The organism is Mesorhizobium sp. M0189 (assembly GCF_040322135.1).
Classification (GTDB): domain Bacteria; phylum Pseudomonadota; class Alphaproteobacteria; order Rhizobiales; family Rhizobiaceae; genus Mesorhizobium.
Map to the genome: position 1 here is coordinate 1 of NZ_JAMYSW010000020.1, position 83048 is coordinate 83048.

Here is an 83048-nt window from a genome sequence, read left to right on the forward strand (position 1 = left end):
ACGCGATCCGCGAATTGATGGCGGCGGTCGATGCCTACATCCCGACGCCGGTTCGTCCGCTCGACAAGCCGTTCCTGATGCCGATCGAGGACGTGTTCTCGATTTCGGGCCGCGGCACGGTGGTGACCGGCCGCGTCGAGCGCGGCGTCGTCAAGGTCGGCGAGGAGCTGGAGATCATCGGCATCCGTCCGACCACCAAGACGACCTGCACGGGCGTCGAGATGTTCCGCAAGCTGCTCGACCAGGGCCAGGCCGGCGACAACATCGGCGCGCTGTTGCGCGGTGTCGACCGTGAAGGCGTCGAGCGCGGCCAGGTTCTGGCCAAGCCCGGCACCGTCAAGCCGCACAAGAAGTTCGTCGCCGAAGCCTACATCCTGACCAAGGACGAGGGCGGCCGTCACACGCCGTTCTTCACCAACTACCGTCCGCAGTTCTATTTCCGCACGACGGACGTAACCGGCATCGTGTCGCTGCCGGAAGGCACCGAGATGGTGATGCCGGGCGACAACATCACCGTCGATGTCGAGCTGATCGTGCCGATCGCCATGGAAGAGAAGCTGCGCTTCGCCATCCGTGAAGGCGGCCGCACCGTCGGTGCCGGCATCGTCGTCACCATCAAAGAGTAATTTGGACTTAAACCGATCTGTCGCGGGCGCTGCCCGCGCCGCGCCAGAACAAGGAAGTGACGCATGAACGGACAGAATATCCGCATCCGCCTGAAGGCGTTTGATCACCGGGTGCTCGACGCCTCGACACGGGAAATCGTGTCGACCGCCAAGCGCACCGGCGCCAACGTCCGCGGCCCCATTCCGCTGCCGACGCGGATCGAAAAGTTCACGGTCAACCGGTCGCCTCACGTCGACAAGAAGAGCCGCGAGCAGTTCGAGATGCGCACGCACAAGCGTCTGCTCGACATCGTCGACCCGACCCCGCAGACGGTCGATGCTTTGATGAAGCTCGACCTGGCCGCCGGTGTCGACGTCGAGATCAAGCTCTAAGGAACCAGAGGTCAGCGGGGCGACCCGGAACTCTGAAGGAACAAGAGGCGTGGAGGGGCGACAGCCCCGACAGGGAACTCTAAAGGAATTGAACCGATGCGTTCAGGTGTGATTGCAAAGAAGGTGGGAATGACCCGCATCTACAACGATGCCGGGGAACATGTTCCCGTCACTGTTCTCCAGATGGAGAACTGCCAGGTCGTGGCGCAGCGCACGCAGGAGAAGAACGGCTATACCGCCGTCCAGCTCGGCGTTGGCCTTGCCAAGGTGAAGAACACGTCGAAGGCGATGCGCGGCCATTTCGCGACTGCTTCCGTCGAGCCCAAGGCCAAGGTTGCCGAGTTCCGCGTCTCCGCCGACAACATGATCGATGTCGGCGCCGAGATCACCGTCGAGCATTTCGTCGTCGGCCAGAAGGTCGATGTGACGGGAACCACGATCGGCAAGGGTTTCCAGGGCGTCATCAAGCGGCACCACATGGGTGGCGGCCGCGCGACGCACGGCAACTCGGTGTCGCACCGTACACACGGCTCGACCGGCCAGCGCCAGGATCCGGGCAAGGTGTTCAAGGGCAAGCATATGGCCGGCCACATGGGCGACACACGCGTCACCACGCAGAATGTCGAGGTCGTCTCGACCGACGCCGATCGCGGCCTGATCCTGATCCGCGGTGCGGTCCCGGGTTCGAAGGGTGCATGGATCCTGGTCCGCGACGCGGCCAAGGTGGCGCTTCCGGCCAACGCGCCGAAGCCCGCCGCGATCCGCGCCGTTGCAACCGATGGTGCCGCCAAGAACGAGGCCCCGGCCACAGAGGGAGCGGAATAATGGACCTCAAGATTACAACGCTTGGCGGCAAGGACGCCGGCAAGCTGAAGCTCTCCGAAGAGATTTTTGGCCTTGACCCGCGCGAGGACATCCTGCAGCGCGTCGTGCGCTGGCAGCTTGCCAAGAAGCAGCAGGGCACGCACAAGGCCAAGGGTCGCGCGGAAATCGCCCGCACCGGCGCCAAGATGTACAAGCAGAAGGGTACGGGCCGCGCCCGTCACCATTCGGCTCGCGCTCCGCAGTTCCGCGGCGGTGGCAAGGCCCACGGCCCGGTCGTGCGCAGCCACGAGCACGATCTGCCGAAGAAGGTGCGCGCGCTCGGCCTCAAGCATGCGCTTTCGGCCAAGGCCAAGAGCGCGTCGATCATCATCATCGACGAGCTGAAGCTGACCGAGGCCAAGACCAAGGCGCTGATCGCGAATTTCGCGACGCTGGGCCTGAGCAACGCCCTGGTGATCGGCGGCGCCGAGCTTGACAAGAACTTCAAGCTGGCGGCGACCAACATCCCGAACATCGACGTGCTGCCCATCCAGGGCATCAACGTCTACGACATTCTGCGCCGCGGCACGCTGGTCCTTTCCAAGGCCGCCGTCGAGGCTCTCGAGGAGCGCTTCAAATGACCGACCTTCGTCATTACGATGTGATCGTCTCGCCGGCGATCACCGAAAAGTCGACCATGGCTTCCGAGCAGAACCAGGTCGTCTTCAACGTCGCCAAGAAGGCGTCGAAGCCGGAAATCAAGGCCGCCGTCGAAGCGCTGTTCGGCGTCAAGGTGATGGCCGTGAACACGCTTGTCCGCAAGGGCAAGATCAAGCGCTTCCGCGGCACGATCGGCCGCCAGAGCGACGTCAAGAAGGCGGTTGTGACGCTGGCCGACGGCCAGTCGATCGACGTCGCGACGGGTCTCTGAGCAAGGTCGCGAGGACAGAACAATGGCACTTAAAAAATTCAACCCGGTAACGCCGAGCACCCGTCAGCTGGTCATCGTCGACCGCTCGGGCCTCTACAAGGGCAAGCCCGTCAAGGGTCTCACCGAAGGCCTGACCAAGTCGGGCGGCCGCAACAATTACGGCCGCATCACGGCCCGCTTCATCGGCGGCGGTCACAAGCGTACCTATCGCATCATCGACTTCAAGCGCCGCAAGTTCGACGTCGTCGGCACGGTCGAGCGTATCGAATACGATCCGAACCGCACCGCCTTCATCGCGCTGATCAAGTATGACGATGGCGAGCTGTCCTACATCATCGCCCCGCAGCGTCTGGCTCCCGGCGACAAGATCGTGGCCGGTGAATCGGTCGACGTGAAGCCGGGCAACGCGATGCCGCTGGCCTCGATGCCGGTCGGCACGATCGTCCACAATATCGAGCTGAAGCCCGGCAAGGGCGCTCAGGTCGCCCGTTCGGCCGGCGGTTATGGCCAGCTCGTCGGCCGCGACCAGGGCATGGCGATCCTGCGCCTCAACTCGGGCGAGCAGCGTGTCGTCCACGGCTCCTGCATGGCCACTGTCGGTGCCGTGTCCAACCCGGACCATGGCAACATCAATGACGGCAAGGCAGGCCGCACCGTGTGGCGCGGCAAGCGTCCGCACAATCGCGGCGTGACCATGAACCCGGTCGACCATCCACATGGCGGCGGCGAAGGCCGCACCTCGGGTGGCCGCCATCCGGTTTCGCCCTGGGGCAAGCCGACCAAGGGCAAGAAGACGCGGTCCAACAAGGCGACCGACAAGTTCATCCTGCGCTCGCGCCATCAGCGCAAGAGCTAAGAAGAGGTAACGCCAAGTGACTCGTTCGATTTGGAAAGGCCCCTTCATCGACGGCTACCTTCTGAAGAAGGTGGACAAGGTTCGTGAAGGTGGTCGCAATGAGGTGATCAAGATGTGGAGCCGCCGCTCCACCATCCTGCCGCAGTTCGTCGGCTTCACCTTCGGTGTCTACAACGGCCAAAAGCACGTTCCCGTCTCAGTGAACGAGGATATGGTCGGTCACAAGTTCGGTGAATTCGCTCCGACCCGGACCTATTACGGTCACGGCGCGGATAAGAAGGCGAAGAGGAAATAATCATGGGCAAGGCCAAAGCTCCGCGCAGGCTTGCTGACAACGAAGCGCGCGCCGTGTTGCGCACGATCCGTATCAGCCCGCAGAAGCTGAACCTGGTTGCCGCGCTGATCCGCGGCAAGAAGGTCGCGACAGCGCTTTCCGACCTCGAATTCTCGGCCAAGCGGATTTCCGGCACGGTCAAGAAGACGCTGGAATCGGCGATCGCCAACGCGGAAAACAACCACGACCTCGACGTCGATGCGCTGATCGTGGCGGAAGCCTATGTCGGCAAGTCGATCGTCATGAAGCGGTTCCATGCCCGTGGCCGTGGTCGCGCCAGCCGTATCGAGAAGCCGTTCTCGCACCTCACGATCGTCGTTCGTGAAGTCGAAGAAAAAGGGGAGGCCGCATAATGGGCCAGAAAGTCAATCCGATCGGTCTGCGTCTCGGCATCAACCGCACCTGGGATTCGCGCTGGTTCGCGAATACAGGCGAGTACGGTAAGCTGCTGCACGAGGACATCAAGATCCGCAAATATCTTGAGAAGGAACTCAAGCAGGCTGCGATCTCGAAGGTCGTGATCGAGCGTCCGCACAAGAAGTGCCGCGTCACCATCCATGCGGCGCGTCCGGGCCTGATCATCGGCAAGAAGGGCGCCGACATCGAGAAGCTTCGCAAGAAGCTGATGGAGATGACCAAGTCCGAGACGCATCTGAACATCGTCGAAGTGCGCAAGCCGGAGATCGACGCGACCCTGGTCGCCCAGTCGATCGCCCAGCAGCTCGAGCGCCGCATCGCGTTCCGCCGCGCCATGAAGCGCGCCGTGCAGTCGGCGATGCGCCTCGGTGCCGAAGGCATCCGCATCAACTGCGCCGGCCGTCTCGGCGGCGCCGAGATCGCGCGCATGGAATGGTATCGTGAAGGCCGCGTGCCACTGCATACGCTGCGTGCCGACGTCGACTACGGCACGGCCGAAGCGAATACGGCCTACGGCATTTGCGGCGTCAAGGTCTGGGTGTTCAAGGGCGAGATCCTCGAGCACGACCCGATGGCTTCGGAGCGCCGCGCCACCGAGGGCGATCATGCGCATGGCGGTGGTGGTGAGCGCGAACGCGGTCGCCGTCGCGAAAACGCGTAAGACAGTTAGGAATTTGGAGTTAGAACGATGCTGCAGCCAAAGCGCACAAAGTTCCGTAAGCAGTTCAAGGGCCGCATCCACGGTACCGCCAAGGGCGGCACCAACCTGGATTTCGGTGGTTTCGGGCTGAAGGCGCTTGAGCCGAACCGCGTCACCGCGCGTGAGATCGAGGCGGCCCGCCGCGCGATCACCCGCGAGATGAAGCGTGCCGGCCGCGTGTGGATCCGTATCTTCCCGGACGTGCCGGTGACGTCGAAGCCGACCGAAGTCCGCATGGGCAAGGGCAAGGGCGCGGTCGACTACTGGGCGGCACGCGTCAAGCCAGGCCGCATCATGTTCGAGATCGACGGCGTCAACGAGGAAACCGCCCGTGAGGCGCTGCGTCTCGGCGCGGCCAAGCTCTCGGTCAGGACGCGCTTCGTACAGCGCATCGCAGAATAAGGACGGGCTGATCATGAAAGCCGAAGACATCCGGACCAAGACCCAGGACCAGCTGACCGACGACCTGGCCAGCCTGAAGAAGGAGCAGTTCAACCTGCGCTTCCAGAAGGCCACCGGCCAGCTTGAGAAGACCGCGCGCGTGAGGCAGGTCCGCAAGGACATTGCGCGTATCAAGACCATCGCTGCGGAAAAGTCCGCGGCCAAGAAGGCTTAAGGACGAAAACCATGCCAAAGCGCATTCTGCAGGGCACCGTCGTCAGCGACAAGAACGAGAAGACGGTTGTCGTCAAGGTCGAACGGCGCTTCACGCATCCCGTGATGAAGAAGACCGTGCGCATGACCAAGAAGTACAAGGCGCACGACGAGAACAACGCCCACAAGGTCGGCGATCAGGTGTTCATCCAGGAATCGAAGCCGATTTCCAAGGACAAGCGCTGGGTCGTGGTGTCTTCGGACCAGGCCTGATCAGGGCTAACGAAACGAATTTTGGACAGACCGGGGAGGGGTGAGAAACCCGTCCCGTTAGAAAAGAAGAAGGCGGCCAGTCATGATTCAGATGCAAACAAACCTCGACGTCGCGGATAATTCCGGCGCCCGTCGTGTCATGTGCATCAAGGTGCTGGGCGGCTCGAAGCGGAAATATGCTTCCGTGGGCGACATCATCGTGGTGTCGATCAAGGAAGCCATCCCGCGCGGCCGCGTCAAGAAGGGCGATGTGATGAAGGCGGTCGTGGTTCGCACGGCTAAGGACATCCGCCGCCCGGATGGCAGCGTGATCCGTTTCGACAAGAACGCAGCCGTTCTCGTCGACAACAAGAAAGAGCCGATCGGCACGCGTATCTTCGGACCGGTTCCGCGCGAACTCCGCGCCAAGAACCACATGAAGATCATCTCGCTCGCGCCTGAAGTGCTGTAAGGAGCCGGACCAATGCAAAAGATTAGAAAAGGCGACAAGGTCGTCGTGCTGGCCGGCAAGGACAAGGGCCGTTCGGGCGAAGTCCTCTCGGTGCAGCCGAAGGACGACACCGCGCTGGTGCGCGGCGTCAACCTGATCCGTCGTCACCAGAAGCAGTCCCAGTCCCAGGAGGGCGGGATCATCACCAAGGAAGCGCCGATCCAGCTGTCGAACATCGCGCTGGCCGACCCCAAGGATGGCAAGCCGACCCGCGTCGGCTTCACCTTCCAGAAGGACGGCAAGAAGGTGCGCGTCGCCAAGCGCTCGGGAGAAGTCATCAATGGCTAAGGCTCAAACCAAGCAGGCAACTGCCCAGAACACGCCCCGCCTCAAGCAGGTCTATAACGAGACCATCCGCAAGGCGCTGCAGGAGCAGTTCGGCTACGACAACGAGATGCAGGTTCCGCGCATCGACAAGATCGTGCTGAACATGGGCGTCGGCGAGGCGACCGGCGATTCGAAGAAGCCTTCGATCGCGGCGGAAGACCTTGCGATGATCGCCGGCCAGAAGGCCGTCGTCACCCGCGCCCGCAACTCGATCGCCGGCTTCAAGGTTCGCGAGAAGATGCCGATCGGCGCCAAGGTCACGCTGCGCAAGGAACGCATGTACGAGTTCCTCGACCGTCTCGTGAACATCGCGCTGCCGCGCGTCCGCGACTTCCGCGGACTCAACCCGAAGAGCTTCGATGGCCGTGGCAACTATGCCATGGGCATCAAGGAACACATCGTGTTTCCGGAGATCAACTACGACAAGGTTGATCAGATCTGGGGCATGGACGTCATCGTTTGTACGACTGCGAAGACGGACGACGAAGCCAGGGCATTGCTCAAGGCCTTCAACTTCCCCTTCCGCCAGTAACGGCAGCGAGAAAAGGAAAAATCTGAAATGGCAAAGACCAGCTCAGTCGAGAAGAACAACAGGCGCCGCAAGCTTGCGGACCAGTTCGCTGCCAAGCGCAAGGTGCTCAAGGCGATCATCATGGATCAGTCCAAGCCGATGGAAGAGCGCTTCCGCGCTCAGCTGAAGCTTTCGGCGCTGCCACGCAACTCGGCCAAGACCCGCATCCGCAACCGCTGCGAAGTCACCGGACGCCCGCGTGCCTATTATCGCAAGCTCAAAGTATCGCGTATCGCGCTTCGTGATCTCGGCAATAACGGCCAGATCCCGGGCCTGGTCAAGTCGAGCTGGTAAGGAGGACATAACATGTCATTGAGCGATCCTCTCGGCGATATGCTGACCCGCATCCGCAACGCGTATGGCCGTAAGAAGTCGAGCGTTTCGACGCCGGCCTCGCGCCTGCGTACCCGCGTCCTCGACGTGCTGAAGGCCGAAGGCTATATCCGCGACTACAGCCAGACCGACTTCGACAACGGCAAGTCCGAAATCGAGATCGAGCTGAAGTATTTCGACGGTGCGCCGGTGGTGCGCGAAATCGCCCGGGTCTCGAAGCCCGGCCGCCGCGTCTACGTTTCGGCCAAGTCGATACCGCACGTCGCCAACGGCCTCGGCATCGCCATCCTTTCGACGCCGAAGGGCGTGATGGCCGACCACGAAGCGCGCGAACAGAATGTCGGCGGGGAAATCCTCTGCCAGATCTTCTGATCTGGTATGTCACCCCAATTGGAAACCGGTTTTCGGGATCAAGTCCCGAAGGCCGAGACCTGAAACAAGAGAAGTGACGAGGACAACAAAATGTCTCGTATTGGAAAGAAACCCGTTTCGCTGCCGCAGGGCGTGACCGCGACCGTCAACGGCCAGACCGTGACGGCGAAGGGTCCGAAGGGCGAGCTGAAGTTCGTGGTGAACGACGAAGTGCTGGTCAAGATGGAAGGCAGCGAGATCGCTGTCCAGCCGCGCGACCAGACCAAGACCGCCCGCTCCAAATGGGGCATGTCGCGCACGCAGATCGTCAATATCCTGCAGGGCGTCAAGGACGGCTTCGAAAAGAAGCTCGAGATCACAGGCGTCGGCTATCGTGCCGCCATGCAGGGCAAGAACCTGCAGCTGGCGCTCGGCTTCAGCCACGACGTTGTCTACGAGACGCCGCAGGGCGTGACGATTTCGGTGCCGAAGCCGACGGAAATCACCGTGACCGGAATCGACAAGCAGCAGGTCGGCCAGGTTGCCGCCGAGATCCGCGAGTACCGCAGCCCCGAGCCCTACAAGGGCAAGGGCGTTCGCTATGCTGGCGAGAAGATCGTCCGCAAGGAAGGCAAGAAGAAGTAATTTTAACGCCGCGGGGAGCGGTCGCGGGAGGCTTGTCCTACCGCATATGGTTGCCCCCGTCTTTTGAAGGCAAGGAACTGATATCATGGGCTCGAAAGAATCCACCCAGCGCCGCGCTCAGCGCGTCCGCCGCCAGATCAAGAAGGTCGCTGGCGATCGTCCGCGCCTGTCGGTCCATCGCACGTCGAAGAACATCTACGTCCAGGTCATCGACGACGCCAAGGGCCACACCATCGCCGCTGCTTCGACGCTCGAGAAGGAGCTCAAGGGTTCGCTCAAGACCGGCGCCGACACCGCGGCCGCAGCTGCCATCGGCAAGCTGATCGCCGAGCGTGCCTCGAAGGCCGGCGTCAAGGAAGTCGTCTTCGACCGCGGCGCCTACATCTACCACGGCCGTGTCAAGGCGCTTGCCGAGGCTGCCCGTGAAGGTGGTCTGAGCTTCTAAAGCGTGATCCCGAACCGGAGGTCAGCGCAGCAAAAAGTTGCAGACTTTTCGGATAGGATCATGCGAAGGAAAAAAGAGTTTTCGCCCCCGGCGACCCACAGAGGCCCCGGATATCATCATCAACCGTGCTTCCGGAAAAAAACAAGGAACAGGATATGGCACAGGAACGTAGGGATGGCGGCCGCGGCCGTGATCGCGAAGAGCGCGACGACGGCATGGTCGACAAGCTCGTCCACATCAATCGGGTCGCCAAGGTCGTCAAGGGCGGCCGGCGCTTCGGCTTTGCAGCGCTCGTCGTCGTCGGCGACCAGAAGGGCCGCGTCGGCTTCGGCCACGGCAAGGCGCGCGAAGTGCCGGAGGCGATCCGCAAGGCGACCGAATCGGCCAAGCGCGACATGATCTTCGTGCCGCTGCGCTCGGGCCGCACGCTGCACCATGACGTCGAGGGACGCTGGGGCGCGGGACGTGTTCTGCTGCGCGCTGCCAAGCAAGGTACCGGCATCATCGCCGGCGGCCCGATGCGCGCCGTCTTCGAGACGCTCGGCATGCATGACGTGGTCGCCAAGTCGATGGGTTCTTCGAACCCCTACAACATGGTTCGCGCCACATTCGACGCGTTGAAGAGCCAGATGCATCCGAAGGATGTGGCTGCTGCGCGCGGCATCAAGTATTCGACCCTTCAGGCCCGCCGCGGCACCGCCGTTGCGGCTGAAGAATAGTCGAAGCTGACCAGGGATCTGACCATGGCCAAGAAAGCAACCAAGACCATCACCGTCGAGCAGATCGGCTCGCCGATCCGCCGGCCGAAGGAGCAGCGCGCAACGCTGGTCGGCCTCGGCCTCAACAAGATGCACAAGCAGCGCACGCTGGAGGATACGCCCTCGGTGCGCGGCATGATCGCTGCCGTCCAGCATCTCGTCCGCGTCGTGGACGAGGGCTGAGCCAGAGCGCAGGAGAACCCAGATGAAACTCAACGATCTGCGTGACAAGGACGGCGCGACGCATTCCAAGAAGCGTCTTGGCCGTGGCATCGGCTCCGGTTCGGGCAAGACCGCCGGTCGCGGCGTCAAGGGCCAGAAGGCGCGCTCCGGCGTCGCCGTCAACGGCTTCGAGGGTGGCCAGATGCCGCTCTACCGTCGTCTGCCGAAGCGCGGCTTCAACAATATCTTCGCCAAGAGCTTCACCGTTGTGTCGCTGGCCCGCATCCAGGCTGCGCTCGATGCCAAGAAGCTCGATGCTAAGACAGTTGTGACGGCCGAGGCGCTGGTTGCGGCCGGCGTCATCCGTCGCGTCAAGGACGGCGTGCGCATCCTTTCGGACGGCGACATCAAGGCCAAGCTTGCCTTCGACGTGGCCGGAGCCTCCAAGGCCGCGGTCGAGAAGATCGAAAAGGCCGGCGGTTCGGTGAAGTTGCCTGAGAAAGCAGCCGCCGAGTAACGGCAATTTGAAGCACGGTCGGCAAAGGTGGAATTCGGTTTTGCCTTCGGTCGTGCTTTGATCCGACAGATGTGGCGGCCGCATCAACGCGGCCGCTTGCATGTTTGCAGTCCGGAGCTTATCTCGTGAGCTTCGGTGACACGCGCCGCCTGAGCTGCGGGCATCGAGCGTGACCAAGCGGAGAATCAGGCATGGCTTCGGCTGCTGAACAACTAGCCTCGAATCTGAATTTTTCGGCCTTCGCCAAAGCCGAGGATCTGAAGAAGCGCATCTGGTTCACCATCGGCGCGCTGCTCGTTTACCGCCTTGGCACCTATATCCCGCTGCCCGGCATCAATCCCGACGCTTTCGCCCAGGCCTTCTCGTCGCAGAGCAAGGGCGTACTCGGCATGTTCAACATGTTCGCCGGTGGCGCCGTGCAGCGCATGGCGATCTTTGCCCTCGGCATCATGCCCTATATCTCCGCCTCCATCATCATGCAGCTGATGACCTCGGTCATTCCTTCGCTGGAAGCGCTGAAGAAGGAGGGCGAGCAGGGTCGCAAGATCATCAACCAGTACACGCGCTACGGCACCGTGCTTCTGGCGCTGGTCCAGGCCTATGGCATTTCGGTCGGGCTTGAGGGCGGCAATGGCATCGTCAACGATCCCGGCATGTTCTTCCGCATCTCCACCGTCGTCACGCTGGTCGGCGGTACCATGTTCCTGATGTGGCTTGGCGAGCAGATCACCGCCCGCGGCATCGGCAACGGCATTTCGCTGATCATCTTCTCCGGCATCGTCGCCGGCCTGCCGCGCGCCATCTCCGGCACGCTGGAGCTTGGCCGCACCGGCGCACTGTCGACCGGCCTGATCCTGGCGATCATCGTGCTCGCCATCGTCGTCATCGCGCTGATCGTCTTCTTCGAGCGCGCCCAGCGCCGCCTGCTGATCCAGTATCCCAAGCGCCAGGTCGGCAATCGCATGTTCCAGGGCGATACCTCGCATCTGCCGCTGAAGCTCAACACGTCCGGCGTCATTCCGCCGATCTTCGCCTCGTCGCTGCTGCTGCTTCCGGCAACGGTTGCCGGCTTCTCGCAGACGACCAACATGCCTGCCTGGGCGAGCACCATCCTGGCGGCGCTCGGCCACGGCCAGCCGCTCTATATGGCCTTCTACGCTGCCATGATCGTGTTCTTCGCCTTCTTCTATACGGCGATCGTCTTCAATCCGAAGGACACCGCCGACCAGCTCAAGAAGCATTCGGGCTTCATCCCGGGCTATCGTCCGGGCGAGCGCACTGCGGACTATATCGACTATGTGCTCACCCGCATCACCGTCGTCGGCGCCATCTATCTGGTGCTGGTGTGTCTGCTGCCCGAGTTCCTGATTTCAGCGACTGGCGTACCGTTCTACCTTGGTGGCACTTCGCTCCTGATCGTGGTCAGTGTAACGCTCGATACGGTGGCGCAGATTCAGGGTCACCTGATCGCGCACCAGTATGAGGGCCTGATCAAGAAGTCGAAGCTGCGCGGGGGGAAGAAGGCCAGATGAGGTTGATATTGCTTGGACCGCCGGGGGCGGGCAAGGGGACACAAGCACTGAGACTGGTAGAAAGACACGGCATCCCACAGCTTTCCACGGGGGACATGCTGCGTGCTGCTGTTCAGGCCGGCACCGAAGTCGGCAGGCGAGCCAAGGCGGTGATGGATGCTGGTGAACTGGTGTCCGACGCTATCGTCAACGCCATCGTGGCCGAGCGCATCGATCAAGCCGATTGCGCAAACGGCTTCATCCTTGACGGATACCCGCGAACCCTGGTGCAAGCGGACGCCGTTGAGGAAATGCTTTCGGATCGCGGGCTGGAGCTAGACGCGGTCATCGAATTTGTCGTCGACGACAAGGCGCTGGTTGGCCGAATCGTCAAACGCGCCGAGGACGCCAAGGCCGCAGGCCTGCCGGTGCGCAAGGACGACAGCCCAGCGGTGTTCGAAGAACGCTTGAGGGAATATTACAAGAAAACCTCGCCGCTGATCGGCTACTACTACGCCAAGGGCAAGCTCAGGGGCGTCGATGGCATGGCCGACATCGATGCGGTGACGCAGCAGATCGAGGCGGTGCTCAGGGCGACGACCCGGCAGGTTGGCCAGGCGGCCGGCTAGAGAAACGAACGATTGCGCTTGACTGGAGCGGTCCGCTGGGGTATGGCGGCCCGTCTTCCTATCAGGCATGAGGCTTGCTTGTCCGCAAGGGCAAGGCAGGCCGCTTTGAACTGGAAACTCCCGCAAGGGCCGGCCTCCACCGGACGCGGGGCAACTTGAAGCGCCGGCTCGTCCGGCCTATATGGAGAAGAGAAGAACATGGCTCGTATAGCCGGCGTCAACATTCCTACCAACAAGCGCGTCGTCATTGCGCTTCAATACATTCACGGCATTGGCAAGAAGTTCGCCCAGGAGATCGTCGACAAGGTCGGCATCCCGGCCGAGCGCCGCGTCAACCAGCTGACCGACGCGGAAGTGCTGCAGATCCGGGAGACCATCGACCGCGACTACCAGGTCGAGGGCGACCTGCGCCGCGAAGTGTCGATGAACATCAAGCGGCTCATGGACCTCGGCTGCTACCGCGGCCTGCGTCACCGCCGCTCGCTGCCGGTTCGTGGCCAGCGCACGCACACCAATGCGCGCACCCGCAAAGGCCCAGCCAAGTCGATTGCCGGAAAGAAGAAGTAATTTAGGGCAGTAAGAGAGTAGGGCAGTAAGGCAATAGGAACGGCAGACATACTGCCCTACTGCCATATTCCCCTACTGCCTTCTCCCTGGTGGAGCCGCTGGCATTACGGCGGTGTAGAGATCAACTGAAAGGACTATCATGGCCAAGGAAGCCGCTCGTGTTCGCCGTCGCGAACGCAAGAACATCTCGTCGGGCGTTGCCCACGTCAATTCGACCTTCAACAACACGATGATCACCATCACCGACGCGCAGGGCAATTCCATTGCCTGGTCGTCGGCCGGAGCCCAGGGCTTCAAGGGATCGCGCAAGTCGACCCCTTTCGCTGCCCAGATGGCCGCCGAAGATGTTGCCAAGAAGGCTCAGGAACACGGCATGCGCATGCTCGAGGTCGAGGTCTGTGGACCCGGCTCCGGTCGTGAATCGGCGCTGCGGGCGCTGCAGGCAGCAGGCTTCACCATCACCTCGATCCGTGATGTGACGCCGATCCCGCACAATGGCTGCCGCCCGCGCAAGAAGCGCCGCGTCTAAAGAGAATTTACCGAACGCCGCGCGAGCGCCTCAAGGGCGCTCCTCCACGGCATTCCAGGTCGCCCGCCACGATTGGATGGTGGCGGGACAACGGAAGGAAAGCACTATGATCCAGAAAAATTGGCAGGAACTGATCAAGCCGAACAAGATCGAGTTCTCGTCGAAGAAGAAGACGCTGACCACGCTGGTCGCCGAGCCGCTCGAGCGCGGCTTCGGCCTCACCCTCGGCAACGCGCTGCGCCGCGTGCTTCTGTCTTCGCTGCGTGGCGCGGCTGTGACCGCCGTGCAGATCGACGGCGTTCTGCATGAATTCTCGTCCATCGCCGGCGTGCGCGAGGACGTGACCGACATCGTGTTGAACATCAAGGAAATCGCCATCCGCATGGAAGGCGATGGCCCCAAGCGCATGGTCGTGCGCAAGCAGGGACCGGGCGCGGTTCTCGCCGGCGACATCCAGACGGTCGGCGACGTCGAGATCCTCAATCCCGACCACGTCATCTGCACGCTGGACGAAGGCGCTGAGATCCGCATGGAATTCACCGTCGACACCGGCAAGGGCTATGTGCCGGCCGACCGCAACCGCGCCGAAGACGCGCCGATAGGGCTGATCCCGGTCGACAGCCTGTATTCGCCGGTCAAGAAGGTCTCCTACAAGGTCGAGAACACCCGTGAGGGGCAGGTTCTCGATTATGACAAGCTGACCATGACCATCGAGACCGATGGTTCGATCTCGGGCGAGGACGCGGTGGCCTTCGCCGCTCGCATCCTGCAGGACCAGCTCGGCCTGTTCGTCAATTTCGACGAGCCGCAGAAGGAAGTCGCTGCCGAACAGGTTACCGAGCTTGCCTTCAACCCGGCGCTGCTCAAGAAGGTTGACGAACTCGAGCTTTCGGTGCGTTCGGCCAACTGCCTGAAGAACGACAACATCGTCTATATCGGCGATCTGATCCAGAAGACCGAAGCCGAGATGCTGCGCACCCCGAACTTCGGCCGCAAGTCGCTGAACGAGATCAAGGAAGTCCTGGCGGCGATGGGCCTGCATCTCGGCATGGAAGTGCCGGACTGGCCGCCGGAAAACATCGAAGACCTCGCCAAGCGTTACGAAGATCAATACTGAGGCTCAGGCCTCTTGAACCCGCAATGAAGGAGAAGAGCCATGCGCCACGGATTTAAAGGCCGCCGGTTCGCCCGCAGCATAAGCCATCGCAAGTCGATGTTTGCCAACCTTGCCGTGTCGCTTATCGAGCACGAGCAGATCCTCACCACGCTGCCGAAGGCGAAGGATCTGCGTCCGATCGTCGAGAAGCTGGTGACGCTCGGCAAGCGCGGCGACCTGCACGCCCGCCGCCAAGTGATTGCCCAGATCGGCAATGAGGGCGTCGTCAAGCGTCTGTTCGACACAATCGCGCCACGTTACGCCACTCGCAATGGCGGCTATCTGCGCATCATGAAGGCCGGCTTCCGTCACGGTGACAATGCCGCAATGGCCGTCATCGAATTCGTCGACCGCGACACCTCGGCCAAAGGCGCCGGCGACCGCGCCCGCATCGAGGCCGAAGGCACCGAAGAGGAAGCCGCAGCCGCATAAGCTTCGGTTTTTCTGAGAAGTTCAAAGGGGCCTGCGGGCCCCTTTTTCTGTTTCCGAAGCTGCCGGGCAGGGCTTGCAGGGGTTTTGTCACCGGTTTTTGCGGCGACTATCCAAAATAATCGGATTTCAGCGGCTTAGCCTTTCATTTTGCACAATCGTCAGGACAATGGCGCCCGACTTGGAGGATTCGGAATGCGCGTTAAACGGCTGTCCCTTGTTCTGATCTGCGCCTTGATGGCGCTGGCCGTCGTGCCGGCGGCCAGGCACGCGCTGGCGGAGGAGACCAAGCCAGATCCCGGTCTGTCCGACGTGCTGACCGATCTGCTGCATGGCGTCGAAGGCGAAAACGCCACCTCCGGCCCCGACAAGCGCGTGCCGTTCGGCCGCGAGGAGGTGCAGCTGTCCTTCGCGCCGCTGGTCAAGCAGACGGCCCCGGCCGTGGTCAATGTCTACGCCTCGCAAACCGCCAAGGTGACGTCGCCCTTTGATGGCGATCCGTTCTTCGAGGAGTTCTTCGGCCGCTCGCAGCCGCGCGCGCAGTCTTCGCTCGGTTCGGGGGTGCTGGTCGATCCGACCGGCGTCGTGGTCACCAATTTCCACGTCGTCAAGGACGCCGACCAGGTCAAGGTCGCGACCGCCGACGGGCGCGAATTCGACAGCAAGGTGCTGCTCAAGGATGAGACGCTCGACCTCGCCGTGCTCAAGATTTCTTCCGACAAGCCGTTCCCGGTGATCGCCATTGGCGATTCCGACGCGCTCGAGGTCGGCGACCTGGTGCTGGCGATCGGCAATCCGTTCGGTGTCGGCCAGACCACCACCAGCGGCATCATTTCGGCTGTGGCGCGCAGCCATATCGGCGTCTCCGATTCCAGCTTCTTCATCCAGACCGACGCCGCCATCAACCCGGGCAATTCCGGTGGCGCGCTGGTCAACATGGGTGGTCAACTGATCGGCATCAACACTGCGATCTATAGCCGTAGCGGCGGCTCGATCGGTATCGGCTTTGCCATCCCTTCGAACATGGTTCGCGCCTTCGCCGATGCGGCCAAGGCCGGGCTCGACTTCTTCGAGCGGCCGTATGTCGGTGCCGAGTTCGAGGCGGTGACGCCGCAGATTGCCGAATCGCTCGGCATGGACAAACCGGCCGGCTCGCTGGTTTCTTCGGTCGAAGAGGCAGGACCCGCTGCCAAGGCAGGGCTCAAGCCTGGTGACGTGGTGCTGTCGCTCAACGGCAAGCCGGTCGAGAGCGTCGGGGCGCTGGACTACCGGATGGCGACGCTGTCGATCGGTACGAATGCCAGCTTCGGCGTTCTAAGCAAGGGTCAGCAGGCGACGATGGACATCGCGCTGGAACGGCCGCCTGAGGGCGCCAAAGCTGCGGAGCTCACATTGCGCGGCCGTAGCCCGTTTTCCGGTGCCAGGGTTGCCGAACTATCGCCACGGCTTGCCCAGCGGCTTGGTCTGCGCACCGATGTCAAAGGCGTCACCGTCGTCGATATCAACCGCGATTCGCCCGCTGCCGATTTTGGTTTCCAGCCGGGCGACATCGTGCGTGAGGTCAATGGCCTGACGATCGACAAGGCGGCGACCCTGGAACAGATAGCCCAGCAGGATACACGCTGGTGGCGCTTTACCGTCGAGCGCGGCGGGCAGATACTGCGCCAGGTGTTGCGTTACTAAGCCCGACGTCAGCATGGTCGGGCTCCAGGCAGAAGAAGTTGCATGGCCGATCTGTTCAGTGTCGATGAACCGGAAAAGACGCCGCCCGGCAGGCCGCTGGCCGACCGTCTGCGCCCGAAGAACCTCGGCGAGGTCGTCGGCCAGGAGCATCTGACCGGTCCCGACGGCGCGCTGACGCGGCTGATCGGCTCCGGCTCGCTCGGCTCGATGATCTTCTGGGGCCCGCCCGGCACCGGCAAGACCACGGTCGCACGGCTGCTTGCCGGCGAGACAAGCCTCGCTTTCGAACAGATCTCGGCCGTGTTTTCCGGCGTTGCCGACCTGAAGAAAGTGTTCGAGGCAGCGAAGCTGCGCCGCTCCAACGGCCGCCAGACACTGCTGTTCGTCGACGAGATCCATCGCTTCAACCGCGCCCAGCAGGACAGTTTTCTGCCCGTGATGGAAGACGGCACCGTCGTGCTGGTCGGCGCCACCACGGAGAACCCGTCCTTCGAGCTTAACGCCGCGCTGTTGTCGCGCGCACGCGTCCTGGTCTTTCACTCGCTCGGCGAGGACAGCATCGCCAAGCTCCTGGCGCGGGCCGAGGAGGCAGAGGGCAGGGCGCTGCCGCTCGATGACGAGGCGCGGGCGATGCTCATCCGCATGAGCGACGGCGACGGCCGCGCGGCGCTGACACTGGCCGAAGAGGTCTGGCGTGCCGCCAAATCAGGTGAAGTGTTTGGCGCCGAGGCCTTACAGCGCATCGTCCAGCGCCGCGCGCCGATCTACGACAAGGGCCAGGACGGCCATTACAATTTGATCTCCGCCTTGCACAAATCGGTGCGCGGCTCCGACCCCGACGCGGCACTCTACTATCTGGCCCGCATGTTCGACGCCGGCGAGGATCCGCTCTATCTCGGGCGCCGGTTGGTGCGCATGGCGATGGAGGATATCGGGCTGGCCGACCCGCAGGCACTCGTCGTCGCCAACGCCGCCAAGGACGCCTACGACTATCTGGGCTCGCCCGAGGGCGAACTGGCCTTCGCCGAGGCTACCGTCTATCTCGCTACCGCGCCGAAATCCAATGCAGTCTATACCGCATTCAAGGCCGCCACACAGGCGGCCAAGGAATTCGGTTCGCTGCTGCCGCCCAAGCACATTCTCAATGCGCCGACCAAGCTGATGAAACAGGAAGATTACGGCGCCGGCTATCGCTACGACCATGACGAGCCCGACGCTTTTTCCGGCCAGGACTATTTTCCTGAGAAGATGGGAAGGCAGACATTCTACGATCCGCCCGAGCGCGGCTTCGAGCGCGATATCAGGAAGCGGCTGGACTATTGGGCGAAGCTGCGCAGCGAGCGGGAAAAGTAGCTGCCAGTCGCACACTGGTGTGATCGGCGTTGTCTGGTGGGATAAAAAACCCTATCAAGATGCGCCTTCGGCCGGCGGCAGGCCAGAAACGTACCGACGATATTCAGAACGGAATCGCGCCTGGCGCGTGGAAAAATGACAAAAAAATCCCGCAAAACCCTTCGGAAGTTCGCCATAGCCATTCCGCTGCTGGCGCTCGGCTTCTATGTCATTCCCATTCTGACGACGATTTTCATCGTCCTCGGCCTGATCGACGTGTTGCGCAACGACAACAAGAATTGGGCGCTGTTCAGTGGTTATTTCCTGGGCAACGGCATCTTCACCTGGCTGCTTTCGCCCTTCAATCTGCTGGTGGATCTGCTGTGCTATAGAAACCGCGGTGTCTGGAAATTGGACCAGTTTCCTCCGGACTACCAGCGCGAGGTCAACGAGGTCCTGGATGTCTTCAAGGCACGCAAGGACGAGATCATCGCCGACATCGACGCCAATTTCGGCAGCGGCCGGCGCGGCATGTATGTCTATCAGTGGTATGGCAAGCACAAAATAGACAACGTCGCCGAATTCAACAAGGATTTCAAATACATCAAGACGATTGCCGTCTCTGTGTTCAGCGGCAGGGAATCGACTTCCTGGCACTTTGGCCCGCTCCGGCTCAGCCTGCGCATTCTCTACAACCTCATCCCGGTGAAATCGGAAGTGTTCGTCCAGTGTGGCAACGCCAAGAATTACTGGCACGAGAACCCGCTGTTCATCTTCGACGACACGCTGCTTCATCGCTCGGTCAACGAGTATGACGGGCGCCGCTACTGCGTGTTCATGGACATCATTCGCCCATCGCCGTTTCCCGGTCTGATCTCGACGCTCCTCGCCATTGTTTCGGTCAGCGTCGAGCGCATCAATGCCATGTTCTACAAGAACTGGAAGATGATCGCCTCCAGCAAGCCGAAGAAGGTCGGAGCTGCCTGACACCGTAGCGTAACTGGCGCGAGGGAGCACGATGTATCATCTGTTGCTTGTCTGTCTTGGTGGCGCGATCGGTGCAATGGCCCGCTTCTTCCTGTCCGGCTTCGTCGCCCGCCGGGTCGGCGAGACCTTTCCTTGGGGCACGATGGTCGTCAATGTGTCGGGGGCGTTTGCAATCGGCGTCGTTGCGCATGCCGTGGCGCGCGACGGCATGCCTGCCCTTTGGGCCTTTGTCGTCACCGGCGGCCTCGGCTGCTACACCACGGTCTCTTCATTCAGCCTGCAGACGCTGGCGCTGGCGCGTGAGGGCGAATGGCTGCGCGCCGGCGGAAATGTGCTGCTTTCGGTTTTCCTGAGCCTCGGCGGCGTGACGCTGGGCTTTGCCGCGGGAAGTCTTCTGATTGGCAGCGGGGCGCCATGAGCGGCCCGCAGAAGCTCCGCTCCGACGGGATGGCGGGGCGTGCGGCGCGCCTCATTGGCTCGCGCCGAACGAGCCAAACGGTTCGTATCTATGCGACCGTGACCGCTGGCAGCATGATCGGCGGCGTGCTGCGGGCGCTCGCCTCATTGGCGAGCACCGCCTGGTGGGGCACTGGATTTCCCTTCGGCACGCTCCTCGTCAACATCGTCGGCTCATTCCTCATCGGCTTCTATGCGACATTGACGGGACCGGATGGTCGCGTCTTCGCCAGTCCGCTGCAGCGCCAGTTCTTCATGGCCGGCTTCTGCGGTGGCCTGACGACCTTCTCCGCTTTCAGCCTTGAAACACTCACCCTCGCGCAAAGCGGGAAGCTTGTGGCGGCGGCACTCAATATCGCGATCTCCGTGGTGGCCTGGCTTGCCGCCGTCTGGCTTGGCCACATCTTTGCAGTGCGCCTCAACCAGCTGAGAGGATCCAGGCAATGAAGATACCACCACAGGCACAATTGCTGCGCATATTTATCGGCGAAAACGACAGGGCAGATGGCCGTCCGCTGTATGAGGTCATCGTGCTGAAGGCCCGCGAAATGCAGATTGCCGGCGCGACCGTCCTGCGCGGGGCGATGGGATTTGGCCATTCCAGCCGACTTCACACCACGAAGATCCTCCGTCTCTCGGAGGACCTTCCCCTTGTCATCGAGATCGTCGACGACGAGGAAAAATTGGCCGCTTTTCTGCCCGTGCTTGAAACAATCATGACAAGTGGCTTGATCACGCTGGAGAAAGTTCAGGTTCTGCAATATGGAACCGACAACGAATAACCGAGTGAGATTGCGGGTGCCGGCGAATGCCGTTGCATGTTCGCAAAACGGCGATTGGAATCATGGCAGGCGTTGAACAGATCACAGTGGATACCGGTGAGGCGGGCATGCGGCTCGACCGCTGGTTCAAGACCCATTTCCCCGGTCTCGGTTTCGGTCATCTGCAGAAGCTGCTGCGTTCCGGCCAGATCCGCGTCGACGGCGGCAGGGTGAAGGCCGATACACGCGTCGAAGCCGGCCAGACGGTGCGTGTGCCGCCGCTCGAAGTGGACAAGAAAGGCGAAAGCCCGCTCACCGGCCATTCGATACGCAACCAGGGCGATGCCGATGTCTTGGCCAAGATGCTGATCCATGAGGACCCGAAGGTCTTCGTCTTCAACAAGCCGGCCGGCCTGGCGGTGCAAGGCGGCTCCGGGGTCACCCGCAATGTCGACGACATGCTGGAAGCCTGGCGCAACCAGAAGGGCGAGAAGCCGCGTCTGGTGCACCGGCTCGACCGCGACACGTCGGGTGTTCTGGTTGTCGCCCGTACAAGGCTCGCCGCCATGAAGCTCGCCGAAGCGTTCCGGGCGCGTGAGACGAAGAAAACCTACTGGGCGCTGGTCAAGGGTGTGCCGCCGAAGCGCGAGGACAAGATCTCGACCTGGTTGATCAAAAAACCGACGCCCGACGGCGATCGCGTGCGCATCGCCAAGCATGGCGAAAAGGGTGCCGACCACGCCGTGTCCTACTACCGTGTCATCGAGCAGGCTGCACAGACGATGACCTGGCTGGAGATGGAGCCGTATACCGGCCGCACCCACCAGCTTCGTGTCCATGCCGCGCATATCGGCTGCCCGATCATCGGCGACCCCAAATATTTCGAGGCCGACACCAATTGGGATTTTCCCGGCGGCATGCAGAACCGCCTGCATCTGCACGCCCGCCGCATCGTCATCCCGCATCCCGATAAGGGGTTTGTCGACGTCACCGCGCCGATGCCGCCGCACATGCGCCAGAGCTGGAACCTGATCGGCTTCGACGACGCAAGCGCGGAGGACTAGGGCCGGTGGGCGTCGCCACAGATACGCTCGACCGCCGTGACGCGGTCGATCTGGCGGCCGCCGCCATCATGGTCGGGCTGACCTTTTCCTGGGGCCTGAACTACGTCGCCGCCAAGATCTCCTATGCCGGCTACGATCCCGTTTTCCTATCGATCGCCCGCTCGGTGATCGGCGGCCTGTGGTGTTTTCGGCTGGTGCCGCTGGCGCGGCATCGCGCTGTTCACGCCCGACAAGACTCTCGTCGCCGGCATTCTGGCAGGCGCGCTTTTCGGTCTCGAGTTCCTGTTTCTGTATGTCGGGCTCGAGCACACCACCGTCGTGCGCAACACCTTGCTGGTCAACACCATGCCGTTCTGGATGCTGGTCGGCGGCCATTTCCTGCTGGACGAAAGCATCACGGCACGCAAGCTCGTTGGGCTTCTGCTCGCTTTCGCCGGGCTGGTCGCGGTGTTTTCCGACAAACTGAGCGCTAATGGTGGCGAGACGTTGAGCGGCGACCTGCTCAGTCTCGGCGCCGGCATTCTGTGGGCCGTGACCAACATTGTCATCAAGCGGTCGAAACTGGTGGAGGCCAGCGCCGAAAAGCTGCTGCTCTATCAGCTGGCCGGTGCCGCCGCCGTCGGCATTTTGGTGATGCCCTTTGCCGGGCCGCCCGTCCGCAGCTTTACCCTTCTGCCGACCTTGGCGCTGTTGTTCCAGGCCGTCTACGTTGTCGCCTTCACCTATGTGCTGTGGTTCTGGCTGCTGCGGCGCTACCCTGCATCTGGCCTGTCGAGCTTCACCTTCCTGTCGCCGGTCTTCGGCGTGCTTTGCGGCGCCGTGTTCTTGAACGAGCCGTTGACCGTTCGTATCTTTCTGGCACTCGGCCTGATCGCCGCCGGTCTTATCATCGTCAACCGGCCGGCCCGAAAACAAAGCCCCGGATGAGCATGCGCGATATTTTGAACGACCTCGAAGCTGGAAAGCAGCTCTCCGATCCGGATCCGGTGCGTCGCGCCCAGATCCAGATGAAGACGCCGCTGCCAAAACGCTTCTACAAGACCGTCGCGGTGGCACCGGTCGAGGATGGTTTTGCCGTCCATCTCGATGGCAAGCCCGTCCGCACGCCCGCCAAGGCGCTGCTGGCGCTGCCGACCGAAAAGGCGGCTGCTCTTATTGCGGACGAATTCGCCGCACAGGAGGAGACCATCGACCCGGTAACGATGCCGTTGATGCGTCTGGTCAATACGGCAATCGATGGGGTCGCCAGTGATCCCCAGGCGGTGCTGGAGGACATCCTGCGTTTCGCCTCATCAGATATGCTCTGCTACCGCGCCGATGCACCACAGGGGTTGGTCGACCGGCAGAACGAGCATTGGGATCCGGTCATCGACTGGGCGCGCAGCGCGCTCGGCGCCCGGTTCCAGCTCGCCGAAGGCGTGATCCACGTCGAGCAGCCGCGCGAGAGTATCGCGCTGCTTGGCCAGCATCTAGCCCAACGTGCCGATCCGCTGCGCCTTGCTGCCATCCACGTCATAACCTCGCTGACCGGATCGGCGCTGCTGGCGCTGGCCGTCGATTTCGGCGAGCTCGACGGCGAGGTGGCCTGGGCTGCCGGCCATGTCGACGAGGACTGGCAGGCCGAGCAATGGGGCCATGATGCCGAGGCCGTCGCCCGCCGCGCCGCCCGCAAGCGCGACATGATGGCGGCAGTCAGCCTGCTCGAAGCGCTCAAAGGCTGACGGCACCGCCCGCTATTTCGCACTGCACATTAGACCAAAGTCATAATCCCAAAGGCGGTCTGCCTCTGGGCACTGCTTTCTGTCATTTTTTGCACCGGTGGCTGCACTGAGTCTGCGTTCCGAGGAAACGCGGACGATGACGCGCAGCATCGAGGACCGACGGAATCACACGGGAGGATACACTCATGGCAATGGCATCGACCGCCGGCAAAACAAGCCGCGGCATGACGCGCGAGGAGAAGAAGGTCATCTTCGCCTCCTCGCTCGGCACCGTTTTCGAATGGTATGATTTTTATCTCTACGGCTCGTTGGCAGTGTTCATTGGTTCGACTTTTTTCAGCCCAACCATCCCGGAAGCTACGCGCAATATCTTCGCGCTGCTGGCTTTCGCCGCTGGCTTCCTCGTGCGTCCGTTCGGCGCATTGCTGTTCGGCCGCATCGGCGATCTTGTCGGCCGTAAATACACTTTCCTTGTCACGATGACGATCATGGGCCTGTCGACCTTCCTGGTCGGCTTGCTGCCTGGCTATGCGACTTTGGGCATTGCCGCTCCCGTGATCCTGATCATCTTGCGCATGTTGCAAGGCCTGGCGCTCGGTGGCGAGTATGGCGGTGCCGCGACCTATGTCGCCGAGCACGCACCCGACGATCGCCGCGGCTACTACACGTCGTGGATACAGACGACGGCAACGCTCGGCCTGTTCCTGTCGCTGGTCGTCATCCTGATCGTCCAGGGGTCGATGGCCAAGGAAACCTACGCCGCGTGGGGTTGGCGCATTCCTTTCATCGTTTCCTTTCTGCTCCTCGGGATTTCGATATGGATCCGGCTGTCGCTTTCTGAATCGCCGACCTTCCAGCGCATGAAGGACGAAGGCAAAGGCTCCAAGGCGCCATTGACGGAAGCCTTCGGCCAATGGAAGAACGCAAAGATTGCGCTGCTGGCACTGCTCGGCCTCACAGCCGGCCAGGCCGTGGTCTGGTACAATGGCCAGTTCTACGCGCTGTTCTTCCTAACCAACGTGCTCAAGGTCGACGCGCAGTCGGTCAACATCATGATCGCAATCGCGCTGGCGGTCGGCTCCATCTTTTTCGTCGTGTTCGGCTGGCTCTCCGACAAGATCGGTCGCAAGCCGATCATCATGGCCGGCCTTGCACTGGCGATCGTCTGCACTTTCCCGTTGTTCAAGGCGCTGACCTGGGCAGCCAACCCGGCGCTCGCCACCGCGCAGCAAAACACGCGCGCGACGGTCACCGCGGCACCGGGCGACTGCAAGTTCCAGTTCAATCCGGTGGGCACGGCGAAGTTCACGACGTCCTGCGATATCGCCACCTCGTTCTTGACCAAGAACTCAGTGCCTTATGACGTGGTAACGACGGCAGCCCCCGGCACTGCAGCGTCGGTCAAAATCGGCAACGAGACAGTTGAGTCGTACGACGCGACTGCGGCCGGCGATCAAGCCAAGGCTAAGGACGCCGTTTTCGCCAAAGCGGTAAACACAGCGCTTCGGGACGGCGGCTATCCGCTGAAGCGGGCAGCGGCCAAGGTGCCGGACCAGAAGCTTGAGGCCTTCATTGCGGCCAATCCCGAGCTGAAGCTCGATACGGCCGCGATCCGCTCCGGCGACAAGGCGACGGTCCCGACCGACCAGGCGATCAAGGACAAGCTGCTGACTGCCGATGAGGCTGCGGGAGCCCCCGAGGTCACTGTCTACACCATACCGGGCGGCGGTCCCTTTGCCATGTTTGCCGACCCGGCCGCGGTCAACTGGCCGATGACGATCGCCATCCTGTTCGTCCTCGTGATCTTCGTCACGATGGTGTACGGGCCGATCGCCGCGATCCTGGTCGAGATGTTTCCGACCCGCATCCGCTACACCGGAATGTCGCTGCCCTACCATATCGGCAATGGCTGGTTCGGCGGGCTGCTGCCGGCGACGGTGTTCGCGCTCAGCGCCTACAAGGGCGACATCTACTACGGTCTCTGGTACCCGGTGGTGATCGCGGCGATGTCGCTGGTCATCGGCATGATCTTCATCAGGGATACCCTCGGAACAGACCTGCATACCAAGCAATAGCCGACCTGTCCCGATTCAAAGCAAAGCCCGGCGCGAGCGATCGCGCCGGGCTTTGCGATTCATCGGAGGGAGACGAGAGATGGGGAGGCTCAGCTCTTCCGATCCTGTTTCGCTTCCTCGATCGCTGCCTCATGATACCAGGCACTTCCGAAATCCGTGCGGTTGCGCAAAGAAGCAAGTTCTGCCGCGAACTTAGCCTTTCCGCTTAAATTTGAGGCAGGCACGCGCGCTGCCACCGGGAACATCAGGATTTTGGCCGACTGACGAGTGGAAGTGATTTCCATTGTCGGTTTCCTTTCTTCGACAGAACCTAGCCGATTCAACCTTTCCCCAAGATAGGTTCAGCAATCGAATTAGGCAATATGATTATAAAAAGATCAGTAGCTGCACATTATTTATGCAAACTATGCTTGTGAGTGATCCCAGCGCACCATTGCAGCGGCCCGGCAATTTTGCGCCGATGCGACCTCACTTTTGCCGCATCCGTCGCCGGCGAGAATGGCACACGAATTGCATTTTAGTAATCCGGCAGGTCGGCTGCTGGATAGGCCGGCTCGCCCCGGCGCCATCCAGGGTTCGGTGATCAAGCAACGAGAGGCTAGAATGACGAAATACAAGCTCGAGTACATTTGGCTCGATGGATACACCCCGGTTCCCAATCTCCGCGGAAAGACGCAGGTCAAGGACTATGCCGAGTTTCCGACGCTCGACCAGCTTCCGCTGTGGGGCTTCGACGGTTCTTCGACCATGCAGGCCGAGGGCCACAGCTCCGACTGCGTTTTGAAGCCGGTTGCCGTTTATCCGGATCCCGCCCGCACCAATGGCGCGCTCGTCATGTGCGAGGTCATGATGCCGGACGGCGTGACGCCGCATACGTCCAACAAGCGCGCCACCATTCTCGACGACGAGGGCGCCTGGTTCGGCTTCGAGCAGGAATATTTCTTCTACAAGGACGGCCGCCCGCTCGGCTTCCCCGAGAGTGGCTATCCGGCGCCGCAAGGCCCGTACTACACCGGCGTCGGCTACAGCAATGTCGGCTCCGTCGCCAGGCAGATCGTCGAGGAGCATCTCGACCTTTGCCTCGCCGCCGGCATCAACCATGAAGGCATCAACGCCGAAGTGGCCAAAGGCCAGTGGGAATTCCAGATTTTCGGCAAGGGCTCCAAGAAGGCCGCCGACCAGATGTGGATGGCACGCTATCTGATGCAGCGCCTGACCGAGAAATACGGCATCGACATCGAATATCACTGCAAGCCGCTCGGCGATACCGACTGGAACGGCTCCGGCATGCATGCCAACTTCTCGACCGCCTATATGCGAGAAGTCGGCGGCAAGGGTTATTTCGAGGCGCTGATGGCGGCCTTCGACAAAAACCTGATGGATCACATCGCCGTCTACGGTCCGGACAACGACAAGCGTTTGACCGGCAAGCACGAGACCGCGCCGTGGAACAGGTTCAGCTATGGCATCGCCGACCGCGGCGCCTCGATCCGCGTGCCGCACTCCTTCATCAACAACGGCTACAAGGGCTATCTCGAGGATCGCCGTCCGAACTCGCAGGGCGACCCCTACCAGATCGCCTCGCAGATATTGAAGACGATCGCCTCCGTCCCGACCAGCGCCGAGGTTTCGGCCGCGGCTTGAGCATTCGTCCCGGCGTAGACCTCAGGCCTGCGCCGAGACTTTCTCTCCGATCGCATCGCAATAAAAAAACCCCGGCGTCTCCGCCGGGGTTTTTTGTTGGCTGCAACGATCCGGATCAGACCGAATAGTACATATCGTATTCGACCGGATGCGGGGTCATTTCGAAGCGCATCACCTCGGCCATCTTGAGCTCGATATAGCTGTCGATCTGGTCGTCGTCGAAGACGCCGCCAGCCTTCAGGAAGCCGCGGTCCTTGTCGAGGCTCTGCAGGGCTTCGCGCAGCGAGCCGCAGACGGTCGGGATCTTCTTCAATTCCTTCGGCGGAAGGTCGTAGAGATCCTTGTCCATCGGCTGTCCCGGATGGATCTTGTTCTTGATGCCGTCGAGGCCGGCCATCAGCATGGCGGCAAAGGCAAGATAGGGGTTCGCGCCCGGATCGGGGAAGCGGACCTCGACGCGCTTGGCCTTCGGCGACGAGCCGAACGGAATGCGGCACGAGGCCGAGCGGTTGCGAGCCGAATAGGCGAGCAGCACCGGCGCTTCATAGCCGGGCACCAGGCGCTTGTAGGAGTTGGTCAGCGGGTTGGTGAAGGCGTTGATCGCCTTGGCATGCTTGATGATACCACCGATGTAGAACAGGCAGCTCTCGGACAGGCCGGCATATTCGTTGCCGGCGAAGGTCGGCTTGCCTTCCTTCCAGATCGACTGGTGGACGTGCATGCCAGAGCCATTGTCGCCGAATACCGGCTTCGGCATGAAAGTGGCCGTCTTGCCGTACGCATTGGCGACCTGGTGCACGACATATTTGTAGATCAGCATCTTGTCGGCGTTGCGGACCAGCGTGTCGAACTTGATGCCGAGCTCGTGCTGGGCGGCGGCCACTTCATGGTGGTGCTTTTCGACGCGCACGCCCATCTCGGCGAGCACGGTGAGCATTTCCGAGCGCATGTCCTGTGCCGAATCGATCGGCGGCACCGGGAAATAGCCGCCCTTGATGCGCGGCCGGTGGCCGAGGTTACCGGTCTCGTAATCGGTGTCGTCATTGGACGGCAATTCGGTCGAATCCAGCCGGAAGCCGGTATTGTAGGGGTCGGCCTTGTACTTGACGTCGTCGAACACGAAGAACTCGGCTTCAGGACCGACGAAGATCTGGTCGCCGATGCCTTCCGCCTTCATGTAGGCCTCGGCCTTCTTGGCGGTGCCGCGCGGGTCGCGGTTGTAGGATTCTCCCGAGATCGGATCGAGGATGTCGCACAGGATGACCATGGTCGACTGGGCGAAGAACGGGTCCATATGCACCGTATCGGGATCGGGCATCAGCACCATGTCGGACTCGTTGATCGCTTTCCAGCCGGCGATCGAGGAACCGTCGAACATGACACCATCGGCAAACATGTCTTCCTCGACCTCGACGACATCCATAGTAACGTGCTGCAGTTTGCCCTTCGGATCGGTGAAGCGCAGATCGACGAACTTCACGTCGTTGTCCTTGATCTGCTTCATGATGTCTTTGGCTGTCGTCATGTCCCTGCTTCCCTATGTGATGACGTTTTGAACATGGCCTTTTAACGGGAAAATTCAGACCGCGTCCATGCCGGTTTCGCCGGTGCGGATGCGCACGACTTCCTCGATGTTGGAGACGAAGATCTTGCCGTCGCCGATGCGGCCGGTCTGGGCCGCCTTGCGGATGGCTTCGATCGCGGCTTCGACGGCATCGTCGCCGAGCACGACCTCGATTTTCACCTTCGGCAGGAAGTCGACGACATATTCGGCACCGCGATAAAGCTCGGTATGGCCCTTCTGGCGGCCAAACCCTTTGGCCTCGGTAACGGTGATACCTTGCAGCCCGGCCTCCTGAAGCGCTTCTTTCACTTCGTCTAGCTTGAACGGCTTGATGATCGCTTCGATCTTTTTCATGTAAAAAGTGGCCTCCACTGCCAAAAAAGACGGGTTGTGAGCCCCGCTTGCGCCTCAATCAAGCACGAACTGTGCCAATTGATGGGGCGCCGAGCAGCCTCACATGATTTGGATACCATGCCGCGCAGGAATGTACATTCGCATCATTCGCTACGTCGGATGCGCCATGAACACCGCGAGCCTACACACCGCCGGTCCTACCGTCCGCACAAAAATTGGGCAGATCGGATATTTCATGAGCAGCTGCGCGCCGTCGTCCCGAACGAGGTACGCCGCCAACTTTGCTTAGGGACCTTCGTTGTTTGCGTCGGATCAAAAACTGGACAATGCTTGGGGAAATGATGTGCATGTCGCCTGATATTCCATGAGCAACGAACTTTTGTCTCCGTCTGAAATGGCCGAGGCCGATCGGCTGGCGATTGCGGCCGGGCCACTCGATGGCTTCGGCCTCATGCGGCGCGCCGGCGAAGCGGTCGCTGCCGTCGTCCTGGCGCGCTATCCCCAGGCGAGACGCGTCCATGTCCTGTGCGGCCCCGGCAACAATGGCGGCGACGGCTATGTCGTGGCGCGGTTGTTGGCAGAGGCCGGCATGAACGTTGCCGTCTGGGCCGAAGGCAAGCAGAAACCCGGAAGCGATGCCGCGTTGGCCTCTGATGCCTGCAACTTGCCCGTGGAACACATTGGCCATTGCTACCCGGAAGCGGGTGAAGTGGTCGTGGACGCACTCTACGGCGCGGGACTGTCCAAGGACATTTCGATGCATGCGTTGGCCGTCTCAGGCTTGAGCAGCGCTGAGCGCGTCCCGGTGGTCTCGATCGATTTGCCTTCGGGTGTGTCAGGCGAGACCGGCTTGACTAACGCTCACTTCCAGGCCGAGGTCACGGTGACTTTCGTGCGGAAAAAGCCAGGCCATCTGCTGATGCCGGGGCGCGAGCTGTGCGGCGAGATCATCGTCGCCGATATCGGCATTCCGGATGGGATCATCGATCAGCTCAAGGTCACGGCGTTCGAGAACACACCGGAACTTTGGCTGCGATGGTACTTCCCGAGAACGGCTGTCGATTCGCATAAATACAAGCGTGGCCATGTTGCTGTCTTTTCCGGCGGACCGAGTGCGACGGGCGCAGCGAGGTTGTCGGCCATGGCCGCGGCTCGCAGTGGGGCAGGGGCAGTAACTGTGCTTTCACCTGGAAACGCCATGCAGGTGAACGCCGCGCATCTGACCTCGATCATGCTGCGCGAGGCCGGCTCGCTCGAAGAGGTGCAGGAATTCCTCGTGGCGCGGCATCCCGAGGCGCTGGTGTTCGGACCGGGGCTCGGGCCGAAACCCAAGGTCGGCGATTTCGCATTGCAGTTGATTGCGGCGATCGCGGATCTGACCCGCGCATCAGCGGCTACGCCTGAAATTCACGCCAGTGCCATCGTTCTGGATGCCGACGCCATCACCTCGTTGGCGCTTCAGCCTCAGGCACTGTTCGACGCAGCGCGTCAGACATGGTCACCGGCACTGGTGCTGACGCCACATGAGGGTGAATTCGCCAGGCTTTTTCCAGATATCGCTGGGAACAAAAAACAGTCCAAAGTGACCAAGGCGCGCGAAGCAGCAAAGCGCGCCAATGCCATTGTCGTCTACAAGGGTGCCGACACGGTGATCGCGGCGCCCGACGGCAGGGCCGCGATCAATGCCAACGGTGCGCCGTGGCTGGCCACGGCTGGCTCTGGTGACGTTCTGTCGGGGATCGCGGCCGGATTGCTGGCGCAAGGCATGGCGGCCTTCCAGGCTGCCTGCGCGGCGGTCTGGATCCACGCCGAGGCCGGCCGTCGTTTCGGGCCCGGCTTGATCGCCGAGGATCTACCGTCGGCTCTGGTGCCAGTGCTGCGGGAATTGATCGAAAGCCAGCCGGACCTTCGATGAGACGCATTGCACTCCTTTTCACCACGCTCGTCATGGCCGCTTTGGCGACACTGTCGGCGAATGCCGCTGAGCAGCCGGTGACCATCGTCGATGATCCAGCGGTACTTGCTGCTCTCGATGCCAAGGGCTTTGGCTTCGCCGGCATTTTCGGCGTCGACGGCAAGGGCGATTTGAAGACGCTTTATGACAAGGCGCCGGCTTACCACGCGATCGTCGAAACGATTGCAAGCGACGTCGCAGCATTGCGGACCGAGATGAAGGCCGGCGGCCGGCCGCTGTACGAGGTGACCGACGGCAATGTTGGCCGTGTCATGGACATGCGCTGGCTAAGGACCGACGCAGCGCGCTTCCGTCTCGTCGGCGTGGTCAACCGGCTCGACCGGCGCGACTTCGCCGCGCTGAAAGGCGACGGGAGTTGCGGCGAAGTGCGCTTCATCTATCGCCTCGCCTACAGCTTCAAGAAGAACGGCAAGGTTTTGGCCTCGCGCCTGCCGTTCAATTTCAGTGCCGTCTACAATGCCACGCCGGATGTCGATGGCGGCTGTGTCGGCGTCGCCGGACGCTGGGCACCACAGCTCGACGAGAGCGTCGATGCCGGCTGGCTGATCGGTGGGCCGCTGGAAAGAGCGGCGCTCACCTTCAAGCAGCTCGAGCTCAATGCGCAAGTGGTCCGCTTCCCCTCCGGCCAGGAGACCGAATTCGGCGGGCAGGCTGCCTATCTCATGCGAATTTTCGGCATCGACGGAACGGCTGTCAGCGAAAAGCCGCTGGAAAACACGCCCGACATGGCACGTCTTGCCGAAGACGCCGCGCTGAAAGCAAGACTTGCCGACTATGTCCGCACCAATGTTGCGGCGGTCGATCTCGGCGTCTACCAAATCCCCGATGAGTTTTTGGCAAGGAAGGTCATTTCGTGGTCGACCTTCGGCAGCGCAAGGCAGGCCAACCACCCGTTCACGCCGCTGTTCCAGCCCGCGGATTTCGAAGGGCTCGATTTCTCTGCGCTGAAGCTGGTGCGCACGCCAGAGGCATTGGTCGAGCGGCTGGACAACGGCGCCTGCCAAGGCTGCCATCAGGCGGGCTCGACCGCCGGTTTCCATTTCATCGGCCTCGATGACAAGACGACCTCGCCGCTCAACCGCATCGAGGTCGGCATCTCGCCGCATCTCCACGCCGACATCCCGCGTCGCGTCGCCTGGCTGCACGCGACTGCCGACGGCAAGGAACCGAACCGCTTCCGCCCGCTGTCCTTCGCGCCGCCGGCGACATGGAGCGATGCTGGACAGATCGCCTATTCGCCGGCCGAGATGGCGATGCCGTGCCTGATGCCGGCGGATGCGGCCCGCTTTGGCGCGACTCGGCAATGCGGCGGCGGCACCGTCTGCACGCCGCTGGCGACCGTGTCCGGCGTGCGCACCAAGCTGGCGCAATGCCTGCTGCCCAAGGACAGCGAAAACATGTTTTCCGGCCATCCATGCCTGACCGGCTCGATCGCCAGCAACCCGGCACAGCCTTTCAATGACCGCTATACCATCACCGGCCAGTTCGCGGCGTTCGCGCCAAGCATTTCGCGTGCCGGCTACACCTGCCGACCGCCAAAGATCGGCGTGCCGGCGGGTATCGCCTATCGCGGCTGCGACGACCGGGATCGCAGCTTTGCCGCCTTCAAACCGGGCAAGCCGATGCCGAACGAGATTTGCGGGCTGGTCGGCGGCAAAAAATTCGACACCTGCGTGGCGACCAATAATTTCGACCAGTGCCTGGGCGGTGCCGTCAATCGCGGCAATCGTCCTGCCTGCTCGGCCGACCATTTCTGCCGCGAGGATTACATGTGCCAGTCGCTGCCACCCGATACGCCCGGTATCGGCAAGGTGAAAGGCATCGGCTTCTGCTCGCCGACCTATTTTATCTTCCAGATGCGCATCGACAATCACGCCACGCCGTGGTCGGGCGCTGCCCGCGCGACGATGGGGGCCGGGTTCGGTGCTGCGGAAGAGGAATAGGCCACCGACTGAGGCATTCGCCGCAGTGGTTCCAGGTGGATAGCTATCGATCGAGGTCGTCGGCGATGTTCGATGTCCATTCGCCGTCGAAATGGCGGACGCGTTCGGCGACGAACGCATCGCTCAGCAGGCTCGACAAGGCAGAAACCAGAATTGGTTCTATCTCTGGAGCCGAGCTAAATCCAAGAGCAATCAGACGTTCGGACCAGGGCGGATGGTCCGCACTTTCGTTATCTCGCGCGTCCCACGCTTTTTGAGCATACTCCTGCAGAATGGGAAGTCTCGACAAGTGAGCGGCGGCCGCCAGGACCCTTTCGAGTGGTGGACGGGGCGGAGCCATGGCGCCAAGCAGTTCACGCTGGAGCGGGCTATAGACTTGATCATCGAAGAACGCACTGGCGGCACCGATCAGAAGCAGGGCGCGGGCCGCATCATGTGCGTCGCCGGACGTCGCTGCATGGCGATCTGCGTCAATTTCCGCTCGTCGCGACAACCGTATTTCTTCGCGCTCCAGAGTGCGCGACAGCGGACCAAGCATCCAGTAGAACAGGCTGCCTGAAACGGTTTTCCCCGGAGGAGCGAAGTCGAAGATTAGATCGAAGCTTTTCTCGAGTTCGGCCAGGTTGAGTCCGCCATTTGTATCTTTGTTTTTCAGATGGGCGTCCTCATGAGCCAAGATCGCCGCAAATGCCTTTTGGTCGGTCGCTGCGAGCAATGGCAGGCCGATGGTGAGAATCGCCCTGCGACCAAGCAAGCCTAGAAACGGCCGCTCTTCACCGACGCTGGCGTTGAGATCGTCGCTCAGGATGATCCTCGTTCGGCTGGCGCGGTGTTTGCCGGCAATACTCTCCCAGACAGCCCACAGCTTCGGGGCTGATTCCCGAGTAATCCCCTTGACCTTGCTGGGTCGAAAACCGGCGAACAATGTTCCGATCAACAGAACGATGGCCAGCATCGCGGCCGGGATTGCAACAGCACCAGTCGCGATGACGGCGAGCGGATGCCAATCGAGGAGCCAGAACCACAGGACTATTGGGCAGAACAGCGGGAGAGCGAAGAGCAGGATGGCAAATCTGCCGAAACGCGCTCCCATGTAGAGGACCAGGCGCGACATCAGCCCCTCACAGCGGGATGTTGTCGTGTTTCTTCCAAGGGTTTTGCATATCCTTGTTGCGCAGCATCCTGAGCGCGCGGGCGATGCGGCGGCGGGTCGAATGCGGCATGATCACCTCGTCGACATAGCCGCGCTCGGCGGCAACGAAGGGCGATAGAAAGCGATCCTCGTAAGCCTTTGTGTGTGCTGCAATTTTCTCCGCGTCGCCGATGTCCTTGCGATAGATGATCTCGACCGCGCCCCTGGCGCCCATCACCGCAATCTGCGCCGTTGGCCAGGCATAGTTCATATCGCCGCGCAGATGTTTTGACGCCATGACATCATAGGCGCCGCCATAGGCCTTTCTGGTGATGACGGTGATCTTTGGCACGGTCGCTTCGGCATAGGCGAACAGAAGCTTGGCGCCGTGCTTGATCAACCCGCCATATTCCTGCGCGGTGCCGGGCAGGAAGCCCGGCACGTCGACGAAGGTGACGATCGGGATCGAGAAGCAGTCGCAGAAGCGCACGAAACGCGCGGCCTTGCGGCTGGCATCCGAATCGAGCACGCCGGCCAGCACCATCGGCTGGTTGGCCACGAAGCCGACTGTGCGGCCTTCGACACGGCCGAAGCCGGTGACGATGTTTTTCGCAAAATTCTGCTGGATCTCGAAGAAGTCACCCTCGTCGGCAATTTTAAGGATCAACTCCTTGATGTCGTAAGGTTTGTTGGCATTGTCGGGAATCAGCCGGTCGAGCGACAGATCGTGATCGGTGACCGATTGGTAGCATTCGATCTCGGGAATTTCCGCCGTGTTGGAGGCGGGCAGCAGATCGACCAGCCGGCGCATCTGCAGCAGCGCCTCGACGTCATTGTCGTAGGCTCCGTCGGCGATCGAGGACTTCGTTGTGTGGACGGAAGCGCCGCCGAGGCTTTCGGCGGTGACCGTCTCGTTGGTGACGGTTTTCACCACATCCGGCCCGGTGACGAACATGTAGGAGGTGTCGCGGACCATGAAGATGAAGTCGGTCATGGCCGGCGAATAGACGTCGCCGCCGGCGCAAGGGCCCATGATCAGTGAAATCTGCGGGATGACGCCGGAGGCCAGAACATTGCGCTGGAAGATCTCGGCATAGCCGCCGAGGGCCGCCACGCCTTCCTGGATGCGGGCGCCGCCGGCGTCGTAGAGGCCGATGATCGGCGCGCGGTTGCGCAGTGCCATCTCCTGCACCTTGACCACCTTTTCGGCATGCGCCTCGGACAGCGAGCCGCCGAACACGGTGAAATCCTTGGCGAAAAGATAGACCGGGCGACCGTTGACGGTGCCCCAGCCGGTGACGACGCCATCTCCGGCGATCTTGGTTTTCTCCATGCCGAAATCGGTCGAGCGGTGCTCGACATACATGTCGAACTCCTCGAACGAACCCTCGTCGAGAAAGACGTCTATGCGTTCGCGGGCAGTCAGCTTGCCCTTCTTGTGCTGGGCGTCGATGCGGGCCTGGCCGCCGCCCATGCGGGCGATCTCGCGGCGGCGCTCGAGTTCCTTCAGCACGTCCTTCATGACCGGTCCCCGAAACGGAAAGCTGGATTGTGGTAATCATGCCCGGGGGAGAGCGCAAGCGCCGCTTCCTAATGGCTTTTGCTGCGCTGCAGCATCAGGCCCCTTGCATTTCGATGCGAACTGGGCCATATGCGGCGGCATAGGCGCTTGGGCCGGGATAATCCGGCCTTCTCGATGAATGAGACTGGTTGCGTCTGTTTTCCCTCTTCCCGACATATCGGCAAGGTGGCGAAAAAGCCCCGTGGCATGATGCCTGCGGGCACGACAGCGCTGCCGTGCGGACGATAACGTCCGCCCGCCTTGTCGTTTCATGACAATTTTCGACGGCAGGTTGCGCCCTGCCGCCATTGATGTTTGCGGCCAGGAGCCGCATGAAAGAAGAATATTTTGACCAATGAAAACACTTTGACCGGTAAGGACGCTGGGGAACTGAACGGTTTCGCCGCACTTGGAATTACCGGCGCACTGCTCAAGGCCACGAATGCCGCCGGCTTTACCGATCCGAAGCCGATCCAGGCCCAGGCGATCCCGCCGCAGCTCGAAGGCCGCGACATTTTCGGCATCGCCCAGACCGGCTCGGGCAAGACCGCGGCGTTCGCGCTGCCGATCCTGTCGAAGATCATCGCACTTGGCACCAAGCGCCGGCCGAAGACAGCCCGCGCACTGATCCTGGCGCCGACGCGCGAACTCGCCGTGCAGATCGAGGAGATGATCAAGCTGCTTGCCAAGGGCGCGCATGTCTCGACAGCGCTGGTGCTTGGCGGCGTCTCGCGCTTCAGCCAGGTGAAGAAGGTTGCGCCCGGCGTCGACATCCTGATCGCAACGCCAGGTCGGCTGACCGACCTGGTGCGTGAAGGCGACCTCGTGCTTGCCGACACCAAATGGCTGGTGCTCGATGAAGGCGACCGCATGCTCGACATGGGCTTCATCAACGACGTCAAGCGCATCGCTAGGGCGACGGCGCCGGACCGTCAGACGGTGCTGTTCTCGGCAACCATGCCGGCCGAAATCGCCGAACTGGCGAAAGGCCTGCTGAAGAACCCGATTCGCGTCGAAGTCGCTCCTCACAGCACCGCGGCCGCCGAGATCGTGCAGGGCGTCGTCTTTGCCCGCACCAAGCAGAAGCGTCAGGTGCTGGCCAACATGCTTGCCGACGAGGCGATGAAGTCCGTCATCATCTTTTCGCGCACCAAGCATGGCGCCGACAGGGTGACAAAGGATCTCGAGCGTGACGGCTTCAAGGCCGCCGTCATCCACGGCAACAAGTCGCAGAACGCTCGCCAGAAGGCACTCAACGATTTCCGCGAGGGTTCGGTGCGCATTCTCGTGGCGACCGACATTGCGGCGCGCGGCATCGACGTGCCGGGCATAAGCCATGTGGTGAATTTCGACCTGCCGGACGAGGCGGAGAGCTATGTCCACCGCATCGGCCGCACCGGCCGTAACGGCATGGACGGCATCGCCATCACGCTCTGCGACCCGTCCGAAAACAGCAAGCTGCGCCAGGTCGAGCGCATCATCCGCACCAAGCTGCCGATCGTTGCCGACCATCTCGGCAGCCCCGATCCACAGCGCAATCCCGCCGAGAAGAACGAGCGTAGTTTCGAACCGGCCAATGATCGCAACGACCACAATGGCCGTCGCGACGGCAGGCGGCCCGGCGGCGCAAACAACGGCTTCGGCAAGAAGCGGTTAGGCGACAAGCCAGCCTTTGCGGGCGAGCGCAAGCCGGAAGGCGCCAAGCCCTTCAAGGGCAACAACAAGCGCCGCTTCGGCGGTAAGCGGCCGGCAGCGCGGGCCGCATAGCCTGACCGTGTTGCGGTCGGCCAAGCTTGGCTTGGTCACTCACGATTGAAAAGGGCCCCCGGAGTGATGCTCCGGGCGCCCTTTTGCTTTGAGGCCTTTGGTTACTTCACCACCGCCTCGACCCACACGACAATCCGCTGCGCCAGGAAAGCCGTGGTCGATGGCGACAGCCGCGTCACCCGCAATGACGTGGTTGTCGGGGTCGCCGGTATCGTCGACCGGCACCAATTCATGTGCGGCGCCCCAGCGAGCCGCGATTTCGCGGGTGCGATCTGGTCGTACCACCTTGTCCGAATCCGAAAAGATGAACAGGGCAGGGATGGACGTCTTCTCCACCGGCGCGCCGTAGGCAAGCTCTGTCAGCGCCGCCATCGGCAATGTCGCGGCGATCGGGTAGCGTTAGGTCCAGAACCTTTCATGCAGCGCGTTGCGTGGCACGAAGCTACGCTCCTTGCCGGCGACGAGCTCGACGATCTGTCTGCCCCACGGTAGGGTCAGCAATTCGGCGCCGGAAGCCTTGACGCCGAAATTCGGCGAGATGAATGCGATCGCCGCGACGCTGTTCGATGCGCTTGGCTGCGTCGCGGCCCACGCCGCCAGCGAGCCGCCGGTCGAGGTGGCTATGACGATCACCTTGTCGCCGATCGCTCGGCCGATAGCGAGCGCTTCCTCGTAGTCGTTGATCCAGGCACCGACGCTGCCTTGCGTCATCGCGGCGCCATCCTGTCCATGTCCCCTCAGGCGCGTGTAGAAAAGATTGGCGTCAAGCTGGTCGGCCACCTCGTCGGGCAATGGACGAATCTCGCCCTTCGACGCAGAAAAACCGTGGATGTAAACGATCGCGAATGGCGTCTTGGCATGGACCATCGGGTCGGCCCAGATGATTTCCTTGTCCAGCCCGTCGCGGATGCCGGGCACGGCCGCCTCCTGGCGCGCCAGATAGGCCTGCGGATCGTCGCCGATCACTGAGGGATCGAAACGGATTGTGGTTTCGACGAGGACGCGCGGACCAAGCGCCAAGGCCAGGACAAGGATGAGGACAAGCCCCAGCACCGCAAACATGATCCGTCGGCCCATCACGGATCCTATTCGACCGGTGGCTTGCGGTCGAAATTCAGCGGCCGCGCATTCCAGCGGGTGACCGTGCTGATCACCCATCGGCAGAACGGCCTCGGCAGTATCCTGAGCAGCTTCAGTGTCCAGCTCAGGCGGCGTGGGAAAGTGACTTCGAAGCCACCGCATTCGATGCCTCGCGCGATGCGGCGCGAGGCCAGATTGACCGGCATCAAGCCCGGCATCGGCAGGAAGTTCTTCTCGGTCAGCCGCGTGTCGACAAAGCCTGGATTCATCACCTGGATGCGGACGTTCATCTTGTCGAAATCATATTTCAGCGACTCGGCCAAGATATTGACTGCCGCCTTGGTGCCGCCATAGGCGGCGGTGGTGGGCCAGCCGAAATAGGCGGTGACCGAACCGATCAGCACGACATGGCCGCGCGAGCGCACGCGCATGCGTTCGATGACCGGCAGCAGGCCATTGATGATGCCGAAATAATTCACTTCGAAAGACCGACGGAAATTGCGCGCGACAAGATCCTCGCCCGGCGTTGCGATATAGCTTCCCGCGTTGAACACTGCCAACACGATCGGACCGAGATCTTTCTCGATCGCTGCAACCGTCTTTGCCATGCGTTTTTCGTCGGTCACGTCGCAGGGAAAGGCTACGACACGGCCCGCCATCTGCGCCGTTTCGACGATGAGCGTATCGATCGGATGGTCATCGGGCGCAGTCACTGCGACGACATAGCCCTGAGCGGCAAGATCCTTGGCCAGCGAACGGCCGATACCGCTGCTGCCGCCCGTAATCCAGGCGACGCCATGCTTCGGATTGGCCCGATAGAGTGTCATGCTGCGCCCCGCCGGCTCTTCTTAGCCTGTGCTCTAGCGGTGAAGAAATCGAATGAAAAGAGTGCTTTTCGGTACATGGTTGAAATGAATGCCGGCCGGGCGCTCCTGGCTGCAGCAATTGCAGTGTGCGAAATGCGACTGGACCAGGCAAATTCTTGCCTTGAAACCGAAGCGTCGGGTTTCTAGGGTTTCGCCGCACCCACAAAGGAATCTCCATGCCCCGTTCTGTGATCGACGTGATCGGCAACACGCCCCTGATCCGCCTCAACAAGGCCTCGGAAGCAACCGGCTGCGAGATTCTGGGCAAGGCCGAATTCATGAATCCCGGGCAGTCGGTCAAGGACCGCGCCGGCCTGTTCATAATCCGCGATGCGGAACAGCGCGGGCTGCTGCGGCCCGGCGGCGTCATCGTCGAAGGGACGGCCGGAAATACCGGCATCGGATTGACACTGGTTGCCAAGGCGCTCGGCTACCGCACGGTGATCGTCATTCCCGATACCCAGAGCCAGGAGAAGAAGGATACGATCAAACTGCTCGGCGCCGAGCTGATCGAAGTGCCAGCCGTGCCCTACAAGAACCCGAACAACTACGTGAAGCTGTCGGGCCGGCTGGCCGAGCAAATGGCGAAGACCGAGCCGAACGGCGCGATCTGGGCCAACCAGTTCGACAATGTCGCCAACCGCGACGGCCATATCCGCACCACAGCCGAAGAAATCTGGAACCAGACCGGCGGCAAGGTGGATGGTTTCGTGTCGGCGGTCGGTTCCGGCGGCACGCTGGCAGGCGTTGGCTTCGGGCTGAAGGCCAAGAACAGCCAGGTCAAGATCGCACTGGCCGATCCGCTGGGGGCTGCGCTCTATTCCTTCTACACCAGCGGCGAGTTGAAATCCGAGGGCAGTTCGATCACCGAAGGCATCGGGCAGGGGCGGATCACCGCCAACCTCCAAGGCTTTACACCCGATTTTGCCTTCCAGATCCCCGACGAGGACGCACTGCCGATCGTATTCGACCTGATCCAGGAGGAGGGACTTTGCGTTGGCGGTTCGACCGGTATCAACATTGCCGGCGCCATTCGCCTGGCGCGCGAGCTAGGCCCCGGCCAAACCATCGTGACCATGCTTTGCGACTACGGCACGCGCTATCAGTCGAAGCTGTTCAATCCTGAATTCCTGCGCGAAAAGAAGCTGCCGGTGCCGGGCTGGATGGAGCAACGGAGCACGATTTCGGTGCCGTTCGAAAGGGTCGCGTGATGGCGCACAAGACCGAAGCGCTGTTTCGTGACGACGCCTATCTGGGGACGGCCGACGCCACCGTCGTCGCAGTCAACGATCGCGGCGGCATCATTCTGGACCGGACCGTGTTTTACGCCACATCGGGCGGGCAGCCGGGCGACACTGGCAGCCTCGAACGCACCGACGGCACCGGCATTGCGATTGCCGCTACGATCACCGGCGAAACCAAGGACGAGATCATCCATGTGCCGGCGCCGGAGCAGGCGGTTCCACGGTTGGGCGAGCGGATGAGGCTCGCCATCGACTGGCCGCGGCGGCAGCTGCTGATGCGGATGCACTCGGCCTGCCATCTGCTTACCGTCGTCTGTCCGTTCCCGATCACCGGTGCCGCGGTTTCCGAGGACGACAGCCGTATCGATTTCGACATCCCGGATGCCGGCTTCACCAAGGAAGACGTGACGGCCAGGCTGATGGAACTGGTGCGGGCCGACCACCCGATCTTCACCCGGCTGATCTCCGACGAGGAGCTGGCATCCAATCCAAGCCTGGTGAAATCCAAGAATGTGCGGCCGCCGGCCGGCACGGGAAAGATCAGGCTGGTCTGCATCGGCGAGAATGCTTCGGTCGACAGCCAGCCTTGCGGCGGTACCCATGTGAGGAGCACCGGCGAAATCGGCGAGATCCATATCGGCAAGATCGAGAAGAAGGGCCGCGAGAACCGGCGCTTCCGCATTCGCTTTGGCCCGATGCCGCCAGCCTGATATAGGACTGGGACAGGCGGGACAGGAGAGAAAAGATGGCCGACGACAGTCCTTTCACCATCGATGCCGATTGGTTGCAGAAGCGGCTCGGCGAGCCTGGGCTGACGATCGTCGACGCGTCCTGGTATCTGCCGGCGCAAAAGCGCGACGCGCGCGCCGAGTATGACGCAGCGCATATTCCAGGCGCCCGCTTCCTAGACCAGGATGCGGTTTCGGACCCCGACGCGGCTCTGCCTCACACGCTGCCGTCGCCGCAGCATTTTGCCCAATATGTCGGCGCGACGGGCATTTCGGCCGACGACACGATTGTTGTCTATGACGGGCCAGGGTTCTTTTCTGCACCGCGCGCCTGGTGGTTGTTTCGCGTTATGGGCGTGTTCCAGGTCTATATACTCGACGGCGGTTTCGATCGTTGGAAAGCCGCCGGACGGCCGGTGACGGCGGAGCCGACGAAGATCGCGCCTTGCGTGTTTTATGCCAACTTCGATGCCGCCCGCGTCGCCAGCCTTGCCGACATGCGCCGGATCGTCGAGACGGGGGAGAGCCAGATCGCCGACGCACGCTCGCCTGGCCGTTTTGCCGGCACCGAGCCGGAGCCGCGCCCCGGCATCCGCTCCGGCCACATGCCGGGCGCGCACAACGTGCCGTTTTCGGCGCTTTCGGAAAACGGCGAATTGCTGCCCAAGGACAGGCTGCGCAAAGTGATCGAGGAGGCCGGCATCGATCTGTCGAAGCCGGTCGTCACCTCCTGCGGTTCGGGGGTCACCGCGGCAGCCATCACGCTGGCCCTGGAGACGCTTGGCCATGCCGAAAACAGGCTTTACGACGGGTCATGGACGGAATGGGGTGGGCTTTCCGCCACGCCCGTCGTGACGGGCAAGGACCGACGGTGATGAAAAACGGAGCGCTGGAAGACATCGACGTCACCGTGACATTTCTCGAAATGCATGTGCCGCCTGCCTATTCGCCGCCGCTGCCGTACAACCGCCAGATCGCGCTGCTCAAGACCAAAGACATTCCGCTGCATTTCTACCGCTATTTGATGGATCGGGTCGGCCGCAAATGGCACTGGGTCAACGTGCTGAGACTGAATGACGAGGAGCTTGCGGCGGGCATCCATCGCGAGGACCGCGACATCAGGGTGCTTTATCTCGACGGCGCGCCGGCCGGCTTCTTCGACCTCAAGCCGCATCTGCCGGAGGAAGTGGAACTCGCTTATTTCGGCATGATGGAGCACGCGACCGGGCAAGGCATTGGCCGCTGGTTCCTCGGTGCGGCAATCGCCGCAGCCTGGGCGCACGGACCCAAGCGGGTGACGGTGCAGACCTGCACCCTTGATCACCCAGCAGCCTTGCCGCTTTATCAAAAACTCGGCTTCACGCCGGTGGCGCAAAAAAAGGAGGTCGTACATCCGATGCCTTTTGCCGAGCGCGCGGCCAGCGTCATGCGGCCCTGATTTTCAGGCTCGTTCATCCAAGCTTCAGCTAGTCTTTGCCATCTTGTCGGCATCACAATGCGGCCGAGGGCCGAAGGAGAAAAGACATGCTGACCCGACGCACATTTGCCGCCGTGCTGGTTGCGGCACTCGCCATGCCGACCCTTGCCGTTGCCCAGGCGACCACGCCTTCGGCCGCCACGATCGAGCGCCAGCTTGAAGCCGCGCCCCGGGTGAAGCTGCGCCCGAATCAGCGCGTCACCATCCGCGAATTCAAGAAGCGGCCGGACTTGCGGCGCATGGTCCGCTCTATCGATATCCAGTCGATCAATTTCGCCTTCGGCTCGGCTGCCATTTCCGAATCGCAATACGCCAAGATCGAAAACATCGCCGATGCACTTCAGCGCGTTCTGCGGCGCGATCCGGGTGCCCGCGTGCTGATCGAAGGCCCTACCGATGCTGTGGGCTCCTTCCAGTCGAATCAGATTTTGTCCGAACAACGTGCCGCCTCGCTGAAGCGCACCTTGCTGCGTGAATTCGGTGTGCCCGGCTATGCGCTCGAAACCGTCGGCTACGGCGAGGAGTTCCTGCTCGTGCAGACGCAGAATGAGAACTGGCGAAATCGCCGGGTGACGCTGCGCCGCTTCGACGACTTCATCCGTTAAAATGATCTAGCCGTTCAGGGTCTGGATCAATATTCAAAGGCGAGCCCGACTTGAATGAGCCGGGCTCTTTCCATATCGCTGTCGTCTAAAAACCGATGGTGATGGAGGATCGCACGATGGCAATTCGCGTGGTAATGGCCGGCGCGACCGGTTGGGTCGGCAAGGCGCTGGTTCCGGCGATCGGGGCGCAAGGTGACATGGCGCTGGCCGGGGCTGTGTCACGTAGCGGCGCGGGGCAGGATTCCGGCCTGCTGGTTGGCATGCCGGCTAATGGTATCTCCGTTTCGGCCTCGCTGGCCGAGGCGCTGGAGGCGCCGTCGGACGTACTGGTCGACTTCACCAAGCCACATGTCGTGAAAGACCATGTGCTGCTCGCCATCGACAAGGGACGGCACGCTGTGATCGGCACATCGGGACTGGGTGCTGCCGACTATGCCGACATCGACGCCGCGGCGCGCGCCCACGGCGTCGGCGTCGTTGCCGCCGGCAACTTTTCCATCACCGCTACGCTGATGAAGCGGTTTGCACTTATGGCGGCAAAATACGTGCCGGATGTCGAGGTCATCGATTATGCCAGTGCAAAGAAGCCCGACGCGCCCTCCGGTACCGCGCGGGAACTTGCTGAAGCGCTGGCCGACATCCGCAAGGCTTCGACGGCAAAGCCGGTCTCCGAGGTCTCCGGCGTGCCGGCTACACGCGGTGCTGCGGTCGGCACGGGCGAGGGTGTGCAAGTGCACGCCCTTCGCCTGCCGTCCTACATCCTGTCCTGCGAGGCGTTGTTCGGCCTGCCAGACGAGCGGCTGACTATCCGCCACGACGCCGGCTCGTCCGCGGCGCCTTACGTGGCGGGCACGCTGCTCGCCATCAGACGGGTACAGCAGATCAAGGGTCTGGTTCGCGGTCTCGACGCGCTGATGGACTGATCCATTTCGGCAGGAATCGGGTGGGAAGCTCTGTCTTGCGAGCATAATTTCCGGTCAACGACACCGGAGATTTAGCCATGACGCTGAAATTCAAAGCCTTGCCAACCGATGCGGTCCGCGCACTTCAGCGCGGCGGGCCTGATGCTTATGGCTTGAAGCCAGAGCGGAAGATTTCGGATGGCGACGGCGTGCCCTGCCGTCATTGCCTGAAGAATGTTGCTGCGGGAGAAGCCTATCTTGTTCTGGCCTATCGGCCTTTTCCGGAACTGCAGCCTTATGCCGAAACCGGGCCGATCTTTCTGCATGCGGAGGAATGCGAACGCGCCGCCGAGGGGAAAACGCCTCCCGATATGCTCGAAAGCGGCGAATACATCGTGCGCGGCTACGGCAAGGACGACCGCATCGTCTATGGCAGCGGCGGCGTCATTCCGACCGATGCCATCGCGGCACGGGCGGAGACGTTGTTCGAAAGCGACGACATTGCTTACGTCCACATCCGCTCGGCGCGCAACAATTGCTATCAGTGTCGGATAGACCGGGTGTAACCGGATAGGCTGCACCGGCTTGGGCTGTCGTACTCCCGTCGTATTCTTGCGATAGAGAGGGATGGTCGATCGATTTGCCGACCGCGGATGAACCGGCGGAAATCTCGACAACCGAGGAAGCGGGGCTTTGGCTCCGCTTTTTTGTTGTCGGGTTATTCCGCGCGCCCGACACTTTTCAGTTTTTCGACATAAGAAAAACCCGTCGGACGAAACCGACGGGCACTGGAGAGGCAGATTCGGACAGCTCAGGCCGCGAGAACGGCCTTCGGCTCGACCAGCTCATAGCCGAGTGCTTCGGCCACTGCGCGATTCGTGATCTTGCCCTTGTGGACGTTCAGCCCGTTGCGCAGATGGTGGTCGTCTACCAGCGCCTTGAGGCCCTTGTCGGCGAGCTGCAGGCCATAGTGCAGCGTCGCATTGTTGAGCGCGTGGGCCGATGTGACCGGCACCGCACCCGGCATGTTGGCGACGCAATAGTGGATGACGCCGTCGACCGCATAGGTCGGCTCGGCATGGGTGGTGGCGTGCGAGGTCTCGAAGCAGCCGCCCTGGTCGATGGCGACGTCGACCAGCACGGCGCCTTTCCTCATGCCCGAGAGCATTTCGCGCGTCACCAGCTTGGGCGCGGCTGCCCCCGGGATCAGCACGGCGCCGACGACGATGTCAGCCGAAAAACATTCTTCCTCCAGCGCCTCGACGGTCGAGTAGCGGGTGTGGACGCGGCCTCCAAAGATATCGTCGAGCTGACGCAGGCGCGGGATCGAGCGGTCGATGATGGTGACGTCGGCGCCAAGCCCGGCAGCCATCCGTGCAGCATGCAGGCCGACGACGCCGCCACCGAGCACAGTGACCTTGCCGGGCAGCACGCCGGGCACGCCGCCAAGCAGCACACCGCGGCCGCCATTGGCCTTTTGCAGCGCCGTGGCCCCCGCCTGGATCGACAGGCGGCCGGCAACTTCCGACATCGGTGCCAAGAGCGGCAGGCCGCCGCGCTCGTCGGTGACGGTCTCGTAAGCTATTGCGGTGACGCCGGAGGCCAGCAGGCCCTTGGTCTGCTCCGGATCCGGGGCGAGATGCAGATAGGTGTAGAGGATCTGGCCGTCGCGGAGCTGAACCCATTCGTTGGGCTGCGGCTCCTTGACCTTCACGATCATGTCCGACTTGGCAAACACGTCGGCGGCCGTCTTGGCGATCGTGGCGCCGGCGGCGCGGTACGCGTTGTCGTCGGCTCCGATGCCGGCGCCGGCGCCGGTCTCGATCAGCACTTCATGGCCATGCGCGACATATTCGCGGACCGAGCCCGGTGTCAGGCCGACGCGGTATTCATGGTTCTTGATTTCCCGGGGGCAACCGACGCGCATCTTTTTTCTCCTGATCCGGCCCTTTTAGGGCCTGTTCCCTGTCTAGAGATAGTGAACCACGAATCGTTCGGTAAGTGTTTGCGAATGCGCTTGCCTAAGAGACTACTGTTCGATAATCGTTGCGCGAAACAGTAGAATTATCGCAGGAACCCGCAAAAATGCCGCTCGACAGGATTGATATCGCCATTCTCGAGACATTGCAGAAGGATGGGCGGATACCCAATGCAGCGCTCGCCGAAAAGGTCGGCCTGTCGCAGTCGGCCTGTTCGCGGCGGCTGGACAATCTGGAGAAATCCGGAACCATCCGCGGCTATCACGCCCGGCTGTCCAACGCTGCACTTGGGCACCAGATGACGGCGATCGTGCATATATCGCTGTCCGGGCAATTCGAGAAGACGTTGTCGGATTTCGAAGCAGCGATAAAGCGCTGCCCGAACGTCCTGTCCTGCCATCTAATGTCGGGCGAGTATGATTACATCCTGCGCATCGCGGCGAAGGATCTCGTCGACTACGAACGCATCCACAAGGAGTGGCTTTCGGCAATGCCGCATGTGACGAAGATCAATTCGTCCTTTGCCTTGCGCGAAATCGTCGATCGCACGGCCGTTGGAATGAAGCCTGAGCTAGCCTAGGCCCCGAACTCGCCTAAGCCCCGAACTCGCCTAGGCCCCAAACTCGCCTAAACGTTGAATGACTCGGTCACCACACGGTCCATCGGAATATCGTGCGGCTGCGGGTAGATGGTCACGATGCGCTGCAACTCGTAGCCGACGCCGATGACCAGCGGCTTGAACGGCATCGCGGCAAGCGTGCGATCGAAGAAGCCGCCGCCATAGCCCAAGCGAAAATGTCCGGGATCGATGCCGACGATCGGCGAAATGACGATGTCGGGCAGTACCGGATCGCCCTCGGCCGGTATCGGGATATTCCAGACGCCCTTCTCCAGCCGGTCTCCGTGGGTATAGGCGCGAAAGACAAGCGGCCGGTCTTTCTCCACAACGACGGGCAACGCCGTTCGGCCACCCCGCGTGTTAACGGTTTCCATCCACGGGCGCAGGTCCGGCTCGCCGCGAAACGGCCAGTAGAGGCTGACCATGCTTCCGGCGATGTCGCCGATCACCGCGTCGAGACCCTCGGCAATGCGCTGCGACATGGCTGTGCGCATGTCGGCGGAAACGGCAAGGCGGGATGCGATCAACCGCTCGCGCTCGGCCTTGCGCCAGCGCCTGACATCGGTCCATTCGGATAGCGGCGCTTGGAACTCCGGATCGAGCTCGTGCATAAAACAAGGCGGCGAGGCGTACTGCCCTGAGCCTTCATCTTCATCCTTAGCCATGATTCACCTGCAATATACTGTTCCGACCAAGCCCTATCCGGGACGTAGGCTATATCCGGGAATGAGTCTGCAGCATGCGTATTCACGACATCAGGCGACGAGTCCCAGGCAGGTGCAGCGCAGGCATTGCTGCACTGCACAAGGATACTTACATCAGCCTTGGCGAGAGGGATGAGTGAGATGAACACAGCCAACCATCACGTCGTCGTCGTAGGCGCCGGATTCGGCGGCCTCGAATTCACCCGCGCACTTACTGGCGCGCCGGTGCGCATCACCATGATCGATAGGCGCAATCATCACCTCTTTCAGCCGCTACTCTACCAGGTGGCGACGACGGCGCTGGCAACCTCCGAAGTCGCCTGGCCGATCCGCCATCTCCTGCGCAAACGCAAGGACGTGACGACGCTGCTTGCGACCGTGACTGGCATCGACCGCACCGGCAAGCGCGTGCTGCTGCAGGATGGCGGAGCGGTCGCCTACGACACGCTGCTGCTGGCCACCGGTGCGCGGCACGCCTATTTCGGCCATGACGAATGGGAGCCGTTCGCGCCGGGCCTGAAGACGCTGGAGGACGCCACCACCATCCGACGGCGTATTCTTTTGGCTTTCGAGCAGGCCGAGCGGGAAACCGATCCCGCCAAGCGCCAGGCACTGCTGACGCTGGCGATCGTCGGCGGCGGGCCGACCGGCGTGGAATTGGCCGGCACGATTGCCGAACTGGCGCATGACACGCTGCGCGGCGAGTTCCGCAACATCGACACGCGCGAGACGCGTGTGGTGCTGATTGAGGCCGGCGACCGCGTTCTTGCCAATTTCGCGCCGGAGCTCTCCGTTTATGCAATGAAGGCGCTCGAACGACTCGGCGTGACCGTCGAACTCGGCCGGGCGGTTACACGCTGCGATGCTGAGGGTGTCGTCTTCGGCGACAGGCATTTGCCGGCCAGGACAATTCTTTGGGCGGCGGGCGTCGCCGCTTCGCCGGCCGCCGAATGGCTCGGCACGGCAGCGGACCGCGCGGGCAGGGTGCTTGTCGAGCCCGACCTCACTGTGCCGGGAAACCCGGAGATTTTCGTCATCGGTGACGCAGCACACGTCCTGCGGCCGGATGGCCGGCTGGTGCCGGGCGTCGCGCCCGCCGCCAAGCAGCAGGGACGGCACGTCGCCGCGACGATCAAGGCCAGGCTCGCCGGCGAAACAACGGTACGTCCGTTCCGCTACAGGCATGACGGCGATTTGGCGACGATCGGCAAGCGCGCCGCGGCCATCGATTTCGGCTGGATCAAGCTCACCGGCCGGCTTGCCTGGTGGCTATGGGGCTTGGCGCATATCTACTTCCTGATCGGCTTCCGTAACCGGCTTGCGGTTTCCCTGAGCTGGCTATGGATCTACTTCACCGGTCAGCGCAGCGCTCGGCTGATCACCCAGGGCGACGACGACAAGGGCTGATTGTTCGCTGCCGGACGTTCATCGGCGCGTCACCTCCTCTTGATGGAATCGACTTCTGGACTCGGCTGGATTTCGGCGCGAAGCTTTGCTTCGGGCAGGACTTGTCACGTCGTGGAAGAAAGAGAAACGAATGTCCCAATTGCGCCACCTCGTCTCACGCCGCGATTTCCTCGCCGGCGTCGCCACCGGCGGAGCGCTGATCATGCTGCACCCGTTCTCCGCCCGGGCTCAAGCCAATCAGGCGCATCTGAGGATTATGGAGACGACCGACATCCACGTGAACGTGCTTCCTTACGATTACTACGCCGACAAACCTAACGACACGATGGGGCTGTCGCGAACGGCATCATTGATTGAAGCCGTGCGCAAGGAAGCAACCAACGCGATGCTGATCGATAATGGCGACATTCTGCAAGGCAACCCGATGGGCGACTACTTCGCCTACGAGAGGGGCATGAAGGACGGCGATCTGCATCCGGTCATGAAGGGCATGAACCTGCTCGGCTACGAATGCTCGACGCTCGGCAATCACGAATTCAACTACGGCCTGTCGTTCATGGACAAGGTGCTGGCCGGAGCCAATTTCCCGTTCGTCTGCGCGAATTTGATCCGCGGCACGGAGCTTGCCGCGAACCCGCGCGAAGACAAGCTTTATCTCAAACCTTACGTCATCCTCGACAGGAAGATCAAAGACGGGTCGGGCGCCGAGCAGCCGATCAGGATCGGCATCATCGGCTTCGTGCCGCCGCAGATCATGGTCTGGGACCTGAAAAATCTCGAGGGCAGCGTCAAGACGCGCGACATCGTCGAGGCGGCCAAGGCGTGGGTGCCGCAGATGAAGGAAGAAGGCGCCGACATCATCATTGCGCTCTCCCATTCCGGCATCGACGCGAAGCAAGGCGACATGATGGAGAATGCCTCCTTCTTCGTTGCCGGTGTCGAAGGTATCGATGCGGTGTTCACGGGCCACCAGCATCTGGTCTTCCCTGGTAAGAAGGACTTTCAGTCGCTGGAGGCCGTCGATACGGCGAAAGGCACGTTGCAAGGCAAGCCCGCCGTCATGGCCGGCTTCTGGGGCTCGCATATGGGGCTGATCGATCTGTTGCTGGAGCGCGACGGATCGACATGGAAAATCGTCTCGGCGACCTCTGAGGCCAGGCCTATCTTTGAGCGGGCCGACAAGACGAACAAGCCGACCGTCGCTGACGACCAGCGCATCGTCGACGCGCTCAAACAGGACCACGAGGCGACGCTTGCCTATGTGCGTCGGCCGGTCGGCAAAACCTCGGCGCCGCTTTATTCCTATTTTGCGCTGGTCGCCGACGATCCATCGGTGCAGATCGTGAGCCAGGCGCAGACCTGGTACTTGAAGGACATCCTGAAGAACACCGAGTGGAAGGATATGCCGCTGCTGTCGGCGGCGGCACCGTTCAAGGCGGGCGGGCGCAACGGCGCCGACTATTACACCGACGTGCCGGTAGGCGATATCGCCATAAAGAACGTCGCCGACCTCTATCTCTATCCAAACATGGTGCGCGCCGTCGAAATCACGGGGGCAGAGGTGAAGGAATGGCTGGAAATGTCGGCCGGCATCTTCAACCGGATCGAGCCGGGCAAAGCTGACCAGGCGCTCATCAACACCGACTTCCCGTCTTATAATTTCGACGTGATCGACGGCGTCACCTACCGGATCGACCTGTCGCAGCCACCGAAATATGATTCGAAGGGCGGGCTGGTGAACGCCGGCTCGAACCGCATCATTGACTTGATGTTCGACGGCAAACCAATTGATCCCATGCGGAAATTCGTCGTCGCAACCAACAACTACCGGGCCGGCGGCGGCGGCAATTTCCCGGAGATCAATGCCTCGAAGATCATCTACGAAGCGCCCGACACCAACCGCGACGTGATCGTGCGCTATATCGTCAGCAAAGGCACCATCAACCCGTCGGCGGATGCCAACTGGTCGTTTGTGCCGCTGCCGGAAACCAGCGTCGTGTTCCAGACCGGCGCCAAGGCGAGAGAGTTTATTGCGCAAGTGAAGTCGCTGAAGATCGAGCCGGCGGGCGAGGGCGAAGCGGGGTTTTCCAAGTACCGCATCACTCTTTGAGGCGAGGATTTGAGCGTCGGCTCGAAACTGTCTCAGCGTTAAGATACTGTCCCGATACGGCCGATCCGTTTGAGGGCAGGCAGCCTCTTCAGGCAGGTGGTGCGAAACGCCGCTTGACGGCAGGCATGACCAGATCCAGCGCATCCGTCGAAATCCCACCGGAATAATCGTCCGGCAGTTGGTCGATTGAGGCGGGGTCGTCGAGGCCTTGTGAAAAGCCGCCGCCGGAATAGGGACCGAGCAGGTAGACGCGGCTGCCGACGCTGTCCATACGGTCGAGAAAACGGCCGGGCCAGCCCCACATCCACTTTGCGACATTGACGGGGATGAGCAAGGTGCCCTGGCGGCAGGCATCCGGAACGTAGCCACTCCAGCCGAGCGCAGCATAGCGAAGAATGCAGCGCGTCAGGGACGCGCGGCTCTGTGTGTGCATGTCCGGCAACGCTGCCTTCACTGCTTCTATAGGCCTGTCGCCGCCATAGACCGTCAGATTGGCGCGCTCGGCCGGCGTCAATGTGGCGAGCCAGGCGGCCAGCATCTCGCCTTCCTTGGGATCGTTGCTTTTGATGTTGATATTGAAACGCCGGTTCGGGAAGCGCTGCAAGACTTCATCCAGCGACGGCATGATGCCGACACCCTTGCCGCGAAACGGAAAGGTCTTGCCGCCATCGGCAGTGTAGCCATAACCGATATCGAGCGTCTTCAATTCGGACATCGCATGGCGGCGCGTTTCTCCCTTGCCGTTGGTACGACAATCCAGCGTCCAGTCGTGGAAGACGGCGAACGTGCCGTCCGTAGTGGGATGGACATCGAGTTCGAGCGCGTCCGCACCGAGCGCGAAGGCGGCTTCCATCGAGGGAATCGTGTTTTCGAGGAAGGAATGGCGCGGCGTCAGCATGCGATCGGCCGTGCATGTTTCCGATCCGAGGTTCGTACGGTCGAAATCCTGAGCCAGGCCGCGATGGGCAAGCACCGAAGGGGTGCCGGCCGGCCGGCTCGACAGCAGCGAGGTGTTGTTGAGCCAGATGCCGCCTGCAGCGACAAGAATTGCAATGAGGGAGATCGTCCGTTTGCGCATGGTATGATTCCTGAAGCGGTCGTCGAAGCCGAGCGGGGTTATCTTTCCAAGCCGCCGGCAGCGGTATCGCCAGTTTGGCCAGCAAGCATTGCGGCAGACAGACCAAAGGCCGTTAAAATTCGGGAAGGGTCCCAGCAGGGCCGGAATCACTATGGTTGCAACCACCCATATGCGCTAGTTTTAGCCATGCGTTATGTCATCGTCATCACGGCCGTCACCTTTTTCCTGATCTGGGACGGCATTTACAACCAAGGCCGCTACCTCGACAGGACCATCAGGGAGGTGACGCGCGTCGTGCACTATGTAACCAGTATGGTGTAGTTTCTCTTCTTCGCCACGGTTCGCCGACGCGACATCCTGCCGATTGACGGCACGCTCCCGCTGACACAAAAGAACGCCGGTCCAACGGTCGAGGAGGCTGGGTTGATCCGGCATATCGTTTTCTTCAGCGCGCGGCGTAAAGTGGACGTCGAGGCAGTGCGTACGGGTCTGCTGGCGCTTGGCAAGATACCTCACTCGCGCCGTTTCGAGGTGACGCTCAACACCAAGGTCGATCCGCTCTCGGACGAAATCGATGTGGTCGTCTACGCCGAGTTCGAAGACGAGGCAGCGCTCGCCGCCTACAAGGCGCATCCGCTCTATGCAGAGACCACCAGCCGGGTAAAACCGCTGCGCGAATTGCGTTATTCGGCCGATATCGTCGCAAGTTGACCGCCCCCAAGGCAGATTTCACGTCGCGGAGCGGGGCCGCGCCGCAGCCCGATTCATTCCGTCTGAGCCGCGGAGGTCTCGGTCGGATCGACGCCCGGCCGCTTTGGCGCGTTCCAGATCAGCACGGCGATAACTGCTATCGCAATAACGGCCAGGGCAATGAAAAGGTCTCTTCCCCTGGCAATGAGCTAGGATGATTTTTGACGGCGGCAAGTCGGCTCCTCGCGGCCGGGCACTGCGATCGCCGCCGAGGTGCCGGCTAAGCCCTTGAACCATTTTCAGGAATGAGGCACACCGCGCGGGACATGACCGAGAACACCCCCGCAAGCCCTCATCCGCTCGATCACCTGGTGTTGCCGACCGCGAGCCTCGATGTTGCGCGGGCGCGCTTGACCTTGCTCGGCTTTACCGTTGCGCCGACGGGTATCCATCCCTTCGGAACGGAAAACTGTTGTGTCTTCCTCACCGACGGTACCTATCTCGAGCCGCTCGCGGTCGCCGACCGACAGGCCGTGGCAACGGCGATCGCGAACCGCAATGTCTTTGTCGCGCGGGATCACACCTATCGCGAAAGAAACGGTGATGAAGGATTTTCTGCCGTGGTGCTGGGCACCGAAAGCGCCGTCGCGGACCACGCGCGCTTCATCGAAGCCGGACTGTCGGCGGGAGACATGCTCAGCTTTTCGCGCGCCTTCGCTGATGCGACAGGAAAGAGCGACACCGCATCATTCAAGCTTGCCTTCGCGGCTCTAGGCAAGGCAACGGACGCTTTTCTCTTCGCCTGCGAACGGATCAATGCGCCGAAGGTCGACCGCACCGCTTTGCAGGCCCACGCTAATGGCGCAACCGGCATTGTCGAAGTCGTGGCAGTCAGCCGCGAACCTTCCGAACAAGGCCATGTGATTTCGATCGCAGCCGGGATGGAGGCGCAGAGCGGCACTGTCTATAAGCGGCCGAATGCCGCTGTGACCGTTCTGGATCCTGCAGCCTTTGCGGCACGCTTCGGCATTCCCGCCGGCGCGCCGTCTGAACTCCGCTTTGCTGGGATCGTCTTTTCGATTAGGCACTGCGACACCGTCGCAAAGCTGCTTGCAGCCAATTCCGTCAAACACGACATACGCGGCGGTGATATCATCGTGCCGCCGGCGCCAGGGCAGGGCGCGGCCTTCATTTTCCGGGAGATCGCATGAACAAGCTCAATCCTCTGATGCCAAATTCTCCCGTTGCGATCGGAAAGGTCATTTTCGGCAACAGCGCGCCCCTATCGCTGATCGCCGGTCCATGCCAGCTGGAATCGCGGCAGCACGCTTTCGACATGGCCGGTGCGCTGAAGGAATTGACCGAACGGCTCGGCATCGGGCTCGTCTACAAGACCAGCTACGACAAGGCCAATCGCACCTCGCTTGGCGGCACGCGCGGTGCGGGACTTGAAGCGGCAATGCCGATCTTCGACGATTTGCGCAAGAATTTTTCGCTGCCGATCCTGACCGACGTCCACACTGAGGAACAATGCGCGATCGTCGCGCCGCATGTCGACATTCTGCAGATTCCTGCCTTCCTCAGCCGGCAGACCGATTTGCTGATTGCTGCGGCAAGAACCGGCAAGGTGGTCAATGTAAAGAAGGGCCAATTCCTCGCGCCATGGGACATGAAGAACGTCGTCGCCAAGATCACCGGCTCCGGCAACGCCAATGTCTTGGTGACCGAGCGCGGCGCATCCTTTGGTTACAACACCTTGGTGTCCGACATGAGGGCGCTGCCGATCATGGCCGAGATCGGCGCGCCGGTCATTTTCGATGCCACTCATTCGGTGCAGCAGCCGGGCGGGCAGGGCGGTTCGTCTGGGGGCGACCGGCGCTTTGTCGAGACGCTGGCGCGCGCGGCTGTCGCGGTTGGCGTCGCCGGCGTCTTCATCGAGACGCACCAGGACCCCGACAACGCGCCTTCCGACGGCCCCAACATGGTGCCGCTAAAGGATCTTCCCGCATTGCTTGAACGGCTGATGGCGTTCGATCGCATCGCCAAGAGCGTGGGTTGAACCAGCAGTTGCGCCACAGCAGCGTCGCCAAGAAAACTTTGAAGAATTTCGAACCTGTCTGGAACCTTAGCCCGCGGCCCTCATTGTCAAAATCTAATGTCAACGACGACGAGGAGCACACCATGACGACCCAGACGGGACACACCGAAGCCATTGCCGCTTCGCGGGTTATCGGCACATCGGTCTACAACACGGAAGGCACTCATATCGGCGACATTGAGGACGTCATGCTCGACAAATTGTCGAACGGAATCATGTTCGCCGTGATCGGTTTTGGCGGATTTCTCGGCATTGGCGAGAAATACCACGCCATTCCGTGGGCGAGCCTTGATTATGATGAGAACAGGGGTGGCTATGTCGTGCCGTTCACCAAAGACCAGCTGATGGCCGCTCCTTCCTACTCGATCAACGAGCTGACCGGCGCCGACGGCGAGGCTGCACGTGACGCCTCATACAACTACTACAAGGTCGAGCCTTACTGGCACTGACTAAGTCTCCTGGAATCAAAAAGGCCCCCGGGAAATCGGGGGCCTTTCGATGTGGCGGGATGCTACTGCGCAATTTGCAGGGCCGGCAAAGGCGACGATCCCTGCGGGGGTTGCTGATTGTCGCACGACGTCAGGAACGCAGCCGCAATCAGGAACAAACTCACAATACCGCTCAACTGGGACATGGCGAAACTCCTCCTGTTTCGCCCCGCGCGACAACAGCCATAAACCAGAAACCGGCATGCCGCGCATGACAAATGATGACAGCGCTTTGTGCTTCGTGAATCCCAAGAGCGGCAATGGGCGCACGGGCAATATTTGCAAGTGCCCCGATTGCGTTTTGCAGCGCTTTGGCTAAGAGGTGCGCGACGCTTCAATCGATCAATCGGGGACATCGCAATGACGGCCATCATCGACATTGTCGGGCGTGAAATCCTGGACAGCCGCGGAAATCCGACCGTCGAGGTCGACGTCGTGCTCGAAGACGGCTCAATGGGCCGCGCCGCGGTGCCGTCCGGCGCATCGACCGGCGCGCATGAGGCGGTCGAACTGCGCGACGGCGGCCCCCGCTATCTCGGCAAGGGCGTGCTCAGGGCGGTTGAGGCAGTGAACGGCGAGCTGTTCGAGGCGATCGGCGGCATGGAGGCCGAGAATCAGATCCACATCGACCAAACCATGATCGAGCTCGATGGTACGCCCAACAAGAGCCGGCTCGGCGCCAATGCCATTCTCGGTGTGTCGCTGGCCGTGGCCAAGGCCGCGGCCGAAGCGGCCGGCCTGCCGCTCTACCGTTATGTCGGCGGCACCAAGGCGCATGTGCTGCCGGTGCCGATGATGAACATCATCAACGGCGGTGCGCATGCCGACAACCCGATCGATTTCCAGGAATTCATGATTCTGCCGATCGGCGCGCCGACGCTGCGCGATGGCGTGCGCTGGGGCTCGGAGATATTCCACACGCTGCGGAAGAGGCTGAAGGATGCCGGCCATAACACCAATGTCGGCGACGAGGGCGGCTTTGCCCCCAACCTGAAAAGCGCGCCGGCCGCGCTCGACTTCATCATGGAATCGATCGAGAAGGCCGGCTTCAGGCCAGGCGAGGAGGTCGCACTCGGACTCGACTGCGCGGCGACCGAGTTCTTCAAGGACGGCAACTACGTCTATGAAGGCGAGAAGAAGACCCGCGACCCGAAGGCGCAAGCCAAATATCTGGCCAAGCTCGCTGCCGACTACCCGATCATCACCATCGAGGACGGCCTGGCCGAGGACGACTGGGACGGCTGGAAAATGCTGACCGACCTCATCGGCAAGCAAACGCAGCTGGTTGGCGACGATCTGTTCGTCACCAACACGGCGCGGTTGCGCGACGGCATCCGCATGGGTGTCGCCAATTCGATCCTGGTCAAGGTCAACCAGATCGGCTCGCTTACCGAAACGCTCGACGCCGTCGAGACCGCGCACAAGGCCGGCTATACCGCGGTGATGTCGCACCGCTCGGGCGAGACCGAGGATTCGACCATCGCCGACCTCGCCGTTGCCACCAATTGCGGGCAGATCAAGACTGGCTCGCTGTCACGCTCGGACCGCATGGCCAAGTACAACCAGCTCATCCGCATCGAAGAGGAGCTCGGCAAGCAGGCGCGGTATGCCGGCAAGTCGATCGTTAAAAGCTGATTTTCGACAGAAAATCCGAGCGAGCGAGGGCGGGGACATTCCCGCCCTTTTGCTTTCAGGGCTCCGAATCCAGCAATCCGTAACCGTCCATTAAGCACAATCGGGCGACAAAGGCGGCGCAGAGGATTCGGACCATGTGGACACGCCAGCACAAGCAAAGAAACACCGGCCGGCTGATCATCCCCTCGCTCTGCGTGGTGTTCCTGACCTATTTCGGCTTCCATGCCTATCATGGCGAGTTCGGCATCTATTCCAAGTATCGGCTCGAAGCCGAGACTGTCGCATTGCAGGGCAGGCTTGATGCCGTCAAGGCACGCCGGATCGACCTGGAGCGCCGCGTCCAGCTGATGCATGAGGGCACGCTCGAGAAGGACATGCTGGACGAGCAGGCGCGCAAGGCGCTCAATCTGTCCCATGCCGACGAGATCACCATCATGCTGCCGGTCGCAAGATAACGCAATTTCAGTTAATCGGCGATATTTGCAATGATTTTAGGCGCTTAGATGCATGACAGCCATGCGTTTTCGGCATGGCGAAAGCCTTCCCTGCATGTTAGCCTGCCTCAAATCGGTGGGAGAACTGATCTCCCTCGCTGTCCGCCAAGAGACGCCAACAGGGAGTGATGCATGGCCACCGCCGCCAGAAAAGCGCCTGCCAAATCCAAATCCGACGGCAAAACGATGGGCCTTTCCACCCCAAAGCCTGTTGAATTCACCAAAGACCAGGAGCTTGCCGCCTACCGGCACATGCTGCTCATCCGCCGCTTCGAGGAAAAGGCCGGCCAGCTTTACGGCATGGGCTTCATCGGCGGTTTCTGCCATCTCTACATCGGCCAGGAGGCGGTCGTTACCGGCATGAAGATGGCGCTGATCGATGGCGACCAGATGATCACCGCCTATCGCGACCATGGCCATATGCTGGCCATGGAGTTGTCGCCGCGCGGCGTCATGGCCGAACTGACCGGGCGCCGTAGCGGCCTGTCGAGAGGCAAGGGCGGCTCCATGCACATGTTCTCCAAGGAGAAGCATTTTTACGGCGGCCACGGCATCGTCGGCGCGCAAGTGTCGCTCGGCACCGGCATTGCCTTCGCCAACCGCTATCGCGGCAACAACAATATGACGCTGACCTATTTCGGCGATGGCGCCGCGAATCAGGGCCAGGTCTACGAAAGCTTCAATATGGCCTCGCTATGGAAGCTTCCGGTGGTCTACATCATCGAGAACAACCGCTACGCCATGGGCACCTCGGTCTCGCGCTCGTCGGCCGAGACGGATTTTTCGCATCGCGGCGCCTCCTTCAAGATTCCAGGCATCCAGGTCGACGGCATGGATGTGCGCGCCGTCAAGGCCGCCGGCGACCTCGCCGCCGAATGGTGCCGCGCCGGCAACGGGCCGCTCATTCTCGAAATGCAGACCTACCGCTACCGCGGCCATTCGATGTCGGATCCAGCAAAATACCGCTCCAAGGAAGAAGTGCAGAAAATGCGCTCCGAACGTGACCCGATCGAACAGGTCAAGGCACGGTTGCTCGACAAGAAATGGGCAAGCGAGGACGAGCTCAAGGCCATCGACAAGGAAGTCCGCGACGTTGTCGCCGACGCTGCAGAATTTGCCCAGAACGACGCGGAGCCGGATCCGTCCGAGCTCTGGACCGATATCGTACTTTAACGAGAGGGCAAGGACATGCCGATCGAAATTCTCATGCCCGCCCTCTCGCCGACCATGGAAGAGGGTAATGTTTCCAAGTGGTTGAAGAAAGAAGGCGACAAAGTCGCAGCCGGTGACGCCATTGCCGAGATCGAAACCGACAAGGCAACGATGGAAGTCGAAGCCGTCGATGAAGGCACACTTGCCAAGATCGTGGTTCCTGCCGGCACCGAAGGCGTCAAGGTCAACACGCTGATCGCTGTGCTGGCCCTCGATGGCGAAGACATCGACGAGGCGGGCGAAGGCATTGGCGAGGAGGCTGTCGAGTCGCAAGCGGCAGCGCCCGCGGCTGCTCCGGCCCCCGCGGCTGCTCCGGCCAAGAGCGAAGCGGCAACACCTGTTGCCGCCGCGCCCAAGCTGGAAATTGCCGCCGATCCGGACATCCCGGCCGGCACCGAAATGGTCTCGACCACGGTGCGTGAAGCGTTGCGCGACGCAATGGCGGAGGAAATGCGCCGCGACGGCGACGTCTTCGTCATGGGCGAGGAAGTCGCCGAGTACCAGGGCGCCTACAAGATCACACAAGGCCTGTTGCAGGAATTCGGTCCGAGACGCGTGGTCGACACGCCGATCACCGAGCACGGCTTTGCCGGCGTTGGTGTTGGCGCGGCGATGGCCGGCCTGAAGCCGATCGTCGAATTCATGACCTTCAACTTCGCCATGCAGGCGATCGACCAGATCGTCAATTCAGCCGCCAAGACGCTCTACATGTCCGGCGGCCAGATGGGCGCCCCGATCGTCTTTCGCGGCCCGAACGGCGCTGCTGCCCGCGTCGCCGCGCAGCATTCGCAGTGCTATGCCGCCTGGTACAGCCATATTCCTGGATTGAAGGTGGTGATGCCTTATACCGCCGCCGACGCCAAGGGTCTGCTCAAGGCGGCGATCCGCGATCCGAACCCGGTCATCTTCCTCGAAAACGAAATCCTTTACGGCCACTCCTTCGACGTGCCGAAGATGGACGATTTCGTGTTGCCGATCGGCAAGGCGCGCATTCACAAATCCGGCAAGGACGTGACCATCGTCTCGTTCGGCATCGGCATGACCTACGCGATCAAGGCGGAGGCGGAGTTGCGCGGCATGGGCATCGATGCCGAGATCATCGACTTGCGCACTATCCGCCCGCTCGACTTCGACACGATCATCGCCTCGGTCAAAAAGACCAATCGCCTGGTGGTGGTCGAGGAAGGCTTTCCGCAGAACTCGGTCGGCGACCATATCGCCAATCAGGTCTCACAGCGCGCCTTCGATTTCCTCGACGCACCGGTCATTACCATTGCCGGCAAGGACGTGCCGATGCCCTATGCGGCGAACCTCGAAAAGCTGGCGCTGCCCAATGTCGGCGAGGTCGTCGAGGCGGTCAAAGCCGTCACGTATCGCTGAGCAGGGCGGGAGGACAAAATGCCGATCAACATCACCATGCCGGCGCTGTCGCCCACGATGGAAGAGGGCAATCTTTCCAAGTGGTTGGTCAAGGAAGGCGACAAGGTTTCGCCGGGCGACGTGATTGCCGAAATCGAGACCGACAAGGCAACGATGGAAGTCGAAGCCGTCGACGAAGGCACGGTTGCCAAGCTGGTGGTTCCGGCCGGCACTGAAGGCGTCAAGGTCAATGCGCTGATCGCGGTGCTGGCGGCGGAGGGCGAGGATGCTGCTTCTGCCGCCAAAAGCGGTGATGGCGCTGCGCCGGCAAAGGCTGAGGCGACGCAGGAAAAAGCGCCAATCTCCCCACCCGTGGGGGAGATGTCGACGAAGTCGACAGAGGGGGGCGCTGTCCCTCCTGCCGCAGGGAGCGAGGCGCCCCCCTCTGGCCTGCCGGCCATCTCCCCCACACGGGGGGAGATCAGCCAATCCGCGAACGGCCGCATCTTCGCCTCGCCGCTGGCCCGCCGCATCGCCAAGGAAGCCGGTGTCGATGTGTCGGCGGTGACGGGCTCCGGCCCGCATGGTCGCGTGGTCAGGGCCGATGTCGAGGCCGCAATTTCCAGTGGCGGCGCCAAGGCGGCACCAGCAGCAAAAGCAGCGGCCGCCGGTGCTCCGGCACCTGCGGCAGCAGCACCCAAGCCAATGTCCGACGAGCAGGTGCTCAAACTGTTTGCCGAAGGCTCCTACGAGCTGGTCCCCCACGACAATATGCGCAAGACAATTGCGCGGCGGCTGGTCGAGGCCAAGACCACCATCCCGCATTTCTATCTGACGCTCGACTGCGAGCTCGACGCACTTCTGGCCCTGCGCACGCAGATCAATGCGGCCGCCCCGGTGAAGAAGACCGAGAAGGGGGAAACGCCGGCCTATAAGCTTTCCGTCAATGACATGGTCATCAAGGCTCTGGCCATGGCGCTGATGGCGGTGCCGGATGCCAATGCGTCGTGGACAGAAAACGCCATGGTCAAGCACAAGCATGCCGATGTCGGTGTTGCAGTGTCGATCCCCGGCGGCTTGATCACGCCAATCATCCGGCGTGCCGACGAAAAGACGCTGTCCGTTATCTCCAACGAGATGAAGGATCTTGCCGGCCGCGCCCGCAGCCGCAAGCTGAAGCCGGAAGAATATCAGGGCGGCACCACGGCAGTGTCCAATCTCGGCATGTTCGGCATCAAGGATTTTTCTGCCGTCATCAACCCACCGCATGCGACGATCCTGGCGGTCGGCGCCGGAGAGCAACGCGCGGTGGTCAAGAACGGCGAGATCAAGATCGCCACGATCATGTCGGTGACGTTGTCGACCGATCACCGCGCCGTCGACGGTGCGCTCGGCGCCGAGCTGCTCGTCGCCTTCAAACGCATGGTCGAAAACCCGATGGGCATGCTGGTCTAAGAGAAGGGAACAGGGCGGTGCGGAAATTCTTCACCAGCCTTTTTGCCTTCTTTCTTTCCGGTTTGGCCGGCGGATTGGTGGCGCAGTGGCTCGCCGTCGCAACCAATGCCGACGTAGAGTACATCCTTGTGTTTATGATCTCGGCTCTCGTCGCCGTCCTCGTGACGGTCGCGTTCTTCATCGCACAATTCATGTCGGACCCACGACGGGCAACAAAGCTGACGGCGACCATAGGGGTAGCGTTTTTTGTGCTCGTTGGAGTTTCCCTGATCGGCTGGACTTTCTCCCAGCCCCCAGGCAAGAGCCAATGGTCGGGCGATCTTCCCATAGTCGCGGGTCTCGTCCTGCCGGGCATCGCTACGGTGCTGGTCCAGTGGCTTTTCGTGCGCTGGCGATTGGCGCGCTCGCAACCAGGTTTCGGCGGGGCAGGCACATGAAGACGGTCCTCTGCTACGGCGATTCGCTTACTTGGGGCTATGACGCGGCAAACCTCGGCCGACATCCGCTGGAAGATCGCTGGCCGAGCGTGCTGCAGGCGGCATTGGGCAGCGGCGTCGAGGTCATCGCCGAAGGCCTGAATGGCCGAACCACCGCCTTCGACGATCACTTGGCCGGAGCGGACCGCAATGGCGCAAGGCTGTTGCCAACGATCCTGACGACTCATGCGCCGATCGATTTGATCGTCATCATGCTCGGCGCCAACGATATGAAGCCGTGGATTCACGGCAATCCGGTCGCGGCCAAACAAGGCGTGCAACGCCTGATCGATATTGTGCGCGGTCATGATTACCCGTTCGATTGGCCGGCGCCGCAGATCCTGATCGTCGCGCCGCCCGTAGTCAGCCGCACGGAAAACGCCGAGTTCAAAGAAATGTTCGCCGGCGGAGATGACGCGTCAAAGCGGCTGGCGCCGCAATATTCCGCCCTTGCCGACGAGGCCGGCTGCGGCTTCTTCAATGCGGGCACGGTGGCCGAAACGACGCCGCTGGACGGCGTCCACCTTGACGCGGAAAACACGCGGAGCATCGGGCAAGCGCTGACGCCGCTCGTGCGCGTCATGCTGGAATTGTGAAGGAGAAAAGCCGTGGCTGAGAACTACGACGTTATCATCATCGGCTCCGGCCCCGGCGGCTATGTCACTGCAGTGCGTTCGGCGCAGCTTGGCTTCAAGACGGCGATTGTCGAGCGCGAGCACTTGGGCGGCATCTGCCTCAACTGGGGCTGCATTCCGACCAAAGCGCTGCTGCGCTCGGCCGAGATCATGCACTATTCGGATCATCTGAAGGATTACGGCCTGAAGATCGACGGTAAGGTCAGCGTCGACACCGCCGCCGTCGTCGATCGCTCGCGAAAGGTCTCGCTGCGGCTCAACGGCGGCGTCGGCTTCCTGATGAAGAAGAACAAGGTCGACGTCATCTGGGGCGAAGCCAAACTGACGAAACCCGGCGAGATCGTCGTGTCGAAATCGTCGAAGAAGCCGATGGAGCCGCAGCCGCCGGCGCCCAAGGGCGTCAAAGGCGAGGGCACCTACACCGCCAAGCACATCATCCTGGCGACCGGAGCCAGGCCGCGCGCATTGCCCGGCATCGAGCCGGACGGCAAGTTGATCTGGACCTATTTCGAGGCGATGGTGCCGAAAGAGATGCCGAAGTCGCTGCTGGTGATGGGCTCGGGCGCCATCGGCATCGAGTTCGCCTCGTTTTACCGCACTATGGGCGCAGAGGTGACGGTGGTTGAACTGCTGCCGGCTGTGATGCCGGTCGAGGACGCCGAAGTGTCGAAGTTTGCGCAAAAGCAGTTCGAGAAGCAGGGCATGAAGATCATCCTCGATGCCAAGGTGACCAAGGTCGAGAAGGGCGCCAATTCGGTCACCGCGCATGTCGAGATGAAGGACGGCAAGGTCGAGAAGATCACCGCCGACCGCATGATTTCAGCCGTCGGGGTACAGGGCAATATCGAAAATCTCGGCCTCGAGGCGCTCGGCGTGAAGACCGAACGCGGTTGCATCGTCGTCGACGGCTACGGCAAGACCAACGTGCCCGGCATCTATGCCATCGGCGATGTCGCCGGACCGCCGATGCTCGCCCACAAGGCCGAGCATGAGGGCGTGGTGTGTGTGGAAAAGATTGCCAATTTCGCCGGCGTGCATGCCATCGACAAGCTGAAGATCCCGGGCTGCACCTATTGCAATCCGCAAGTCGCCTCGGTCGGACTGACGGAAGCCAAAGCGAAAGCCGATGGCAAGGACATCCGCGTCGGCCGCTTCCAGTTCGCCGCAAACGGCAAGGCGATTGCGCTGGGCGAAGACCAAGGCTTCGTCAAGACCATTTTCGACAAGAAGACCGGCCAGTTGCTGGGTGCCCACATGGTTGGCGCAGAAGTAACCGAACTGATCCAGGGCTTCGTCGTGGCTATGAACCTGGAAACCACCGAGGAAGAGCTGATGCACACAATCTTCCCGCACCCGACGCTGTCGGAGATGATGAAGGAGAGTGTTCTCGACGCCTATGGCCGTGCGCTGAACGCATGATAAATTGGCTGCGCGAGACTCACACATGTATGTCAAGGAACTCGACGGCAAGGTAATTCGTTTCCGGATGCATTCATCACCACAGGAGAGGGCATATGGACGTGAACGGCGTGGGCTGGGTAGCAGCCATCATCATCGGCGGTTTGGCAGGCTGGTTTGCCGAGATGTTCATGAAGAGCAACACCGGCATCTTGATGAACATCATTCTTGGCATCGTCGGCGCGATCGTGCTGAATGCCATCCTGCAGGCGCTCAACATCGGCGCCTTCGGCGCCGGCTGGATCGCCTATCTGATCACCGGTTTCATTGGTGCCTGCCTGCTGATCTGGGTAGGACGCATGGTGCGCCGTTAATTGCTGAACTCATGCCATGCGAAAACGGCTGTGGCGGCATGCGCCGCCGCGGCCTTTTTCTTTGCAGCGAAAAGTCCTAGATGACTTGGGAAAGCGAACGTCGGACAGGCGATCGCGAATGAACCGGATTTCATATGGTCACCGTCCTCGACACGATCGCCAATGCGCCGCGCCTGCGGCATCCCGAAAAGGCGCACAAGCCCGACCAGGATGTGCTGCGCAAGCCCGACTGGATCCGCGTCAAGGCGCCGATGTCGAAAGGCTATGCCGAGACGCGCGAGATCGTGAAGTCGCATAAGCTGGTGACGGTGTGCGAAGAGGCCGGTTGCCCCAACATCGGCGAGTGCTGGGAAAAGAAGCACGCCACCTTCATGATCATGGGCGAGATCTGCACGCGCGCCTGCGCGTTCTGCAACGTGGCTACCGGTATACCGACCGCACTCGATCCCGACGAGCCGGCGCGCGTCGCACACGCCGTCAAGCAAATGGGCCTAAGCCATGTCGTCATCACCTCAGTCGACCGCGACGATCTCGCCGATGGCGGAGCTCAGCACTTTGCCGAGGTCATCCGCGCCATCCGGGCGGCAACGCCTCTGACGACGATCGAAATCCTGACGCCCGACTTCCTGCGCAAGGACGGCGCACTGGAGATCGTCGTGGCGGCCAAGCCCGACGTTTTCAACCATAATCTCGAGACCGTGCCGTCGAACTATCTGACGGTTCGGCCGGGTGCGCGCTATTTCCACTCGATCAGGCTCTTGCAGCGAGTCAAGGAACTCGACCCCTCGATCTTCACCAAGTCCGGCATCATGGTTGGCCTTGGCGAGGAGCGGAACGAAATCCTGCAACTGATGGACGATCTGCGTTCGGCCAATGTCGACTTCATGACCATCGGCCAATATCTTCAGCCGTCGAAGAAGCACCATCCGGTGATCCGCTTTGTCACACCGGAGGAGTTCAAGTCTTTCGAGACGATCGGCCGGACCAAGGGCTTCCTGCTGGTGGCGTCGAGCCCGCTGACGCGCTCGTCGCACCATGCCGGCGACGATTTCGCCAGGTTGCGCGCGGCGCGCGAAGCGTTTCTCAGGAAGTCCGCCTAACAAACTGGTTTCATGCCACAATTCGAAGCCCATCGCCGCGTCGCGCATACGCCTGAACAGATGTTCGCTCTGGTCGCGGATATCGAATCCTATCCGCAATTCCTGCCGCTTTGCGAGGCACTTACGGTTCGTTCGCGCAAGGAACGCGACGGACGCACGCTGCTCATCGCCGACATGAGCATTGGCTACAAGGCGATCCGCGAGACTTTCACCACGCAGGTGCTGCTGAAGCCTGACGAGAACGCCATCGACGTCAAATATATCGACGGCCCGTTCAAATATCTGAGCAATGTCTGGCGCTTCGACCCGGCGGACGGCGGTGGTTGCAACGTCTGCTTCTTTATCGACTATGAGTTCAAGAGCCGCATTTTGGGTGCGCTCATGGGAACCATGTTCGACCGCGCCTTCCGCATGTTCTCCGAGGCGTTCGAGAAACGCGCCGAAATCATCTACGGCACGCCATCGGCGGCCTGATCCGCAGCGAGCGCGCGCAGACCCAGTTCAAGCGCATGCCGGACCGTTTCCCGGCGGATGAAATCACGGCCCTTGTCGGCGAACAGCTGGCATTCGCTGACCACCGGCCGACCAGCCACGGCAACGCCGAACCAGACCAGGCCGACAGGTTTTTCCGCTGAGCCACCGCCCGGACCGGCGATGCCGGTCACCGCGAGCGCAAGCCCGGCGGGCGAATGGGCCAAGGCGCCGGCCGCCATCTCCACCGCAGTCTCGCGCGAGACCGCCCCGTTCGCCTCGAGTGTAACGGCCGAGACGCCGAGCATCTCGGTCTTGGCCTGGTTGGAATAGGTGATGAAGCCGCGATCGACCACAGTGGAAGAGCCGGCAATGTCGGTCAGCGTGGCGATGATCATGCCGCCGGTGCAGCTCTCCGCCGTCGCCAGCATGATGCCGCGCTGCTGGCAGGCCTGAAGCAGGGCATCTGCGAGATCGCTATTGCTCATTCGGGGACATCCCCTGGAAACACAACGCTGGCGGTCGCGATGGCCGCTATGCCTTCCTCACGGCCGACGAAGCCGAGCTTCTCATTGGTTGTCGCCTTGATCGAGATGCGGTCGCGCGAAATTCGCAACATTGCGGAAAGCGTTTCGGTCATGGCCTCGCGATGCGGGCCGACGCGCGGCGCCTCGCAAACCAATGTGATGTCGGCGTTGGCGATGCGCCCGCCGCGCTCGCGCACCAGCTTCGCTGCGTGTTCGACGAAGATGCGTGAAGCGGCCCCTTTCCACTGCGGGTCGGAGGGCGGGAAATGCGTGCCGATGTCACCGGCGCCGCAGGTGGCGAGCAGCGCGTCGGTCAACGCATGCAGGCCGACATCGGCATCCGAATGGCCGGACAATTTCCTGTCGTGCGGAATAGCGACACCGCACAGGGTGACATGGTCGCCGGGCTCGAAGGCATGGACGTCGTAGCCGTTGCCGGTTCGGATGTCCGGAAAACGTGAGGCGCTGGAAAGCCGCTGATCCGCCATCGCAATATCCCGTGCCCAGGTCAGTTTGACATTGTCCGGCGAGCCGGGAACGATCTTCACCGGAATATGCGCCCATTCGGCGATTGCCGCATCGTCGGTGAAATCCGCCTTGCCCAATTGATGAGCCTTTTCGTGCGCGGCCAGGATCGGCCAGAACGGAAAGCCTTGTGGTGTCTGTGCGGCATGGAGCCCGGCCCTGGACACTGTTTCGCCGCTCATGCCTTCGGCCGTTTCGCGCTTCAGCGTATCGGCAACGGGCAAAGCAGGCAGCGCTCCCTGGCGCTCTTCAATGGCGGCGATCGTGCGATCTATCAGTTCCGCATCGACAAACGGCCGAGCCGCATCATGGATCAGGACCCGGCCCGGCGCATGGCTTCTCAACGCCAGCAGTCCAAGCCGGACGGACTCCTGCCGTGACGTACCGCCGATCACAGCGACGACACGGTCGGCGTTCGCGCCGGCGGCGCGGCGGAAAAGCGCGCCGTCTTCGGCATGGATAGCAACGACGACAGGTCCAATTTTCGGATGCGTCAGAAAGGCGTCGAGCGTGCGTGCGATAACGGCGCCGCCGCCAATCTGCTGGTACTGCTTCGGCCCATTGGCCTGCCCCGCGCGCGCGCCGCGCCCGGCAGCAACGATGACCACGGCGACCTTGTCGTCGGCAGCTGGCTTTTCGCTGACATGTCTCATGCCGAGACGCTTAGCGCATGATCCTGAAAAGTGGTATCGCTTTCACAAGACCTAGGATTGATGCCGTCCGGCGATCCATATTTTTCCCAAATGCGCCTTAATGTCACGACATTGCGCGTTGCACATTGCCGTCGTTCTGGCTAGAGAATGTGCAGCAATCGAAGGTGCTTGGTTTTTGTGCATGCCTGATGTGACCAAATTGGCTTCGCCGCTGGAGGTGGGTGGCGTGAGAATCCGCAACCGCGTGTTTCTCGCGCCGATGTCGGGCATTACCGACGAACCGTTCCGGCAGCGCGCCCATGCGCATGGCGCCGGGCTGGTTGTATCGGAAATGGTGGCGAGCGGCGAGCTTGCAAAGGGCAGGGCTGGCTCGGGCCTGCGCATCCGTCATTCCGGGCTGCCTGTCCACATGGTCCAGCTTGCCGGCCGCGACGCGGTGCACATGGCCGAGGGCGCACGAATCGCAGCCGGCGAAGGCGCCGACATCATCGACATCAACATGGGCTGTCCGGCCAAGAAGGTGACGGGCGGCTATGCCGGTTCGGCACTGATGCGAGACCTCGACCACGCGCTGTCGCTGATCGAAGCGGTAGTCGGCGCGGTCGACGTGCCGGTCACGGTCAAGATGCGGCTTGGCTGGGACGAGAGCGCGCTCAACGCGCCGATGCTGGCGCGACGCGCCGAGCAGGCCGGCGTCAGGATGGTGACGGTGCACGGCCGCACACGTTGCCAGTTCTATCAGGGCACGGCCGACTGGCGTGCCATCGCACGCGTCAAGCAGGCCGTCTCCATCCCTGTGGTTGCCAATGGCGATGTCGGCTCGCCGGCAGAGGCAGCCTTGATCCTCGACCAGTCCGGCGCCGACGCGGTGATGATCGGCCGTGCGCACTATGGCGCGCCGTGGACTGCCGGCAGCATTGTAGCGGCCGCGCTGGCCGAGCCAGTATCCGGCATGCCGGACAGCCCGCAAGCGCTGACCGACTACGTCATTGCCCATTACGAAGACATGCTGACGCTCTATGGCGCCGAAAGCGGATTGCGCCAGGCGCGCAAGCATCTCGGCTGGTATCTCGACCGCCATGCCGTCACAAGCGATGACTGGCGCAAGGCCATCCTCACGTCTTTCGAGCCTGGGCGGGTCATTGCCTTGCTGCGCGACATGTTTTCAAGCGCTCCCGAAGCGCCGAATCTGCGGAGTGCGGCATGAACGCCACCGTCACACAGAGCACGGACATGGCGGACGCCGCACATATTGTGCTCAACACAATTCGTCGGCCGGTGATCATGGTCGATCCGCAAGGCTTCATCACCTTCGCCAATGCCGATGCCGAGGATTTTTTCCGCTCGAGCGCCACGATGCTCGCCCGCAACACGCTGCACAAGCTCATTCCTTTCGGCAGTCCGCTGCTGACGCTTGTCGACCAGGTGCGCGAGCGCCGTGCGCCGGTGAACGAATACCGGGTGGACGTGTCGTCGCCGCGTCTCGGCATCGAGAAGGTGGTCGATCTCTACGTCGCGCCGGTGACGGAATTTCCAGGCTCCGTCGTGGTGATGTTCCAGGAACGCTCAATGGCCGACAAGATCGACCGGCAGATGACGCATCGCGGTGCGGCGCGCTCGGTCACCGGCCTTGCCGCGATGCTTGCCCATGAGATCAAGAACCCGCTGTCCGGCATTCGTGGCGCCGCGCAGCTGCTAGAACTGTCGGCGTCCGATGAGGATCGCGCGCTGACGCGTTTGATCACCGACGAGACCGACCGCATTGTCTCGCTGGTCGACCGCATGGAGGTGTTTTCGGACGAGCGGCCGATCGACCGCTACCCCGTCAACATCCATGTCGTGCTCGACCATGTCAAAGCAATCGCCAAGAACGGTTTTGCCAAGCGGATCAAGATATTAGAGGACTATGATCCATCATTGCCTCCGGTTTTTGCCAATCGCGACCAGCTCATCCAGGTGTTCCTCAATCTGGTAAAAAATGCCGCCGAGGCGATCGGCAGCGATCCGCAGGGCGAGATCATGCTGTCGACCGCCTTCCGCCCGGGCATCCGTGTTTCCGTGCCCGGAACGCAGGACCGGGTGTCGCTGCCATTGGAATTCTGCGTGCGCGACAACGGTTCGGGTGTCTCCGAGGATATCCTGCCGATCCTGTTCGATCCCTTCATCACCACCAAGCCGAACGGCTCCGGTCTCGGTCTGGCGCTGGTCGCAAAGATCGTCGGCGAGCATGGCGGCATCATTGAATGCGAATCGACGCCGCGCGGGACCACCTTCCGCATCCTGATGCCGGCGTGGAAAGAAACCCAGTTTGCCGACGACGACGGTGAAGGAGACCGCAAATGACCATTCGCGGCAATATTCTCGTCGCCGACGACGATGCGGCCATCCGCACTGTCCTCAACCAGGCGCTTTCGCGCGTCGGTCACGACGTGCGCGTCACCTCCAATGCCTCGACGCTGTGGCGCTGGGTGGCCGCGGGCGAGGGGGATCTGGTCATCACCGACGTTGTCATGCCTGACGAGAACGCCTTCGACATGCTACCGCGCATCAAGAAGGCGCGACCGGAACTGCCGGTCATCGTCATGAGTGCGCAGAACACGTTCATGACGGCGATCCGGGCCTCCGAAACCGGAGCCTATGAATATCTGCCAAAACCGTTCGACCTGACGGAGCTGCTCAACATCGTCAATCGGGCGCTTTCCGAGCCGCGGCGGCCCAAGATCGATACGCGTGCCGACGAGCCGCCTGAAACGATGCCGCTGGTCGGCCGCTCGGCGGCCATGCAGGACATCTACCGCATGCTGGCGCGAATGATGCAGACCGACCTGACGGTGATGATCTCAGGCGAATCGGGTACCGGCAAGGAACTGGTGGCGCGCGCGCTGCATGAATATGGCCGTCGTCGTGGTGGCCCCTTCGTCGCGATCAACATGGCGGCGATCCCGCGCGACCTGATCGAATCGGAACTATTCGGGCACGAGAAGGGCGCCTTTACCGGCGCACAGAGCCGCTCCACTGGCCGTTTCGAGCAGGCCGAAGGCGGCACGCTGTTCCTCGACGAGATCGGCGATATGCCGATGGAAGCGCAGACGCGGCTTCTGCGTGTGTTGCAGCAGGGCGAATACACCACGGTCGGCGGCCGCACGCCGATCAAGACCGACGTGCGCATCGTCGCTGCCACCAACAAGGACCTGCGCACGCTGATCAATCAGGGGCTTTTCCGCGAGGACCTGTTCTACCGCTTGAACGTTGTGCCGCTCAGGCTGCCGGCGCTGCGCGAGCGATCGGAGGACATTCCGGACCTCGTCCGGCACTTCTTCAAGCTCGGCGCCAGTGAAGGCCTGCAGACCAAGCGCATTTCCACCGGCGGCATCGAGCTGATGAAGCGCTACCCATGGCCTGGCAACGTGCGCGAACTCGAAAACCTCATCCGCAGGCTGGCTGCACTGTATTCGCAGGACGAGATATCCGCCGAGATCATCGAGGCGGAGTTGAAGACTGGCGAAAGGCCTGTCGTTCCAGGTGGCGGCAACCTCATTCCCGACGACCTTTCCATCGGCCAGGCGGTGGAGCATTTCCTGCAACGCTATTTTGCCTCGTTTGCCGGCGACTTGCCGCCGGCCGGCCTCTATCAGCGAATCCTCTCCGAGGTCGAGTATCCACTGGTCCTCGCCTCTATGACTGCAACGCGCGGCAACCAGATCAAGGCCGCCGAACTGCTAGGACTCAACCGCAACACGCTGCGCAAGAAGATTCGCGAACTCGGCGTCAACGTCTACAAGTCCTCCAGGCAGGTCTAGACGAACCCCTTACGAGCGCTTTCCAGGGGATCGATCGCCGAAAGATTTCCGTCTCGGCCACACTTGTTGCATAATCGCCACAATGCGTTGCATACATCCGACGCAATCACTGGCTCTAGACGGCGACATGGCTCTGCACGCACCGACACTGAGCAAACCGCTTTTCAGCACTTCCGGCGCGCGAGACGGTCGCCGGCTGCTTGCGCTGCCCGGCGTGGTCGCCATTGCCGGTGCGCTGGTGACGGCGGCGATCTCCTTCGCCATTCTGGTTGGCGCCACGCCGATCACGCCCGACGCGCGGACGACGCTGGCGCTGATCGCGCTTAACGCCGCGTTCGTGCTGTTTCTGATCTTGCTGGTCGGCCGCGAAGTGCATCGCATCCTGATGGCACGCCGGCACGGCAAGGCTGCGTCGCGCCTGCATGTGCGCATCGTGGCGATGTTTGCGCTGGTCGCCGCCATCCCCGCGATCATGGTGGCGATCATCGCGTCGATCACGCTCGACATCGGCCTCGACCGCTGGTTCGAGATCCGCACCAAGACGATCGTCAATTCGTCGTTGTCGATCGCCGACGCCTATGTGCAGGAAAACGCACGAAATCTTCAGGGCACGACGTTGTCGATGGCTTACGACCTCGACGCTTCGCGCACGCTTTACGGCCTCGATCGGACCGGCTTCCTTGACCTCATGAACAAGGAGGCGGTTGGACGCTCCCTGGCACACGCAGCACTCATCAAGCCCGATGGTTCCTTCGTCATGAGCGCCAAGACCGACGCGGACTTTGCCATGCCGGAGCCGCCGGAGGGCGCTGTGGCAAGCGCTGCCAACGGCAAGCCGGTGCTGATCGAGCCGCGCACCCGTAACATCATGGGGGCCATCGTCAAGCTGCGCGAGATCGACGGGCTCTATCTCTACACCATTCGCCTCGTCGATCCCGAGGTGATCAAGGCACGACAGATCGTCAAATCCAACACCGCAGAATATCGCGGTCTCGAAGACAATCGCCGCACCTCGCAAGTGGCTTTCGCGCTTCCCTATCTGTCGCTGACGCTGATCATCATCCTGTCCGCCATCTGGACCGGCATTGCGGTGGCCGACCGCCTGGTGCGGCCGATTCGTCAGCTCATCGGCGCGGCCGACGAGGTCGCTACCGGCAATCTCGATGTGGCCGTGCCAGTCCGCCCCTCCGATGGCGACGTCGCCTCGCTCGGCGACACCTTCAACAAGATGCTGATGGAGCTGAAATCGCAGCGCAACGAGATCCTGTCGGCCAAGGATCTGATCGACGAGCGGCGGCGCTTTTCGGAGGCTGTGCTTGCCGGCGTCACCGCCGGGGTCATCGGCGTCGATCCATATGGCATCGTCACCATCGTCAATCGTTCCGCCGAAACGATGCTGGCCATATCCGCCACCGCGGCGCTTGGGCAGAACCTTTCCGCCGTGCTACCGCATGTCGGCCGCGTCTTCGAGATCGGCCGCAAGTCGGGCAAGCCGGTCTATCGCGAACAGGTCACCTTCTATCGTGCCGGCACCGAACGGACCTTCAACGTGCAGATCACGATTGAAGCCGGCGACGACGGTTCGGAGGATAAATCCTACGTCGTGACAGTCGACGACATTACCGATCTGGTCCAGGCACAGCGTTCCTCTGCATGGGCCGACGTGGCGCGGCGCATCGCCCACGAGATCAAGAACCCGCTGACGCCGATCCAGCTTTCGGCCGAGCGTATAAAGCGCCGTTACGGCAAGGTCATCACCGAGGACCGTGAGGTTTTCGATCAATGCACCGACACCATCATCCGGCAAGTGGAGGACATCGGCCGCATGGTCGACGAGTTCTCGGCGTTCGCCCGCATGCCGAAACCAGAAATGAAGGCCATCGATCTGCGCGATTCGTTGCGGGAGGCCTCGTTCCTGGTCGAAGTGAGCCGCGCCGACATCATCTTCGAGCGCGTCTTCGGCAATGAGCCGCTCAAAGGCACGTTCGACAGCCGCCTGATGGCGCAGGCTTTCGGCAACGTCATCAAGAATGCTGCCGAAGCTATCGACGGACTTGATGCAGAGGATCGTCCGCACGGCATAATCCGGATTCAAGCCGGGCGTCAGAATGGCGCGATTCGAATCGACGTCATCGACAACGGCAGGGGCTTGCCGCGCGAAAACCGGCAGCGCTTGCTCGAGCCTTACATGACGACACGCGAGAAAGGCACCGGGCTTGGCCTCGCTATCGTCAAGAAGATCGTGGAGGACCATGGCGGGCGACTCGAATTGCACGATGCACCAGCGGAATTCCACGATGGGCGGGGTGCGATGATCAGCATCATCCTGCCGGTTGCCGCCACCGTTCCGATACGCGGCGAAAGCAAGACGGAACACGAAAAAGAAACTGAAAAGGTCGGTAATGGCGTCTGATATTCTCATCGTCGACGACGAGGAAGACATCCGCGAACTCGTCGCCGGTATCCTGAGCGACGAAGGTCACGAAACCCGCACGGCGTTTGACGCCGACAGCGCGCTGGCGGTGGTTGCCGACCGGGCACCCAGGCTGATCTTCCTCGACATCTGGCTGCAGGGTTCGCGGCTCGATGGCCTCGCTTTGCTGGACGAGATCAAGACGATGCACCCGAACCTGCCGGTGGTGATGATCTCGGGCCACGGCAATATCGAAACGGCAGTCTCGGCCATCCGCCGCGGCGCCTATGATTTTATCGAAAAGCCGTTCAAGGCCGACAGGCTGATCCTTATTGCCGAACGGGCGCTTGAAACGTCCAAATTGAGACGCGAGGTTTCGGATCTCAAGCTGCGCAGCGGCGAGACTTTTGACCTCATCGGCATGTCGTCGGCAATGAGCCAATTGCGCCAGACCATCGAGCGCGTCGCGCCGACCAACAGCCGCGTCATGATTATCGGCCCCTCCGGCTCGGGCAAGGAACTGGCGGCGCGCGCCATCCACGCACTGTCGGCGCGCAAGAGTGCACCGTTTGTGACGCTGAGTGCCGCCAACATCACGCCTGAGCGTATGGAGATCGAGTTGTTCGGCACCGAATCGAACGGCGTCGAACGCAAGGTCGGTGCGCTGGAGGAGGCCCATCGCGGCATTCTCTACATCGATGAAGTGGCCGACATGCCGCGTGAGACGCAAAACAAGATCCTGCGCGTGCTGGTCGAACAGCAGTTCGAGCGGGTAGGGGGCACCAAGCGGGTCAAGGTCGACGTACGCATCATCTCGTCGACCTCGCAGAACCTGGAAGCCATGATCGCCGACGGCCGTTTCCGTGAGGACCTTTATCATCGCCTGGCCGTGGTTCCGGTCATGGTGCCGGGACTGGCCGAGCGTCGCGAGGACATTCCTTATCTGGTCGACAATTTCATGAAGCAGATCGCTCGCCAGGCCGGCATCAAGCCGCGCCGCATCGGCGACGACGCGCTGGCGGTGCTGCAGGCGCACAACTGGCCGGGCAACGTTCGGCAGTTGCGCAACAATGTCGAGCGCCTGATGATCCTGGCGCGCGGCGACGATGTCGATGCGCCGATCACCGCCGACCTCCTGCCAGCCGAGATCGGCGACGTCATGCCGCGCACTCCAACCAAGTCCGATCAGCACATAATGGCACTGCCGCTGCGTGAAGCACGCGAACAATTCGAGAAGGACTATCTGATCGCCCAGATCAACCGTTTTGGCGGCAACATCTCGAAGACGGCAGAGTTTATCGGCATGGAACGCTCTGCACTGCACCGCAAGCTGAAGTCGCTGGGCGTCTGAGAGCCAAACCAGCCGTGGCCCACGCAATTACCGGTTACGGCGGTCGTGGAATCGCATAAGAGCACTGCAGCGCCGCGCGTCTTTGGGACGCATAAAGGAGGCTGTAGCATTTTGATTTTTGCGCATGATCCTTTCCGAAATCGATTCCGATTTTCGGGCTCATGCGCTGACTTCTCCAGGGGTTATCCATGCCGCGCATTGCCTATGTGAACGGACGCTATGTCGCTCACGCCGAAGCTTCCGTGCACATCGAGGACCGTGGCTATCAATTCGCCGACGGCGTCTACGAGGTCTGCGAGGTGGCGCGGGGCTTCATCGTCGACATGCCGCGCCATCTCGCCCGATTGAACCGCTCGCTCACCGAACTCTCGATCGACTGGCCGATCACGCGCGGCGTGCTGCCGCTCGTCATGGGCGAGGTGGTGCGCCGCAACCATGTCGTCGACGGCCTGGTCTATGTCCAGGTGACACGCGGTGTCGCCAGCCGTGAGTTTTTCTTCCCGCCGGCGGGCACGAAGCCGTCGCTGGTGGTGACTGCCAAAAAAGCCGATCCTGCAGCTGCCGCGAAGCGGGCCGAGAGCGGGATCCGGGTTATCACGGTGCCGGAGAACCGGTGGGATCGGGTCGATATCAAGTCGGTCGGCCTGTTGCCGAACGTGCTGGCCAAACAGAAAGCCAAGGAAGCAGGCGCCCAGGAGGCGTGGTTCGTCGATGTTGACGGCACCGTCAAGGAAGGTGGATCGTCGAACGCCTGGATCATCACCAGGGACGGCGTGCTGGTGACGCGGCCGGCCGAGCATGGCATCCTGCGCGGTATCACCCGCACGACACTGTTCGATGTCGCCGCCAAGCTCGGCCTGAAGATCGAGGAGCGCGGCTTTTCGGTTGCCGAGGCCAAGGCCGCGCGCGAGGTTTTCATCAGCTCCGCGACCACGATCGCCATGCCGGTGGTGGCAATCGATGGCGCTCCCGTCGCCAACGGCCACCCGGGCTCGATAACAGTTTCACTACGGCGGGCCTTTTTTGACGTTGCGGAAAAAAGTCCAGCCTGATAACCGCACAGATGGAATGAACATCAATATATCTCGTTCTGCTTGTCGTTACTGACGGCAAGATGGTGTTTGCGTGCTTGACATGTGCCAGCTAATTTGGCGCATTGGCTTGCAAACCGAAGGGGATCGGCGAAAGACAAGAACAATGGCGGAACGATCGCAAAATCTTCAGGACCTGTTCCTGAATTCAGTTCGCAAGAGCAAAAACCCACTCACCATCTTTCTCATCAACGGCGTGAAGCTGACCGGCGTGGTCACTTCGTTCGACAATTTCTGCGTTCTGCTGCGTCGCGACGGCCATTCCCAGCTCGTCTACAAGCACGCCATTTCCACGATCATGCCGAGCCAGCCGGTTCAGATGTTCGATGGTGAGGAAAGCCAGGGCGCCTGATTGGCACGTGAGAAAGACGCGGACCGCAGCGTTCGCGGAAAACCAGCACATCAGACCGGGACAGAGGCCAACGGTCCGACCCGGGCGGTGGTCATCGTGCCGGTGCTTACCCGGCAGCCGCGTGGCAACGACGACACCAATCGTCCGCGCCTGACCCGTTCCGCCGAGGCCCGTCGCGACGAGGCGGTCGGCCTCGCCAGCGCCATCGACCTTGACCTGGTCCACACGGCAGTGGTGACCGTCAACGATCCACGCCCGGCGACCTTGCTCGGCAGCGGCAAGGTCGCGGAGTTCGCCGAGATCATCAAAGAGGGGCACGCGGAAGTGGTCATTGTCGATCATCCGCTGACACCGGTACAGCAGCGCAATCTCGAAAAAGAGTTGAACGCCAAGGTGCTCGACCGCACCGGGCTGATCCTGGAGATTTTCGGCGAGCGCGCCCGCACCAAGGAAGGCACGCTGCAGGTCGACCTTGCCCATCTCAACTACCAGAAGGGCCGCCTTGTGCGGAGCTGGACCCACCTTGAGCGCCAGCGCGGCGGCGCCGGCTTTCTCGGCGGCCCTGGCGAGACGCAGATCGAGTCGGATCGGCGTGTGTTGCAGGACAAGATCACCAAGCTGAAGCATGAGCTCGAAACGGTGCGCCGCACCCGCGACCTGCACCGCGCCAAGCGCAAGAAGGTGCCGTTTCCGGTGGTGGCGATCGTCGGCTACACCAATGCCGGCAAGTCGACGCTGTTCAACCGGCTGACCGGAGCAGGGGTGCTGGCGGAAGACATGCTGTTTGCCACGCTCGACCCGACGCTGCGCCGCGTGCGCCTGCCGCACGGAACGCCGGTCATCCTTTCCGATACGGTCGGCTTCATTTCCGACCTGCCAACGCATCTGGTCGCGGCCTTCAGGGCGACACTGGAGGAAGTGGTCGAGGCAGACCTCGTCATTCATCTGCGCGATATCTCCGACCCCGATACGGCCGCACAGGCCGAAGATGTCGAGCGCATCCTTGCCGATCTCGGCGTTGATGCCCGCGATAGCAAGCGCGTCATCGAAGTGTGGAACAAGATCGACCGGCTCGACGAGGGCAACCGCGCGCGGCTGCTTGCCGATGGTGCTGACGGCAGGAAGGCGCCGCCTATCGCCATATCGGCGGTTACCGGCGAAGGCATCGATGCGCTGAAGGCGATCATCGAGACGATGATGTCGGGCGAACTGGAGACGTTCACCGTCACGCTCAAGCCCGACCAACTCGGCGTCGTCGACTGGCTTTACCGCAACGGCGACATCGTCTCGCGTGATGACAATGGGGATGGCAGCGTGACCATCGCGCTCAAGGCCACACACAGTGCTCGACAAGAGATAGAAAGCCGATTGCGACGTCAAAACAATGGGTAGGGCGTTTATTTCGCGCTTTTTGCCTGCTGCCAGAGCGCTTCCATCTCGTCCAGCGTCGCCTCTTCGAGGCTGTTTCCCGACGCTTGCAGCGCCTGCTCGACATGGTGGAAGCGCGACCGGAATTTTTCGTTGGTGCCGCTGAGTGCCGCTTCGGAATCGATTTTGAGGTGCCGGCCGAGATTGACGATCGCAAACAGCATGTCGCCGAACTCGTCCTTGATCGGTGCGCTGTCGCCTTTGGCCAGCGCTTCGCGTAATTCGCCGATCTCCTCCTCGATCTTTTCGAGGATCGGTGCCGCCTCGCTCCAGTCGAAGCCGACGCGGGCGGCCTTTTCCTGCAGTTTGAGGGCCCGGGTCAGCGCGGGCAGGGCGACCGGCACGCTGTCGAGAAAGCCCTTGCCATGGTCCTCGGGGTCGAGCCCTCGGACGAGGCGGGCGCTGCGCTTCTCCGCTTTTTCCTCCGCTTTGATCTTTTCCCACATGCCCTTCGCCATGCCGGCGCTGCGCGCCTTTTCGTCGCCGAAAACATGCGGGTGGCGGCGGATCATTTTTGTGGTGATGGCCTCGACCACATCGCCGAATGAGAATTCGCCGGCCTCCTCGGCCATTTGCGCGTGGTAGACCACTTGCAACAGGAGATCGCCGAGTTCATCGCGCAGATCGTCCAGGTCGCCCCGCGCGATGGCGTCGGCCACTTCGTAGGCTTCCTCTACCGTGTATGGCGCGATTGTCGAAAAGTCCTGCTCGATATCCCACGGGCAGCCGGTTTCCGGCGCCCGCAGCGCTGCCATGATCTCGATCAGCCGGGAAATGTCTTTCGAGGGTTTCATCTGGGAAACGCTATCCTGTACACGGCTGTGCGGCCAACAGCTTCAGCCGGTGAGGGCGCCTTGTCCACAGATCGGCGGCCAGACCATGATCGTGGAAGCCGGTTTTCGGAAAAGATCATGGTCAAGCAAAAAGTATCAGTCGAGCACGGAGACAATCGCCTTGGCGAGCGCGTCCATGCCGTCCTCGGGCAGGCCGGCAACGTTGATGCGGCTGTCGCCGACCATGTAGATGCCATGCTCGGCGCGCAGCCGCTCGACTTGCGCTTCCGACAGGCCAAGCCGGGAAAACATGCCGCGATGGCTGGCGACGAAATCGAAACGGTCGGAGTTGGACTGCCGCCGCAGCGCTTCGGCGAACTGGACGCGCAGCCGCAGCATGCGCAGGCGCATCTCTTCAAGCTCTGCTTCCCAGTCGGCCCGCAACGTAGCGTCCTCGAGCACCATGCGCACCGCAGCCGCGCCATGGTCCGGCGGCATCGAATACATGGCGCGCGCCGCCGACAGCATCTGGCCCATCGCCATATCCGCCTGCGCACCGTCTTTCGCCATGATCAGCGCTGCACCAACGCGGTCGCGATAGACGGCAAAGTTCTTCGAGCAGCTCGAGGCAACGACCATTTCCGGAACTTTCGCCGCCAGCAGGCGCAAGCCGGCGGCATCCGCATCAAGCCCCTCGCCAAAGCCTTGATAGGCGATGTCGACAAAGGGCAGCAGACCACGCTCAACGACGAGATCGGCAACGGCAGCCCATTGCGAGATGTCTAGATTGGCGCCCGTCGGGTTATGGCAACAGCCATGCAACAGCACGACGTCGCCGGGATTCGCGGTTCTCAACGCATCCAGCATGTCGTCGAAGCGAACCGCACCAGAAGCAACGTCGAAATAGGGGTACTCGCGTATCTGCAGGCCAGCGGCGCGCATCACCGGCATGTGGTTCGGCCATGTCGGATCCGATAGCCAGACCGTCGCGTCGGCGCGGGTCCTTTTCAGCAGCTCTGCCACCAGCCGCAGCGCGCCGGAGCCGCCGGGCGCCTGTGCCGCACGAATGCGCGTCATGTCGGCTTTTGGGCCGAACACCAACCTAGCCATTGCCGCGTTGAAGGCGGTATCGCCGGCAAGGCCGAGATAGGTCTTGGTGTCCTGGCCTCGCAGCAGCCGCTTTTCGGCTTCGCGCACCGCGCGCATCACCGGCGTCTTGCCGTCGCGATCCTTATAGACGCCGACCCCAAGATCGACCTTGTCGGGACGCGGGTCGGCGCGATAGAGCCCGATCAAGGCAAGGATCTTGTCGGCGGGCGCGGGCTGGAGATTTTCGAACATCGATAAGGTTCCGTTGGCGGCGGAGTGATACGCAAACCGGCCGTGCTTTGCCAGCGGTTTCATATGCGCGAACTCGGCGCCGGTTTGCCTCGAGGGCGGCCGATACTATCTGCCGGGCGAGGGCAGGCCCGAGATCTCCCAGGACGAGAGCGCGGCGAGCCGAAAAAATTCGGGGAGAGCGGGATTAAAACCCCGACCTGCTCCGTAAACAGGACATGAAACGGCCGATGCCACGCTTCGATATTCTGGGACAGCTCGGTTCGCTGCGCCGCTACGCACGCTCGCTGACGCGCGACAGCGCCGATGCAGAGGATCTGGTGCATGATGCGCTGGTGCGTGCCTATGAGCGACGCGGCAGCTTCCGCTCAGGCGGAAATCTTCGCGTATGGCTGCTGTCAATCGTCCACAATGCGTTCATCGACGGCCTGCGATCCCGCAAATCCGAAGCGGTGCGCATCGAACAGGCCGGCCATCTCACCGAGGCCAGCGTCCAGGCTCCGCAGGAACATTCCGTCCGGCTGGCACAGGTGCGCGACGCTTTTTTCACATTGCCGGAAGAGCAACGTTACGCGCTGCATCTCGTCGCCATCGAGGGGCTTAGCTACAGCGAGGCGGCCGAGGTTAGCGGCGTGCCGCTTGGCACGCTGATGTCGCGCATCGGCAGGGCGCGTGCGGCACTCCGCGAGATGGAGGACGCGGCACCGGCACGCACGAAAAGCCATCTGAAGATCGTCGGAGGTGGATCATGAACCAACTGCGCGATCCCGTCACCGACACCGATCTCGACGCCTATGTCGACGATCAGCTGGACGTTGCTCGTCGCATCGAGGTCGAGGCGTTCCTTTCGGCTCGCCCGGAAGCGGCCGCGCGGGTGATGACTGATCTGAGGACGCGTGACGAGCTGCGCGTGGCGCTTGCCGGATCGAAAGGCATGGCGCGGCCGGCGACGGCTGATGCGGCACGGCGGCTGGAGCGGGGGTTAGCGCGCGGCCGTGTCCTTGGTGCTTTGCAGCGCGCGGCGGCTGTCGCTGTTTTCGTCGCCGCCGGCTGGCTTGCGAACGGGCTCATCGGACCGATATCGGTGACGGAAGTCGTCGCTTCGACCCATCCGCCCGCCTATGTGGAGGACGCAGTCCGGGCGCATCGGACGACGCTCGTGCGCGAGGCGATGTCGTCACAACTCGAGGCGCCCGGCTACAATGCCGACGAAATCCGCGCCGCCACGGCGATCGTCATGCCATCGCTGCCAACGGACTGGACGGTCCGTGACGTGCAGATCTACCCATCGCAGTTCGGCCCGAGCGTCGAGATGGCTGTCGAGACAAAAGAGATGGGGCTGCTCTCGCTGTTCGCCATCCGGCCCGGAACATTCGACGTCGTCAAGCCGACTGTCGTTCCGTCGGGCGAGGTTTCCTCGGCCTATTTCCAGATCGGCGAGGTCGCCTACGCAGTCGTCGCACGTAGCGATGTCCGCGGCCTCGATCGCACGGCCGAAGCGCTCGCCAAAACACTCTACTGATCGACTACCTCTAAGAAGGAGAACCAAATGAACAATCTGGGATACATTGGGACCAGAGCCCGAGCCGGAGCCGTCTACGACGAAGGCCTGCGCCGGCACATGCTGCGCGTCTATAACTACATGGGCCTTGGCCTCGTCGTTACGGGCGTGATCGCCCTCGTGGTGGCCTCCACGCCCGCCCTTTACGTGCCGATCTTCTCCACCCCGCTGAAATGGGTGGTGATGCTGGCGCCGCTGGCCTTTGTGCTGCTGTTCTCGTTCCGTATGCAGACGATGTCGGCGGCCGGGGCCCAGGCAATGTTCTGGGCGTTCTGCGCGGTTATGGGTCTGTCGCTGGCTTCCGTGTTCCTGGTCTTTACCGGCACCAGCATCGCCCGCACCTTCTTCATCGCCGCCACCATGTTCGGCGCCACCAGCCTTTATGGCTATACGACCAGTCGCGACCTGACGCAGTTCTCGTCCTTCCTGATCATGGGCCTGATCGGCGTGGTGATCGCCAGCATCGTCAATATCTTCCTGGGTTCGACAGCGCTGCAGTTTGCGATCTCGGTGATCGGCATCGCCGTCTTCGTCGGGCTCACGGCCTGGGACACGCAGACGATCAAGGAGCAGTACGCCGAAAACTTCGGCGCCGAAACACAGCAAAAGCTCGCCGTTTTTGGTGCATTCTCGCTCTATCTGAACTTCGTCAACATCTTCCAGCTGTTGCTGAACTTCACCGGCGAGCGCGAATAGCCGCGTCGGACCGAGACCGGAATAGTACATCATGGACAGAAACGACCAGCAGGCGATCGGACAGCTCTTCGAGAAGCTCGCAAATGTCGAGCGCCAGGCGCCGCCGCGCGATGCCGAAGCGGAACGCTTGATCCAGGACCAGATCACCCAGCAGCCTGGGGCGCCATACTACATGGCACAGACGATCGTGGTGCAGGAGCGGGCCCTGAACGCAGCGCAGGCGCGCATCGAAGAGCTGGAGGAGCAGGCGCGGCAGCCTGCCGGCGGTGGACCGCTCAGTGGCTTCTTCGGCCGCAGCGGCGGCAGGCGCTCAGGCTCGGTTCCGCGGGTAGGGCGCACCGCCTCTGCTGCCGCGGAGGAGCCACCAGACCAGTCACAGCGGGCCGGCGGCGGGTTCCTTGCCGGCGCCGCGCAGACCGCGATGGAGTTGTGTGCGTCAAGTTCTGCAAAAATGGCGTGGCAGTAGCTGTGACGTCGGCGTGTCCGCCGCGCAGCCCCCGTGTTTAGCGG

General features: G+C 62.0%; 92 protein-coding genes and 2 pseudogenes. 80 read left to right on the forward strand and 14 right to left on the reverse strand.

The window, feature by feature from the left end; all coding sequences use genetic code 11:
• From NKJ09_RS27020 to NKJ09_RS27205, 38 genes and pseudogenes are all read left to right on the forward strand, one after another.
• Positions 1 to 626, forward strand: a 626-nt coding sequence (locus tag NKJ09_RS27020) for an EF-Tu C-terminal domain-related protein (protein ID WP_275955480.1), incomplete at its 5' end; no start/stop codon positions are given.
• A 63-nt stretch (positions 627 to 689) separates the two neighbouring features.
• Entirely contained in the window at positions 690 to 998 is a 309-nt protein-coding gene (gene rpsJ, locus NKJ09_RS27025) for a 30S ribosomal protein S10 (protein ID WP_006205468.1), read from the forward strand.
• Between the two features lie 96 nt (positions 999 to 1094).
• Positions 1095 to 1823, forward strand: coding sequence for a 50S ribosomal protein L3 (rplC, locus tag NKJ09_RS27030; RefSeq protein ID WP_023717519.1), 729 nt, complete (start codon positions 1095 to 1097; stop codon positions 1821 to 1823).
• The gene (gene rplD / locus NKJ09_RS27035) at positions 1823 to 2443 is read left to right on the forward strand and encodes a 50S ribosomal protein L4 (protein WP_023675140.1); all 621 of its coding nucleotides are present in this window, start codon (positions 1823 to 1825) and stop codon (positions 2441 to 2443) included. The genes rplC and rplD overlap by 1 nt, the downstream gene beginning before the upstream one ends.
• A complete protein-coding gene (locus NKJ09_RS27040) occupies positions 2440 to 2733 on the forward strand; it encodes a 50S ribosomal protein L23 (protein WP_006205465.1) in 294 nt (97 codons plus the stop codon). The genes rplD and NKJ09_RS27040 overlap by 4 nt, the downstream gene beginning before the upstream one ends.
• 22 nt (positions 2734 to 2755) lie before the next feature.
• Positions 2756 to 3589, forward strand: coding sequence for a 50S ribosomal protein L2 (gene rplB, locus NKJ09_RS27045; protein ID WP_023675138.1), 834 nt, complete (start codon positions 2756 to 2758; stop codon positions 3587 to 3589).
• A 16-nt stretch (positions 3590 to 3605) separates the two neighbouring features.
• Entirely contained in the window at positions 3606 to 3884 is a 279-nt protein-coding gene (gene rpsS / locus NKJ09_RS27050) for a 30S ribosomal protein S19 (RefSeq protein ID WP_006205463.1), read from the forward strand.
• 2 nt (positions 3885 to 3886) lie between these two features.
• Positions 3887 to 4276: a 50S ribosomal protein L22 gene (gene rplV, locus NKJ09_RS27055; protein ID WP_006205462.1), complete on the forward strand. Its 390-nt coding sequence runs from the start codon at positions 3887 to 3889 to the stop codon at positions 4274 to 4276.
• Entirely contained in the window at positions 4276 to 5001 is a 726-nt protein-coding gene (gene rpsC / locus NKJ09_RS27060; protein WP_023675137.1) for a 30S ribosomal protein S3, read from the forward strand. The genes rplV and rpsC overlap by 1 nt, the downstream gene beginning before the upstream one ends.
• A gap of 27 nt (positions 5002 to 5028) precedes the next feature.
• A complete protein-coding gene (rplP, locus tag NKJ09_RS27065; RefSeq protein ID WP_006205460.1) occupies positions 5029 to 5442 on the forward strand; it encodes a 50S ribosomal protein L16 in 414 nt (137 codons plus the stop codon).
• 13 nt (positions 5443 to 5455) lie between these two features.
• Positions 5456 to 5656 (forward strand): 50S ribosomal protein L29, encoded by a 201-nt coding sequence (gene rpmC, locus NKJ09_RS27070; RefSeq protein ID WP_006205459.1) that lies wholly within the window; start codon positions 5456 to 5458, stop codon positions 5654 to 5656.
• A gap of 11 nt (positions 5657 to 5667) precedes the next feature.
• Entirely contained in the window at positions 5668 to 5907 is a 240-nt protein-coding gene (gene rpsQ / locus NKJ09_RS27075; RefSeq protein ID WP_023675136.1) for a 30S ribosomal protein S17, read from the forward strand.
• 82 nt (positions 5908 to 5989) lie between these two features.
• Complete coding sequence (gene rplN, locus NKJ09_RS27080) at positions 5990 to 6358, forward strand: 50S ribosomal protein L14 (RefSeq protein ID WP_006205457.1); 369 nt, start codon at positions 5990 to 5992, stop codon at positions 6356 to 6358.
• A gap of 12 nt (positions 6359 to 6370) precedes the next feature.
• Positions 6371 to 6685, forward strand: a complete 315-nt coding sequence (rplX, locus tag NKJ09_RS27085) for a 50S ribosomal protein L24 (protein WP_023717520.1) — start codon at positions 6371 to 6373, stop codon at positions 6683 to 6685.
• Positions 6678 to 7256 (forward strand): 50S ribosomal protein L5, encoded by a 579-nt coding sequence (gene rplE / locus NKJ09_RS27090; protein WP_023717521.1) that lies wholly within the window; start codon positions 6678 to 6680, stop codon positions 7254 to 7256. The genes rplX and rplE overlap by 8 nt, the downstream gene beginning before the upstream one ends.
• Before the next feature lie 27 nt (positions 7257 to 7283).
• Entirely contained in the window at positions 7284 to 7589 is a 306-nt protein-coding gene (gene rpsN, locus NKJ09_RS27095) for a 30S ribosomal protein S14 (RefSeq protein WP_023675134.1), read from the forward strand.
• Positions 7590 to 7601: 12 nt separating this feature from the next.
• Positions 7602 to 8000: a 30S ribosomal protein S8 gene (gene rpsH / locus NKJ09_RS27100; RefSeq protein ID WP_006205453.1), complete on the forward strand. Its 399-nt coding sequence runs from the start codon at positions 7602 to 7604 to the stop codon at positions 7998 to 8000.
• A 90-nt stretch (positions 8001 to 8090) separates the two neighbouring features.
• Entirely contained in the window at positions 8091 to 8624 is a 534-nt protein-coding gene (gene rplF, locus NKJ09_RS27105; protein ID WP_023675133.1) for a 50S ribosomal protein L6, read from the forward strand.
• Positions 8625 to 8709: 85 nt separating this feature from the next.
• Entirely contained in the window at positions 8710 to 9069 is a 360-nt protein-coding gene (gene rplR, locus NKJ09_RS27110; protein ID WP_023675132.1) for a 50S ribosomal protein L18, read from the forward strand.
• Positions 9070 to 9224: 155 nt separating this feature from the next.
• On the forward strand, positions 9225 to 9788 hold the full coding sequence (gene rpsE / locus NKJ09_RS27115) for a 30S ribosomal protein S5 (RefSeq protein WP_006333394.1): 564 nt from the start codon (positions 9225 to 9227) through the stop codon (positions 9786 to 9788).
• Between the two features lie 24 nt (positions 9789 to 9812).
• Complete coding sequence (gene rpmD, locus NKJ09_RS27120; protein WP_006205449.1) at positions 9813 to 10010, forward strand: 50S ribosomal protein L30; 198 nt, start codon at positions 9813 to 9815, stop codon at positions 10008 to 10010.
• Positions 10011 to 10032: 22 nt separating this feature from the next.
• Positions 10033 to 10506, forward strand: a complete 474-nt coding sequence (gene rplO, locus NKJ09_RS27125; RefSeq protein WP_023717522.1) for a 50S ribosomal protein L15 — start codon at positions 10033 to 10035, stop codon at positions 10504 to 10506.
• Positions 10507 to 10697: 191 nt separating this feature from the next.
• On the forward strand, positions 10698 to 12038 hold the full coding sequence (gene secY / locus NKJ09_RS27130; protein ID WP_023717523.1) for a preprotein translocase subunit SecY: 1341 nt from the start codon (positions 10698 to 10700) through the stop codon (positions 12036 to 12038).
• Entirely contained in the window at positions 12035 to 12646 is a 612-nt protein-coding gene (locus tag NKJ09_RS27135) for an adenylate kinase (RefSeq protein WP_023717524.1), read from the forward strand. Before secY ends, NKJ09_RS27135 begins: the two co-directional genes overlap by 4 nt.
• A 198-nt stretch (positions 12647 to 12844) precedes the next feature.
• Positions 12845 to 13213: a 30S ribosomal protein S13 gene (rpsM, locus tag NKJ09_RS27140; protein WP_006205445.1), complete on the forward strand. Its 369-nt coding sequence runs from the start codon at positions 12845 to 12847 to the stop codon at positions 13211 to 13213.
• A 139-nt stretch (positions 13214 to 13352) separates the two neighbouring features.
• Positions 13353 to 13742, forward strand: coding sequence for a 30S ribosomal protein S11 (gene rpsK, locus NKJ09_RS27145; protein WP_006205444.1), 390 nt, complete (start codon positions 13353 to 13355; stop codon positions 13740 to 13742).
• Positions 13743 to 13848: 106 nt separating this feature from the next.
• Positions 13849 to 14859, forward strand: coding sequence for a DNA-directed RNA polymerase subunit alpha (locus tag NKJ09_RS27150; protein WP_023675128.1), 1011 nt, complete (start codon positions 13849 to 13851; stop codon positions 14857 to 14859).
• A gap of 39 nt (positions 14860 to 14898) precedes the next feature.
• Positions 14899 to 15330, forward strand: a complete 432-nt coding sequence (gene rplQ / locus NKJ09_RS27155; protein WP_023675127.1) for a 50S ribosomal protein L17 — start codon at positions 14899 to 14901, stop codon at positions 15328 to 15330.
• Positions 15331 to 15522: 192 nt separating this feature from the next.
• Positions 15523 to 17010: a DegQ family serine endoprotease gene (locus NKJ09_RS27160; RefSeq protein ID WP_023717525.1), complete on the forward strand. Its 1488-nt coding sequence runs from the start codon at positions 15523 to 15525 to the stop codon at positions 17008 to 17010.
• Between the two features lie 42 nt (positions 17011 to 17052).
• A complete protein-coding gene (locus tag NKJ09_RS27165) occupies positions 17053 to 18363 on the forward strand; it encodes a replication-associated recombination protein A (RefSeq protein WP_023717526.1) in 1311 nt (436 codons plus the stop codon).
• A gap of 135 nt (positions 18364 to 18498) precedes the next feature.
• Positions 18499 to 19329 (forward strand): aspartyl/asparaginyl beta-hydroxylase domain-containing protein, encoded by an 831-nt coding sequence (locus NKJ09_RS27170; RefSeq protein WP_023717527.1) that lies wholly within the window; start codon positions 18499 to 18501, stop codon positions 19327 to 19329.
• A gap of 31 nt (positions 19330 to 19360) precedes the next feature.
• Positions 19361 to 19747: a fluoride efflux transporter CrcB gene (gene crcB / locus NKJ09_RS27175; protein WP_031193553.1), complete on the forward strand. Its 387-nt coding sequence runs from the start codon at positions 19361 to 19363 to the stop codon at positions 19745 to 19747.
• Positions 19748 to 19776: 29 nt separating this feature from the next.
• The gene (gene crcB, locus NKJ09_RS27180; RefSeq protein WP_051409627.1) at positions 19777 to 20232 is read left to right on the forward strand and encodes a fluoride efflux transporter CrcB; all 456 of its coding nucleotides are present in this window, start codon (positions 19777 to 19779) and stop codon (positions 20230 to 20232) included.
• Entirely contained in the window at positions 20229 to 20567 is a 339-nt protein-coding gene (locus NKJ09_RS27185) for a DUF190 domain-containing protein (protein ID WP_023717530.1), read from the forward strand. Before crcB (NKJ09_RS27180) ends, NKJ09_RS27185 begins: the two co-directional genes overlap by 4 nt.
• A gap of 62 nt (positions 20568 to 20629) precedes the next feature.
• Complete coding sequence (locus tag NKJ09_RS27190) at positions 20630 to 21610, forward strand: RluA family pseudouridine synthase (protein ID WP_352496323.1); 981 nt, start codon at positions 20630 to 20632, stop codon at positions 21608 to 21610.
• Positions 21611 to 21678: 68 nt separating this feature from the next.
• Positions 21679 to 22537: pseudogene (locus NKJ09_RS27195) on the forward strand (DMT family transporter).
• A 2-nt stretch (positions 22538 to 22539) separates the two neighbouring features.
• Positions 22540 to 23331, forward strand: coding sequence for an ATP12 family chaperone protein (locus NKJ09_RS27200; RefSeq protein WP_352496325.1), 792 nt, complete (start codon positions 22540 to 22542; stop codon positions 23329 to 23331).
• Positions 23332 to 23516: 185 nt separating this feature from the next.
• Entirely contained in the window at positions 23517 to 25406 is a 1890-nt protein-coding gene (locus tag NKJ09_RS27205) for an MFS transporter (protein WP_023717534.1), read from the forward strand.
• Between the two features lie 89 nt (positions 25407 to 25495).
• On the opposite strand, the gene NKJ09_RS27210 is transcribed toward NKJ09_RS27205, so the two are convergent.
• On the reverse strand, positions 25496 to 25690 hold the full coding sequence (locus NKJ09_RS27210; protein ID WP_352496326.1) for a DUF2735 domain-containing protein: 195 nt from the start codon (positions 25688 to 25690) through the stop codon (positions 25496 to 25498).
• A gap of 319 nt (positions 25691 to 26009) precedes the next feature.
• Here NKJ09_RS27210 and NKJ09_RS27215 point away from each other — a divergent pair, with 319 nt between their 5' ends.
• Positions 26010 to 27050: a glutamine synthetase beta-grasp domain-containing protein gene (locus NKJ09_RS27215; RefSeq protein WP_352496327.1), complete on the forward strand. Its 1041-nt coding sequence runs from the start codon at positions 26010 to 26012 to the stop codon at positions 27048 to 27050.
• Between the two features lie 115 nt (positions 27051 to 27165).
• On the opposite strand, the gene glnA is transcribed toward NKJ09_RS27215, so the two are convergent.
• Both glnA and NKJ09_RS27225 read right to left on the reverse strand, forming a co-directional pair.
• The gene (gene glnA / locus NKJ09_RS27220; RefSeq protein ID WP_023717536.1) at positions 27166 to 28575 is read right to left on the reverse strand and encodes a type I glutamate--ammonia ligase; all 1410 of its coding nucleotides are present in this window, start codon (positions 28573 to 28575) and stop codon (positions 27166 to 27168) included.
• Positions 28576 to 28629: 54 nt separating this feature from the next.
• Positions 28630 to 28968, reverse strand: a complete 339-nt coding sequence (locus tag NKJ09_RS27225) for a P-II family nitrogen regulator (RefSeq protein WP_019857988.1) — start codon at positions 28966 to 28968, stop codon at positions 28630 to 28632.
• Positions 28969 to 29332: 364 nt separating this feature from the next.
• Here NKJ09_RS27225 and NKJ09_RS27230 point away from each other — a divergent pair, with 364 nt between their 5' ends.
• Both NKJ09_RS27230 and NKJ09_RS27235 read left to right on the forward strand, forming a co-directional pair.
• Positions 29333 to 30883, forward strand: a complete 1551-nt coding sequence (locus NKJ09_RS27230; protein WP_352496328.1) for an NAD(P)H-hydrate dehydratase — start codon at positions 29333 to 29335, stop codon at positions 30881 to 30883.
• Complete coding sequence (locus tag NKJ09_RS27235; protein ID WP_352516185.1) at positions 30880 to 32886, forward strand: hypothetical protein; 2007 nt, start codon at positions 30880 to 30882, stop codon at positions 32884 to 32886. The genes NKJ09_RS27230 and NKJ09_RS27235 overlap by 4 nt, the downstream gene beginning before the upstream one ends.
• Before the next feature lie 43 nt (positions 32887 to 32929).
• Here the strand turns inward: NKJ09_RS27235 and NKJ09_RS27240 are convergent, their stop codons facing one another.
• The gene (locus tag NKJ09_RS27240) at positions 32930 to 34000 is read right to left on the reverse strand and encodes a M48 family metallopeptidase (RefSeq protein WP_352482518.1); all 1071 of its coding nucleotides are present in this window, start codon (positions 33998 to 34000) and stop codon (positions 32930 to 32932) included.
• A gap of 7 nt (positions 34001 to 34007) precedes the next feature.
• Positions 34008 to 35540 (reverse strand): acyl-CoA carboxylase subunit beta, encoded by a 1533-nt coding sequence (locus NKJ09_RS27245; protein ID WP_352516186.1) that lies wholly within the window; start codon positions 35538 to 35540, stop codon positions 34008 to 34010.
• A 387-nt stretch (positions 35541 to 35927) separates the two neighbouring features.
• On the opposite strand from NKJ09_RS27245, the gene NKJ09_RS27250 reads away from it, so the two are divergent.
• Positions 35928 to 37346 carry a DEAD/DEAH box helicase gene (locus tag NKJ09_RS27250; RefSeq protein WP_352496331.1) on the forward strand — a complete coding sequence of 473 codons (1419 nt, stop codon included), beginning with the start codon at positions 35928 to 35930 and terminating at the stop codon, positions 37344 to 37346.
• A 101-nt stretch (positions 37347 to 37447) separates the two neighbouring features.
• Here the strand turns inward: NKJ09_RS27250 and NKJ09_RS27255 are convergent.
• Both NKJ09_RS27255 and NKJ09_RS27260 read right to left on the reverse strand, forming a co-directional pair.
• Positions 37448 to 38423, reverse strand: a pseudogene (locus tag NKJ09_RS27255) (alpha/beta hydrolase).
• A gap of 8 nt (positions 38424 to 38431) precedes the next feature.
• Complete coding sequence (locus tag NKJ09_RS27260) at positions 38432 to 39253, reverse strand: SDR family oxidoreductase (RefSeq protein WP_352482520.1); 822 nt, start codon at positions 39251 to 39253, stop codon at positions 38432 to 38434.
• Between the two features lie 215 nt (positions 39254 to 39468).
• On the opposite strand from NKJ09_RS27260, the gene NKJ09_RS27265 reads away from it, so the two are divergent.
• The 7 genes from NKJ09_RS27265 to NKJ09_RS27295 all read left to right on the forward strand — a co-directional run bounded on the left by NKJ09_RS27265 (position 39469) and on the right by NKJ09_RS27295 (position 44814).
• The gene (locus NKJ09_RS27265; protein WP_023717544.1) at positions 39469 to 40503 is read left to right on the forward strand and encodes a cysteine synthase A; all 1035 of its coding nucleotides are present in this window, start codon (positions 39469 to 39471) and stop codon (positions 40501 to 40503) included.
• Positions 40503 to 41246, forward strand: a complete 744-nt coding sequence (locus tag NKJ09_RS27270) for an alanyl-tRNA editing protein (RefSeq protein WP_352496515.1) — start codon at positions 40503 to 40505, stop codon at positions 41244 to 41246. Before NKJ09_RS27265 ends, NKJ09_RS27270 begins: the two co-directional genes overlap by 1 nt.
• Before the next feature lie 35 nt (positions 41247 to 41281).
• Positions 41282 to 42139 (forward strand): 3-mercaptopyruvate sulfurtransferase, encoded by an 858-nt coding sequence (gene sseA, locus NKJ09_RS27275; protein ID WP_352764119.1) that lies wholly within the window; start codon positions 41282 to 41284, stop codon positions 42137 to 42139.
• A complete protein-coding gene (locus NKJ09_RS27280; protein ID WP_023717547.1) occupies positions 42139 to 42702 on the forward strand; it encodes a GNAT family N-acetyltransferase in 564 nt (187 codons plus the stop codon). Before sseA ends, NKJ09_RS27280 begins: the two co-directional genes overlap by 1 nt.
• Before the next feature lie 86 nt (positions 42703 to 42788).
• Entirely contained in the window at positions 42789 to 43346 is a 558-nt protein-coding gene (locus NKJ09_RS27285) for an OmpA family protein (protein ID WP_352496513.1), read from the forward strand.
• Positions 43347 to 43462: 116 nt separating this feature from the next.
• Complete coding sequence (gene dapB, locus NKJ09_RS27290; RefSeq protein ID WP_352496512.1) at positions 43463 to 44269, forward strand: 4-hydroxy-tetrahydrodipicolinate reductase; 807 nt, start codon at positions 43463 to 43465, stop codon at positions 44267 to 44269.
• 77 nt (positions 44270 to 44346) lie between these two features.
• Positions 44347 to 44814, forward strand: a complete 468-nt coding sequence (locus NKJ09_RS27295) for a DUF1203 domain-containing protein (protein ID WP_352496511.1) — start codon at positions 44347 to 44349, stop codon at positions 44812 to 44814.
• Positions 44815 to 45059: 245 nt separating this feature from the next.
• On the opposite strand, the gene ald is transcribed toward NKJ09_RS27295, so the two are convergent.
• Positions 45060 to 46175 carry an alanine dehydrogenase gene (gene ald / locus NKJ09_RS27300; protein ID WP_352496510.1) on the reverse strand — a complete coding sequence of 372 codons (1116 nt, stop codon included), beginning with the start codon at positions 46173 to 46175 and terminating at the stop codon, positions 45060 to 45062.
• 158 nt (positions 46176 to 46333) lie between these two features.
• Between ald and NKJ09_RS27305 the strand changes: the two genes are divergently transcribed.
• Positions 46334 to 46807, forward strand: coding sequence for an Lrp/AsnC family transcriptional regulator (locus NKJ09_RS27305; protein ID WP_023675099.1), 474 nt, complete (start codon positions 46334 to 46336; stop codon positions 46805 to 46807).
• 47 nt (positions 46808 to 46854) lie between these two features.
• Here the strand turns inward: NKJ09_RS27305 and NKJ09_RS27310 are convergent, their stop codons facing one another.
• Complete coding sequence (locus tag NKJ09_RS27310; RefSeq protein WP_352496509.1) at positions 46855 to 47511, reverse strand: 5-formyltetrahydrofolate cyclo-ligase; 657 nt, start codon at positions 47509 to 47511, stop codon at positions 46855 to 46857.
• A gap of 180 nt (positions 47512 to 47691) precedes the next feature.
• On the opposite strand from NKJ09_RS27310, the gene NKJ09_RS27315 reads away from it, so the two are divergent.
• Together NKJ09_RS27315 and NKJ09_RS27320 are read left to right on the forward strand one after the other, a co-directional pair.
• A complete protein-coding gene (locus NKJ09_RS27315) occupies positions 47692 to 48957 on the forward strand; it encodes an NAD(P)/FAD-dependent oxidoreductase (protein WP_352496508.1) in 1266 nt (421 codons plus the stop codon).
• A 130-nt stretch (positions 48958 to 49087) separates the two neighbouring features.
• Positions 49088 to 51067, forward strand: a complete 1980-nt coding sequence (locus tag NKJ09_RS27320) for a bifunctional 2',3'-cyclic-nucleotide 2'-phosphodiesterase/3'-nucleotidase (protein WP_352496507.1) — start codon at positions 49088 to 49090, stop codon at positions 51065 to 51067.
• Between the two features lie 88 nt (positions 51068 to 51155).
• On the opposite strand, the gene NKJ09_RS27325 is transcribed toward NKJ09_RS27320, so the two are convergent.
• A complete protein-coding gene (locus NKJ09_RS27325; protein WP_352496506.1) occupies positions 51156 to 52145 on the reverse strand; it encodes a glycerophosphodiester phosphodiesterase family protein in 990 nt (329 codons plus the stop codon).
• Between the two features lie 186 nt (positions 52146 to 52331).
• Between NKJ09_RS27325 and NKJ09_RS27330 the strand changes: the two genes are divergently transcribed.
• The 16 genes from NKJ09_RS27330 to NKJ09_RS27405 all read left to right on the forward strand — a co-directional run bounded on the left by NKJ09_RS27330 (position 52332) and on the right by NKJ09_RS27405 (position 66033).
• Positions 52332 to 52466 (forward strand): hypothetical protein, encoded by a 135-nt coding sequence (locus tag NKJ09_RS27330; RefSeq protein WP_352482532.1) that lies wholly within the window; start codon positions 52332 to 52334, stop codon positions 52464 to 52466.
• A gap of 102 nt (positions 52467 to 52568) precedes the next feature.
• On the forward strand, positions 52569 to 52856 hold the full coding sequence (locus NKJ09_RS27335; RefSeq protein WP_023717556.1) for a Dabb family protein: 288 nt from the start codon (positions 52569 to 52571) through the stop codon (positions 52854 to 52856).
• Positions 52857 to 53161: 305 nt separating this feature from the next.
• Positions 53162 to 54046 (forward strand): VOC family protein, encoded by an 885-nt coding sequence (locus tag NKJ09_RS27340; protein ID WP_352482533.1) that lies wholly within the window; start codon positions 53162 to 53164, stop codon positions 54044 to 54046.
• Positions 54043 to 54894 (forward strand): 3-deoxy-8-phosphooctulonate synthase, encoded by an 852-nt coding sequence (gene kdsA, locus NKJ09_RS27345; RefSeq protein WP_352482534.1) that lies wholly within the window; start codon positions 54043 to 54045, stop codon positions 54892 to 54894. The genes NKJ09_RS27340 and kdsA overlap by 4 nt, the downstream gene beginning before the upstream one ends.
• A 122-nt stretch (positions 54895 to 55016) precedes the next feature.
• Positions 55017 to 55382, forward strand: a complete 366-nt coding sequence (locus NKJ09_RS27350) for a PRC-barrel domain-containing protein (RefSeq protein ID WP_023717559.1) — start codon at positions 55017 to 55019, stop codon at positions 55380 to 55382.
• Between the two features lie 399 nt (positions 55383 to 55781).
• The gene (gene eno, locus NKJ09_RS27355) at positions 55782 to 57056 is read left to right on the forward strand and encodes a phosphopyruvate hydratase (protein WP_023717560.1); all 1275 of its coding nucleotides are present in this window, start codon (positions 55782 to 55784) and stop codon (positions 57054 to 57056) included.
• Between the two features lie 134 nt (positions 57057 to 57190).
• Positions 57191 to 57511, forward strand: a complete 321-nt coding sequence (locus tag NKJ09_RS27360; protein WP_352482536.1) for an FtsB family cell division protein — start codon at positions 57191 to 57193, stop codon at positions 57509 to 57511.
• Positions 57512 to 57682: 171 nt separating this feature from the next.
• Positions 57683 to 58723: a pyruvate dehydrogenase (acetyl-transferring) E1 component subunit alpha gene (gene pdhA / locus NKJ09_RS27365; protein WP_502895946.1), complete on the forward strand. Its 1041-nt coding sequence runs from the start codon at positions 57683 to 57685 to the stop codon at positions 58721 to 58723.
• Positions 58724 to 58738: 15 nt separating this feature from the next.
• Entirely contained in the window at positions 58739 to 60142 is a 1404-nt protein-coding gene (locus NKJ09_RS27370) for a pyruvate dehydrogenase complex E1 component subunit beta (protein ID WP_352496505.1), read from the forward strand.
• Between the two features lie 18 nt (positions 60143 to 60160).
• Entirely contained in the window at positions 60161 to 61576 is a 1416-nt protein-coding gene (locus tag NKJ09_RS27375) for a pyruvate dehydrogenase complex dihydrolipoamide acetyltransferase (RefSeq protein WP_352764126.1), read from the forward strand.
• Between the two features lie 17 nt (positions 61577 to 61593).
• Positions 61594 to 62013 carry a hypothetical protein gene (locus NKJ09_RS27380; protein ID WP_352496541.1) on the forward strand — a complete coding sequence of 140 codons (420 nt, stop codon included), beginning with the start codon at positions 61594 to 61596 and terminating at the stop codon, positions 62011 to 62013.
• Positions 62010 to 62648 carry an SGNH/GDSL hydrolase family protein gene (locus NKJ09_RS27385; protein WP_023717566.1) on the forward strand — a complete coding sequence of 213 codons (639 nt, stop codon included), beginning with the start codon at positions 62010 to 62012 and terminating at the stop codon, positions 62646 to 62648. The genes NKJ09_RS27380 and NKJ09_RS27385 overlap by 4 nt, the downstream gene beginning before the upstream one ends.
• Positions 62649 to 62660: 12 nt before the next feature.
• Positions 62661 to 64106 (forward strand): dihydrolipoyl dehydrogenase, encoded by a 1446-nt coding sequence (gene lpdA / locus NKJ09_RS27390; RefSeq protein WP_352496542.1) that lies wholly within the window; start codon positions 62661 to 62663, stop codon positions 64104 to 64106.
• A 95-nt stretch (positions 64107 to 64201) separates the two neighbouring features.
• A complete protein-coding gene (locus NKJ09_RS27395) occupies positions 64202 to 64459 on the forward strand; it encodes a GlsB/YeaQ/YmgE family stress response membrane protein (RefSeq protein WP_023717568.1) in 258 nt (85 codons plus the stop codon).
• Positions 64460 to 64593: 134 nt separating this feature from the next.
• Positions 64594 to 65559 (forward strand): lipoyl synthase, encoded by a 966-nt coding sequence (gene lipA, locus NKJ09_RS27400; protein WP_023717570.1) that lies wholly within the window; start codon positions 64594 to 64596, stop codon positions 65557 to 65559.
• Positions 65560 to 65571: 12 nt separating this feature from the next.
• Positions 65572 to 66033 carry a type II toxin-antitoxin system RatA family toxin gene (locus NKJ09_RS27405; protein ID WP_023717571.1) on the forward strand — a complete coding sequence of 154 codons (462 nt, stop codon included), beginning with the start codon at positions 65572 to 65574 and terminating at the stop codon, positions 66031 to 66033.
• Here NKJ09_RS27405 and NKJ09_RS27410 read toward each other — a convergent pair.
• Complete coding sequence (locus NKJ09_RS27410) at positions 66009 to 66518, reverse strand: CinA family protein (RefSeq protein WP_352496543.1); 510 nt, start codon at positions 66516 to 66518, stop codon at positions 66009 to 66011. The genes NKJ09_RS27405 and NKJ09_RS27410 overlap by 25 nt on opposite strands.
• Positions 66515 to 67735, reverse strand: a complete 1221-nt coding sequence (locus NKJ09_RS27415; RefSeq protein ID WP_023717573.1) for a bifunctional 2-C-methyl-D-erythritol 4-phosphate cytidylyltransferase/2-C-methyl-D-erythritol 2,4-cyclodiphosphate synthase — start codon at positions 67733 to 67735, stop codon at positions 66515 to 66517. The genes NKJ09_RS27410 and NKJ09_RS27415 overlap by 4 nt, the downstream gene beginning before the upstream one ends.
• 181 nt (positions 67736 to 67916) lie before the next feature.
• Between NKJ09_RS27415 and dusB the strand changes: the two genes are divergently transcribed.
• From dusB to hflX, 8 genes are all read left to right on the forward strand, one after another.
• The gene (dusB, locus tag NKJ09_RS27420) at positions 67917 to 68942 is read left to right on the forward strand and encodes a tRNA dihydrouridine synthase DusB (RefSeq protein WP_023717574.1); all 1026 of its coding nucleotides are present in this window, start codon (positions 67917 to 67919) and stop codon (positions 68940 to 68942) included.
• Complete coding sequence (locus NKJ09_RS27425) at positions 68939 to 70078, forward strand: two-component system sensor histidine kinase NtrB (RefSeq protein ID WP_352496544.1); 1140 nt, start codon at positions 68939 to 68941, stop codon at positions 70076 to 70078. Before dusB ends, NKJ09_RS27425 begins: the two co-directional genes overlap by 4 nt.
• Entirely contained in the window at positions 70075 to 71535 is a 1461-nt protein-coding gene (gene ntrC / locus NKJ09_RS27430; protein WP_023717576.1) for a nitrogen regulation protein NR(I), read from the forward strand. The genes NKJ09_RS27425 and ntrC overlap by 4 nt, the downstream gene beginning before the upstream one ends.
• Before the next feature lie 127 nt (positions 71536 to 71662).
• Positions 71663 to 73948, forward strand: a complete 2286-nt coding sequence (locus NKJ09_RS27435; protein ID WP_352496545.1) for a sensor histidine kinase NtrY-like — start codon at positions 71663 to 71665, stop codon at positions 73946 to 73948.
• Positions 73938 to 75299 carry a nitrogen assimilation response regulator NtrX gene (gene ntrX / locus NKJ09_RS27440; protein WP_352482545.1) on the forward strand — a complete coding sequence of 454 codons (1362 nt, stop codon included), beginning with the start codon at positions 73938 to 73940 and terminating at the stop codon, positions 75297 to 75299. The genes NKJ09_RS27435 and ntrX overlap by 11 nt, the downstream gene beginning before the upstream one ends.
• Before the next feature lie 188 nt (positions 75300 to 75487).
• Positions 75488 to 76351: a D-amino-acid transaminase gene (locus NKJ09_RS27445; protein WP_023717579.1), complete on the forward strand. Its 864-nt coding sequence runs from the start codon at positions 75488 to 75490 to the stop codon at positions 76349 to 76351.
• A gap of 145 nt (positions 76352 to 76496) precedes the next feature.
• Positions 76497 to 76742, forward strand: coding sequence for an RNA chaperone Hfq (gene hfq / locus NKJ09_RS27450; protein WP_006202172.1), 246 nt, complete (start codon positions 76497 to 76499; stop codon positions 76740 to 76742).
• A complete protein-coding gene (gene hflX, locus NKJ09_RS27455) occupies positions 76743 to 78134 on the forward strand; it encodes a GTPase HflX (protein WP_352496546.1) in 1392 nt (463 codons plus the stop codon). It begins immediately after the preceding gene.
• 5 nt (positions 78135 to 78139) lie between these two features.
• Here the strand turns inward: hflX and mazG are convergent, their stop codons facing one another.
• Positions 78140 to 78964, reverse strand: coding sequence for a nucleoside triphosphate pyrophosphohydrolase (mazG, locus tag NKJ09_RS27460; protein ID WP_352496547.1), 825 nt, complete (start codon positions 78962 to 78964; stop codon positions 78140 to 78142).
• Positions 78965 to 79099: 135 nt separating this feature from the next.
• Positions 79100 to 80284 carry an amino acid aminotransferase gene (locus NKJ09_RS27465; protein WP_023717582.1) on the reverse strand — a complete coding sequence of 395 codons (1185 nt, stop codon included), beginning with the start codon at positions 80282 to 80284 and terminating at the stop codon, positions 79100 to 79102.
• Positions 80285 to 80499: 215 nt separating this feature from the next.
• Between NKJ09_RS27465 and NKJ09_RS27470 the strand changes: the two genes are divergently transcribed.
• The 4 genes from NKJ09_RS27470 to NKJ09_RS27485 are packed head-to-tail and all read left to right on the forward strand — an operon-like array spanning position 80500 to position 83004.
• A complete protein-coding gene (locus tag NKJ09_RS27470) occupies positions 80500 to 81033 on the forward strand; it encodes a sigma-70 family RNA polymerase sigma factor (RefSeq protein ID WP_502901343.1) in 534 nt (177 codons plus the stop codon).
• Complete coding sequence (locus NKJ09_RS27475) at positions 81030 to 81803, forward strand: anti-sigma factor family protein (RefSeq protein ID WP_023717584.1); 774 nt, start codon at positions 81030 to 81032, stop codon at positions 81801 to 81803. Before NKJ09_RS27470 ends, NKJ09_RS27475 begins: the two co-directional genes overlap by 4 nt.
• A gap of 27 nt (positions 81804 to 81830) precedes the next feature.
• Entirely contained in the window at positions 81831 to 82538 is a 708-nt protein-coding gene (locus NKJ09_RS27480) for a Bax inhibitor-1/YccA family protein (protein WP_023717585.1), read from the forward strand.
• A 31-nt stretch (positions 82539 to 82569) separates the two neighbouring features.
• A complete protein-coding gene (locus NKJ09_RS27485) occupies positions 82570 to 83004 on the forward strand; it encodes a DUF2076 domain-containing protein (RefSeq protein ID WP_352496549.1) in 435 nt (144 codons plus the stop codon).
• Positions 83005 to 83048 lie beyond the last annotated feature (44 nt).

Excerpts from the sequence above, each read along its gene's own strand:
- NKJ09_RS27370 (WP_352496505.1), top strand. The coding sequence starts at position 58,739 with ATGCCGATCGAAATTCTCATGCCCGCCCTCTCGCCGACCATGGAAGAG.
- NKJ09_RS27135 (WP_023717524.1), top strand. The coding sequence starts at position 12,035 with ATGAGGTTGATATTGCTTGGACCGCCGGGGGCGGGCAAGGGGACACAA.
- NKJ09_RS27215 (WP_352496327.1), top strand. The coding sequence starts at position 26,010 with ATGACGAAATACAAGCTCGAGTACATTTGGCTCGATGGATACACCCCG.
- NKJ09_RS27040 (WP_006205465.1), top strand. The coding sequence starts at position 2,440 with ATGACCGACCTTCGTCATTACGATGTGATCGTCTCGCCGGCGATCACC.
- rpsM (WP_006205445.1), top strand. The coding sequence starts at position 12,845 with ATGGCTCGTATAGCCGGCGTCAACATTCCTACCAACAAGCGCGTCGTC.
- NKJ09_RS27310 (WP_352496509.1), bottom strand. The coding sequence starts at position 47,511 with ATGGCTAAGGATGAAGATGAAGGCTCAGGGCAGTACGCCTCGCCGCCT.
- NKJ09_RS27260 (WP_352482520.1), bottom strand. The coding sequence starts at position 39,253 with ATGACACTCTATCGGGCCAATCCGAAGCATGGCGTCGCCTGGATTACG.
- dusB (WP_023717574.1), top strand. The coding sequence starts at position 67,917 with ATGCCTGATGTGACCAAATTGGCTTCGCCGCTGGAGGTGGGTGGCGTG.
- NKJ09_RS27185 (WP_023717530.1), top strand. The coding sequence starts at position 20,229 with ATGAAGATACCACCACAGGCACAATTGCTGCGCATATTTATCGGCGAA.
- rplP (WP_006205460.1), top strand. The coding sequence starts at position 5,029 with ATGCTGCAGCCAAAGCGCACAAAGTTCCGTAAGCAGTTCAAGGGCCGC.
- NKJ09_RS27435 (WP_352496545.1), top strand. The coding sequence starts at position 71,663 with ATGGCTCTGCACGCACCGACACTGAGCAAACCGCTTTTCAGCACTTCC.
- rpsN (WP_023675134.1), top strand. The coding sequence starts at position 7,284 with ATGGCAAAGACCAGCTCAGTCGAGAAGAACAACAGGCGCCGCAAGCTT.
- rpsJ (WP_006205468.1), top strand. The coding sequence starts at position 690 with ATGAACGGACAGAATATCCGCATCCGCCTGAAGGCGTTTGATCACCGG.
- NKJ09_RS27245 (WP_352516186.1), bottom strand. The coding sequence starts at position 35,540 with ATGAAGGACGTGCTGAAGGAACTCGAGCGCCGCCGCGAGATCGCCCGC.
- NKJ09_RS27445 (WP_023717579.1), top strand. The coding sequence starts at position 75,488 with ATGCCGCGCATTGCCTATGTGAACGGACGCTATGTCGCTCACGCCGAA.
- rplD (WP_023675140.1), top strand. The coding sequence starts at position 1,823 with ATGGACCTCAAGATTACAACGCTTGGCGGCAAGGACGCCGGCAAGCTG.
- NKJ09_RS27285 (WP_352496513.1), top strand. The coding sequence starts at position 42,789 with ATGCTGACCCGACGCACATTTGCCGCCGTGCTGGTTGCGGCACTCGCC.
- rplC (WP_023717519.1), top strand. The coding sequence starts at position 1,095 with ATGCGTTCAGGTGTGATTGCAAAGAAGGTGGGAATGACCCGCATCTAC.
- kdsA (WP_352482534.1), top strand. The coding sequence starts at position 54,043 with ATGAACAAGCTCAATCCTCTGATGCCAAATTCTCCCGTTGCGATCGGA.
- NKJ09_RS27360 (WP_352482536.1), top strand. The coding sequence starts at position 57,191 with ATGTGGACACGCCAGCACAAGCAAAGAAACACCGGCCGGCTGATCATC.
- rplQ (WP_023675127.1), top strand. The coding sequence starts at position 14,899 with ATGCGCCACGGATTTAAAGGCCGCCGGTTCGCCCGCAGCATAAGCCAT.
- NKJ09_RS27405 (WP_023717571.1), top strand. The coding sequence starts at position 65,572 with ATGCCACAATTCGAAGCCCATCGCCGCGTCGCGCATACGCCTGAACAG.
- NKJ09_RS27340 (WP_352482533.1), top strand. The coding sequence starts at position 53,162 with ATGACCGAGAACACCCCCGCAAGCCCTCATCCGCTCGATCACCTGGTG.
- NKJ09_RS27465 (WP_023717582.1), bottom strand. The coding sequence starts at position 80,284 with ATGTTCGAAAATCTCCAGCCCGCGCCCGCCGACAAGATCCTTGCCTTG.
- NKJ09_RS27415 (WP_023717573.1), bottom strand. The coding sequence starts at position 67,735 with ATGAGACATGTCAGCGAAAAGCCAGCTGCCGACGACAAGGTCGCCGTG.
- NKJ09_RS27200 (WP_352496325.1), top strand. The coding sequence starts at position 22,540 with ATGCGCGATATTTTGAACGACCTCGAAGCTGGAAAGCAGCTCTCCGAT.
- NKJ09_RS27305 (WP_023675099.1), top strand. The coding sequence starts at position 46,334 with ATGCCGCTCGACAGGATTGATATCGCCATTCTCGAGACATTGCAGAAG.
- rpmD (WP_006205449.1), top strand. The coding sequence starts at position 9,813 with ATGGCCAAGAAAGCAACCAAGACCATCACCGTCGAGCAGATCGGCTCG.
- crcB (WP_031193553.1), top strand. The coding sequence starts at position 19,361 with ATGTATCATCTGTTGCTTGTCTGTCTTGGTGGCGCGATCGGTGCAATG.
- rplN (WP_006205457.1), top strand. The coding sequence starts at position 5,990 with ATGATTCAGATGCAAACAAACCTCGACGTCGCGGATAATTCCGGCGCC.
- eno (WP_023717560.1), top strand. The coding sequence starts at position 55,782 with ATGACGGCCATCATCGACATTGTCGGGCGTGAAATCCTGGACAGCCGC.
- pdhA (WP_502895946.1), top strand. The coding sequence starts at position 57,683 with ATGGCCACCGCCGCCAGAAAAGCGCCTGCCAAATCCAAATCCGACGGC.
- ntrC (WP_023717576.1), top strand. The coding sequence starts at position 70,075 with ATGACCATTCGCGGCAATATTCTCGTCGCCGACGACGATGCGGCCATC.
- rpsK (WP_006205444.1), top strand. The coding sequence starts at position 13,353 with ATGGCCAAGGAAGCCGCTCGTGTTCGCCGTCGCGAACGCAAGAACATC.
- NKJ09_RS27225 (WP_019857988.1), bottom strand. The coding sequence starts at position 28,968 with ATGAAAAAGATCGAAGCGATCATCAAGCCGTTCAAGCTAGACGAAGTG.
- NKJ09_RS27320 (WP_352496507.1), top strand. The coding sequence starts at position 49,088 with ATGTCCCAATTGCGCCACCTCGTCTCACGCCGCGATTTCCTCGCCGGC.
- NKJ09_RS27325 (WP_352496506.1), bottom strand. The coding sequence starts at position 52,145 with ATGCGCAAACGGACGATCTCCCTCATTGCAATTCTTGTCGCTGCAGGC.
- NKJ09_RS27265 (WP_023717544.1), top strand. The coding sequence starts at position 39,469 with ATGCCCCGTTCTGTGATCGACGTGATCGGCAACACGCCCCTGATCCGC.
- rplX (WP_023717520.1), top strand. The coding sequence starts at position 6,371 with ATGCAAAAGATTAGAAAAGGCGACAAGGTCGTCGTGCTGGCCGGCAAG.
- sseA (WP_352764119.1), top strand. The coding sequence starts at position 41,282 with ATGGCCGACGACAGTCCTTTCACCATCGATGCCGATTGGTTGCAGAAG.
- NKJ09_RS27165 (WP_023717526.1), top strand. The coding sequence starts at position 17,053 with ATGGCCGATCTGTTCAGTGTCGATGAACCGGAAAAGACGCCGCCCGGC.
- glnA (WP_023717536.1), bottom strand. The coding sequence starts at position 28,575 with ATGACGACAGCCAAAGACATCATGAAGCAGATCAAGGACAACGACGTG.
- rplV (WP_006205462.1), top strand. The coding sequence starts at position 3,887 with ATGGGCAAGGCCAAAGCTCCGCGCAGGCTTGCTGACAACGAAGCGCGC.
- NKJ09_RS27485 (WP_352496549.1), top strand. The coding sequence starts at position 82,570 with ATGGACAGAAACGACCAGCAGGCGATCGGACAGCTCTTCGAGAAGCTC.
- rpsE (WP_006333394.1), top strand. The coding sequence starts at position 9,225 with ATGGCACAGGAACGTAGGGATGGCGGCCGCGGCCGTGATCGCGAAGAG.
- mazG (WP_352496547.1), bottom strand. The coding sequence starts at position 78,964 with ATGAAACCCTCGAAAGACATTTCCCGGCTGATCGAGATCATGGCAGCG.
- rplF (WP_023675133.1), top strand. The coding sequence starts at position 8,091 with ATGTCTCGTATTGGAAAGAAACCCGTTTCGCTGCCGCAGGGCGTGACC.
- NKJ09_RS27330 (WP_352482532.1), top strand. The coding sequence starts at position 52,332 with ATGCGTTATGTCATCGTCATCACGGCCGTCACCTTTTTCCTGATCTGG.
- NKJ09_RS27160 (WP_023717525.1), top strand. The coding sequence starts at position 15,523 with ATGCGCGTTAAACGGCTGTCCCTTGTTCTGATCTGCGCCTTGATGGCG.
- crcB (WP_051409627.1), top strand. The coding sequence starts at position 19,777 with ATGGCGGGGCGTGCGGCGCGCCTCATTGGCTCGCGCCGAACGAGCCAA.
- rplR (WP_023675132.1), top strand. The coding sequence starts at position 8,710 with ATGGGCTCGAAAGAATCCACCCAGCGCCGCGCTCAGCGCGTCCGCCGC.
- NKJ09_RS27280 (WP_023717547.1), top strand. The coding sequence starts at position 42,139 with ATGAAAAACGGAGCGCTGGAAGACATCGACGTCACCGTGACATTTCTC.
- NKJ09_RS27475 (WP_023717584.1), top strand. The coding sequence starts at position 81,030 with ATGAACCAACTGCGCGATCCCGTCACCGACACCGATCTCGACGCCTAT.
- NKJ09_RS27205 (WP_023717534.1), top strand. The coding sequence starts at position 23,517 with ATGGCAATGGCATCGACCGCCGGCAAAACAAGCCGCGGCATGACGCGC.
- NKJ09_RS27295 (WP_352496511.1), top strand. The coding sequence starts at position 44,347 with ATGACGCTGAAATTCAAAGCCTTGCCAACCGATGCGGTCCGCGCACTT.
- rpsH (WP_006205453.1), top strand. The coding sequence starts at position 7,602 with ATGTCATTGAGCGATCCTCTCGGCGATATGCTGACCCGCATCCGCAAC.
- rplB (WP_023675138.1), top strand. The coding sequence starts at position 2,756 with ATGGCACTTAAAAAATTCAACCCGGTAACGCCGAGCACCCGTCAGCTG.
- NKJ09_RS27235 (WP_352516185.1), top strand. The coding sequence starts at position 30,880 with ATGAGACGCATTGCACTCCTTTTCACCACGCTCGTCATGGCCGCTTTG.
- NKJ09_RS27170 (WP_023717527.1), top strand. The coding sequence starts at position 18,499 with ATGACAAAAAAATCCCGCAAAACCCTTCGGAAGTTCGCCATAGCCATT.
- NKJ09_RS27395 (WP_023717568.1), top strand. The coding sequence starts at position 64,202 with ATGGACGTGAACGGCGTGGGCTGGGTAGCAGCCATCATCATCGGCGGT.
- NKJ09_RS27270 (WP_352496515.1), top strand. The coding sequence starts at position 40,503 with ATGGCGCACAAGACCGAAGCGCTGTTTCGTGACGACGCCTATCTGGGG.
- NKJ09_RS27315 (WP_352496508.1), top strand. The coding sequence starts at position 47,692 with ATGAACACAGCCAACCATCACGTCGTCGTCGTAGGCGCCGGATTCGGC.
- NKJ09_RS27190 (WP_352496323.1), top strand. The coding sequence starts at position 20,630 with ATGGCAGGCGTTGAACAGATCACAGTGGATACCGGTGAGGCGGGCATG.
- NKJ09_RS27375 (WP_352764126.1), top strand. The coding sequence starts at position 60,161 with ATGCCGATCAACATCACCATGCCGGCGCTGTCGCCCACGATGGAAGAG.
- NKJ09_RS27410 (WP_352496543.1), bottom strand. The coding sequence starts at position 66,518 with ATGAGCAATAGCGATCTCGCAGATGCCCTGCTTCAGGCCTGCCAGCAG.
- NKJ09_RS27480 (WP_023717585.1), top strand. The coding sequence starts at position 81,831 with ATGAACAATCTGGGATACATTGGGACCAGAGCCCGAGCCGGAGCCGTC.
- hfq (WP_006202172.1), top strand. The coding sequence starts at position 76,497 with ATGGCGGAACGATCGCAAAATCTTCAGGACCTGTTCCTGAATTCAGTT.
- NKJ09_RS27385 (WP_023717566.1), top strand. The coding sequence starts at position 62,010 with ATGAAGACGGTCCTCTGCTACGGCGATTCGCTTACTTGGGGCTATGAC.
- NKJ09_RS27150 (WP_023675128.1), top strand. The coding sequence starts at position 13,849 with ATGATCCAGAAAAATTGGCAGGAACTGATCAAGCCGAACAAGATCGAG.
- rpmC (WP_006205459.1), top strand. The coding sequence starts at position 5,456 with ATGAAAGCCGAAGACATCCGGACCAAGACCCAGGACCAGCTGACCGAC.
- NKJ09_RS27350 (WP_023717559.1), top strand. The coding sequence starts at position 55,017 with ATGACGACCCAGACGGGACACACCGAAGCCATTGCCGCTTCGCGGGTT.
- dapB (WP_352496512.1), top strand. The coding sequence starts at position 43,463 with ATGGCAATTCGCGTGGTAATGGCCGGCGCGACCGGTTGGGTCGGCAAG.
- NKJ09_RS27425 (WP_352496544.1), top strand. The coding sequence starts at position 68,939 with ATGAACGCCACCGTCACACAGAGCACGGACATGGCGGACGCCGCACAT.
- NKJ09_RS27230 (WP_352496328.1), top strand. The coding sequence starts at position 29,333 with ATGAGCAACGAACTTTTGTCTCCGTCTGAAATGGCCGAGGCCGATCGG.
- rplE (WP_023717521.1), top strand. The coding sequence starts at position 6,678 with ATGGCTAAGGCTCAAACCAAGCAGGCAACTGCCCAGAACACGCCCCGC.
- NKJ09_RS27470 (WP_502901343.1), top strand. The coding sequence starts at position 80,500 with ATGAAACGGCCGATGCCACGCTTCGATATTCTGGGACAGCTCGGTTCG.
- ald (WP_352496510.1), bottom strand. The coding sequence starts at position 46,175 with ATGCGCGTCGGTTGCCCCCGGGAAATCAAGAACCATGAATACCGCGTC.
- rplO (WP_023717522.1), top strand. The coding sequence starts at position 10,033 with ATGAAACTCAACGATCTGCGTGACAAGGACGGCGCGACGCATTCCAAG.
- NKJ09_RS27210 (WP_352496326.1), bottom strand. The coding sequence starts at position 25,690 with ATGGAAATCACTTCCACTCGTCAGTCGGCCAAAATCCTGATGTTCCCG.
- NKJ09_RS27240 (WP_352482518.1), bottom strand. The coding sequence starts at position 34,000 with ATGTCGCGCCTGGTCCTCTACATGGGAGCGCGTTTCGGCAGATTTGCC.
- rpsC (WP_023675137.1), top strand. The coding sequence starts at position 4,276 with ATGGGCCAGAAAGTCAATCCGATCGGTCTGCGTCTCGGCATCAACCGC.
- ntrX (WP_352482545.1), top strand. The coding sequence starts at position 73,938 with ATGGCGTCTGATATTCTCATCGTCGACGACGAGGAAGACATCCGCGAA.
- secY (WP_023717523.1), top strand. The coding sequence starts at position 10,698 with ATGGCTTCGGCTGCTGAACAACTAGCCTCGAATCTGAATTTTTCGGCC.
- rpsQ (WP_023675136.1), top strand. The coding sequence starts at position 5,668 with ATGCCAAAGCGCATTCTGCAGGGCACCGTCGTCAGCGACAAGAACGAG.
- lipA (WP_023717570.1), top strand. The coding sequence starts at position 64,594 with ATGGTCACCGTCCTCGACACGATCGCCAATGCGCCGCGCCTGCGGCAT.